The organism is Rhizobium sp. ERR 942 (genome assembly GCF_007828395.1).
Lineage (GTDB): Bacteria > Pseudomonadota > Alphaproteobacteria > Rhizobiales > Rhizobiaceae > Rhizobium > Rhizobium dioscoreae.
The window spans coordinates 110,407-221,792 of record NZ_VIUA01000003.1 but is presented as its reverse complement, the minus strand read 5'-3'; the positions used below and the strand labels follow the sequence as shown (position 1 = coordinate 221,792).

110 protein-coding genes and 1 pseudogene (1 of these 111 running past the window's edge) are annotated in these 111,386 nt (G+C 60.2%); 48 read left to right on the top strand and 63 right to left on the bottom strand.

Annotated elements, in window-relative coordinates:
- Positions 1-7: 7 nt before the first annotated feature.
- Complete coding sequence (gene mgtE, locus FBZ97_RS13700; RefSeq protein WP_113330823.1) at positions 8-1,381, top strand: magnesium transporter; 1,374 nt, start codon at positions 8-10, stop codon at positions 1,379-1,381.
- 65 nt (positions 1,382-1,446) lie between these two features.
- On the opposite strand, the gene FBZ97_RS13695 is transcribed toward mgtE, so the two are convergent.
- Positions 1,447-1,920: an Lrp/AsnC family transcriptional regulator gene (locus FBZ97_RS13695; protein ID WP_112724385.1), complete on the bottom strand. Its 474-nt coding sequence runs from the start codon at positions 1,918-1,920 to the stop codon at positions 1,447-1,449.
- Positions 1,921-2,064: 144 nt separating this feature from the next.
- On the opposite strand from FBZ97_RS13695, the gene FBZ97_RS13690 reads away from it, so the two are divergent.
- The 3 genes from FBZ97_RS13690 to FBZ97_RS13680 all read left to right on the top strand — a co-directional run bounded on the left by FBZ97_RS13690 (position 2,065) and on the right by FBZ97_RS13680 (position 3,629).
- On the top strand, positions 2,065-2,967 hold the full coding sequence (locus FBZ97_RS13690) for a DMT family transporter (RefSeq protein WP_113330851.1): 903 nt from the start codon (positions 2,065-2,067) through the stop codon (positions 2,965-2,967).
- A 102-nt stretch (positions 2,968-3,069) separates the two neighbouring features.
- Positions 3,070-3,267 carry a type II toxin-antitoxin system VapB family antitoxin gene (locus tag FBZ97_RS13685; RefSeq protein WP_069616104.1) on the top strand — a complete coding sequence of 66 codons (198 nt, stop codon included), beginning with the start codon at positions 3,070-3,072 and terminating at the stop codon, positions 3,265-3,267.
- The gene (locus FBZ97_RS13680) at positions 3,264-3,629 is read left to right on the top strand and encodes a type II toxin-antitoxin system VapC family toxin (RefSeq protein ID WP_113354039.1); all 366 of its coding nucleotides are present in this window, start codon (positions 3,264-3,266) and stop codon (positions 3,627-3,629) included. Before FBZ97_RS13685 ends, FBZ97_RS13680 begins: the two co-directional genes overlap by 4 nt.
- 1 nt (position 3,630) lies before the next feature.
- Here FBZ97_RS13680 and FBZ97_RS13675 read toward each other — a convergent pair whose 3' ends face one another.
- Positions 3,631-4,158 (bottom strand): GNAT family N-acetyltransferase, encoded by a 528-nt coding sequence (locus FBZ97_RS13675; RefSeq protein ID WP_113390327.1) that lies wholly within the window; start codon positions 4,156-4,158, stop codon positions 3,631-3,633.
- A 6-nt stretch (positions 4,159-4,164) separates the two neighbouring features.
- Positions 4,165-5,829 carry an electron transfer flavoprotein-ubiquinone oxidoreductase gene (locus FBZ97_RS13670; protein WP_145320663.1) on the bottom strand — a complete coding sequence of 555 codons (1,665 nt, stop codon included), beginning with the start codon at positions 5,827-5,829 and terminating at the stop codon, positions 4,165-4,167.
- A 292-nt stretch (positions 5,830-6,121) separates the two neighbouring features.
- Between FBZ97_RS13670 and FBZ97_RS13665 the strand changes: the two genes are divergently transcribed.
- The 7 genes from FBZ97_RS13665 (at position 6,122) to FBZ97_RS34410 (ending at position 14,707) form a co-directional block, all read left to right on the top strand.
- Positions 6,122-6,910, top strand: coding sequence for an SDR family oxidoreductase (locus tag FBZ97_RS13665; protein ID WP_145320665.1), 789 nt, complete (start codon positions 6,122-6,124; stop codon positions 6,908-6,910).
- 427 nt (positions 6,911-7,337) lie between these two features.
- Positions 7,338-8,570, top strand: coding sequence for an efflux RND transporter periplasmic adaptor subunit (locus FBZ97_RS13660; RefSeq protein ID WP_145320667.1), 1,233 nt, complete (start codon positions 7,338-7,340; stop codon positions 8,568-8,570).
- Positions 8,567-11,686 carry an efflux RND transporter permease subunit gene (locus tag FBZ97_RS13655; protein ID WP_145320669.1) on the top strand — a complete coding sequence of 1,040 codons (3,120 nt, stop codon included), beginning with the start codon at positions 8,567-8,569 and terminating at the stop codon, positions 11,684-11,686. The genes FBZ97_RS13660 and FBZ97_RS13655 overlap by 4 nt, the downstream gene beginning before the upstream one ends.
- A gap of 228 nt (positions 11,687-11,914) precedes the next feature.
- Entirely contained in the window at positions 11,915-13,204 is a 1,290-nt protein-coding gene (locus tag FBZ97_RS13650; RefSeq protein WP_145320671.1) for an Hsp70 family protein, read from the top strand.
- Between the two features lie 55 nt (positions 13,205-13,259).
- On the top strand, positions 13,260-14,153 hold the full coding sequence (locus tag FBZ97_RS13645) for a uracil-DNA glycosylase (protein WP_145320673.1): 894 nt from the start codon (positions 13,260-13,262) through the stop codon (positions 14,151-14,153).
- A 138-nt stretch (positions 14,154-14,291) separates the two neighbouring features.
- Entirely contained in the window at positions 14,292-14,483 is a 192-nt protein-coding gene (locus tag FBZ97_RS13640) for a hypothetical protein (protein WP_145320675.1), read from the top strand.
- A gap of 59 nt (positions 14,484-14,542) precedes the next feature.
- Complete coding sequence (locus tag FBZ97_RS34410) at positions 14,543-14,707, top strand: hypothetical protein (protein ID WP_186449497.1); 165 nt, start codon at positions 14,543-14,545, stop codon at positions 14,705-14,707.
- Positions 14,708-14,781: 74 nt separating this feature from the next.
- Here the strand turns inward: FBZ97_RS34410 and FBZ97_RS13635 are convergent, their stop codons facing one another.
- Positions 14,782-15,633, bottom strand: a complete 852-nt coding sequence (locus tag FBZ97_RS13635) for a hypothetical protein (RefSeq protein WP_145320677.1) — start codon at positions 15,631-15,633, stop codon at positions 14,782-14,784.
- A 469-nt stretch (positions 15,634-16,102) separates the two neighbouring features.
- Between FBZ97_RS13635 and pepN the strand changes: the two genes are divergently transcribed.
- Together pepN and FBZ97_RS13625 are read left to right on the top strand one after the other, a co-directional pair.
- Positions 16,103-18,751 carry an aminopeptidase N gene (pepN, locus tag FBZ97_RS13630; RefSeq protein WP_145320679.1) on the top strand — a complete coding sequence of 883 codons (2,649 nt, stop codon included), beginning with the start codon at positions 16,103-16,105 and terminating at the stop codon, positions 18,749-18,751.
- A gap of 229 nt (positions 18,752-18,980) precedes the next feature.
- Positions 18,981-21,296: a PAS domain-containing sensor histidine kinase gene (locus tag FBZ97_RS13625; RefSeq protein ID WP_145320681.1), complete on the top strand. Its 2,316-nt coding sequence runs from the start codon at positions 18,981-18,983 to the stop codon at positions 21,294-21,296.
- On the opposite strand, the gene FBZ97_RS13620 is transcribed toward FBZ97_RS13625, so the two are convergent.
- From FBZ97_RS13620 to FBZ97_RS13550, 14 genes are all read right to left on the bottom strand, one after another.
- Positions 21,297-24,254, bottom strand: a complete 2,958-nt coding sequence (locus tag FBZ97_RS13620; protein ID WP_145320683.1) for a bifunctional [glutamine synthetase] adenylyltransferase/[glutamine synthetase]-adenylyl-L-tyrosine phosphorylase — start codon at positions 24,252-24,254, stop codon at positions 21,297-21,299.
- A gap of 153 nt (positions 24,255-24,407) precedes the next feature.
- The gene (locus FBZ97_RS13615; RefSeq protein WP_145320685.1) at positions 24,408-25,823 is read right to left on the bottom strand and encodes an ATP-binding protein; all 1,416 of its coding nucleotides are present in this window, start codon (positions 25,821-25,823) and stop codon (positions 24,408-24,410) included.
- Entirely contained in the window at positions 25,820-26,497 is a 678-nt protein-coding gene (locus FBZ97_RS13610) for a response regulator transcription factor (RefSeq protein WP_197044210.1), read from the bottom strand. The genes FBZ97_RS13615 and FBZ97_RS13610 overlap by 4 nt, the downstream gene beginning before the upstream one ends.
- A gap of 185 nt (positions 26,498-26,682) precedes the next feature.
- Positions 26,683-28,239 (bottom strand): Do family serine endopeptidase, encoded by a 1,557-nt coding sequence (locus tag FBZ97_RS13605; protein WP_113330810.1) that lies wholly within the window; start codon positions 28,237-28,239, stop codon positions 26,683-26,685.
- Positions 28,240-28,406: 167 nt separating this feature from the next.
- Positions 28,407-28,862: a cytochrome c-type biogenesis protein gene (locus FBZ97_RS13600; protein ID WP_145320964.1), complete on the bottom strand. Its 456-nt coding sequence runs from the start codon at positions 28,860-28,862 to the stop codon at positions 28,407-28,409.
- A gap of 212 nt (positions 28,863-29,074) precedes the next feature.
- A complete protein-coding gene (locus tag FBZ97_RS13595; RefSeq protein WP_145320687.1) occupies positions 29,075-31,063 on the bottom strand; it encodes a heme lyase CcmF/NrfE family subunit in 1,989 nt (662 codons plus the stop codon).
- Positions 31,060-31,509 carry a cytochrome c maturation protein CcmE gene (gene ccmE, locus FBZ97_RS13590; RefSeq protein ID WP_095434308.1) on the bottom strand — a complete coding sequence of 150 codons (450 nt, stop codon included), beginning with the start codon at positions 31,507-31,509 and terminating at the stop codon, positions 31,060-31,062. The genes FBZ97_RS13595 and ccmE overlap by 4 nt, the downstream gene beginning before the upstream one ends.
- On the bottom strand, positions 31,506-32,648 hold the full coding sequence (gene ccmI, locus FBZ97_RS13585; RefSeq protein WP_145320689.1) for a c-type cytochrome biogenesis protein CcmI: 1,143 nt from the start codon (positions 32,646-32,648) through the stop codon (positions 31,506-31,508). Before ccmI ends, ccmE begins: the two co-directional genes overlap by 4 nt.
- Before the next feature lie 95 nt (positions 32,649-32,743).
- Complete coding sequence (locus tag FBZ97_RS13580) at positions 32,744-33,175, bottom strand: hypothetical protein (RefSeq protein WP_113330804.1); 432 nt, start codon at positions 33,173-33,175, stop codon at positions 32,744-32,746.
- A gap of 91 nt (positions 33,176-33,266) precedes the next feature.
- On the bottom strand, positions 33,267-34,664 hold the full coding sequence (locus tag FBZ97_RS13575) for a HAMP domain-containing sensor histidine kinase (RefSeq protein ID WP_145320691.1): 1,398 nt from the start codon (positions 34,662-34,664) through the stop codon (positions 33,267-33,269).
- Complete coding sequence (locus FBZ97_RS13570; protein WP_069616084.1) at positions 34,654-35,325, bottom strand: response regulator transcription factor; 672 nt, start codon at positions 35,323-35,325, stop codon at positions 34,654-34,656. Before FBZ97_RS13570 ends, FBZ97_RS13575 begins: the two co-directional genes overlap by 11 nt.
- 123 nt (positions 35,326-35,448) lie before the next feature.
- Complete coding sequence (locus FBZ97_RS13565) at positions 35,449-35,703, bottom strand: hypothetical protein (RefSeq protein WP_075852053.1); 255 nt, start codon at positions 35,701-35,703, stop codon at positions 35,449-35,451.
- A gap of 565 nt (positions 35,704-36,268) precedes the next feature.
- Positions 36,269-36,577: a Dabb family protein gene (locus FBZ97_RS13560; protein WP_145320692.1), complete on the bottom strand. Its 309-nt coding sequence runs from the start codon at positions 36,575-36,577 to the stop codon at positions 36,269-36,271.
- A gap of 460 nt (positions 36,578-37,037) precedes the next feature.
- Positions 37,038-37,526: a YcgN family cysteine cluster protein gene (locus FBZ97_RS13550; RefSeq protein ID WP_069616308.1), complete on the bottom strand. Its 489-nt coding sequence runs from the start codon at positions 37,524-37,526 to the stop codon at positions 37,038-37,040.
- 166 nt (positions 37,527-37,692) lie between these two features.
- On the opposite strand from FBZ97_RS13550, the gene FBZ97_RS13545 reads away from it, so the two are divergent.
- From FBZ97_RS13545 to FBZ97_RS13535, 3 genes are all read left to right on the top strand, one after another.
- A complete protein-coding gene (locus tag FBZ97_RS13545; RefSeq protein ID WP_145320694.1) occupies positions 37,693-39,912 on the top strand; it encodes a transglycosylase domain-containing protein in 2,220 nt (739 codons plus the stop codon).
- Between the two features lie 215 nt (positions 39,913-40,127).
- Positions 40,128-40,715 (top strand): DUF1214 domain-containing protein, encoded by a 588-nt coding sequence (locus FBZ97_RS13540; protein WP_145320695.1) that lies wholly within the window; start codon positions 40,128-40,130, stop codon positions 40,713-40,715.
- Entirely contained in the window at positions 40,708-41,256 is a 549-nt protein-coding gene (locus FBZ97_RS13535) for a DUF1254 domain-containing protein (RefSeq protein WP_113330797.1), read from the top strand. The genes FBZ97_RS13540 and FBZ97_RS13535 overlap by 8 nt, the downstream gene beginning before the upstream one ends.
- A 180-nt stretch (positions 41,257-41,436) precedes the next feature.
- Here the strand turns inward: FBZ97_RS13535 and FBZ97_RS34405 are convergent, their stop codons facing one another.
- Positions 41,437-41,604, bottom strand: a complete 168-nt coding sequence (locus FBZ97_RS34405; RefSeq protein ID WP_167459816.1) for a hypothetical protein — start codon at positions 41,602-41,604, stop codon at positions 41,437-41,439.
- 524 nt (positions 41,605-42,128) lie between these two features.
- Between FBZ97_RS34405 and FBZ97_RS13530 the strand changes: the two genes are divergently transcribed.
- Both FBZ97_RS13530 and FBZ97_RS13525 read left to right on the top strand, forming a co-directional pair.
- Entirely contained in the window at positions 42,129-42,335 is a 207-nt protein-coding gene (locus tag FBZ97_RS13530) for a hypothetical protein (protein ID WP_113330796.1), read from the top strand.
- Between the two features lie 442 nt (positions 42,336-42,777).
- A complete protein-coding gene (locus FBZ97_RS13525) occupies positions 42,778-43,782 on the top strand; it encodes a DUF2336 domain-containing protein (protein ID WP_186449496.1) in 1,005 nt (334 codons plus the stop codon).
- A 7-nt stretch (positions 43,783-43,789) separates the two neighbouring features.
- Here the strand turns inward: FBZ97_RS13525 and FBZ97_RS13520 are convergent, their stop codons facing one another.
- The 3 genes from FBZ97_RS13520 to FBZ97_RS13510 form a co-directional block, all read right to left on the bottom strand.
- Positions 43,790-44,149, bottom strand: coding sequence for a DUF1491 family protein (locus FBZ97_RS13520; RefSeq protein WP_145320966.1), 360 nt, complete (start codon positions 44,147-44,149; stop codon positions 43,790-43,792).
- 97 nt (positions 44,150-44,246) lie between these two features.
- Positions 44,247-45,272 (bottom strand): peptidoglycan-binding domain-containing protein, encoded by a 1,026-nt coding sequence (locus FBZ97_RS13515; RefSeq protein ID WP_145320699.1) that lies wholly within the window; start codon positions 45,270-45,272, stop codon positions 44,247-44,249.
- Positions 45,244-46,797, bottom strand: a complete 1,554-nt coding sequence (locus FBZ97_RS13510) for an ATP-binding protein (RefSeq protein ID WP_145320968.1) — start codon at positions 46,795-46,797, stop codon at positions 45,244-45,246. Before FBZ97_RS13510 ends, FBZ97_RS13515 begins: the two co-directional genes overlap by 29 nt.
- A gap of 453 nt (positions 46,798-47,250) precedes the next feature.
- On the opposite strand from FBZ97_RS13510, the gene FBZ97_RS13505 reads away from it, so the two are divergent.
- Both FBZ97_RS13505 and FBZ97_RS13500 read left to right on the top strand, forming a co-directional pair.
- On the top strand, positions 47,251-47,715 hold the full coding sequence (locus FBZ97_RS13505; RefSeq protein ID WP_145320701.1) for a DUF5330 domain-containing protein: 465 nt from the start codon (positions 47,251-47,253) through the stop codon (positions 47,713-47,715).
- 129 nt (positions 47,716-47,844) lie between these two features.
- Positions 47,845-48,267 carry a SufE family protein gene (locus FBZ97_RS13500; protein WP_092710230.1) on the top strand — a complete coding sequence of 141 codons (423 nt, stop codon included), beginning with the start codon at positions 47,845-47,847 and terminating at the stop codon, positions 48,265-48,267.
- A gap of 72 nt (positions 48,268-48,339) precedes the next feature.
- Here the strand turns inward: FBZ97_RS13500 and FBZ97_RS13495 are convergent, their stop codons facing one another.
- From FBZ97_RS13495 to FBZ97_RS13460, 8 genes are all read right to left on the bottom strand, one after another.
- The gene (locus FBZ97_RS13495; RefSeq protein ID WP_069616071.1) at positions 48,340-48,768 is read right to left on the bottom strand and encodes a MucR family transcriptional regulator; all 429 of its coding nucleotides are present in this window, start codon (positions 48,766-48,768) and stop codon (positions 48,340-48,342) included.
- Positions 48,769-49,299: 531 nt separating this feature from the next.
- Complete coding sequence (gene mnhG, locus FBZ97_RS13490) at positions 49,300-49,665, bottom strand: monovalent cation/H(+) antiporter subunit G (RefSeq protein WP_113330791.1); 366 nt, start codon at positions 49,663-49,665, stop codon at positions 49,300-49,302.
- Positions 49,665-50,042: a cation:proton antiporter gene (locus tag FBZ97_RS13485; protein WP_113330790.1), complete on the bottom strand. Its 378-nt coding sequence runs from the start codon at positions 50,040-50,042 to the stop codon at positions 49,665-49,667. The genes mnhG and FBZ97_RS13485 overlap by 1 nt, the downstream gene beginning before the upstream one ends.
- Positions 50,039-50,512: a Na+/H+ antiporter subunit E gene (locus tag FBZ97_RS13480; RefSeq protein WP_113330789.1), complete on the bottom strand. Its 474-nt coding sequence runs from the start codon at positions 50,510-50,512 to the stop codon at positions 50,039-50,041. Before FBZ97_RS13480 ends, FBZ97_RS13485 begins: the two co-directional genes overlap by 4 nt.
- Positions 50,509-52,071: a Na+/H+ antiporter subunit D gene (locus FBZ97_RS13475; RefSeq protein ID WP_145320703.1), complete on the bottom strand. Its 1,563-nt coding sequence runs from the start codon at positions 52,069-52,071 to the stop codon at positions 50,509-50,511. The genes FBZ97_RS13480 and FBZ97_RS13475 overlap by 4 nt, the downstream gene beginning before the upstream one ends.
- A gap of 4 nt (positions 52,072-52,075) precedes the next feature.
- The gene (locus FBZ97_RS13470) at positions 52,076-52,453 is read right to left on the bottom strand and encodes a Na+/H+ antiporter subunit C (protein ID WP_069616066.1); all 378 of its coding nucleotides are present in this window, start codon (positions 52,451-52,453) and stop codon (positions 52,076-52,078) included.
- Positions 52,453-52,872: a Na+/H+ antiporter subunit B gene (locus tag FBZ97_RS13465; RefSeq protein WP_069616065.1), complete on the bottom strand. Its 420-nt coding sequence runs from the start codon at positions 52,870-52,872 to the stop codon at positions 52,453-52,455. Before FBZ97_RS13465 ends, FBZ97_RS13470 begins: the two co-directional genes overlap by 1 nt.
- Positions 52,869-55,265, bottom strand: a complete 2,397-nt coding sequence (locus FBZ97_RS13460; RefSeq protein WP_145320705.1) for a putative monovalent cation/H+ antiporter subunit A — start codon at positions 55,263-55,265, stop codon at positions 52,869-52,871. The genes FBZ97_RS13465 and FBZ97_RS13460 overlap by 4 nt, the downstream gene beginning before the upstream one ends.
- Before the next feature lie 358 nt (positions 55,266-55,623).
- Here FBZ97_RS13460 and FBZ97_RS13455 point away from each other — a divergent pair, with 358 nt between their 5' ends.
- Positions 55,624-56,139, top strand: coding sequence for a hypothetical protein (locus tag FBZ97_RS13455; RefSeq protein WP_145320707.1), 516 nt, complete (start codon positions 55,624-55,626; stop codon positions 56,137-56,139).
- Here the strand turns inward: FBZ97_RS13455 and FBZ97_RS13450 are convergent.
- Complete coding sequence (locus FBZ97_RS13450) at positions 56,114-56,782, bottom strand: hemolysin III family protein (protein ID WP_069616062.1); 669 nt, start codon at positions 56,780-56,782, stop codon at positions 56,114-56,116. The two genes, FBZ97_RS13455 and FBZ97_RS13450, sit on opposite strands and share 26 nt — an antisense overlap.
- 326 nt (positions 56,783-57,108) lie before the next feature.
- Here FBZ97_RS13450 and FBZ97_RS13445 point away from each other — a divergent pair, with 326 nt between their 5' ends.
- Positions 57,109-57,975 carry a VOC family protein gene (locus FBZ97_RS13445; protein WP_145320709.1) on the top strand — a complete coding sequence of 289 codons (867 nt, stop codon included), beginning with the start codon at positions 57,109-57,111 and terminating at the stop codon, positions 57,973-57,975.
- 104 nt (positions 57,976-58,079) lie between these two features.
- A complete protein-coding gene (locus tag FBZ97_RS13440) occupies positions 58,080-59,252 on the top strand; it encodes an AI-2E family transporter (protein WP_145320711.1) in 1,173 nt (390 codons plus the stop codon).
- Positions 59,253-59,263: 11 nt separating this feature from the next.
- Here FBZ97_RS13440 and FBZ97_RS13435 read toward each other — a convergent pair whose 3' ends face one another.
- Positions 59,264-60,055, bottom strand: coding sequence for a polysaccharide deacetylase family protein (locus tag FBZ97_RS13435; protein WP_145320713.1), 792 nt, complete (start codon positions 60,053-60,055; stop codon positions 59,264-59,266).
- A 259-nt stretch (positions 60,056-60,314) separates the two neighbouring features.
- Here FBZ97_RS13435 and FBZ97_RS13430 point away from each other — a divergent pair, with 259 nt between their 5' ends.
- Both FBZ97_RS13430 and FBZ97_RS13425 read left to right on the top strand, forming a co-directional pair.
- Positions 60,315-61,226, top strand: a complete 912-nt coding sequence (locus FBZ97_RS13430; RefSeq protein WP_069616058.1) for a DnaJ C-terminal domain-containing protein — start codon at positions 60,315-60,317, stop codon at positions 61,224-61,226.
- 3 nt (positions 61,227-61,229) lie between these two features.
- Positions 61,230-61,562 carry a chaperone modulator CbpM gene (locus FBZ97_RS13425; protein ID WP_145320715.1) on the top strand — a complete coding sequence of 111 codons (333 nt, stop codon included), beginning with the start codon at positions 61,230-61,232 and terminating at the stop codon, positions 61,560-61,562.
- A gap of 79 nt (positions 61,563-61,641) precedes the next feature.
- On the opposite strand, the gene FBZ97_RS13420 is transcribed toward FBZ97_RS13425, so the two are convergent.
- Positions 61,642-62,031: a DUF930 domain-containing protein gene (locus FBZ97_RS13420; RefSeq protein ID WP_069616056.1), complete on the bottom strand. Its 390-nt coding sequence runs from the start codon at positions 62,029-62,031 to the stop codon at positions 61,642-61,644.
- On the bottom strand, positions 61,994-62,332 hold the full coding sequence (locus tag FBZ97_RS13415) for a hypothetical protein (protein WP_145651002.1): 339 nt from the start codon (positions 62,330-62,332) through the stop codon (positions 61,994-61,996). Before FBZ97_RS13415 ends, FBZ97_RS13420 begins: the two co-directional genes overlap by 38 nt.
- Here FBZ97_RS13415 and FBZ97_RS13410 point away from each other — a divergent pair.
- Complete coding sequence (locus FBZ97_RS13410; RefSeq protein ID WP_145320717.1) at positions 62,319-64,412, top strand: S9 family peptidase; 2,094 nt, start codon at positions 62,319-62,321, stop codon at positions 64,410-64,412. The genes FBZ97_RS13415 and FBZ97_RS13410 overlap by 14 nt on opposite strands.
- Before the next feature lie 21 nt (positions 64,413-64,433).
- Positions 64,434-64,937: pseudogene (locus FBZ97_RS13405) on the top strand (DUF1697 domain-containing protein); the annotation flags it as partial.
- Positions 64,938-65,265: 328 nt separating this feature from the next.
- Here the strand turns inward: FBZ97_RS13405 and FBZ97_RS13395 are convergent.
- A complete protein-coding gene (locus FBZ97_RS13395; protein ID WP_095434277.1) occupies positions 65,266-65,526 on the bottom strand; it encodes a type II toxin-antitoxin system ParD family antitoxin in 261 nt (86 codons plus the stop codon).
- Positions 65,527-65,621: 95 nt separating this feature from the next.
- Between FBZ97_RS13395 and FBZ97_RS13390 the strand changes: the two genes are divergently transcribed.
- Together FBZ97_RS13390 and FBZ97_RS13385 are read left to right on the top strand one after the other, a co-directional pair.
- Entirely contained in the window at positions 65,622-67,127 is a 1,506-nt protein-coding gene (locus tag FBZ97_RS13390; protein ID WP_145320719.1) for a protein adenylyltransferase SelO, read from the top strand.
- A 70-nt stretch (positions 67,128-67,197) separates the two neighbouring features.
- Complete coding sequence (locus FBZ97_RS13385) at positions 67,198-67,731, top strand: hypothetical protein (RefSeq protein ID WP_246661764.1); 534 nt, start codon at positions 67,198-67,200, stop codon at positions 67,729-67,731.
- Positions 67,732-67,812: 81 nt separating this feature from the next.
- On the opposite strand, the gene bla is transcribed toward FBZ97_RS13385, so the two are convergent.
- The 3 genes from bla to dmeR all read right to left on the bottom strand — a co-directional run bounded on the left by bla (position 67,813) and on the right by dmeR (position 70,205).
- A complete protein-coding gene (bla, locus tag FBZ97_RS13380) occupies positions 67,813-68,814 on the bottom strand; it encodes a class A beta-lactamase (protein WP_145320721.1) in 1,002 nt (333 codons plus the stop codon).
- Between the two features lie 85 nt (positions 68,815-68,899).
- Entirely contained in the window at positions 68,900-69,901 is a 1,002-nt protein-coding gene (gene dmeF / locus FBZ97_RS13375; RefSeq protein WP_145320723.1) for a CDF family Co(II)/Ni(II) efflux transporter DmeF, read from the bottom strand.
- Positions 69,902-69,932: 31 nt separating this feature from the next.
- The gene (gene dmeR / locus FBZ97_RS13370) at positions 69,933-70,205 is read right to left on the bottom strand and encodes a Ni(II)/Co(II)-sensing transcriptional repressor DmeR (protein WP_113330773.1); all 273 of its coding nucleotides are present in this window, start codon (positions 70,203-70,205) and stop codon (positions 69,933-69,935) included.
- A 192-nt stretch (positions 70,206-70,397) separates the two neighbouring features.
- Between dmeR and FBZ97_RS13365 the strand changes: the two genes are divergently transcribed.
- A complete protein-coding gene (locus FBZ97_RS13365) occupies positions 70,398-70,811 on the top strand; it encodes a helix-turn-helix domain-containing protein (protein WP_015339186.1) in 414 nt (137 codons plus the stop codon).
- A gap of 198 nt (positions 70,812-71,009) precedes the next feature.
- Positions 71,010-71,498, top strand: coding sequence for a GNAT family N-acetyltransferase (locus FBZ97_RS13360; protein ID WP_145320725.1), 489 nt, complete (start codon positions 71,010-71,012; stop codon positions 71,496-71,498).
- A 98-nt stretch (positions 71,499-71,596) separates the two neighbouring features.
- Here FBZ97_RS13360 and FBZ97_RS13355 read toward each other — a convergent pair whose 3' ends face one another.
- Positions 71,597-72,223, bottom strand: coding sequence for a C39 family peptidase (locus FBZ97_RS13355; protein WP_281406127.1), 627 nt, complete (start codon positions 72,221-72,223; stop codon positions 71,597-71,599).
- A 99-nt stretch (positions 72,224-72,322) separates the two neighbouring features.
- On the opposite strand from FBZ97_RS13355, the gene FBZ97_RS13350 reads away from it, so the two are divergent.
- Positions 72,323-73,102 carry a class I SAM-dependent methyltransferase gene (locus FBZ97_RS13350; protein ID WP_145320729.1) on the top strand — a complete coding sequence of 260 codons (780 nt, stop codon included), beginning with the start codon at positions 72,323-72,325 and terminating at the stop codon, positions 73,100-73,102.
- 9 nt (positions 73,103-73,111) lie between these two features.
- On the opposite strand, the gene FBZ97_RS13345 is transcribed toward FBZ97_RS13350, so the two are convergent.
- The 3 genes from FBZ97_RS13345 to FBZ97_RS13335 all read right to left on the bottom strand — a co-directional run bounded on the left by FBZ97_RS13345 (position 73,112) and on the right by FBZ97_RS13335 (position 75,357).
- The gene (locus tag FBZ97_RS13345; protein ID WP_145320731.1) at positions 73,112-74,026 is read right to left on the bottom strand and encodes a cytochrome c; all 915 of its coding nucleotides are present in this window, start codon (positions 74,024-74,026) and stop codon (positions 73,112-73,114) included.
- An 87-nt stretch (positions 74,027-74,113) separates the two neighbouring features.
- The gene (locus tag FBZ97_RS13340) at positions 74,114-74,557 is read right to left on the bottom strand and encodes a cytochrome c (RefSeq protein WP_069616043.1); all 444 of its coding nucleotides are present in this window, start codon (positions 74,555-74,557) and stop codon (positions 74,114-74,116) included.
- A 164-nt stretch (positions 74,558-74,721) separates the two neighbouring features.
- Positions 74,722-75,357 (bottom strand): LysE family translocator, encoded by a 636-nt coding sequence (locus FBZ97_RS13335; protein ID WP_145320732.1) that lies wholly within the window; start codon positions 75,355-75,357, stop codon positions 74,722-74,724.
- Between the two features lie 128 nt (positions 75,358-75,485).
- Between FBZ97_RS13335 and FBZ97_RS13330 the strand changes: the two genes are divergently transcribed.
- Complete coding sequence (locus tag FBZ97_RS13330; RefSeq protein ID WP_145320734.1) at positions 75,486-76,187, top strand: YafY family protein; 702 nt, start codon at positions 75,486-75,488, stop codon at positions 76,185-76,187.
- 34 nt (positions 76,188-76,221) lie between these two features.
- Here the strand turns inward: FBZ97_RS13330 and FBZ97_RS13325 are convergent, their stop codons facing one another.
- Complete coding sequence (locus tag FBZ97_RS13325; RefSeq protein ID WP_145320736.1) at positions 76,222-77,004, bottom strand: SDR family oxidoreductase; 783 nt, start codon at positions 77,002-77,004, stop codon at positions 76,222-76,224.
- Between the two features lie 161 nt (positions 77,005-77,165).
- Between FBZ97_RS13325 and FBZ97_RS13320 the strand changes: the two genes are divergently transcribed.
- A complete protein-coding gene (locus tag FBZ97_RS13320; RefSeq protein ID WP_145320738.1) occupies positions 77,166-78,062 on the top strand; it encodes an AraC family transcriptional regulator in 897 nt (298 codons plus the stop codon).
- A 30-nt stretch (positions 78,063-78,092) separates the two neighbouring features.
- Here FBZ97_RS13320 and FBZ97_RS13315 read toward each other — a convergent pair whose 3' ends face one another.
- From FBZ97_RS13315 to FBZ97_RS13305, 3 genes are all read right to left on the bottom strand, one after another.
- Positions 78,093-78,551 (bottom strand): anthrone oxygenase family protein, encoded by a 459-nt coding sequence (locus FBZ97_RS13315; RefSeq protein ID WP_246661763.1) that lies wholly within the window; start codon positions 78,549-78,551, stop codon positions 78,093-78,095.
- A gap of 130 nt (positions 78,552-78,681) precedes the next feature.
- Positions 78,682-79,530: a metallophosphoesterase gene (locus FBZ97_RS13310; protein WP_145320742.1), complete on the bottom strand. Its 849-nt coding sequence runs from the start codon at positions 79,528-79,530 to the stop codon at positions 78,682-78,684.
- Positions 79,531-79,655: 125 nt separating this feature from the next.
- Entirely contained in the window at positions 79,656-80,258 is a 603-nt protein-coding gene (locus FBZ97_RS13305) for a superoxide dismutase (protein ID WP_015339177.1), read from the bottom strand.
- Between the two features lie 265 nt (positions 80,259-80,523).
- On the opposite strand from FBZ97_RS13305, the gene FBZ97_RS13300 reads away from it, so the two are divergent.
- Positions 80,524-81,180, top strand: coding sequence for an aspartate/glutamate racemase family protein (locus FBZ97_RS13300; RefSeq protein WP_246661762.1), 657 nt, complete (start codon positions 80,524-80,526; stop codon positions 81,178-81,180).
- A 4-nt stretch (positions 81,181-81,184) separates the two neighbouring features.
- Here FBZ97_RS13300 and FBZ97_RS13295 read toward each other — a convergent pair whose 3' ends face one another.
- Entirely contained in the window at positions 81,185-81,529 is a 345-nt protein-coding gene (locus FBZ97_RS13295) for a nuclear transport factor 2 family protein (RefSeq protein ID WP_113330760.1), read from the bottom strand.
- A 179-nt stretch (positions 81,530-81,708) separates the two neighbouring features.
- Between FBZ97_RS13295 and FBZ97_RS13290 the strand changes: the two genes are divergently transcribed.
- From FBZ97_RS13290 to FBZ97_RS13275, 4 genes are all read left to right on the top strand, one after another.
- Entirely contained in the window at positions 81,709-82,524 is an 816-nt protein-coding gene (locus FBZ97_RS13290) for a helix-turn-helix domain-containing protein (RefSeq protein WP_145320974.1), read from the top strand.
- A 105-nt stretch (positions 82,525-82,629) separates the two neighbouring features.
- A complete protein-coding gene (locus tag FBZ97_RS13285) occupies positions 82,630-83,316 on the top strand; it encodes a YbhB/YbcL family Raf kinase inhibitor-like protein (RefSeq protein WP_145320744.1) in 687 nt (228 codons plus the stop codon).
- Positions 83,313-84,542, top strand: coding sequence for an MFS transporter (locus FBZ97_RS13280; protein ID WP_145320746.1), 1,230 nt, complete (start codon positions 83,313-83,315; stop codon positions 84,540-84,542). Before FBZ97_RS13285 ends, FBZ97_RS13280 begins: the two co-directional genes overlap by 4 nt.
- A 126-nt stretch (positions 84,543-84,668) precedes the next feature.
- Positions 84,669-85,208: a GNAT family N-acetyltransferase gene (locus tag FBZ97_RS13275; protein ID WP_145320748.1), complete on the top strand. Its 540-nt coding sequence runs from the start codon at positions 84,669-84,671 to the stop codon at positions 85,206-85,208.
- A 14-nt stretch (positions 85,209-85,222) separates the two neighbouring features.
- Here the strand turns inward: FBZ97_RS13275 and FBZ97_RS13270 are convergent, their stop codons facing one another.
- The gene (locus tag FBZ97_RS13270; RefSeq protein ID WP_145320750.1) at positions 85,223-85,834 is read right to left on the bottom strand and encodes a TetR/AcrR family transcriptional regulator; all 612 of its coding nucleotides are present in this window, start codon (positions 85,832-85,834) and stop codon (positions 85,223-85,225) included.
- A gap of 116 nt (positions 85,835-85,950) precedes the next feature.
- Between FBZ97_RS13270 and FBZ97_RS13265 the strand changes: the two genes are divergently transcribed.
- Complete coding sequence (locus FBZ97_RS13265) at positions 85,951-86,634, top strand: glutathione S-transferase N-terminal domain-containing protein (RefSeq protein ID WP_145320752.1); 684 nt, start codon at positions 85,951-85,953, stop codon at positions 86,632-86,634.
- A 43-nt stretch (positions 86,635-86,677) separates the two neighbouring features.
- Here FBZ97_RS13265 and FBZ97_RS13260 read toward each other — a convergent pair whose 3' ends face one another.
- Positions 86,678-87,565: a branched-chain amino acid aminotransferase gene (locus tag FBZ97_RS13260; protein ID WP_145320754.1), complete on the bottom strand. Its 888-nt coding sequence runs from the start codon at positions 87,563-87,565 to the stop codon at positions 86,678-86,680.
- 308 nt (positions 87,566-87,873) lie between these two features.
- Between FBZ97_RS13260 and FBZ97_RS13250 the strand changes: the two genes are divergently transcribed.
- The 3 genes from FBZ97_RS13250 to zwf all read left to right on the top strand — a co-directional run bounded on the left by FBZ97_RS13250 (position 87,874) and on the right by zwf (position 91,435).
- On the top strand, positions 87,874-88,914 hold the full coding sequence (locus FBZ97_RS13250) for a zinc-dependent alcohol dehydrogenase family protein (RefSeq protein WP_145320756.1): 1,041 nt from the start codon (positions 87,874-87,876) through the stop codon (positions 88,912-88,914).
- 57 nt (positions 88,915-88,971) lie between these two features.
- Complete coding sequence (gene tam, locus FBZ97_RS13245) at positions 88,972-89,742, top strand: trans-aconitate 2-methyltransferase (RefSeq protein ID WP_145320758.1); 771 nt, start codon at positions 88,972-88,974, stop codon at positions 89,740-89,742.
- A gap of 172 nt (positions 89,743-89,914) precedes the next feature.
- Positions 89,915-91,435, top strand: a complete 1,521-nt coding sequence (gene zwf, locus FBZ97_RS13240; protein WP_145320760.1) for a glucose-6-phosphate dehydrogenase — start codon at positions 89,915-89,917, stop codon at positions 91,433-91,435.
- Positions 91,436-91,486: 51 nt separating this feature from the next.
- Here the strand turns inward: zwf and FBZ97_RS13235 are convergent, their stop codons facing one another.
- Both FBZ97_RS13235 and FBZ97_RS13230 read right to left on the bottom strand, forming a co-directional pair.
- Positions 91,487-91,813: a hypothetical protein gene (locus FBZ97_RS13235; protein WP_246661097.1), complete on the bottom strand. Its 327-nt coding sequence runs from the start codon at positions 91,811-91,813 to the stop codon at positions 91,487-91,489.
- Between the two features lie 316 nt (positions 91,814-92,129).
- Complete coding sequence (locus FBZ97_RS13230; RefSeq protein WP_015339165.1) at positions 92,130-92,525, bottom strand: hypothetical protein; 396 nt, start codon at positions 92,523-92,525, stop codon at positions 92,130-92,132.
- A 430-nt stretch (positions 92,526-92,955) separates the two neighbouring features.
- Between FBZ97_RS13230 and FBZ97_RS13220 the strand changes: the two genes are divergently transcribed.
- Positions 92,956-94,467 carry a helicase HerA-like C-terminal domain-containing protein gene (locus FBZ97_RS13220; protein ID WP_145320762.1) on the top strand — a complete coding sequence of 504 codons (1,512 nt, stop codon included), beginning with the start codon at positions 92,956-92,958 and terminating at the stop codon, positions 94,465-94,467.
- Positions 94,468-94,852: 385 nt separating this feature from the next.
- Here the strand turns inward: FBZ97_RS13220 and FBZ97_RS13215 are convergent, their stop codons facing one another.
- Positions 94,853-95,629: a VOC family protein gene (locus tag FBZ97_RS13215; RefSeq protein ID WP_145320763.1), complete on the bottom strand. Its 777-nt coding sequence runs from the start codon at positions 95,627-95,629 to the stop codon at positions 94,853-94,855.
- A 219-nt stretch (positions 95,630-95,848) separates the two neighbouring features.
- A complete protein-coding gene (locus FBZ97_RS13210; RefSeq protein ID WP_145320765.1) occupies positions 95,849-96,574 on the bottom strand; it encodes a thioredoxin family protein in 726 nt (241 codons plus the stop codon).
- 71 nt (positions 96,575-96,645) lie between these two features.
- Here FBZ97_RS13210 and FBZ97_RS13205 point away from each other — a divergent pair, with 71 nt between their 5' ends.
- On the top strand, positions 96,646-97,092 hold the full coding sequence (locus tag FBZ97_RS13205) for a MarR family transcriptional regulator (protein ID WP_145320767.1): 447 nt from the start codon (positions 96,646-96,648) through the stop codon (positions 97,090-97,092).
- Here FBZ97_RS13205 and FBZ97_RS13200 read toward each other — a convergent pair.
- The 5 genes from FBZ97_RS13200 to FBZ97_RS13180 form a co-directional block, all read right to left on the bottom strand.
- On the bottom strand, positions 97,079-97,849 hold the full coding sequence (locus FBZ97_RS13200; protein ID WP_113331880.1) for an RES family NAD+ phosphorylase: 771 nt from the start codon (positions 97,847-97,849) through the stop codon (positions 97,079-97,081). The two genes, FBZ97_RS13205 and FBZ97_RS13200, sit on opposite strands and share 14 nt — an antisense overlap.
- Complete coding sequence (locus FBZ97_RS13195) at positions 97,809-98,192, bottom strand: MbcA/ParS/Xre antitoxin family protein (RefSeq protein WP_113353982.1); 384 nt, start codon at positions 98,190-98,192, stop codon at positions 97,809-97,811. The genes FBZ97_RS13200 and FBZ97_RS13195 overlap by 41 nt, the downstream gene beginning before the upstream one ends.
- 132 nt (positions 98,193-98,324) lie before the next feature.
- Complete coding sequence (locus tag FBZ97_RS13190) at positions 98,325-98,747, bottom strand: organic hydroperoxide resistance protein (protein WP_069613858.1); 423 nt, start codon at positions 98,745-98,747, stop codon at positions 98,325-98,327.
- A 273-nt stretch (positions 98,748-99,020) separates the two neighbouring features.
- The gene (locus FBZ97_RS13185) at positions 99,021-99,752 is read right to left on the bottom strand and encodes a L,D-transpeptidase family protein (protein WP_113331882.1); all 732 of its coding nucleotides are present in this window, start codon (positions 99,750-99,752) and stop codon (positions 99,021-99,023) included.
- Positions 99,753-99,913: 161 nt separating this feature from the next.
- Positions 99,914-100,717 (bottom strand): L,D-transpeptidase, encoded by an 804-nt coding sequence (locus tag FBZ97_RS13180; protein WP_145320769.1) that lies wholly within the window; start codon positions 100,715-100,717, stop codon positions 99,914-99,916.
- Between the two features lie 171 nt (positions 100,718-100,888).
- Between FBZ97_RS13180 and FBZ97_RS13175 the strand changes: the two genes are divergently transcribed.
- Both FBZ97_RS13175 and scpA read left to right on the top strand, forming a co-directional pair.
- Positions 100,889-102,226, top strand: a complete 1,338-nt coding sequence (locus tag FBZ97_RS13175) for a methylmalonyl-CoA mutase family protein (RefSeq protein ID WP_145320771.1) — start codon at positions 100,889-100,891, stop codon at positions 102,224-102,226.
- 475 nt (positions 102,227-102,701) lie between these two features.
- Positions 102,702-104,834, top strand: coding sequence for a methylmalonyl-CoA mutase (gene scpA, locus FBZ97_RS13170; RefSeq protein WP_145320773.1), 2,133 nt, complete (start codon positions 102,702-102,704; stop codon positions 104,832-104,834).
- 57 nt (positions 104,835-104,891) lie between these two features.
- On the opposite strand, the gene FBZ97_RS13165 is transcribed toward scpA, so the two are convergent.
- From FBZ97_RS13165 to FBZ97_RS13150, 4 genes are all read right to left on the bottom strand, one after another.
- Positions 104,892-105,872: an alpha/beta fold hydrolase gene (locus FBZ97_RS13165; protein ID WP_145320775.1), complete on the bottom strand. Its 981-nt coding sequence runs from the start codon at positions 105,870-105,872 to the stop codon at positions 104,892-104,894.
- 95 nt (positions 105,873-105,967) lie between these two features.
- Positions 105,968-107,605 (bottom strand): cisplatin damage response ATP-dependent DNA ligase, encoded by a 1,638-nt coding sequence (locus FBZ97_RS13160; protein WP_145320777.1) that lies wholly within the window; start codon positions 107,603-107,605, stop codon positions 105,968-105,970.
- A gap of 227 nt (positions 107,606-107,832) precedes the next feature.
- Positions 107,833-108,843: a ligase-associated DNA damage response exonuclease gene (locus FBZ97_RS13155; RefSeq protein ID WP_145320779.1), complete on the bottom strand. Its 1,011-nt coding sequence runs from the start codon at positions 108,841-108,843 to the stop codon at positions 107,833-107,835.
- 29 nt (positions 108,844-108,872) lie between these two features.
- Complete coding sequence (locus FBZ97_RS13150) at positions 108,873-109,643, bottom strand: carbon-nitrogen hydrolase family protein (RefSeq protein ID WP_145320781.1); 771 nt, start codon at positions 109,641-109,643, stop codon at positions 108,873-108,875.
- Positions 109,644-109,850: 207 nt separating this feature from the next.
- On the opposite strand from FBZ97_RS13150, the gene FBZ97_RS13145 reads away from it, so the two are divergent.
- A complete protein-coding gene (locus FBZ97_RS13145; protein ID WP_145320783.1) occupies positions 109,851-111,221 on the top strand; it encodes a TIGR03808 family TAT-translocated repetitive protein in 1,371 nt (456 codons plus the stop codon).
- Here FBZ97_RS13145 and FBZ97_RS13140 read toward each other — a convergent pair.
- Positions 111,218-111,386 carry the 3' end of a crotonase/enoyl-CoA hydratase family protein gene (locus FBZ97_RS13140; RefSeq protein WP_145320785.1) on the bottom strand. Its footprint extends 620 nt past the window's final position, so only the last 169 of its 789 coding nucleotides appear in the window; its start codon lies off the right edge, out of view — the gene reads right to left on this strand; the stop codon is at positions 111,218-111,220. The genes FBZ97_RS13145 and FBZ97_RS13140 overlap by 4 nt on opposite strands.

Here is a 111,386-nt window from a genome sequence, read left to right as displayed (position 1 = left end):
AGCTATAATGAACATCAACAGCTTTCCCGCGCGGGCCGGCAATGCCGCTCGTGCATTCATCAATAATAATCGCGCCGTCACCATTGCGGAACGCGTCGAGGCTCTGAACGCAACGGACGTAGCGGAGGCTGCCCGCATTCTCGCCAAAATGCCGGAAGAGCGCGCCGTGCGCATTCTCGACCGGCCGGAGCTGCGCAACGCACCCGCCATTCTCGAAGTCATGGGCAACGCAGATGCCGCGCGCCTGCTGCATGGCATGTCCAACGACCGCGTCGCCGACGTGCTGCTCGAAATGGATGTCGACGCGCGCGCCCGGCTGTTCGCGACCTTTGACGAGCATGCAAGGCAGGCGATCCAGGGCCTGATGGGCTATCCGCCGCGCACGGCCGGCGGCATCATGACGACGGAATTCGTCAGCGTTTTCGCGAGCTGGACGGTCGCCCAGACGCTCGATCACGTTCGCCAGGTCGAGCGCTCCCGCGAAACGGTCTATGCCATCTATGTGCTCGATGACGAGACGCATGTGCTGCTGCACGTCGTGACGCTGCGCCGCCTCATCACCGGCGAGCCCGATGCCTGTATCCTGACGGTGGCCCAGAAAGGCGTGCCGGTTACGGCACCGCCGCTAATGAAGCAGGAGGATGTCGCGCGCCTGATCCGCCGTCACGATCTTCTGGCGCTGCCTGTCGTCGACGACAAGGGCCATATGCTCGGCATCGTCACTGTCGATGACGTCATCGATACGATGATCGCCGATACGACCGAGGACGCCCAGAAGTTCGGTGGTATGGAGGCCCTCGGCCAGCCCTATATGAAGATCAGCTTTGCGGGCATGATCCGCAAGCGCGCCGGCTGGCTTGCCGCCCTCTTCCTCGGCGAGATGTTGACCGCAAGCGCTATGCAGCACTTCGAAGGCGAGCTGGAAAAGGCCGTCGTGCTGACGCTCTTTATCCCGCTCATTATGAGCTCGGGCGGCAATTCCGGCTCACAGGCGACCTCGCTGATCATCCGGGCGCTGGCGCTCGGCGAGCTCAAGCTTTCGGACTGGTGGCGCGTGGCGTTCCGCGAACTGCCGACAGGCATCGTGCTCGGCGCGATCCTCGGCCTCGTCGGCTTTGCCCGCATCGTGCTCTGGCAGAATATCGGCCTCTTCGATTACGGCCCGCATTGGCAGCTGGTCGCTTTCACCGTCTTCGCGGCCCTGATCGGCATCGTCACCTTCGGCTCGCTTGCCGGCTCTATGCTGCCCTTCGTCCTGCAGAAGCTACGCCTCGATCCAGCCAGCGCATCGGCACCCTTCGTCGCGACGCTCGTCGATGTTACCGGCCTGGTGATCTACTTCTCGGTTGCCCTGCTGATCCTCAGCGGAACGATGCTCTGAGGATAATCAAATTCTCATGGCAAAGGGGCCGGCGACGGCCCTTTTTCATTTTTACTCCGGCTATTTCATTCAGGCTGTGGCAGTTTCAGAGCACCGTTGGTCTTGATCGTGCGAATCGCGAAGTTCGAGCGCAGATCGACCACGCCTGGAAGGACAAGCAGCTTTTCCGACATCACCTTCTCATAGGCGGCCAAATCCTCCACCACGACCTCAGCCAGGAAATCGGCCGTACCCGAAATCAGATGGCAGGCGACGACTTCCGGAATGGCGAGCAATGCTGCCTGCTGCGTCTCGGAATTCTCCTTCGAATGATGGCCGACCTTGAGTTCCACGAAGACCGTGAGACCGAGGCCGGCCTCCTTGCGGTCAATATCCGCGCGATAGCCGCGCAAAAGCCCGGATTTTTCCAGATTGCGAATGCGCCTGAGGCAAGGAGACGGCGAGAGATTTACCCGCTCGGCGATCTCGACATTGGTGGCGCGCGCATCCTCCTGAAGGCAGTTGAGGATCGCGATATCGAATTTATCCAGTTTTGGCATATTCGAGAAACTCTAATTTGCAAATTGGCAGTTTATTGCTGATAGCACGATTTTGGAGCCATAACTAGCAAGGACATGCCTCGGCCTTCGGGACTATCTTTTCCTCATTCGAAAGATAACCGGATCGCTGGAAAGGATATGTCGATGACCGCTTTGTCTCTCTCCACCCGCAAGGCAACCCCCACCATGGTCGGCTATGCCGGCGCCATCGTTACCGTCTTGATCTGGGCAAACTGGATTCTCGCAACCCGCCACACGGCCGAAACGCAGATGGGCACCATCGATCTCGGCCTGATCCGTTACGGCGTGCCGGCCCTGGTGCTCGCACCCGTCTGGTGGAAGACGGGCCTGCTGCCGAAGGGCGTGCCACTGAAACTGCTCGCGCTGATGGTCTGCGGTTCCGGCGCCCTCTTCTTCCAGCTGACCACGCTTGCCATCCAGTTCACGCCCGCCTCGTCTGCCGGCATCCTGCTCGGCGGCTCCATGCCGCTGGCAACTGCCCTGATTGGTGTGCTGTTGTTCCGCGAGCGGCTTGATATCACCCGCTGGCTCGGCCTTGGCGGCATCGTCGCCGGCGTCGTGATCCTCCTGGCACGCAGCCTCTATGGCGTGCAGATCTCCTGGGAGGGCTTTATCCTGCTGCCGCTGTCTGCCGTGCTCTGGGCAAGCTACACGCATGCCTTCCGCCGCTCCGGCCTGAGCGCCCTGCAGTCGAGCGCCATCATCGCCGTCTGGTCGTTCCTGATCCATGTCGGCCTGGCCGCCGTCTTCGGCAGCTCACTTGCCTCGGTGCCGCTGCCGGAAATCGGCCTGCAGATCGTCAGCCAGGGCCTGCTGTCTGGCCTTGCCGCCACCCTCGCCTATGGCCTCGCCGTCCAGGCTCTCGGTGGCACCCAAGCCGCAGCCTTCACCGCCATCACCCCCGTCCTTGCCACGATCGGCGGCGGCTTTCTGCTGGGCGAGGAAATCGGAATGGCCGGGATTGCCGCAGCGATCGTCACGGGGCTTGGGGTGGCACTTTCGACCGGGGTGCTGGCCCGGAAATAAGTCTTTCAACTGCAAGACAATGGATCGAAGGCTGCCATGTGCAACCCTCGGCATTGAAAGCAGCATCATCTGATGCTAATTTTGATGACAACGGAGATATCAATGCGCACCACCGTAGCCATCGACGATAAGTTGCTTGCGGATGCACGCGAGGTTACCGGTCTCGCCGAGACCTCGGCAATCCTGCGTGAAGCATTGAAAGCCCTTGTGGAACGGGAAGCCGCCAAAACGCTGATACGTCTCGGCGGCACCGAACCGAATATCACGGCTCCCCCTCGTCGTCAGTTTGGCGTCGAATGATCCTGGTCGATACGTCGATCTGGATCGATCACTTTCATACGCTGGAGGCGCGGCTTCAATCTCTGCTGGAGCAAAAACAAGTCGTCGTTCATCCCTTTGTCGTCGGTGAGATCAGCCTTGGCAATCTGCGGCAATATGATCTCGTGATAGGAAGCCTCCGTAGACTGCCTGCAATTGCGAGAGCCTCGGATGAGGACGTTCTTTATTTCATCCGAAGCAACAAACTGCAGGGTACCGGAATCGGCTATATCGATGCTCATCTCGCGGCCGCGACGATACTGGCGCCTGGAACCTATCTCTGGACGCGCGACAAACGGCTGCAACGTGTGGCCGAAAACCTCGGCATTGCCGCGCTGCTATAAATCAGAAGCGCAGCGCCATGGCCACGCGTCTGGCCGGATCAGCGCCGTGGTCAAATTCATTCTCCAGGATCTGCGTGAGAGCGGCCGACCTTTCTCCATCATCGAGGATTTGAAATCCTAAGGAGGCGTAGAATGGCGCGTTGAAGGCCACATGCCGGTCCGTCGTCAAAGTGACGCCAGTGGCCCCTTGCGCTCTCGCCGCCGCAATCGCAGCTTCCATCAGCCGACGCCCAACACCTCGCTTCTGCCAACGTCTAACGACATCGATTTCGGCGATGTAAACCGAGCTATCTTTCATAACGCCGGCCAAAAAGCCGAACGGCCGATCTTCATCGTCGACGGCAACGAACAGCAAGCCTTCCGCAAGGGATTGCTCCAACACGTCGAGAGGCAGGGACGTCGGCTCGCAAGCAACCGCGCCGGCCTCATGCAGAGCCCAGAAAGCATCGATCTCGATGGCAGCGAGCAGATGCAGTTCGCCGGCCCTGGCCGAACGGATCGTCCAGGCGCCCTGTTCGATCTCCGTCATCGCATCTCACATATTCGGATAGACCGGCCCTTCGCCGCCCTGCGGCGGCACCCAGTTGATGTTCTGGTTCGGGTCCTTGATATCGCAGGTCTTGCAGTGGACGCAGTTCTGGGCGTTGATGACGAAGGTATCCTTGCCGTCCTTCTCCACCCATTCATAGACGCCGGCCGGACAGTAGCGCGTTGACGGACCGGCATAGACATCGTGTTCCGAATTCTTCTGCAGTGCCATGTCCTTGACCTGCAGATGCACCGGCTGATCTTCCTCATGATTGGTGTTCGACAGGAACACCGAGGAGAGGCGGTCGAAGGTCAGGACGCCGTCCGGCTTCGGATAGTCGATCTTCTGGTGCTGTGCGGCGGGCTCCAGCGAGGCGGCATCCGTCTTGCCGTGCTTCAATGTGCCGAAGAAGGAGAAGCCGAAGAGCTGGTTCGTCCACATGTCGAGGCCGCCGAGCGCCACGCCGATCGCCGTGCCAAACTTCGACCACAGCGGCTTGACGTTCCGGACGCGCTTCAGGTCCTTGCCGATATCCGAAGAGCGCCACTCGTTCTCGATCTCAACCACCTCGTCATTGCCGCGGCCGGCGGCAATCGCCGCGGCGATCCTGTCGGCCGCCAGCATGCCCGACAGCACAGCATTGTGGCTGCCCTTGATCCGGGGAACGTTGACGAAGCCGGCTGAGCAGCCGATCAGCGCGCCGCCGGGGAAGGTGAGCTTCGGCACCGACTGATACCCGCCCTCGGTGATGGCGCGCGCGCCGTAGGAAATGCGCTTGCCGCCCTCGAAAGTGCCGCGGATGGCCGGATGCGTCTTGAAGCGCTGGAATTCCTCGAAGGGATAGAGATAGGGGTTCTTGTAATTGAGGTGCACGACGAAGCCGACGGCGACGAGATTGTCCTCCAGATGATAGAGGAACGAGCCGCCGCCCGTCTTCATGCCGAGAGGCCAGCCGAAGGAGTGCTGCACCAGGCCCTTCTTATGGTTCTCGCGCTTGACCTCCCAGAGCTCCTTGATGCCGATGCCGAATTTCGGCACGTCGCTGTTCCGCGCGAGATCGAACTTGGCAATCAGCTGCTTTGCGAGCGAGCCGCGCACGCCCTCGCCGATCAGCACATATTTGCCGAGCAGCGCCATGCCGCGGGTATAGTTCGGGCCGGGTTCGCCATTCTTCTCGATGCCCATGTCGCCGGTCGCGACGCCGATGACGGCGCCTTCGTCATTATAGAGCACTTCGGTCGCGGCAAAGCCGGGATAGATCTCGACGCCGAGTGCTTCGGCCTTCTCGGCCAGCCAGCGACAGACGTTGCCAAGCGAGACGATATAGTTGCCGTGATTGTTCATCAGCGGCGGCATCAGGAAATTCGGCAGGCGGACGGAGCCGGCAGGCCCCAGAAACAGGAAGTGGTCGCTCGTGACTTTGGTCTTGAAGGGATGCCCCTCCTCGTCACGCCAGCCCGGCAGCAGGCGGTCGATGCCGATCGGATCGACGACGGCGCCCGACAGGATATGCGCGCCAACCTCGGCCCCCTTCTCGAGCACGACGACGGTCAGATCGGGATTGATCTGCTTCAGCCGGATCGCCGCCGACAGGCCCGCTGGACCTGCGCCGACAATCACAACGTCGAATTCCATGCTCTCGCGTTCCGGCAGCTCGTTCGCGTCAGTCATTCATCTTCTCCGCTTGGCCGGCGTCCGATCATCCCGGATCGCAGCCTTGTCCCCTTGGGCGTCTTCCCCGTTTCGGTTATCTCTTGTCAAAATGGGAGGGGATTGTCGAGCCGGGAAGCGACAGGCAATCCCCCAATTTGCCCAACACGTAAAACAAGTTAAATGACCCTTACGTTAACGTCAATATTCTGATGGTATTTGCCATCAGTTGTGAAGTGTACCTTCCATAGTCGCCCGATGGCCCTCTATAAATGCCAATCAGACAATCCAAATAGCATGAAGGGTGATCAAGATGGATCTTCGTATTGGTGGGAAGCGCGCACTGGTGCTCGCCTCATCGAAGGGGCTGGGCCATGGCATCGCCGTGGCGCTTGCCCGCGAGGGCGTGAATGTCCTGCTCTGCGGCCGCAGCGGAGACCGGCTGGACAGCAATTGCAAGGCCATCAATGCCGAGGGCAAGGGCCGGGCCGACTGGATCTGGGCCGACCTCAACGACGAGAACTTCGTTGAGGTCGTCACCAAGGCTGCGACCGAGAAGCTCGGCGGCATCGACATCCTCGTCAACAATAGCGGTGGCCCGACTCCCGGCACGACGGAAGATATGACCGCCGACCGGCTGGAGACCTATTTCATCTCCATGGTGTCGCGGATCATTACCCTCACCAATGCGCTCTTGCCTGAGATGAAGGCACAGGGATGGGGACGCATCCTCACCGTCGCCTCCTCCGGCGTCATCGAGCCCATTCCTAACCTTGCGCTTTCCAACACGCTGCGCCCGGCGCTTGCGGGTTGGAGCAAGACGCTGGCCAGCGAAGTGGCGGCGTACGGCATTACCGTGAACATGCTTCTGCCAGGCAGCATCGCGACCGACCGGCTGGCGGAGCTCGATTCGGCCACGGCGAAACGCGGCGGCAGAAGCCTCGACGAGGTCAGCGCCGAGCGCCAACAGCGCATCCCCGCCGGCCGCTACGGCCGCGTCGAGGAATTCGCCGCCACCGCCGCCTTCCTTTGCAGCGAACCGGCGAGCTACGTGACGGGCACCATGGTCCGCTGCGATGGGGGAGCTGCTCGCTCCCTTTGAGATTGCCACCGCGACGAACAGAGTGCAGGCCCTTGCAACAGGGCCTGACAACACAATTCCGTGAGCTGCAGCAACGCTTCTATGCACGCGGCAGCACATCTTTACACTATAAATACCGCCTAAAGCTGTTTTGCCGACCGATTATTACATAACGGCAATCAAAAAATAGCCATTTGACTGTTTGCTGCACCGCACAAACAGAAACAATTCCAAAGCTTTCCAAGCTTTAATTTTTCGTCGTCCGGAACTGTGGTAGATTCCACAGCATCAGCGTTCATGAATTCGCGTTAAAGGGACAGAATTACCGAACGTTAGCGGTAACGGCGATGTATGGATTGCGGCGAAGCTCGTCTTTGTTGTGCGGCGCAATAAATACACTTCACCGTCCTCGCGCTTCCTGCAACAAGCCCCGACCGGTTCTTTAAATATGAAAAAACTTTGGCTTCCCTTCGGCCTTCTCGTCGTCGCAGCCCTTGCGGCATGGAGCTATCGCGACCGTATTCCTTTCCTTTCCGCCTTTGTCGATCAAGCGTCCGCAGAAACCAAAGACGCCGGCAAGGCGGCGCAGGCCGGCGGCAAGCGTCAGGCCGGCCCAATCGCGGTAAAGACCGTTGCCGCAGTCAAAACTACGCTCCCAATGGACGTTCCCGCGACCGGCTGGGTCGTGCCGATCGATTCAACGACGATCGCCGCACAGGAGGCCGGGTTGATCACGCAGATCGCCGTAAAAGATGGCGCGACGGTCAAAGCCGGCGACCTGATCGCAAAACTCGATCCGCGTACGGCACAGGCTGCCGTCGACAAGGACAAGGCGAACATTACGAAAGACCAGGCAAACCTTGCCCAAGCGGAGACGGCGCTGACCCGCGCCAATAGCTTGCTCACGAGCAGCGCCGGCACTCAGGCGACTGCCGACGAAGCGCGTGCGACCCGCGACGGCGCCATTGCCACGCTCAGCGCGGACCAGGCACAGCTTGCCTCGGATCAAGTCCTGCTCGGAAATACCGACATACGGGCACCCTATGATGGCAGGCTTGGCGATGTTCAATTGAGCCTGGGTGCTTATGTCAGCGCCGGCACGCCGATCGTGACGATCAGCAAATATGATCCGGCATATATCAAGTTTACCCTGCAGGAAAACAATCTGCGAGAACTGCAGGAACAGCTGGCCGCGGGTCCTGTTCACGTCACCACCGTTCCCCGTTCCGCACAGGGCAAGCCCCGCACCGGAACGATCACCTTTTACGACAACACGGTCGACCAGGCTTCCGGAACGATCGCCGTGAAGGCAACGTTCGAAAATGCCAACGGTGCCTTGTGGCCGGGACGCTCCGCGAATGTCATGGTTCACTTCGCCGACAACGAGCAGCTGATCGTCGTGCCGACCGTTGCCGTCAGCCCGGGGCCGGACGGCTATATCGCCTTTGTGGTGAAAGACAACAAGGTCAAGATTACGCCGGTGACGATTGCTCGCGCCAATGGCGGCCGCACAGCCGTCGCCACAGGCCTTTCGGTCGGCGATCATGTCGTTGTCGAAGGCCAGTCGCAACTGAACAACGGCACCGAAGTCAAGGAACAGTTCAGCGACAATCCAAACGAGAAGGTCGCTTCGGCCGATGATGGAAAAACCGAAACCATCGCAGTTGGAGCGCAACAATGATCCCGACCTTCTGTATCCAGCGTCCGGTCGCGACCACGCTCCTCGCTATCGGCGTGGTGCTTGCCGGTCTCGCCGGCTATCAGCTCATCCCCGTCGCGGCAGTGCCGCAGGTGGATTTCCCGACGATCAACGTCTCAGCCCAGCTGACGGGCGCCTCACCACAGACGATGGCGACATCGGTCGCCACGCCGCTGATCAAGCAGTTCGAGACGATCCCCGGCATCAGCGAAATTTCTTCGACAAACTCGCTTGGCAATACCAGCATCGTGCTGCAGTTCAATCTCGACCGCAACATCGACGCCGCCGCCGGTGACGTGCAGGCGGCGATTTCGACCGCGCAAAGAAAACTTCCCAACAACCTGACCACCCCGCCAAGCTACCGGAAGACCAATCCGGCCGACGCGCCTGTCATGCTGATCGCCGTACAAAGCGACACCTTGCAGCGCAGCAAGCTCGACGATATCGCCGAGAACATCATCTCTCCATCGATCTCGACACTGCCTGGCGTCGCTGAAGTGACCGTAAACGGCGCGCAGACCTACGCGGTGCGCATCGACGTCGATCCGAACAAGCTTCTGGATCGCGGCATCGGTATCGACACGGTCAATACAGCCGTCGTCAACGCCAACAACCAGGTCCCGGTCGGCACGCTGCAAGACTCGGCGCAGAGCATGACGATCAATGCGAATACGCAGCGCGTTAACGCCGACGAGTTTCGCACGCTTGTGATTGCCAATCCCAACGGCAAGCCAATTCACCTCGGCGACGTCGCCGACGTGCAGGACAGCGTGGAAAACCAGAATATCGGTAGCTGGTATGATGGCCAGCGAGCGATCATTCTGGCTATTCAACGCCAGCCCGATGCCAACACCGTCGACGTTGTCGATGCCGTGAACAAGACGCTGCCGAAGCTGCAGGCCGAAATGCCGGCTTCCGTCAAAATGACCGTTATGAACGACTCGGCCCAGCCAATCCGCGAGGCCATCTCGGACGTCAAGTTTACCTTGCTGCTGACCATCGGCCTGGTCGTTCTCGTCATCTACCTGTTCACGGGCCACGTGACGGCAACGATTATCCCCGGCCTCGCCGTGCCTCTTTCGCTGATATCAACTTTCGGCATGATGTATGTGCTCGGCTATAGCGTCGACAATATCTCGCTGCTCGGATTGACGATTGCAGTGGGCCTCGTGGTGGATGACGCCATCGTCATGCTGGAGAACATTCTGCGGCACATGGAAGAAGGCATGCCTGTGCGGCAAGCAGCCATCCAGGGCGCGGCCGAAGTCAGCTATACGATTATCTCCATGTCGGTCTCGCTGATCGCCGTGTTCATCCCTATCCTGCTGATGGGCGGCGTCGTTGGCCGTATCTTCAACGAATTCGGAATGGTCGTGGCAATCGCCATCATATCGTCCGCGGTGGTTTCGCTGACCGTCACGCCGATGCTCGGCTCGCGTCTCTCCAACGCCCACAGCCATCCTCCCTTGCCGGTGCGCCTCTTCAACAAGGGCTTCAACTGGACCGAGGTCAATTACGGCAAGGGCGTGGAATGGTGTATTCGCCATCGTTACATCGTGCTCGGAAGCTTCCTTGCTTCGGTCGCGCTGTCGGCCTACCTTTTCCTGACGCTGCCGGCCAGCTTCTTCCCCCAGGAAGACATCGGCCGGCTGCAGATTTCAACCCGCGCCCGCCAGGATATTTCCTATCCGGCTATGCGTGACCTTCAGAACCAGGCCGCTGCGGCGATCAAGGCGAATCCTGCCGTCGAGCACGTGATGTCGGTTGTCGGCGCCAGCGCGCGCCAGACACTCAACAACGGTACGATCTACGCGCAGCTAAAGGATAAGAAGGATCGTCCGCCTCTCGACCAGACTTTGCGCGAAATACGCGCCGCCGTCGCCAAAATCCCAGGCATTCAGGTCTTCATCAACCCTCAGCAAAGCCTTCGCTTCGGCGGACGCCAGACCGCCAGCCAGTATCAGCTCGTCATCCAGGCGCTTAACGCCGATCTGACGAACCAGTGGGCCAACAAGATGCTGCAGGAGATGCGAAAGGATCCACGCTTCACGGACGTCACCACCGACGCGCAATATAATGCACTGCAGGCCAATATTGTGGTCGATACGGAGAAAGCCGCCGCCTACGGCATCAACAACAACCTGCTGCGCACGACACTTGAGGAGGCCTTCAGCGACTACGCCGCCGCGCAGATCCAGTCGACCGGCGACAGCTATGACGTGATCATCGAATATGATGCGAACCAGCCTTGGGACGACCAGAAGCTGTCGCGTATCCATGTGACGTCTTCGAGCGGCCAGCAGGTTCCATTGTCGGCCTTCGCGCGCATCGAGCGCAATACCGGTCCGGTGACCATCAACCAGACCGGTCAGCTCGTCTCGACCACCGTATCCTTCAACCTGCCGGCCGGCGAAGCGCTTGGCGACGCCACGGCACAGATCGAGCAGATCAAGAAGGACATCAACATGCCGGCGGACATCTTCACGTCCTACGGCGGCACGGCGCAGATCTTCCAGCAGTCGCAGGGCAGCACGCCCTATCTGATCCTCGCTGCGGTACTGACGATCTATGTGGTTCTCGGCGTTCTCTATGAGAGCTTCATCCATCCCCTTACCATTCTGTCCGGTCTGCCGGCCGCCGCTCTCGGCGCACTGCTTGCGCTGAAGATCTTCGGCTTCGACCTGTCGGTCATCGCGCTCATCGGCTTGCTGATGCTGATCGGTATCGTGAAGAAAAACGCAATCATGATGATCGACGTGGCGCTGGAAACGCTACGCTCGAGTACTGGCATGTCGCCGGCGGAAGCGATCCACGAAGCCTGCGTACGCCGTTTCCGCCCGATCATGATGACCACCTTCTGCGCCCTGCTCGGCGCCCTGCCGATCGCGGTCGGCAGCGGCGCAAGCTCCGAGCTGCGCCAGCCGCTCGGTATCGCTGTGGTCGGCGGCTTGGTGGTGTCGCAGCTTCTGACCCTGTTCATCACGCCTGTCATCTTCCTGGAGATGAACCGCCTGAGCGACTTCCTCGGTCGTTTCGGCCGGCGCAAGGACGACGACCCGCACCAGAAGGAACCGCCGTCGGCGATTGCCGCGGAATGACAAAAACGGGCGCCGAAAGGCGCCCATTCCTTTTCCAGCGAAGCGAAACGCATCGCCGGTGAAATACTGTCGGCGGATACCACGGCGGGCAAAAATAAAAGCACCTCTCCGTCTTGAACTTGACGTCCAGCCATGTCATGACGCGCCCTCTTTGCGACAGGGCGCGTCATGCGTCCCATCAGGGGCTTGGCCCCAATCCAGACAATTTCGACGGAAAGGAGTGCGGGCATGGCTCGGGCGCTTGGTTTCGACTTCGGCACCACGAACACGGTTCTGGCGATGGCCGAAGGACCCGCGACGCAATCGGTCGCCTTCAACAGCACGGCCGGCACCGCCGACAGCATGCGCACCGCGCTCTCCTTCATGAAGGATCCGGGGCTGGGTGCGGCCGCGCTCAAGGTCGAGGCAGGACATGCGGCCATCCGGCAGTTTATCGACAATCCCGGCGACTGCCGCTTCCTGCAGTCGATCAAGACTTTTGCGGCGAGCGCACTCTTCCAGGGTACGCTGATCTTCGCCAAGCGCCACAGCTTCGAGGATCTGATGGAGATCTTCGTGCGTCGCCTGCGCGCCTACGCCGGAGAGGGATGGCCGGAGAATGTTTCGCGCATCGTCACCGGCCGGCCGGTGCATTTTGCCGGCGCTAACCCGAACCCTGCCCTTGCCACCGAGCGCTACAATGCCGCTCTTGCACGGTTCGGCTTTCCGGAAATTCACTACGTCTACGAACCGGTGGCGGCGGCCTTCTACTTCGCCCAGCACCTGAAGAAGGATGCGACCGTGCTGGTGGCCGACTTCGGCGGCGGTACGACCGACTATTCGATCATCCGCTTCGAGACCCACGGCGGCAAGCTGACGGCGACGCCGATCGGCCATTCCGGCGTCGGCATCGCCGGCGATCATTTCGATTTCCGGATGATCGACAACATCGTCTCGCCGGCCATCGGTAAGGGAAGCTACTTCAAGAGTTTCGACAAGCTGCTGGAAGTGCCGACCTCCTACTACGCCAATTTCGGCCGCTGGAACCAGCTCTCGATCTTCAAGACCTCGCGCGAATATGCCGACCTGAAGACGCTGGTGCGCAGCAGCCTGGAGCCGGAGAAGCTGGAAACCTTCATCGAGCTGGTCGAGCATGACGAAGGCTATCCGCTCTATCAGGCCGTATCTGCGACGAAGATGGCGCTTTCGAGCGAGGAAGAGGCCGAATTCAACTTCCCGCCGCTCGGCAAGGCCGGCCGCAAGCATGTGCGCCGCGCCGATTTCGAGACGTGGATTGCGGAAGACCTCGCCCGCATCGAAGGAGCGCTGGATGACGTTCTGACAACGACGAACACCTCGCCCAATGCGATCGACAAGGTGTTCCTGACGGGCGGCACCTCCTTCGTGCCGGCCGTGCGACGCATCTTCACGGAACGCTTCGGCCAGGAGCGCATCGAAACGGGCGGCGAACTGCTGTCCATCGCCCATGGTTTGGCCCTGATCGGCGAGCGGGACGATATCGCCCAGTGGACGGCGTGAGATAGCCGGCCACCCTGCCCTTTCGTTCCTGCGCCGCTTTGGTTAGAGTTCGTCCATGATTTCCGCCAGCGACCTCACACCGGCCGAGCTTGCCGCCCTTCTGCATTTCCATGCGGATGCCGGCGTTGATTGGCTGCTGGAAGATGAGCCGGTGGATCGGTTTGCGGAATTCGAGGCGATGCGCGCCGCGCGGCAGGGCTCGCGCGCATCGCAGCCAAGGGCCGAAGCGCCAGCACACACACCCGCCACACGGTCACTGCCCGAGCGTCGCCCCGCCCCAAAGCCGGCGACGCCTGCCGCGGCATCACTACCGCGCGCAACGCCGGCCATTCCCGACGAGCAAGCCGTGGAACAGGCCCGATTCGCGGCCGAGAGTGCGCGTTCTCTTAGTGAGTTGAAGACGGCACTCGAAGCCTTCAATAGCTGCAACCTCAAGAACAGCGCCCGCTCGACGATCTTTGCGAGCGGCACGCCGGAGGGCCGGATCATGGTGATCGGGCCGATGCCGAGCGCCGACGATGATCGCGAGGGGGCGCCGTTTGCCGGCCGCGCGGGACAGTTGCTCGACAGGATGCTCGCCGCCATCGGCCTGCAGCGCGATTCGATCCTGCTCACCAACGTCATTCCGTGGCGACCGCCGGGCAACCGCGCCCCTTCTCCGGCAGAAATCGAGATATGTCGTCCGTTCATAGAACGGCAGATTGCACTTGCCGAGCCGAAGGCTGTGCTGCTGCTCGGTAATTTCACCGCCCGCCACTTCTTCGGCGGTGGCGAAACCATCCATGGATTGCGCGGACAATGGCGGGAAATCAGCATTCTCGGCCGAACTATCCCCGCTATCGCCAGCCTGCATCCGCAGGAACTGCTGACCGCGCCGATCAATAAACGTCTGGCGTGGAGCGATCTTCTGGCCTTCAAGAATTATATCGCCGCTGAAATATTAGGCTAATTTCAACAGCCATTAATGGAGAATGACACAAGTTATGCATTTATTGCATGGCAGTCTTCCTTTGCTGTGCGTTGCAGAATCTATGTTGCACTGCAATATAAAGGTTGTCTTGGGAGGAATTCGAAAGGAACCAAGGCAATGACTGCACGTTTTCGCCCTATTCACTGCGGGTTTGATACCCTGCGCCGCGCCATAGAGCCCATGCGCGCCATAAACGGCCATCGCAATCTCGGCATTGCTGCCAATGAGCAGATGACCGCACGAGGCACCGGCATCTCGGCGCGCATCAGCCGCCCGACGGCAATTTTCGCCGATTTCCGCGCCTGCTGACTTGCGGGCGCGAATTGCCGGGCGATCCAGCGTAACGTTCAAGTATCGGGATTTCCATCATGTATTCAGGTTTGCGTTCATTCATCGCTCTGCTCGATTCCGTCGGCCATATCGGCTCTGCGGTGCGGGCCGCCGAGGAATTCGAGCGCGCGCGCAATTTTCACAAGGACGAGTGCCGCAGCACAAGCACTGCCCGGATCGTCGCGACCAGCATTCCGCTTTGAGGTTTTACAGGCAGAATTACTCTGCCTGATCAACGGCTCGGGCTGAACGGGCAGTTCCGAGAGAGCCCTGCCCTCTATGCGGACCGCGCCCAGGCGAAGGCCTCATCGACCGCCGCCAATTTTACGGCCTGCCATCCGCAATACTGATCGAGAAAATTGCGCGATATCCACATACGCGTCTTCTTGGGTTCATCATGCCAGCCGATGTCTCCGCGGTCGGCAGATTTACGCAGGATACGCTGCAAATGGGTACGCGATATCATAAAATGCGCGGCGAGAGCGCGGGCATCGACATGGCCGATATCGATTCGATCGCCGACTTCTCCACTGAGATCCAGCCTTGACACGATATGATCGACAACAAGACCGCCGGATTCCGTCCAGAGAAATAGGCCTACGCTTTCCGGCGGCTCGCGCCAGATGTCGGCGGCCAGACAATTGCGGGTCATGCGCGGCTGTGCCAGATCCATCAGCATCGGCGAAGCCACTAGCGCGGCTGCCCGGCTGCCATTGTCAAGGAGATCGAGCGCGGCAAGGTTGGCGAGATACCAGCCGAACATCGCCGTATAGCTGATTTCGGTCGGCACGTAGCGGCGCGGACGGCGGGCGGGACCTGGAGCCAACTCCAGGAAGCGATAGGTCAGCAGTTCCTCGATGAAGCTCAGGACCGTATTGCGGCTGGCGATGCGGTAATGAGTGATGAGGTTGCGCAGGGCAACAACGGTCAGCCCCGAGCCCGGAATCCCCGGATCATATTCAAGATGAAGCGCATAGGCGGTCTGGGTCAGAAGCCAGCGCTGATGTGAGGCGAGCATGCGCGCAACCCTCGGGCCGCTATCATAACGGTTACGCAATGTCTCAGAGAGAAAGCTCAAGGATGCTACGAACTTGGGATGACGAGCAAGTTGCTCGATGGGAAAACTCAATCGGGCCTCCTGGGGTGCCCTTCTTAAAAGCAACAGAAAGTGGATGTTTCATTTTTGTGAACAAAACTATCGGAATCGATCATAATTCCGACATCTAATAGCATGCTATAGTTATGCAAGCGCTTTTATATCGCAAGGGGTTAAACAAATAATTTACTTTAAATTATTGTTTCCCGACCGTAACGGCCTGCATCCAACAACAATGCAGTCATGATGATCCACCGGAACGTTATGGTAGCAATTGCACTGTCGGTCTGCAAATGCAGGCGTAGAGCTGCCACTTTTTATTTGAATAGCTGAATCGAGAACCGCTCGGCGGGCGAATACTTATTGTGCCATAACAAAACATATTGGCATTGCGATATGACTTTAACTTTGGTTCAGATTTCGGTGTAATGATGCGGCACTTTCAGTCCGGAGGAGGGCTTCGGACTGTGCCCGCCATAGCATAGCCTGATCAGGATAGACCATGCGCACAGACACCGGCCAGATCGTCAATCTGGCAGACTATCGCCCCACCGACTTCGTTCTGGAACGCGTGGACCTCACCTTCGATCTGCATCCGACCGAGACCAAGGTGGAGGCACGGCTGATCTTCCATCGGCGCGAAGGTGTCGATCCCAAGGCACCCCTGGTGCTCGATGGCGACGAGCTGGTGCTCTCCGGCCTGCTGCTCGATCAGACGGAGCTGCCTGCCGCGCAATATGACGCCACGCCTGAAAGCCTCACGGTTCGTGATCTGCCGGAAAGCACGCCCTTCGAGCTGACGATCATGACCGTGATCAACCCGGAAGCCAACACGCAGCTGATGGGTCTCTATCGCACCGGCGGGATTTATTGCACGCAGTGCGAGGCCGAAGGCTTCCGCCGTATCACCTATTTCCCCGACCGGCCGGATGTTCTCGCCCCCTATACGGTCAACATCATCGCCGACAAGGCCGCCAATCCGCTGCTGCTGTCGAACGGCAATTTCCTCGGCGGCGCCGGCTATGGTGAAGGCAAGCATTTCGCCGCGTGGTTCGATCCGCACCCGAAGCCGAGCTATCTCTTCGCGCTCGTCGCTGGCGATCTTGGTGTCGTCGAAGACACGTTCACCACAATGTCCGGCCGTGAGGTCGCACTGAAGATCTATGTCGAGCACGGCAAGGAGCCGCGTGCGACCTACGCCATGGATGCGCTGAAGCGCTCGATGAAGTGGGACGAAGAGCGGTTCGGCCGCGAATACGATCTCGACATCTTCATGATCGTCGCCGTATCGGACTTCAACATGGGGGCGATGGAGAATAAGGGCCTCAACGTCTTCAACGACAAATACGTTCTGGCCGATCCCGAGACGGCAACCGATGCCGATTACGCCAATATCGAAGCCATCATCGCCCACGAATATTTCCACAACTGGACGGGCAACCGCATCACCTGCCGCGACTGGTTCCAGCTCTGCCTCAAGGAAGGCTTGACCGTCTATCGCGATCACGAGTTTTCCGCCGACCAACGTTCGCGTCCCGTCAAGCGGATTGCCGAAGTCCGCCATTTGAAATCGGAACAGTTTCCAGAGGACAGCGGGCCGCTTGCCCATCCGGTGCGGCCGACGACATACCGTGAAATCAATAACTTCTACACGACGACTGTCTATGAGAAGGGCAGCGAAGTCACACGCATGATCGCGACGCTGCTCGGCCGCGATCTCTTCAAGAAGGGCATGGACCTCTATTTCGACCGGCATGACGGACAGGCCGTTACGATCGAAGATTTCGTCAGATGTTTCGAGGATGTCAGCGGTCGGGACCTCACACAGTTTTCGCTGTGGTATCACCAAGCCGGCACGCCGCTCGTCACGGCATCCGGCGCCTATGATGCCGATGCCAAGACGTTCACCCTGTCGCTCGAGCAGATGGTGCCGGCGACGCCGGGCCAGACCGTGAAGAAGCCGATGCACATTCCGCTACGCATGGGCTTGCTCGCCGAAGACGGCACGATCATCACGCCCGCGTCCGTTACCGGGGCAGAGCTCACCGACGATGTCCTGCATCTGACGAAGCAGGCGCAGACCGTGACATTCCACGGCATTTCCTCGCGGCCGGTTCTTTCGCTCAATCGCAGCTTTTCAACGCCGATCAACTTGCAATTCAGCCAGAGCACCCAGGACCTTGCACTGATTGCTCGCTACGAGACCGATCATTTCGCCCGCTGGCAGGCGCTGATCGATCTTGGCCTGCCGAACCTCTTGCAGGCGGCGCGCAATATACGCCAAGGCACCGATATCACTTGCGATTCAGCCTTCACCGAGGCGCTGCTCGCAGCCGCAGCCGACGAAAGCCTGGAGCCGGCATTCCGCGCTCAGGCACTCGCCCTGCCCAGCGAGGCCGATATCGCCCGCGAACTCGGCGGCAACAACGACCCCGATGCCATTCACGCCGCGCGCCAGACGATCATCAAGCGGGTCGCGGAAGCTGGAAAGCATGTCTTCACCGCCCTCTATGACAGCATGCAGACGTCCGGCCCCTTTACCCCGGATTCGGCAAGCGCCGGTCGCCGCGCCTTGCGCAATACGGCACTGAGCTATCTCTCGCAGCTGGACGAGACGCCAGCGAGAGCAAAGGCCGCCTATGACGCGGCGAACAACATGACCGATCTCAGTGCGGCACTGACCATTCTGGCGCAGCGCTTCCCGGATACTGCCGAGACGGCGGCAGCGCTTGCGCATTTCCGCGACCGCTTCGCAGACAATGCGCTCGTCATCGACAAGTGGCTCGCCATTCAGGCCGCGATTCCTGGCGCCGGCGCGCTGGAGCGCATCCGGCTGCTCATGGGGACACCGCTTTTCAAGCACACCAATCCGAACCGCGTGCGGGCACTGATCGGCACCTTCGCCTTCGCCAACCCCACCGGCTTTGGCCGCGTAGATGGTGCCGGATACAATTTCCTGGCCGACGAGATCCTCGAGATCGATCAACGCAACCCGCAGCTTGCGGCACGCATCCTGACTTCGATGCGCTCCTGGCGCCTGCTGGAGCCGGTGCGGGCCGACCATGCCCGCGCGGCGCTGATGCGGATCGAGCGCGCAGGCGGTCTTTCGACAGACGTGCGCGACATCGTCGAACGTATCCTCAAGGAGTGATTTCGATCGCCCGATGCGCCGGTTTCGAAGGCTGATTTGCGTCGGCCTTTTCAGCTTCAACGAGTCCCGAAAGCATGCAACTTACCGCTGCGTGTGCAAAATATGCTGAAATCGCAGATGGTTAAGAAAGTTTTACCGCACCCTCTGGACAAGCCGAATCACGAATGATTCATTAGGGCAGATTCGGGCGAGCGGCGCAGCGAATCACACGAGGGACAAGGCTAAAGCGATGGTGGACGTGCGGCGGGCAACCGCGGCCGATGGACGGCTGCGTGTTAATTTCGACGGTCTGAAATCCTGGCATAGCGGCGTTACCGATCGAACCGGAGTGCGGGTGAAGACGATTTCACGTCGTTTTCCGCAGACGGAGCATATTCTCAAGCGCATCATTCCCGTCCTCATCGTTTCCTTCCTGATGGTCGTTGCCGCCTCGCATTTCTTCGGCATGATCACGGAGCATAGCCGGATGGCGGCGGCCGGCCGCCGAACGACCTCTCTTTCCATCGCCGCCGCAGCCGCCGCCTTTTCGAATGACGCCAGCCTGTTCCAGGCGGGAGACCGCAGCGGCGCAGAACGGAAACTGGCCTCCTATCTGCCGCAGGATCGACTGGACACCGGCGCTTTCGTCCTGTTGGTGCAGGCAAGCGGCCGGGTGTTCGGCTCATCGGCCGCCGGCTCAGGCTATATCGGAATGCTCGTCTCCGACTTCTTTCCCGAAGTGACGGCCATCCGCAGTTTTGGCGACCATGCCGGCGTAATCGAGACCATGATCGGCGGCGAGCCCTACTACGCAGCCATTTCTCTAATCGGCGACAAGGGTGATTTCATTCTGTCGGCCGCATCGATGGATCAGATCGACAAGCTCTGGCGCGACGAGCTGACATTGAACGTCACGCTGTTTGCCGGCATATCCTCCATCCTGCTCGTCATCCTCTACGCCTATTACACGCAGGTGAAACGCGCCCGGGACGCCGACGAAATCTTCCTCGAATCCAACCTGCGGGTCGAGACGGCGCTGTCGCGCGGGCGCTGTGGTCTTTGGGATTTCGATTTCACCAGCCGCCAATTCTTCTGGTCGCGGTCGATGTACGACATGCTCGGGCTGCCGGTCGCCGACAAGCCACTCGCTTTCACGGACGCGGCGCGGCTGATGCATCCGGACGACAACAGCCTACATATGCTTGCCCGCACAGTCACCCGGGGCAATGCCGGCCAGGTGGACCAGATCCTGCGCATTCGCCACGCCAAAGGGCATTATGTCTGGATGCGCGCCCGCGCCCAGGTAATCCGCACCAATTCCGGCCGCGTCCACATGATCGGCATCGCGATGGACGTGACCGAACAGCACCGGCTGGCGCAGCGCTATGCCGAAGCCGACCAGCGGCTGGCCGATGCCATCGAGTGCACCTCCGAAGCCTTCGTGCTGTGGGACAAGAACGATCGCCTGGTGATGTGCAACGCCCATTTCCAGCAGGCCTATGGCCTGCCCGACAATGTGCTCGTTCCCGGCACAGAGCGCGCAGTCGTCAATGCCGCTGCGGCACGGCCGGTCATCGAGCGCCGCATTGTCGATCCCGGCCGCTCCAATCATTCGCAGACGACGGAGGTGCAGCTCGCCGACGAGCGCTGGCTGCAGATCAACGAACGGCGCACCCGCGACGGTGGCCTTGTCTCCGTCGGTACCGACATCACACAGCTCAAGCGCAATCAGGAGCGCCTTCGCGACTCCGAGCGCCGGCTGATGGCGACGATCAATGATCTCTCCGCATCGCGGCAGATCCTGGAGAAGCAGAAGGCGGAGCTTTCGACCGCCAACGCCAATTATCTCGCCGAGAAGGAGCGCGCCGAAGCCGCCAACAGGGCCAAATCGGAATTCCTCGCCAACATGTCGCATGAACTGCGCACGCCGCTCAACGCCATTCTCGGCTTCTCGGAAATCCTGCAGGACCAGATGTTCGGTCCGCTCGGCTCGGCCCGCTACAACGAATATGCCAAGGACATTCACGACAGCGGCAAGCATCTGCTCAACGTCATCAACGACATTCTCGACATGTCGAAGATCGAAGCCGGGCATATGAAGCTCTCCTGCGAGCGGATCAATCTCGCACCGCTCATCGAGGAATGCCTGCGCTTCACCCGCATTCCGGCCGCGCAGAAGAATATTCTCGTCGAGCAGGATATTTCCTCCGAGATCAAGCTCAATGCCGATCGGCGGGCGATGAAGCAGATCGTGCTAAACCTGCTCTCCAATGCCGTGAAATTCACCAATGACGGCGGCCGCATCGCGGTTCGCACACGCAGGGTCGACGATGCCGTCATGCTCGTCATCGCCGACACCGGTATCGGCATTCCGAAATCGGCGCTCGGCAAGATCGGCCAGCCCTTCGAACAGGTGCAGAGCCAATATGCCAAGAGCAAGGGAGGCTCCGGCCTGGGGCTCGCCATTTCCAGATCGCTGACCGCGCTGCATCAAGGCCGCATGCGCATCCGCTCGCGCGAAGGTATCGGCACGGTGATCGCAATCCGCATCCCGGATCAGAGCTGATCAGCTTCCGACTGTTGTCTGGAATACTTTCCGAACGGCCTTCGACAGGCGCTTCAGCTCCGCTTCCAGCGTGCGGATATCCGGGCAATCGCCGGCGCGGCAAACCAGCTCGATCAGGCCGGAAGGTGTGTTTTTCGGATCGAACGTGCCATCGATGCAAAGGCGGATAAGCTGCGACACTTCCGTATAGAGCTGCAGAGCTTCCAGGCAGACGTCCAGATCGTTGCGATCCATCAGGCTGCCGCCGAGCAGTTTCAACGCTTCGGCGGTGCTGAGGCCGTTTGCATCGATGCCAACGCCGCGAACCGAGGCGATCAGCCGCAGATATTGCGCGATGAATTCGATATCGATCAGGCCGCCGGGGATCAGTTTCAGATCCCAGATGTTTTCCGGCGGCTTTTCCTGTTCGATCAGGGCACGCATCTCGCGAACATCCTTAGCGATCCTGGCGACATCTCTCTTTGTCGAAAGAACCTCGCCTATGACGCGCTCCGCATCGTTCACCAGCTTCTCGTCGCCGCAGATCAGGCGCGACCGCGACAGCGCCATATGTTCCCACGTCCAGGCTTCCTCGCGCTGGTACTTCTCGAAGGAATTGATGCGCGTGGCGACCGGCCCCTTGTTGCCGGAGGGACGCAAGCGCATGTCCACCTCATAGAGCACGCCCTCGGCCGTCGGCGCCGAAAGGGCCGCGATCAGGCGCTGCGTGACGCGGGTAAAATAGCGCGTGGCATCGAGCGGCTTCGGACCATCGGATTCGCTGGCCGCGTCGTCGTAATCGTAAAGCAGGATGATATCGATATCGGAACCGGCCGAGAGCTCGAAACTGCCGAGCTTGCCCATTCCGACGATGGCGACTCGCCCGCCGGGATATTCCCCATGCGCCGCCCGGATTTCCTTCATAACGGCGTCCAGTGCCGCCTCGACGATGAGATCGGCAAGATAAGTAAAGGCGCGTGCCGCCATGACCCCGCCGATTGCACCCGTCAACAGGCGAATGCCGATCAGGAAACGCTGTTCGGAGGCAAAGATGCGCAAGAGATCGAGCGTCTCTTCATAATGCCGTGCCGGGGCAAGAAAGCTTTGGAGGCGCTCTGCCAGATAGTCGCGCGTCGGTAATTCCGCCATCAGCCTTGGATCCAGCATGCCGTCAAAGACATGCGGCTTGGCCGCGATGATCTCGGCAAGTCGCGGCGCCGACGACATAATGTTGACGATGAGCGAGAGAAGCGCCGGATTGTTCCCGAGCAGCGAGAAGAGCTGTATGCCTGCCGGCAGGCCGGAAATGAAGCTGTCGAAACGCAACAAAGCCTTGTCGGCACGCTTGCTTTCGCCAAAGACGCGCAGCAGCTCCGGCGTCAGTTCCGTCAACCGTTCTCGTGCCTCTACCGATTGCGTCGCGCGATATCGACCGTAATGCCAGGTGCGGATGACGTTGGCGATGTCAGAGGGGCGATCGAAGCCAAGACGGCGTAGCGTCTCCAGGGTATCGGGATCGTCGCCCTGGCCGGTAAAGACCAGATTGCCGGTTTCGCTCGATAGTTTGGTTTCCTGTTCGAACAGGCGCGCATAGCGGCGCTCGACGGTTTTCAACGTCGTCACCAGCGCTTCGGAAAAAGCCGACACGTCGGCAAAACCCATCATGTAGGCGATGCGGCGGAGTTCGGCATCGGTTTCCGGCAACAGATGCGTCTGCTCGTCGCGCACCATCTGGATGCGATGCTCGACGTCGCGCAGGAACCAATAGGCCGTCACCAGTTCGTCGCGCGTTTCCGCATCGATCCACTTCGCCTCGGTCAGCTCGAAAAGCGTCTCCTCCGTCGATCGGCTGCGCAGAGACGGCATGCGACCGCCAGCAATCAGCTGCTGCGTCTGCACGAAGAACTCAATCTCGCGAATGCCGCCGCGGCCAAGCTTGACGTTATGGCCTTTGACCGCGATGGCGCCGTGTCCTTTATGCGCGTGGATCTGCCGCTTGATGGAGTGGATGTCTGATATCGCGGCGTAATCCAGATATTTGCGGAAGACGAAGGGCACGAGATCGCGGATGAAAGCCTGACCGGCGGCAATATCACCGCCGACGGGACGCGCCTTGATGAAGGCGGCGCGCTCCCAGTTCTGCCCCCTGCCCTCGTAATAGATCATCGCAGCGTCCACAGGGATCGCGAGCGGCGTGGAGCCGGGATCGGGACGCAGACGGAGATCGGTGCGGAAGACATAGCCATCTGCCGTGCGCTCCTGCAGGATGCGCACCAGCCGGCGCATCAGCCGCGGGAAGATGTCGATGGCGTCATCGGGATCGGGCACGATGCCTGCCGTCTCATCGAAAAAGACAACCAGATCGATGTCGGAGGAATAGTTCAGCTCTTCGGCGCCGAGCTTGCCCATCCCGAGGACGATCAACCCGGATTTCCAACTCGGGGCGGCGGGATCGGGAACCACGATCTTGCCGGCCTCGTGCGACGACAGCAACAGGTGATCGATCGCCGCTGAGATGGAGGCCTCCGCAAGCCTGCTCAGCCAGCGTGTCGTCACCCTGCCGTCATAGATGCGCGCGAGATCGGCAAGGGCAACGAGGAAGGCCGCACGGCGTTTGGCAATGCGCAGACGGCTCATTACCTCAGATTCAGCAGGAGAGGCACCTTCCCCATCCGCGGGCAGCCAGGCGCGGCGAGCCTCTTCCACCAGCCCTTCGATTTGCGGCGACAGCGGCTTCTCGATCGCGGCGACGAGGAGCGACGGTTCGAGATTGGCGATTTCGCGCAAATGAGGGGACAGGGTCAGAGCAGCGACGATGAAATCCCGCAACGCACTCTCGCCCGCAAGGAGATCGGCAACGACCGGCTCCGTTCCGGCGATCTGCTTGAGATCGGCAAGCGCAGACTTCGTCTCCGTCTGGTTCAACGGCCGCAACCGCCCGGCCGGAACATCCCGCAGCAAATCGCTTTGCGTCGTCATGCAGTTCTCCCCAACAGCAAGCGGATAGAGCATGATGCCGAAAAGTATGAGCGGTTTTCGGATAACATCATGCTCTACTTCTTTGACGCTAGAGCGGATTCAGATTTCAGGTCGTTTCGACCTAAAATCATCCGGCTCTAGTGCAGGATTAACCTATTGTTTCTGCATGGGGAAGATCATGGTGACCGTTAATCCCTTCGCGTCGGGACTGTCGGGGACCGTATCGGAAAGCTCAAGCCGACCGCCATGCAGCTCCATGACAGCCTCCACCAGTGCAAGGCCGAGGCCTGTTCCCGGCTTCGAGCGGCTTTCGTCCAGACGGAAGAAACGCTTGACCACATCGGCACGTTGATGGGCGGGAATGCCTGGCCCATGATCGGCGACCGCGAGCGTCACGGCGTCGTTGGTGCGCGCCAGCTTGAAGGTGATCGTCTGCTCGCCGTTGCAGCCCGTCGCATATTTGAGGGCATTGTCGATGAGATTGAAGAGTGCCTGACCGATCAGCTCGCGATTGCCCTGAATTTCGACATTCGGCTCGATATCGGCCGTCAGCGTCAGACCCGCCTCTTCTGCGACCGGCTCATAGAGTTCGGCGGTATCGGCGACGATGGAAGAGAGATCGACTTCAGTCATTTCCGCCGCTACCGACCCCGCCTCGACGCGGGAAATCATCAGAAGGGCATTGAAGGTGCGAATCAGCTGATCGGATTCGCCGATAATGCCCTCAAGGGCGACACGACGCCCCTCGTTGTCGGCACTGTCGAGCGCATCGGCGGCCTTGTTGCGCAGGCGCGTCAGCGGCGTCTTGAGGTCATGAGCGATATTGTCGGAGACCTGTCGCAGCCCTTCGTTCAGCTTCTCGATGCGCTCGAGCATCGCATTCAGCGAGGCGGACATGCGGTCGAACTCATCGCCGGAACCACCGACCGGCAGCCGCTGCGAGAGATCGCCCGCCATGATCTTGCGGCTGGCATCCGTCATACGATCGATGCGCTTCAATGCGTTGCGGCCGATGCCGAACCAGATGACCAGTGCGCCGAGGCCCATGATCGCCAGCGCCAGCATCAGCGCCTGGCGTACCAGCACGCGGAAGCGCTCGGGCTCGCCGAGGTCGCGGCCGATCAGGATGCGCAAGCCGTTGTCGAGAATGAAAATATTGGCAATTGCCAGATGCCGGCGCTCCGGATCATTTGAGGCGTCGGTGTAGCGCTCGTAGGAGAAGGGCAACTCCGTCCAGCCGGCCTGACCGAGCACACCGGGCTGTACGGAGGCGACGTTGCCGGCCAGGATATCGCCCGATGGCCCGGCAATGACGTAGAGATTGGCACCCGGCTGGCGGGCACGGCGCTCCATAGTGCGCAGAAGCAGGTTCAGACCGCCGATGTCGTAGGCACGCTTGACCTGACTGACCTCCTGCTGGACTGCATCGCGGATCTGCCCCGTCAGCAGCCGTTCGGACATGGCCGTGACGTAGAAGACGAGCGTCGCGGCGCAAAGCGAGAAAAGAAGGATGTAGAGGGCGGAAAGGCGGACTGCGGTGGACTTGAAGAGGACGCGGAAGCGGCTCATCCCTCGTCCTTGATCATGTAGCCAGCGCCGCGAATCGTCTTCAGCAGCGGCTGGCTGAAATCCTTCTCGATCTTGGAGCGCAGACGCGAGACATGAACGTCGATGACGTTTGTCTGCGGATCGAAATGATAATCCCAGACATTTTCCAGCAGCATGGTGCGGGTCACGACCTGGCCGGCATTCTTCATCAGATATTCCAGCAGGCGGAATTCGCGCGGCTGCAGCAGGATTTCCTTGCCGCCGCGGCGCACCTCGTGCGAGAGGCGGTCCAGTTCCAGATCGCCGACGCGATAAAGAACATCCTGTTCCGGCGTCCCCTTGCGACGGCCGAGCACCTCGACGCGGGCCAAAAGCTCGCTGAAGGCATAGGGCTTCGGCAGATAATCGTCGCCGCCGGCGCGCAGGCCGGTGACGCGGTCATCGACCTGACCGAGCGCAGAAAGGATCAGAACCGGCGTGTGAACGCCCTTGCGACGCAATTCGCTTATGACGGAGAGGCCATCGCGGCGCGGCAGCATGCGGTCGATGATGGCGACATCGTAGGTGTTTTCAGTGGCCATGAAGAGACCGCTCTCGCCGTCGCTCGCGTGATCGGCAATGATGCCGGCCTCGCGAAACGCCTTGGTGAGATAAGCCGCCGCTTCGAGATCGTCTTCGATGATCAGAATCTTCATATGGGCGACATTACCTGCCGAGGCTGCCTCGGCACAACCAGAATCGGAGGAATTCACGGCATGTTGGCCAGCGGTTGTCATCTTTCACCTGCCTTGGAGCCAGTCATCTTCGACATGTTCTAAAAAGGAAGCCGCGCAAGCCGTGGCCTGCGCGGCTTCCTGAATCATTTCATTCGCTTAAAGGATCAACCGGCATTGATCGGCAGAGCGACGAAGCGGCTGCCATTGCCGGACTGAATCTGGAACAGGGCGCGCGTGCGTCCATCCTTCTTCGCCTGCTCGATGACCTTGGCGATATCGCCGGCGTTCGAGACCTGCTGGTTGTTGACCGAGGTGATCTTCTCGCCCTCCTTCACGCCCTTGTCGGCGGCATCGGAGTCGGGATCGACCGCGGTGATCGCAACACCCTTGCCATCGTCGGAAGGGCCGACGGTGAGACCGAGGTCAGCCAGCGCCTTCTCGGAGGACGGCTGTTGCGGCTGCTGATCCGGCTGCGAGTCGTCATTGGAAGCCTGGTTCTGATCGGCAGGCAATGTGCCGAGTTCGACCGTGACCGACTGCGACTTGCCGCCGCGCCACAGCGAAACCTCAACCTTGGAGCCTGGCTGCATGGCGCCGATGCGACGAGCGAGATCGCGCGGGTCCTTGACCGGATCGCCATTGACCGCCGTGACGACGTCACCATTCTTGATGCCGGCCTTCTGGCCAGGCGAGCCATCCTGCGGGGAGACGACCAGAGCGCCGCTTGCTTCGGCAAGGCCGAGCGATTCGGCGATGTCCTTCGTGACGGGCTGGATCTGAACGCCGAGCCAGCCGCGTGAAACCGTGCCGGTCTTGATCAGGTCGGTCACGACATCTTTGGCGGTGGTCGCCGGGATTGCGAAGGCGATGCCGACGCTGCCGCCTGACTGCGAGAAGATCGCGGTATTGATGCCAACCACCTGGCCGTTGAGGTTGAAGGTCGGGCCACCCGAGTTGCCCTTGTTCACCGGCGCATCGATCTGGATGTAATCGTCATAGGGGCCGGAATGAATGTCACGGCCGCGAGCCGAGACGATACCGGCGGTGACCGTGCCGCCGAGGCCGAAGGGGTTGCCAACGGCAACGACCCAATCGCCGACGCGGACCTTGGAATCATCGGCCCAGCCGACATAGGTGAACTTCTTGCCCTTGGGATCGACCTTCAGGACTGCCAGGTCGGTGCGGCTATCCTTGCCGACGAGCTTGGCGTCGAGCTCGGTGCCGTCATTGAGGACGACGACGAAAGCGGCACCGTCGGAAACGACGTGATTGTTGGTGACGATGTACCCGTCTTCGGAGACGAAGAAGCCGGATCCTTGAGCGACCGGACGCAGGCGACCCTTGTCATCGGAATTCTTCTGCTGGTTCTGACCATGCTGCTGGCCGCGACCCTGCTGCTGCTCGAACTGGCGGAAGAACTTCTTCAACGGGTGATCGTCCGGAAGATCATCGAAGCCGCGGCCGAGACCGAAGGAATCGTCGTCATCGGCAACCGGATTGACACGGGATTCGACGCGGACCGAAACGACGGCCGGCGATACGGCGTCGACCACATTGGCAAAGCTCGGAACCTGCGGCGCCTGAACGTTGACGGCATCGGCATAGGCACCGGTAACTACGGCCGGAACACCCGTTGCCAGGGCAGCAACAGCGAGGCCGGCGACGACGGAAGCCTTCATAGCGGTGCTGCGGGACAAAGTGTCCTTGATATTCCTGAACATATGCGAATTACCTTCTCTTTTCTCGTCAGATTTGCGCCGGCCAAACCGGCTGTGTTGCGCCATAATGAAGATATAGGGCACGGCACCTTACAACGAACTGTCCGCCCCATGAAAAATTCGTAATGTAAGGTATCGGTGCAACATTATGACGAAAGACGACAGTCGGGTCACTTTCCGAGGATATCTTTAAGCTGCGCCTCTTCATCGGCGCTCAAAGCGCTGCCGGTGGGCTTGCCGACGCGGCGGCGCGCGTAAAAGGCAAGGGCCAATCCGCCTGCTACGAAGAGCACGATCGGTGCTCCCCAGAGGATGTATGTCTTCTCGCTCAAGCGCGGCTTGAGCAGCACAAACTCGCCGTAGCGCGAGACGATGTAATCCAGCACCTGCTGATCGCTGTCGCCATCGGTTAGGCGCTTGCGCACCAGCAAGCGCAGGTCACGCGCAAGATCGGCATTGGAATCATCGATGGATTGATTCTGGCAGACCATGCAGCGCAGCTCGGCCGAGATCGTGCGTGCCCGTGCCTCCAAGGCCGGATCGGAGAGGACTTCATCGGGATTGACGGCAAAGGCAGGGGCCGCAGCAAAGAGCAATGCCAACAACATAAGCAGGCGCGCGAACACCGCTACCTTCTTCCCGGCCCCGCTATTCTTAACACGCAATACCCCCTCATCCGCCCTTCGGGCACCTTCTCCCCGAGGGGAGAAGGGAAAACCGCTGCAGTCTTCCTCGACTGGCTTTTGTGCGATACCGGCACCACAGCGGCAATTTCCCCTTCTCCCCTCGGGGAGAAGGTGCCCCGTAGGGGCGGATGAGGGGGTATTGGTCAAACCTATCATTCTGCCGGCTCCATGGCCGGGCGAACTGGTTTCGCCTTACGGCTCGGTGCACCGACGCGCAGGCGGCGGTCGCTGAGCGACACGAAGCCGCCGGCCGCCATGATGAGCGCGCCAAGCCAGATGCAAAGAATAAACGGCTTCCACCAGATGCGCACGACCATGCCGCCATCCTTGCTGGCGTCGCCGACCGACACATAGAGCTGGTTGAGGCCGAGCGTGAGAATGCCGGATTCGGTGGTCGCCGTGCGGCTTGCGGTAAAGACGCGTTTGGCGGACGACATCTCCGCAAAGGCAACCCCGCCACGGCTAACGGTGAAGTGGGCGCGATCCTCGGTAAAATTGGGGCCGACGCCCGGCTGCACTCCATCGAAGCGCAAGCTGTAGCCACCAAGCTCGGCGACCTCGCCCGGCTTCATGCTGGTGATGTGTTCCCCCTCGAAGGTCGTCACAGCGACGATGCCGAGTACGGTGATACCGAGGCCGGCATGGGCAAGCGCGGTGCCGAAGGCAGAGCGCGGCAGCCCGCTCAGGCGGCGCCAGGCGACACCAGCCGCCACCTTGCCGACGCCGGCGCGATACCAGAGATCGGCCAAGGCGCCGAAGGCCAGGAAGAAGCCGGCGGCAAGGCCGAGAGCGGCCAGTACGGGGCCGCCATGCTCGATGTAAAACAGAGCAAGGCCGGCCAGGAAGGCTAGGCCCGCCACGACATAGAGCCTCTGCAGCGCGCCGAGCAGATCGCCGCGCTTCCAGGCGAGCAGCGGCCCGAACGGCACGGCGATGAGGATCGGCGTCATCAGCAATCCGAACGTCATGTTGAAGAAGGGCGGGCCGACAGAAATCTTGTCGCCGGTCAGTGTTTCAAGCGCCAGCGGATAGAGCGTGCCGGTCAATACCGTGCCGCAGGCGACCGTGAGGATCAGGTTGTTCAGCACGAGCGCCCCCTCGCGCGAGATCGGCGCGAACAATCCGCCGGCAGCAAGCTTCGGCGCACGCAGCGCGAAAAGCGACAAGGCCCCGCCGATGAAGATCAGGAGAATGCAGAGAATGAAGATACCGCGCGTCGGATCGCTGGCGAAGGAATGGACAGAGGTCAGCACGCCGGAACGCACGAGGAAGGTGCCGAGCAGTGACAGCGAAAACGTCAGGATTGCCAGCAGCACCGTCCAGATCTTCAGGGCGTCGCGCTTTTCCATGACCAGTGCCGAATGCAGCAGGGCCGTGCCGGCAAGCCAGGGCATGAAGGAGGCATTTTCCACCGGATCCCAGAACCACCAGCCGCCCCAGCCGAGCTCGTAATAGGCCCAGTAGGAGCCCATGGCGATGCCGAGCGTCAGGAAGCTCCAGGCGGCGAGCGTCCAAGGCCGGACCCAGCGTGCCCAAGCGGCATCGATGCGACCTTCCAGAAGCGCGGCGACAGCAAAGGAGAAGCAAACGGAGAAGCCGACATAGCCGAGATAGAGCAAGGGCGGATGGATCGCCAAACCGATATCCTGGAGAACGGGATTGAGATCCTTGCCCTCGGCCGGCGCCGGGTTGAGCCGAATGAAGGGATTGGAGGTGAGCAGAATGAAGACAAGGAAGGCCGAGGAGATCCACGACTGTACAGCCAGTACATTGGCGCGCAGTACATCCGGCAGATTGCGCCCGAAGAGCGCGACAAACGCGCTGAACAGGGCCAGGATCAGCAGCCAGAGCATCATCGATCCCTCGTGATTGCCCCAGACGCCGGAGATCTTGAAGATCAGCGGCATCAGCGAATGGGAATTGGCCCAGACATTGAGGACGGAGAAATCGGAGGCGACATAGGCGTAGGTCAGCACGCCGAAGGAGAAGGCGACGAGCAGGAACATGACGATGGAGCCGACCGGGGCGATATCCATCATCGACACGTCCCCGCGCCGGGCACCGACAACAGGCAGGATGGAGACGATCAGCGCGGTCGCGAGCGCCAGCACCAGGGCATAGTGTCCGAGCTCGATGATCATTGGCTGGCCTCCTCGCCTTTCCAGACGCCATCAGCCTTCAGCTTGTCGGCGACCTGCTTCGGCATGTAACGCTCATCATGCTTGGCGAGCACGCTGTCGGCAACGAAAACGTCACTGCCCGGCTCGAACTTGCCTTCGGTGACGACGCCCTGCCCTTCGCGGAACAGGTCCGGCAGGATGCCATCATACTTGACCTTGATCGTATCGGTGCCGTCGGTGACCGAGAATTGAACCTGCGTTCCCTGACCGCGCACGATCGAGCCTTCACCGACGAGGCCGCCGAGGCGGATCAGCGTCCCGGCATTGACCGGTGTCTTGGCGAGATCCGCCGGCATATAGAAATAGGCGACCGACTGGCTGAAGGCGAACAGCACGAGCAACACGGCGGCGGCGATGAAACCCATGCCGCCGGCGATCACGGCCAGACGTTTCTGCTTGCGGGTCATTGCTGCGTCACCTCCGTCGGCAGTCCCAATTCCTTCGCCAGCGCCAGAAGCTGCTGGCCCTCTCCTCCATCGGCCGGAAAGGCCGCAAGACCGCGCTTCAATGCATCCGCCGCGCGCTCCCGATCATTCAGCACGGCGTAGGAGCGGATCAACCGCATCCAGCCCTCGAAATTCTTCGGATCTTGCTTGAGCTTGGCATCGAGGCTGTCGACCATGCCGCGGATCATCTGCTGGCGATCGCCGCTGCTCAGCGCATTGGCCGCAGCGACATCCTCCGCGGTCGGATTGCCGGGTGCATTGTCATTGGCGGATGCCATCGCCTGACCGCCATTCTTGATGATATGCTCATTGACCGCGGCAAGCCAGGGTGCGTCTGGCGGCGATTGTTTTGCCAGGGCCTCAAAGGCCGTTTTCGCATCGGCCGCCTTGCCCTCCTGCTCCAGTGCCAGAGCCAGGTAGAAAAGCGTGCGCGGATTGGTGGCATCGAGCGCCAGCGATTGCTGTAGCACCTCGCGCGCCTCCGCAGTCACAATGCCATTGGCCTTCACGACCAGCACCTCGCCCAGATCGCCAAGCCGGGCTGCGTTCGGTCCCAGCAGGCGGATGACATTGCGATAGGCAAGCTCGGCATCGCCGATACGGTTGGTCTTGAAATAGATCGGCGCTAGGACCTCCCAGCCCTTGGCATCATCTGGGTTTTTGGCCAGATGCTGCTCGATCTTGACGATCGAGATGGCGAGATCGTTTCCTGGCTTCTCCAGCCGCGCTTCCAGCGGCTGCGCCGGCAGGCCGGGATCGCCATTGACGAGATAGAGACAGAGACCAACGGCCGGAAGAAGGACGATGATGAAGGCCTGAGCAAGACGGTAACTGCCATGTGCAGGCGATTTCACTACCGTCTGTTCGTTCTTCGCGGCTGCGATGAGACGCCGTCCAATTTCGGCGCGGGCATAGTCGGCCTCCTGCGCGGAGATGAGGCCGCTGGCAAGGTCCCGGTCCAGTTCGCTGAGCTGATCGCGATAGACCTCGGCCTCTCCGGAACGACGGTCCTCCGCCTCCTTCGCACCACGCAGAAGGGGATAGAGGAGCACAGCGCCGACAACCGCCGTAAGAACGGCCACGAGAATCCAGAACAGCATAGACGCCCAATACTTTAACGGGGCGCTTATTCCAACCGGGAAAGGCTATCTGACGAAGATTTGAGGCGTTTGGCCGCGCCTTTCAGTACAGCCGCCTATTCAAGCGGCGTCCAGGTGCCGTCGTCATTGCGGCAGGCCGCGCCCCTCGCAGTCGTCGGCTTGCCGTCGACCGTGACCGTGTGCGTGTATTGCCGGCAATTCTGCGAGCCAACTTGGTAAGGCGCAGCGGGAACAACCTCGCCGCTTGCATTCCTGCCCTTCCATGCCACAGGTTGGCCGAGAGGCGAGGTTTCGAGGGCACGATATTCCGCTTCCAGCGCACGCTGCTTGTCGTTGTCGCTCAACTTGATGCCGGTGCGCTCGACGATACCACCATCAAGAGCATTGATGAAGGTTGCGGAGGCCGGAGGCTTAGCAGACGAGAACAGGCTCTTGCTGCCACCGAGGCCGCCCGTGGTCGAGCAACCTGAAAGCGCAAGCGCGGCAAAAAGAGAGGGAATGACCAGAAAAAAGGTACGAAGCTTCATACAACCGAACCAGTATCAAAAAGCAAAACCATAGGTACTGCGCTGCGGCATCATCATGACCCACAACGCCTTTTTGGCATCATGCCGTTCCTCACGCAACATCCTTCGTCAGGCCCGGCAAAATTAGGCTCGCGCGAAGCCCGCCCCAGCTGCCCCGGGAGAGCTCGAAACGGCCTTGATATTCATTCGTGATCTCGCTGACGATCGACAGGCCGAGACCGGTGCCGGGCTTGCTCTCGTCCAGTCTGCGCCCGCGTTTCATGGCTTCGCGGATCTGATCCGGCTCCAGCCCTGGGCCGTCGTCTTCAACCACCAGTTCCACCCAATGGCGCCGCGCCGGATCGATACCCTTGACTTCAGCGGGCGCTTCGTTTGCAACCAGACGCACCTTGTGTTCGGCAAAGCGAGCGGCATTTTCGAGGAGATTGCCGACCGTCTCCTCGAGATCCTGCTGCTCCATGGCGAGCGCCAGATTGGGCGAGACGGAGAGTTCGAACTCCTTGTCGGCGTTCAGCCGCCGCATGACGCGGACCAGCCGCTCCAGCGCCGGCTCGGCTTCGGTGCGCGCCAGCACGGATTCGCGCTGGGCGGCGATGCGGGCACGATTGAGATAGGATTGCACCTGCCCCTGCATGACCTCGGCTTGGTTCTTCACCAGATCGCCATGCGATCGCTCGAGGACACGGGATTCATTCAGAAGAACCGCAATCGGCGTTTTCAGCGAGTGCGCGAGATTACCCACCTGCATGCGGGCGCGCTCGACGATACGCCGGTTGCTGTCGATCAGCGCATTGATCTCATTGGCAAGTGGCAGGATCTCACGCGGAAAATCGCCTTGCAGGCGCTCGCTTTCACCAGCGCGGATGCGCCCCAGTGCCGCGCGGGCTTTATCGAGCGGCTTCAGACCGTAGAGAATGGCGAGCGCATTGACGATCAAGCTTCCGACGCCGAAGCCGACGAGCGAGAAATAAAGGCTATGGGAGAAATTACGGACATCGTCCTCCACGACGGCAATATTACCGGTGACACGGAAGCGTGCAGCACGGCCATCCGTGTCGAGTACGACCTCGGTTTCGGCCACCTGCACGCGGTTTCCGAAGGCGTCGGTGACAATGTAAGAGCGCTGGTATTGCTTGTCGAAGGGCGCTTCCAGCACCGATAGCACCGGCAGGCTTGAAGCGCCGAGCGACGGCGAGACCAGTGGCGTCGCGGTATAGGTACCGAGCGGCTCGACCATCCAGTACCAGCCGGTCTTCGGCTGGGCGAAGCGCAGGTCACCGAGTCTCGGGTCACCCACTAGCGCGCCCTGGTCGCCGATCGTTACAGAGTTGATGACACTAGAGAGCTGGGCGCGCAACAGATCCTGAAAGCCGCGCTCGGCGTTCTTGCGGTAGATATCGGAGATGACAAGCCCGATCACCACCAGCGCGACAGCCGACCAAAGCGTGGTCAGCAGCAGGACGCGAGCGGTGAGCGACTTAATTCGCATTGGTCGGAGCTTGGATGCGGTAACCAAGGCCACGGACCGTTTCGATCAGATCGACGCCCATCTTCTTGCGAAGGCGTCCGACAAAAACTTCAATCGTATTGGAATCACGGTCGAAATCCTGATCGTACATATGCTCGACCAGTTCGGTGCGTGAGACGACCTCGCCCTTATGATGCATGAGATAGGCAAGCAGCCGATATTCATGAGACGTAAGCTTGAGCGGCTTGCCGTCCACGGTTGCCTTCGAGCTCTTCGTGTCGAGCCGCACCGGGCCGCAAACGATTTCCGAAGAGGCGTGGCCTGCGGCGCGGCGAATGAGCGCGCGGATGCGGGCAAGCACTTCCTCGACGTGGAAAGGCTTGGCGACATAATCGTCCGCGCCGGCGTCTATGCCTGCCACCTTGTCGCTCCAGCGGTCGCGGGCGGTCAGAATCAGCACCGGCACCGTGCGCCCGGCGCCGCGCCATTTTTCAAGCACGGTGATGCCATCCATTTCAGGCAAGCCGATATCGAGGATGATCGCGTCATAAGGTTCGGTGTCTCCGAGGAAATGCCCCTCTTCGCCATCAAAGGCCGTATCGACCACATAGCCCGCCTCCTTCAAGGCCTCGGCAAGCTGGCGGTTCAAGTTGATATCGTCTTCGACTATGAGAATGCGCATCTCTGAATCCAATTTCCCCGGTTCGAGAAACAGTACTGTAAATCACGCTGCAGTGGAATCACGGAAACAATAAGATTTTGTGTGAGATTCAAGGCTTTAGGTTGGTACCCACATGCCCTGGCATCACATCGGCACCTTCATCGTCACCTTGCGCGGGCGCTGCCCGTTGCCCTGAACGAGAACAGTGATGATGCAGCTGTCGCCGGACGGCTGTGCGGAAAGAAGCTGGCCACCGGTCTTGGCGACGACTTCCTCGGCTGCCTCGCTGCAATCGCTGTTGGCGCGCGCGACCAGGGTCGACGTCGGCGCTGGCGCCGGCAGAACAGACGAGCCGGCCAGGACGAGGGCCGCTGCTGCTATGCTTGAAAATGAGGCCATGCTTCGGACTTCCCACGGGGATATGAACTTGGCCGATTATTTACCCAAACACGTCTGAATGGCAAATGAATGGGCTGTAATTTTCGACCAGCCGGGCGCAGGGGTCGTCCAAAGGATTTTCTAAGCATTTGAAATTGTTGAATGTGGATCCGCTGCAGCGTGATGACAGCAACCGTCTGTCGCTCCAGAACGCGGCATCGATACAATCTATCGGCGACATGCGTGGATCGATGCATGCCCGGCTTCGCGAGCACTACGCGCGGAGCCGCCAGCTCAGCCATTTTTAATCATTCTTACTTATCATCGGTTCATGTCGGCAAGATGAACCGCGCCCTCCCGTGGCCGATGCAACTGGCCTGGAGACGCCTTATCGGCATAAGGCGTGATGATTTCCCTGAGTCCTTTGAATCGCTTGCCGCGATTTCCTCTCAAATTGAGTCCGGAGCTTCAAAAGTTGATTCAAGAACCTCAAGCCGAGAATCCGGTCGCGGACAATCCGATTCCGCTTGCATGCTCAATCCATTGAAAGGACTGGCGGGAAATAGTTCTGCACCGCGCCCGACATTCAGAAAGGTTCACGGACGGCCGTCGCCGTCTCGTAATCTGCGGCAATGCGCATTTCGCGTAGCGGCCGAACGCGCTCGATGGAGCGCTGGTAATTCGGATGGGCCTTGTAAGCCGCCAATGCCGCCTCGTCGTCGAATTCGCCGTAGACCACAAGATCGACTTCGGTTCCGAGCTGATCGGTCTTGACGTTCGTGCCGATCTCCAAAAGTCGCGCATGCGGAATGGCCGTGAGGATCGAGAGGCCGGAACGGACCTCCTCAAGCTTGGCGCGATCGGGAACGGTAAAGAAGACGATATGACGGATCACGCGGCGGCTCCTTGTGCATATGCGAGGGCACCGCGCGATACCATGTGGACAGGCTCAATTCAATAAACTCACCATCTCGTCGTAGAACCGTCTGGTCGCACCCTTTTCAAGCCTCCATTTACTGCATGGAAGGAGATGATACTGTCGCGGCCATGACCGACGAGGAGCTTGCATCCCTCGCCCTCGGCTTGCCTGAAACGGCAGAGGGCTCGCATTTCGGCACCCGTGACTTTCGCGTGCGGGGCAAAATCTTCATGACACTTCGCGGACCGGATTTCTGCGTCGTCAAGCTGACGCCCGACCAGCAGCAGATGGCTTCGGCCATCATGCCAAGGCATGTCGCCGCTGTGCCCGGCAGCTGGGGGCCTGAAAGGATGGACGCGACTTTTCCATCGCGATGCCGGAAACGAGGAGATCAAAAGGCTCTTGCGCCAGGCTTGGCGAAATGTGGCGCCGAAATCTATGGCTTTGCCGGAGGATTAGGCATCATGTCATCCTCGACGGTCAGCGGCCAGTCGACGACATAATCCTCGAAATCGTCAAGATCGACATCGTTCTCGCTGACGGTGCGCCCTTGGGCGGAAACACCGGCGATATGCACTGTTTCCGGATCACCCGAGATCAGCGGATGCCACCAGTAGAGATCCCGGCCCTCATTGACGAGGCGATAGGCGCAGGTGGGCGGGAGCCATTCCAGTTCCGGAACCTTCTCCGGCGTCAGCTGTACGCAGTCGGGCACGAAATCCCAGCGGTTCGGGTAGCTGGTGCAACGACAGCTTTCGCCGTCCATCAGCTTGCAGCGGATCGAGGTGAAATAGACGTCGCCGCTATCCCACTCCTCGAGCTTGTTGAGACAACAGAGGCCACAGCCGTCGCAAAGGCTTTCCCATTCCGACGGGCTCATTTCCGCCAGGGTCTTGCTTTTCCAGAAGGGTATCTCGTCTGTCATCATCGTCGTCCTCGCCACCCGGCAAAGGGAATTCGGGCTGCGGCATGCATGTCTCTTGTTCTTTTCTCTAAATCAACCAATTATTCAATTAGCCGTTCTATGAGATAATGGGCTTTGCGTGTGTCACAAGGAGACACGCGGCAGTAATGTGGTCGGGAAGTAGAGCGTGGAAGACCCATCCAATCCAGAAAACGGGCCGAAGATGGAGCCCGAGACACCTAAGGATAACGGGGCCGAGAAGCCGCGGCGTCGCAAGCGCTATTTCTTTTTGCGCCTTGATTCATGGATCGACTCCACTTTGTGGAATGCCGGCTTCGGTCTCGCCGAGGCATGGGAGGAGATCACCATCTTCTTCCGCCGCTTCCGCGTTCGCGGCTGGAAACGCATCTTTTTCGAACTGCTCGGTGAAGGCTTGACGCTAGGGACGGCCGGCTCCGTCGTCATGCTGATGCTCGCCATGCCGGCCTTCGAGGCGACGCAGGGCGACTGGCGCAACCGCGGCAATTTCGCCGTCACCTTCCTCGACCGCTACGGCAACATCATCGGCCATCGCGGCATCATTCACGAGAATTCCGTGCCGGTAGACCAGCTGCCGGACTATTTCATCAAGGCGGTGCTGGCGACCGAGGACCGGCGCTTCTTCGACCATTTCGGCATCGACGTCATCGGCCTGTTCCGCGCGGTCACCGTCAATGCGCAGGCCGGCGGCGTCGTTCAGGGCGGCTCGACGCTGACGCAGCAGCTTGCCAAGAACATCTTCCTCAGCAATGAGCGCTCCATCGAACGCAAGGTCAAGGAAGCCTTCCTGGCGATCTGGCTCGAGGCCAATCTCTCCAAGAAGGAGATCCTGAGCCTCTATCTCGACCGCACCTATATGGGCGGCGGCACCTTCGGCGCAGCGGCGGCGGCGCAATTCTATTTCGGCAAGAGCATCACTGACGTCAATCTGGCGGAAGCCGCAATGCTCGCCGGCCTCTTCAAGGCGCCGGCAAAATATGCGCCGCACGTCAACCTGCCGGCGGCGCGCGCCCGCGCCAACGACGTACTGTCCAATCTCGTGCAAAGCGGGCTGATGACCGAGGGACAAGTGATCGCCGCGCGACGCAACCCGGCTTCGGTGGTCGACCGCGCTCAGATCGAATCCCCGGATTATTTCCTCGATTGGGCCTTCGATGAAGTACAGAGGCTTGCTACGCGGTTCCCCGAGCGCTCGCTGATCGTGCGCACCACCATCGATATGGGGCTGCAGAAGGCGGCGGAGGACTCGGTTCAATCCAGCCTGATGGAGTTCGGCGAGCGCTATAAGGCTAAACAGGGCGCCTCCGTCGTCATCGAAAATGGCGGCGCTGTGCGCGCCATGGTCGGCGGCAGCGACTATGGCGAAAGCCAGTTCAACCGCGCGACCAAGGCGCTGCGCCAGCCCGGTTCGTCCTTCAAGATCTATACCTATTCGGTCGCGATGGAAAACGGCATGACGCCCACCTCCACCATCGTCGATGCGCCGATCAGCTGGGGCAACTGGAGCCCGCATAATTATGAGAACCGCTACGAAGGCAAGGTGACGCTCACCCAGGCGCTGACGCAATCGATCAACACTATCCCCGTGCGGCTTGCCAAGGAGAAATTCGGCATTCAGCCGATCCGCAACATGGCCAAGGCCATGGGCGTGGAAACGCCGATCCGCAACGACAAGACCATACCGATCGGCACTTCGGAAGTGACGGTGCTCGATCAGGCGACGGCCTATGCGGTGTTTCCGGCCAACGGCATGCAGTCGCGCCGCCACGGCATCGAGCAGATCACCGGTTATGACGGCAAGGTGCTCTACGATTTCGGCCGGGACGAGGCGCCAGCCAAGCGGGTTTTGAGCGAAAAAGCCACGTCATACATGAACCAGATGCTGACGCAGGTTCCCGTGATCGGCACCGGCCGCAAAGCAGCCCTCGACAACGGCATCGTGGTCGGCGGCAAGACCGGCACCACGCAGGCCTATCGCGACGCCTGGTTCATCGGCTTTACCGGCAACTACACCTGCGCCGTCTGGTTCGGGAATGACGACTATACCTCTACGAACAATATGACGGGCGGCACGCTGCCGGCCATGACCTTCAAGAAGATCATGGATTACGCCAATCAGGGCATCGTGCTGAAGCCGATCCCGGGCATCACCAACCCCTTCCCCGTGCAGAAGCCGCAAACAGTTGCGGCCAAGAAGCCCGCCGACCCCGCCAGTAGCGCCCTGCCGCCGCTGGTGCGCCCGCGCTCGCTTTCGGTAGACTCCACGAATATCCTGCGCGATATCGGCGAAAGGCTGAAGGCGGCGACGCCGCTCGGAGCGCAGAAGGTGGCGACGGCGGAGCATCGCAGTATGACTGCGCCTGAGTGACCAACCCTCCCGGAAAATGCACTGCAGCGCGATGCAGATGACGGCGGCAAACCTGGCGCCGAACCGAAAGATGGCAGCCGGTGTTTTGGATGCCAGCTGCCGTTCCCGATCTTCGCAATTATTCTCAAGATAGCCGTAAATAGTGGCTTGCCCTTCCCCCTACAGCCAGAATCAGGAATAAATCGACACCGATTTGTCACGAGGACGATCCCAGGGTGTTCCGAGTTCCCCTTCTTGTTGCGCTTTCGCTTGTCATCGCCTTTGGCGGCGGTATCGTGTTCACGCTTCTGGCGTTGGATGCCACCTCCGGCTTCGGCGCGATCAAGCTTGGCGCCTGGCAGGCGTTCCCCGAAATGCAGACGGCGGATGCGGACCCTTATGCGAAATCGCATCGAGCACGCGCGGGGCGTTTGCTGTACGGCACAGCCGAGGGGCTGGTGTTTACCGCCTCCGACGATGACAGCAAAGCGCGCCTGACCGCAAATTGCACCTATCGCATCAGCGGCCAGACGCCGCCGGCAAGGCTTTGGACCCTCTTCATCGCCGGCAATGACGGCCGGCCGATCGAAGACGCTGCCGGTCGCCCTTCCACCATCAATTCCTGGGTGGTGCTGCGCAAGCCGGATTCGACCTTCAACATCATGGTTTCATCCAATCCCCAGGCGGGCAACTGGCTCGCCCTGCCGCCATCCGGCAATTTTCGGCTGGTATGGACGCTTCTGGATTCGCCGGCCGCCAGCAATTCCGGCCTGATCGATCTCGGCATGCCGAAACTCGAGAAGATCGGATGCGGCAATGTTTAGATTCGTCTTCGCGATCCTCACCGGCCTATTCGGCGCGGTGCTGCTGCATATCATCATCATTCTGTCGCTGCCGCATTTCTCCGACCGGGACGCCTATACGCGTGTATCGGACGAGGGTGACGAAAATCATTTCTATATGCTCGACAACAAGGATGACGATGCGGGGCTTTCCAATACCGATCCCTACATCCGCACGGCCGTCTGCGCCTTCGACATCGAGGATACGCCCGTTCATCTGACCGCGAAGGGCAAGGTGCCGTTCTGGTCGCTTGCCATCTATGACGCGGCATCCAATGAAGTGTTCAGCATGAGCGACCGTACGTCGGTCGGCGGAACGCTAGATTTGCTGCTTGCATCGCCTGTCCAGCTAACTGGCATACGCAAGGCACTGCCACCCGCGCTTGCCCAATCGATCCTGGTGGAAGTGCCGCGGGCTCAAGGCTATGCGGTGCTGCGCACCATGGCGCCGCAAGCAAGTTTCGACGATGCGGCGCAAGAATTTCTCTCCGAGGCCGGCTGTGACGAATTCGACAATGGCTGAGATCTTTTGGAGCTGAGATCTTAGGAGCTAAAATCTTTGGCTGAAAACCCCGGCTCCAGAATTGTACTGCGGGAAGCTGGCGGCTCGTGGCGAGTGGCGCCAGCAAGCGCTATTCGGCTGGATTGCAGCGACAACTGGCAGGCGCGAAAACTCGCCACGCACTCGCATATGTTGAAGCGCTTACTTTCCCTTTGCCCGCTTCGGGCCTGCCCCGGGGCGATGCGTTGGCGTATCAAGATGCTCGTAACGTACGCCGGTGAACAATAGTATCTTTGCCTCCACCGGTTCCTTCTGGGCGCGCGGCGGCAGGCGCAATCGCCAATCCGAAAGAGATATGATCTTTGCCATTCTCGTCTCCATTAACGTCTCGAGACGGATGAACCTGCGACTTGATTTCACCCTGCCCGCCACTGAAGCGGACTAACGCTCCCCTCCATTCCAGCCTTTGTTTTGGGCTTCAATGGAGGCATCCGCGCCTTCTCACGGCATTTCCCTTACACCGTGGCATGAGCACCGATTTTTCGGCTTCCATGCTGTCTGTACACTCGATCACATTCTGCCAATGGCTGCTTTCAATCGGAATTCAGACATATCGCAGTTAACAGAATGCTAATTCTCATCGCTCGTCATTCTCGGCATCACTCGTCATGCTCTATTAACGCCGTGACGGCGGCTTTGGTTTCATCGGCTGTTGAAAAATTGCGGAACGCGCCTTTGCCATGAAAACGAGCAATATCATGCTCTTAACTCAACAGACGATCCGGCGGGCACATGGAAAGCGCGAATACCACGTTGCAGAAAAGCGTCACACAAATATTATTTGCGCTCACGAAAAATTAACGTAATGTAAGGTCGTAATTCGAGGGCAATCAATGTTTGCGGCGGGCAGTTCCGTCTTTTCACCGGAGGACGTCACCGTCTTGCGCGATGCGCTGGATGGGTGGTGCCTGGAAAAGCGGATCGATATTAGAAGCACGGAAGCCCAGTTCGCGGCCACGGCGGCAATCGGCCTTTTTCAATCCGGCTACAACACCTCGGAAAAGCTGCTAGCGGCCTTGCGCGAGCATAAGGGCATCTGAAGAATCCCACCCGCATCAAGAAGCCGGATCTCCGCTTTTGCAGCGAGTGACATCGCTTTTGACTATCTCCACAACGGAAGCACCCATAGGTTGAATTTGCCTGTAAGCACCTATGCCCAGAAAGGTTTTCCACAGGTCCGCTTTCGCCCCAAACTGCCGTCCATGCGGACAAAATGCGGCTGCACTCCTCGCGCAAGCTTAACGCGCAATTTTTATTCGGATTTTAATAAAGTTTTCACGAACCATTAACCCTGCCGGCCTTAGTCTTTGGCGAAAGCCAGATAAGGACGACCGTGTCCATACCCGTTTCGACAGTCATCATCGAGGTCGCTCTCTTTATCGAAAGAGTCGTCCCGTTCGACTGGAGTGAAGCAAAGCGGAAGCCATGGTCGACCTTCGGGCTCCCTGCTTTTTTGTTCGGCGTATCAGTATGGGTGTTGGCGTGCGTGATCGGTTTAGAGACCTTGAAGAGCCTGCGACTGTCCGCAAGAAGGACGTGGTTCTGATGGCGACGATCACCAGCTTCGAAGGCATGGGCCATCCGTCCAAATCGGAACTTCGGCAATTTGCCGAGCTTTTCACCCCGGTTTTCCAGGCATCTTCGGACGAGGCGAAGCGGCAGGCGGTTGCCGCCCTCTCCCAATGTGAAACCGTGCCCCAGGCCGTTGCCCTGTTCATCGGCTGTCAGCCGATCGCCATCGCCGCTCCCTTCCTCACGAATTCGCAGGCGATCGACGACGATACACTCATCACCATCGCTCGCACGCAAGGGGCCGCTCATGCCCGCGCAATCGTCCGCCGCTCATCCCTTTCCCCCAAAGTCATAGACGCACTTGTCGGTCTGCATCAGGCCGAGCCGGAACGCGGCATGACAATGCAGGAGCAGCCAGCTGATGTAATTTCATCGCAGGCCGAGGCGGAAACCGAACGGCAGTCACGCGAAGAAATCCTGCGCCAGCAGATCAAACAGGCTGCGCGCCATCTCAACCGCGATGACAGCGACCGGCTCGGTCTGCGCAGCCTTAGCGAGACGCAGGAAGCGCTGCTCGTCCGCTTTGCGCGCGAGCGCGATGCGGTGCAATTCGCAACGACGCTCGCCGATGCCCTCTCCTCCAGCTACTGGCTTGCTGAACGCATCCTGCTCGACACTTCGGGGCAACAGCTCGCCGTCACGCTCGTCAGCCTCGGCATGGGCATCGCCGATGCCGTCTACTCGCTGGAGCGCTTCTATCCGCATCTGGCCGAACGACATGGCAGCGTCAGCCGGGCATGGCTGGTGCTCGATGATATCGACTCGGAAGAGAGCCAGGCGCGCGTCGAGGCATGGCGTCGCGCTGACAGCTATACCTATCTGCCGCAGGAAAAGCCGGCGCAGCGTCCTGCAGCGCCGTTGTTCGGGGCAAAATCAGGTCCTCTCCGCGAATTGCGTGTGGCAAACCGTCGATAACGACGGCTCAATCCAGCGGATTGGCGCGGAAACCGGCCAATGGGACGATATCGGTGATATCGTCCGTTTCCAGTTCGACGATCCATAAATCAGGATCGAATTTCAGCTCGCGATCAAGGGTTTCGCGGATTTCCTGCGGTTCCTTCCGCTCGATGCGGATCTCGAAGAGCCGCGTCCCGCTCTCCTCCTCATCGAACAGGCTCTGCGGTGCCGGCGCATAAAGGGTTTCCGATCCATCGCGGAAGCGTTGGCGGATGAAGATCGCGCCAGCCTGCTCCTCGCCCTTGTGCTCGACAGCGGCAAAATCCCCACGCGCAAACAAGCGGCGGACAAAGGCGGAAACAAAGATGTCGCTGCGCAATCTCATGCCCGAGCTATAGCGATGCATGCTCGCCAAGGCAATTGAAGCCGCCTGCAGCGCGTAGTCGCCACCAGGTTTGCGGCAGAGGCTTGTACCGCGGGCTTCAGAGCGCGCCGATATCCTGCAGCTTCTTGAGGACCGCCATATTCGGCTCGCCAGTTTCCGGCAGGCGATAGTGCTTCTGGAAGCGGCGGATCGCTGCCTTCGTCTGCTCACCGGCTACGCCGTCGATGCTGACATTGCTATAGGCGATATTGCTCAGACCCTTCTGGATCTGCATGACCATATGGACCTTGTTGACCGCATCGCTTGGAGTTGCTTTGGCCGCTACCGCGCCGGTCTTCAAGTTCTTTTCGGCATTCTGTATGGCGGCAGCAACCGGGTCGATCGCATCCGCCGTGGCGGAAACATTGACGGGGCGCTCTGCGGGGACGGCAGCCGTCGCATTCGCTCTGCCGCTAGCCGGCTGTGCAGCAGCGGCATTGCTGGCCTTGAGGGCGGCAAGAAGCTCCGGTGTCGGCGTACCGGTCTGTGGAAGACCAGACGCCTCCTGGAAGAAGAGGATGGCCGATGTCGTGCGCGATCCCGGCTTCCCATCGGCTGCGCCATCATAGAGGCCGTGACGGATGAGTTCAGCCTGTACATCGGCAATCAGTTTCGACGGCGCGCTGGACGATTGTGCCGCGACCTGGCCGGTTGACGACGGCGGGGCAAGATCGGCGGCCGAATCCTGTCTTTCTATCCGAAAGGTCGTTACATTGCCGGCATCGGCCTGTTGCGCGTGCAGGAAGGATTTGCGGCCGGGAATCTGGTATGGAGACGCGGGATCGCGGGTGCGCAATATGGGCGATGGATGTGCGCCCGTCTGATACCAGAGCGCGTTGGCGGTGACGAAACCGAAAACGCCGAAGAAGAGTGCGACACCGCCGGCAATGGCTGGATGACGGCCGACTGCACTGCCGATCAGAGCGGCGAGCGCGCCCGCACCGCGAAGGCCAAGGCCGCCCAGCGCGGTGCTGCCGCGCAGGCTCAGGCTGCCAAGGGCAACCGCACCACGGGAGGCCAGGCCGGGCTGCTTGCGCTTGCCCCTTCCTCTTCCCTTAGGCGATTTTCGCTTTTGCGGGGCCATTCATCAGTTCCTTGTTTCGCCCTTCATCTATCTCCATAGTATGTTTCAGGCGCGGCGGAAAATCGACAGGGCGATTAACATCCACAGGCTGCTGCATCGTTACGGCACCGGAGCCGTCGAATGGAATGAGGATGGTGATGACCGTACCCTCGCCCGGCGCGCTGGCAATCGAGAAGTTTCCGCCATGAAGGCCGACGAGGCCCTTGACGAGCGACAGACCGAGGCCGGTGCCGGCGTAACGGCGGGTGTAGTCGTTCTGGATCTGCACGAAGGGCTGGCCGAGCGATGCCAGCCGTTCGCTGGCAATGCCGATGCCCGTATCGCCGACCGACAGCTTCAACATGCCATCGGCCAAGGCCGCATCGATGGTGATCGCGCCGCCCGCATCGGTAAATTTGATGGCATTGCCGACGAGGTTGATGAGAATCTGCTGGATCGCCCGCTGGTCGGCGACGATCTCGCCGAGGCCGCGCTGGATGCGGCTTGTCAGCGTCAGTCCCTTTTCCTTCGCCTGCAGCCCGAGCATTGCTTCGCATGTCGCAATGGTGTCCTCAATCGCGAAGGATTCGAGCAGCAATTCATAGCGGCCAGCCTCGATCTTGCTCATGTCGAGCATGGTATTGACGACCGACAGAAGATGGGCACCCGACTGGCGGATCAGGCCGACATATTCGCGCTGGCGGTCATTTTCCAGCTTGCCGAAATACTCGCCGCTCAGAATATCGGAAAAGCCGAGGATGGCGTTAAGCGGGGTACGCAGCTCATGGCTGACGGCAGCGAGGAAGCGCGACTTGGCATCATTGGCCGATTCCGCCTCGGCCGCCTTGCGCGCCGCATCCTCGCGGAGCTGCTGGTCCTGAGAAATATCGCGCAACTGGCTGACGATTGCCGTCAGGCGCCCCTCGCCATCGCGGCGCGCGGTCAGCTCCATGCGCACATGGACGAACTGGTCATCACCGCCGACAACCGCCGAGCGTTCCAGGCGCAAATCGGCGCTATGGGCATCCCTTCCCTGGCGCAGTACATCGACCGCCTGCAGGAAGACGATTCTGTCTGAGACGTGGATCTGCTCGACGAAGCCACGCCCGACGGGGTCGCGCATCCAGCTCAGAAATTCCGCACGATCGCGACCACCGACTGTGGTCACATTGCCCTGGGGGTCGAGCAGCAGGACGAGGCCGAAGGCCGACTCCAGCATCAGATCGCGGTGCTCGACGACGACGGCCTCTGCCGGGTGCAGGGCAGGCCGCTGACGCGACAGCGCGATGCTGCCCACGGCCGAAAAGAGGAAGGCGGCGCATACCGTGGCCACACCGGCAGGCAGCGCCACGGCTGGGCTGGTAAGGAGGGAAAGACCGGCCGGAACGGCAAAGAGCGCGACGGAAGAAGCAAGCGCAAGCCGGCGCAGGATCGCCAATTCCTGCCCAGGGACTTCGCCATCCCCGCTCGTCCGGGAAAGCCAGCTTCGGCCTACCCGGTCCACGAGGGCTACAGCCCCGACAGAAATGTCACTCAATACGCGCACACTACAACCCGTCAAAACGGTCACTTATCGGACTGCACAATAGGCTCCGCCGACTTAAGGAAAGAATAAAGAAGGAACGCTCAGGACGGCCGAAAAGGGCTCAAAATCCCGTTTTGACGCAGAATGAAGGACCTTTGTTTTTTGTGGTTAACAGCGGGTAAGCAACGGATTTTATTCGTATTTCCGCCGCGCGTTAACTTTTGCGGCAAGGCTTGCATCCGCAAACCCCTGCATATCAGGCGGATAGGGCGAGACATGCTTAACAGCAATCGCTACAATTTGAACCAAATGCTGGTCAAAGCCGGAAAGCTAAAATTTGAATCAAAATTGCAGAAAATGCTGCCGAGTTTTGAAAAGCGCTGTTGTCCTCTGCCAGATAGGGTTCGAACCAGATCGGACGGGCAAGTCCGAATCGGCGATCGAGCCGAGCGACAGAGAGGATGGGGCTAGGCGATGTGGTTTCTGATTAGAGCAGGGTTCTGGTTTTCGCTGGTTCTCATGTTCCTGCCGATCTTTGCAAAGCCCGAGGGTGCGCCACGGCCGGTAGGTGAAGCGACGCTGCAGGTTTCCGATGCGATTTCGGCTGCATCGGGCGTCGTTCAATATGTCGGCGCCATGTGCAACGAGAAGCCGGATGTCTGTGCCAAGGGCGGCGAAACGCTGACGGCGCTCGGCTATCAGGTCGGCGACGGCGCTCGCGTCGCCTACGACATGCTCGGCCGTCACTTCAAGGATCAAGCCGCAAATCCGCAGGCAGCTGCCGCAACGGCTCACACGGGCACCGATCAGGTTGCCGCCATGGCGCAGCCGATGCCGGCCAAGCGCATCACGGGTACAGAAACGGCCGACGCCGTCGTTACCGGCACGGTCAAGCTGCCGTCCTCCATTCCGCTGCCGATACCGCGCCCACATATCTGACATTTCTTCCATTGGCCCCAACTTCAGCGCCGTCGACCCCCATGGTCGGTGGCGTTCTTTGTCGTCCTGGGTTCAAATCGGGCACCGTTTCGCCTATATCCAAGACAATGGACAATCTGGACTGCTGCAATGACACCGCTTGAGAAGATCATCGAAGACTTTTCCTTCCTGGACGAATGGGAGGATCGCTACCGCTTTGTGATCGAGCTCGGCAAGGCGCTGCCCGACCTGCCGGAGGAAAAGCGGACTCTGGAAAACAAGGTGCAGGGCTGTGCGAGCCAGGTCTGGCTCGTCACGCATGCATCTGGCGATCCGGACAATCCGATATTGACCTTTGAAGGTGATTCAGACGCGCATATCGTGCGGGGGCTGGTGGCGATCGTGCTAGCCACCTATTCCGGCAAGCCAGCTTCGGAAATCGCGGCTCTCGACGCACTCGATGTCTTCGGGAAGATCGGGCTGGTGGAACATCTGTCCTCGCAGCGCGCCAACGGATTGCGCTCGATGATCAAACGCATTCGCGAAGAGGCTCGTGTCAGGGCCGCGGCATAGGCCGCTCCTCCAGCCAACATGGGGATAACCCGGCCCAAAAGCCGGGTTATCTTTAAGGTCGTTATGGAACTCTCAGCGGCCGCGCTTGCGACGTTGGCCGAGGCCCATTTCCTTTGCCAGGCGCGAACGGGCTTCCGCATAGGCTGGCGCCACCATCGGATAATCGGCAGCGAGGTCCCACTTTTCGCGATATTCTTCCGGCGAAAGACCATGATGGGTCATGAGATGGCGCTTCAAAGACTTGAAGCTGCCGCCACATTCGAGGCAGGTGATCTGGTCATCCTGCACGGATTTGCGAACGGATACGGCCGGCTTCTGCTTTTCGACCACGGTTACGGCAGGTGCCGGAGCCGAGGTGCTGCTCAAGGCGGAATGTACGTCGGAAATCAAATTCGGAAGGTCGCTGACCGGTACGACATGGTTGCTGACATAGGCCGCAACAATGTCGGCAGTCAGTTCAACCAGTAACTCCTGCCCGTTGCCAAGGGCCGCATCTGTCATTGTGTTCTCCTGTTCATCGGCTTGCCTGCTGCGTCCGCGCCTCCGGAGAGCACGCAGGGCACAACGTTGCTATATATTTTGCGCTCGGCTACGGAAATCTGTCGATTTCGCTATGTCCCAGCGCCGAACAATCCGCACAAACGCATTGCTCGTATTCGTAGCAGTCACCAGCAAGAAAACGGTGGATAAAACCAAATTTCTTTCCGCATGAAATCCACCCCTAGACCTCACGTGAGAGAAAACCGCCCCTTGCCGCCTGACATCAGAATTAGCGACCGCGATAGCGATCTTTAATCACTTACCGGAAGAAAGTTTTGCTCAGCTTTTCATCAAAGAAAGATAAAAGCATCGAGAGCTTAAACCCGGTCGAGACTAACTCAACATCAGAACTCTACTTGAATCTGAATTAGCACTCTTTATCCAAATGTCCAGTTTTTAATCCCTACATTTCTTCGCAAAAAATTCATCTACTAAAAAACAGATAACTAATAACGCGAACAGCTATTCCTTTCTGAACAATTTCCACGTTTGTTAGCCCTTCTTTCTATACGCGCCTTTGGTGATCTGCTCCCTCGCCAGCAGTTCATCCCGCACGGAAGGCGGCGTCAGCCGATGTCCAGCCCTGTGTGCCGCCCTCGCGAGAAGATGCGCTGCGATCGGTGCCGTCAGCACGAAAAAGACGAAACCCGCCAATGCTCTTGCCAGGACAGATATGTCCTGCGAGTGGATACCGACTGCAAGTAGCAGCAGGCCGGAGCCGACCGTACCCGCCTTCGACGCCGCATGCATACGGCTGTAGAGATCGGGAAGACGCACGATGCCAATCGCTGCAATGAGCGAGAACAGCGCACCCGAAAGTAGAAGCACGGTTACTATGATAGCCCAAAGCAAATCCACTATCGCCCTTCCTTCTTCCGCCCGCGGTGCTTGCGCCTCTTTTTGCCTTCGGCTGCGGTATTCTCATCCGGTCCTGCGCCAGCCTGTTGCACGGCATCCGATTGCCCCTGTGTCAGGATGAACCGTGCGAAGGCGACGGTCGCCAGAAAGCCGACGAGACCGAGCGAGATGGCAATATCGATATAGAGCGTGAAACCCGTCTTGATGGCGATGATGGCGATGAAGCCGATGGCGATCGCCACCAGCATGTCGAGCGCGAGAACCCGGTCCGGCAAGGTCGGGCCGGCCACCACACGATAGACGGTCAACAGGAAGGCAATGCTCAGAATGCCCAGCGCCACCATCGCGGCGGCCGAAACGACGGACGCGGCCATCATCGGAAGGCCTCCATGATCCGGCGCTCGAAGCCATCGGCGATGCTGCGCCTGATGGCCTCCGGATCGGAGCAATCGAGCGCATGGACGTAAAGCGTCTTGCGATCATCGGAGACGTCGACGGACAGAGTTCCCGGCGTCAGCGTGATAAGATTGGCAAGCAGCGTGATTTCGAAATCGCGATCGACCGTCAAGGAAAAGGCGAAGATACCGGGCTTCACGTCCATCCTGGGGCTCATGACGGCGACGGCGACCGCCCAGACCGACTTGGCGAGCTCCCGGATGAACAGCAACAGCAATGCCAAAATACGGCGGACACGGCCAAGATAAAGCACGCCGCCATAGGACGAGCGGACGATCGCCAGCGCAATTGCCGCAAGGGCGAATCCGAAGACCAGATTGATGAAGGAAGCGCTGCCGGTGATGGCGACCCAGACGATGGAGAGCAGCAGGTTGAAGACGAACAGGATCATTGCGTGCCTCCTGCCGTGGGGAAGACCGAGCGCAGATAGGCCGACGGTTGCTCAAGGCCGGCAGCGGCGGCCTGCGTCAGGTGCAGGAGCCATTCCGGAAACAGGCCGAAGCCGACGACAAGCAGAGAAAGAGCAAGGAGCGGCAGCGCCGCCTGCCATGCAATCGGCTCCGCTTCAATCCCATCTGCCGCCGCCGGGCGCCAATAGGCCAGGAGAAATACCCGCCCGAACACGATTGTCGTCAGGAAACCGGCCAAAAGGATTGTTGCGGCAAGCCACCATGCGCCCGTCGCGAGCGCCGCCTTCACGAGCACGACTTTAGGCCAGAAGCCGGAAAAGGGCGGCAAGCCGCTGATGGCGAAGAACAGCACCAGCGAGATGCCGGCAAACCAGCCGTTGCGGCGATAGAGGCCACCGAGGGCGCTCAAGGAAAAGCTGCCGCCGAGCCGAGCCGCCTGCCCTGCGAGCAGGTAAAGTGCCGTCATCAGCACCATCGAATGCAGTGCATAGAAGATCGCGCCGCTGAGGCCGTCGGCACTGCCGAGAGCGACACCCGCAAGCATGGTTCCGATACCGGAGATGACGATATAGCCGAGCATGCGCCTGACATCGTTTGCCCCCAGCGCTCCGACGACGCCGACAAGCATGGTGGCAATAGCAACGACCGCGACGAGCGGACCAAGCTCCACCCGCTCGACAGGCAGTAGCATGACCAGAACCCGGATCAGCGCATAGACGCCGACCTTGGTCAGCAAGCCGGCAAAAATCGCCGAAACGGTGATGCGTGGCGTGTGATAGGAGGCCGGGAGCCAGAAATTGACCGGAAAGGCGGCAGCCTTCATGCCGAAGGCCAGCAGGAATAGGCCGGCCAGCGTCATCAGCGGTGCGTTGCTGTCACCCGCCCTCGCCTTCAGCGCGATATCGGCCATGTTGAGCGTGCCGAAGACGGCGTAGAGATAGCCCACGGAGACGAGAAAGAGCGTGGTGGCGATTAGGTTGAGGACAGCATATTTCAGCGCACCGTCGATCTGCTCAGGCTCCGAGCCAAGTATCAGCAGGCCAAAAGACGAGATCAGCAGCACCTCGAACCAGACGTAGAGGTTGAAGACATCGCCCGTCAGGAAGGCGCCGCTAACGCCGGCGAGCAGCAGCATCAGGAATGGAAAGAAGCCATATCGCCGACCACTCACCGTGATTTCGCCAAGAGAATAGAAACCCGCTGCGAGCGCAACCACCGCCGCCGTCAAAGCCATGAGCGCGCCAAAAATATCGACGGTGAAGGCGATGCCGAAGGGCGGCAGCCATCGCCCCATGACCATGGTCACGGCGCCGTCGCCGACGACCCGATAAAGCAAGGCAGCATCGATCAGCACCAATAGCACAAGGCCGGGAATGGCGATCGCGGCATGCCATTCGGTACGATTGCGCAGCATCAGAAGAAGCGCGCCGAGCCCGATACACAAGACGACCGGCAAAATGACGAGCCAATGTCCCATCGGTATCGGCGCTGCGACCAGCGCCTGGGAAAGATCAACTGCGGTATCCGTGGGTCCAGCCATGGCGTCAGTACCCCAGGGGCGGCAGCGGCCGCTCCTCCGGTTCAGCGAGCCGCATCTCGCCCGTATTGTCGGTCTTCAAGGCCTGATAGGCCCGATAGGTCAGGACAAGCAGAAAAGCGAGGAACGAGAAGGAGATGACAATCGCTGTCAGGATTAAGGCCTGCGGCAGTGGATTGGCGGCGGCAAGATCGAGCGTGGCCGCGCCTTTCTGAATGATCGGCGGCACTTCGGGCGTGACCCGGCCGGCCGTGAACAGCAGAAGGTTGACGGCGTTGCCGAGGATCGCGATGCCGAGCATGATGCGGATCGAGTATCGCGAAAGCATCAGATAGATCGCAGCGGTGAAGAAGATGCCGACGACGACGGCGAAGACGGCTTCCATCAATCCACCTCCCGCTCTTCGAGCGCGAGCGCGATCGAGGTGATGGCGCCGACGACGACCAGATAGACGCCGGTGTCGAAGAGCATGACGGTGGAAAGCGGCACCTCGACACCGAAGAGATGCGGATAGATCCACAGCCCCGTCATGAACGGCACGCCGGCAAAGACGGACACCAAGCCGGCAAGGGTCGAGGCAAGCAGGCCGAAACCGGCAATCGCCAGCGGATGAAAGATGATCGCGCGGCGGACGGCCGTCACGCCGCAGGCAATGCCATAGATCGCGAGCGCCGAAGCCGCGATCAGGCCGCCGATAAAGCCGCCGCCGGGCTCGTTATGACCGCGCAGCAGCACGAAGATGGAGAAGAGCAACATCAGGGCCGTCAAAAACGGCGCGGCGGTGCGGAAGATCAGCGTGTTCATGAGCGCTCGGCCTCCATCCCTTCCTCGAAACCGGGCTTCTCCTCAAGATCGGGATCGTTGGTTGCTAGCTTGCGCTCGCCGCCGGCGCGGATGCGGATCAGCGCCAGGATGGCAAGCCCGGTCATGGCGACGACTGCGATTTCGCCGAGCGTATCCGTGCCGCGGAAGTCGACGATGATAACGTTGACCACATTGTCGCCATGCGCGATCAGCTTCGAATATTGATTGAAGAAGGCGGTCAGCGTCAGATCGAACGGCGCTTCGGTCGCCTTCAGCAGCAGGAGCGTAAAACCGCTGCCGCAGGCAATGGCGAGCACGGCATGGGCGATCCTGGCGAGCGGCGGCCGGCGATCGGACGGCGAAAGCCGCAGCCGCGTCATGACAAGCGCCAGAATCACCACCGCAAGCGTCTCGACCATGAACTGCGTGAAGGAAAGATCCGGTGCGCCGAACAGCAGGAAAATGACGGCGACGGCAAAGCCCTGGATGCCGAGCGAAACGATCGCCGTTAGCCGGTCCCGCGCAAAGACGACCGCAACAACGCCGATGACGGCAATCAAAAAGATCGTTGCCTCATGCCACTGCAGGTTTGGCCATGCCGGCATCGCGGGCAGCTCGCCATGAGCGGCGAGAGGAATCAGCAACATTGCCGCCAGGCAAAGGAAAGTGATGGTGACGTAGATTTCCAGCCGCCCCGGCTGCAGCAGCCGCGAGACGATGTGCGACAGCCGCACCAGACCGGAGATGAATCCATCGAAACCGCGATCCGGCCCCGGCCCGAGGGCGCGCAGAACGACGGACATCAGGAAACGGGCGCGATCGAGCTGCCAGTAGACGATGACGCCGATCAGCACGGTCAGCAGAGAAAGCGCCAGAGGCAGACCAATATGGGGGATCAAGGAGACCGAAATCTCCAATCCCTTGCCGCCGACCGCGCTTGCCATCGGCGAAGAGACATACTCGTGCCAAAGGCCCGAGAACAAAGCCGAAGCGATGCCGAGTAAAGCAAGCGTGACCGGTCCGAGCCAGAGCAATGGGGGCGCCTCATGCGGCGGGCGAGGCGTCTCGGTCAGCGGGCCGACGAAGGGCTTCAGCGCCACGGCAAAGGCGATGGCAAACATCAGCGCATTGCCCGCCACGGCGATGAGGGTGAGGATGATGGCAGCCGGCGATGCCTGTGTCAGCGCGGCATAGATTTCCTCCTTCGCGAGGAACCCGAAAGCCGGAGGCAGCCCTCCCATCGATATGGCAGCGACCAAGGCAGCGACAAAGGTCAACGGCATGGCCGAGCGCAAGCCGCCCAACCGGGTGATGTCGCGTGTTCCCGTTTCATGATCGACGATGCCGGCGACCATGAACAGGGCGCCCTTGAACAACGAATGCGCCACCAGATAGAGGACGGCGGCTTCGACGGCATAATCGGTGCCGAAACCGGTGAGCATCACCAGCAGGCCGAGCGAGGAGACCGTCGTATAGGCGAGCTTCAGCTTCAAGTCGGTCTGGCGGATGGCAAGCAAAGTTCCGACGAGCAAGGTCGCCGCGCCGAAGACCGGCAGGATCGTCTGCCAGGCCATCGTCCCGCCCATGATCGGATTGAGCCGCATCAGCAGATAGACGCCTGCCTTCACCATGGTCGCCGAATGCAGATAGGCCGAGACCGGAGTCGGCGCCTCCATGGCATTCGGCAGCCAGAAATGAAAGGGAAACTGCGCCGATTTGGTGAAGGCCCCACCAAGCACCAGGATCAGGGCCGCCAGATAGAGCGGGCTTGCGCGCAGGACATCGCCAGCCTTCAGGAGATCGGACATCGCGCCGATGCCTGTGATCTGCCAGATCAACAACAGGCCCGCCAGGAACAGCAGCCCGCCGCCGCCGGTCACGACCAGCGCCTGCAGCGCCGCCCGTCGCGACGCTTCCCGATGATGATCGAAGCCGATCAGCAGGAAGGAAGTGATCGAGGTCAGTTCCCAGAAGACGAACAGCGTGAGGAAGCTGTCCGAGACGACGAAGCCGAGCATCGAGCCCATGAAGAGGAAGATGAAGGAGAAGAAGCGGCCGAGATCGACATGCCCCTTCAGATAGCCGCCGGCATAGAGGACGATCAGCGTGCCGATGCCGGTGATGAGCAGCGCAAAGGTCAGCGACAGGCCATCAATCAGCCAGGAGAACCGGAGATCAAGGCTCGGCACCCAATCGAAACCGCCAGTTTGGATGCCGCCGGCTGCAACGGCGGAAAGGAAGCTCGAAAAATGCAGAAAGGCAAGAGCGGGAAGCAGCGCCAGGAGCCACGCCGCATTGTGGCCCAAACGCCGAACGACAACCGGCGCGGTCAGCGCACCGAGAAAGGGCAGGCATAGAGCCAGGAATGTCAGGCCCGCGGTGGCGGCGGCCATGCTCCCCCCTTACTGAACGTTCATGCAGAATCCGGCAAAGCCGGAGCGGTCTTGAAGGGATAGGCGAAAGGACACATCGCCTCAAGCCCTGACAAGGGAAAACCGGACGTAAACCACCGAAATCGATTTTTGCTGCCAGCAACCGTGGAGGTTGCAGGATTCAATGATCGTCCGGAAGCCTGCGATGCCGGTTTGAAAGTCGCAGCATTGCAGAATTCCTTGCTATTCCTGCATGGCTCGCAATGAAGTTGTAATGAATTTGCGCTAATTTATCGGTATTTTCCGAACCGCTATGGAAATTGCGCTCAAAAAAGCGCTAATCTTGATCGGTTGCTGATCCCGCCTCCCGGAAACCGCAATGCTCGCCCGCCTGATCGCCCTCCTGCTTCTTTTCCCCGTCCCGGCCTTTGCCGCGGACTGGTGGTCCTATGACAATGCAGGCTTTGGCTACGCGATCGAGCTGCCGTCGGAATTTCATCTTGCCGCCTCTTCCGAGGATACCGATCGGCTGTCGCTGTCGCCGGCAGATCGCTCCGCTTCGCTGCAGGTCTTCGGCACGATGGTTGCCAATGGCGATTTTGCATCGGAAGCGAATGGGCGTGTGGCGCTTGCCAGAGACCAGGGCTGGAAGATTTCCTATTCGAAATCGAATTCGCGCGGCATCAGCTTTTCCGGCACCAGACAGGGGCGGATCGTCTACGTGCGTGGGGTCGCGCTCTGCAACGGTGCCGCGGCCTTCTTCCAGATGGATTACTCGAAGGCGGACATGCAGCGCTACGACGCCATCGTCATGCGCCTCGTGCGCAGCCTGCGCTCAACGAAGAAATGCACGCCGACGGCGGAGATTGTCAAAAGTTTTCCGGCGACAGGCTGAAGCAGGTCAGTACCGCCGAATAATGCACGGCGGCGGCAGCAACCACGAAGCCATGCCAGATCGCATTCTGGAAGCGCAGCTTTTCCCAGACGTGAAAGATCACGCCGAGCGAATAGATGACGCCGCCGATGATAATGAGCAGCATCGAGGCGAATGGGATATGCATGGAAACCGGCTTGGCGACGAGGATGCCGCTCCAGCCCATTGCAAGGTAAAGCAGGATCGCCAGCCGATCGAAGCGTCCTGGAAAAAGGACTTTCAGGACGATACCGAACGCCGCAAACACCCAGACGGCGATCAACACGCCAAGCAGCAGCGGGTCCTCGGATCCGCGCTCCAGAAAGGGGGTGTAAGTAGCGGCGATCAGGACATAGATGAAAGAGTGGTCGAAGCGGCGCAGAAACCATTTCGTCCTGGATACGGGCCATAGATTATAGGTGAAGGACATTCCGAGCGTCAGCACCAGGCCGACGCCATAGATCCAGGCGGCGGCAATTTCGCCGTAGGAGCTCCAAACCGTCGCATAGAAGATCAGCACGGTGGCGCCGATCAGCGCAAGGACCACGCCGACACCGTTGACGATGCCGTCTGCGATGATCTCATAGCGATCATAGGCCCAGCGGATGCCTCGGTATTCAGTCATTTCATCCGGTTCCGTTTTCGTTGGAGACCGATCCTTGCACTAGAAACAAGAGGAGACAACTGCGCCAAACGCGCACATCGATCAATCTTCGTGAACGGCTTGCCATAGGCCTACTGATCGCTTGTCAATGGAAAGCGAACGCTCAATCCGCAATTTATGGCCTTCTGTGAACAATCGAAATCCGCCATATGAATATGCAAGTACAGCGGACCAGAGGATCAAAAAGGCATATCAACCGGCGAAACCCTCCTGTCCGCTACCGGCGGCCCTTGCCGCCGACGCCGGTTGCCTTTTCGAGACCCCATCTCAAGGTTGGAACTGACACCATGACCGAAACTGCCCCCTCCTACGCCCTGACCCGTCCCGCCTATGTTGGCCAGTCGCACCTCGTCGTTACCGACGTGGCGCTGGTATCCCGCTTCTATCAGGACATGCTGGGTTTGAAGGTCATCGAGAAGACAGCGAGCGGCGAAGTCCTCGGTGTCGCCGGTCTTCCCCTTCTGACGCTGACAACCGATCGGGCTGCGGTGCGCGCACCGAAGACGGCGGCCGGTCTGTTCCATACCGCGTTCCTGCTGCCGAGCCGTGTCGAGCTTGCGCGCTGGCTTCGTCATGCCGCCCATAAGAATGTGGTGCTGGAAGGCGCTTCGGACCATATCGTCAGCGAAGCCATCTACCTGTCCGACCCCGAAGGCAACGGCATCGAAATCTACGCCGACCGCCCGCATGAGGAATGGACCTTCCACGATGACGGCACGGTCGAAATGGCGACGCTCCGGCTTGATCTGCAGAAGCTCTACGAAAGCGCCCCGCAGGATCGCTGGGACGGTATGGCCGAAGGTTCGGCAATCGGCCATATCCATCTGCAGGTCGGCGATGTTGCCGAAGCCAACGCCTTCTATCGCGACGTCCTCGGCATGAAGGTCATGGCGGCGCGCTATCCCGGCGCGACCTTCCTTGCGACCGGCGGCTATCACCATCATCTCGGCGCCAATACCTGGAACAGCCGCGGCGCCGGCATACGCAGCGAACATATGACCGGTCTTTCCGACTATACGTTGCGCTTCAACGACAAGGCAGCCCTGGACAAGGCCGTAGCCGCCCTGGAGCAGCACGAAATCAAGACGGAGAAGCGCGACGGCGGCATATCGCTGCGCGATCCGTGGGGTATCGGACTTAATCTCATCGCCTGACTTTTCCGATCCGACCGCTATTCGACAAGCCCGTTGCGGAACCGCGGCGGGCTTTTTCGCGTTGAAGTAGCGAGGCAATCCTGCCTTCGGGGAACTTTCCGGGGATGGAATTCGACAAAATCGCCGCCGGCCGATCGGATGCAGCAACCGCGTCGCAGGATGTCGGCCCGGGTATCGATCGCAACGCATCCCGTGCGAAAGACGACGAAACGGAGATTTTCGGTCTCTCCGACCAGCGAGGACGCGACAAGCTCAACATTGCCGCCTCCTGGGCAACGATCGGCATCTTCCTCATGTTGGCCTTCGCCGCCGTCTACACGATGTCACTGATCCTCATTCCGGTGACGCTTGCCGTCGTCGTGGGAATGATTCTCGGCTTGGCGGCCGAAAGGCTCAGCAAGCTCGGCATTCCCCGCGTTCTAAATGCCGTCATTCTTTCCTCCAGCGTTGCCCTGGTGATCTTCCTCATCATCAATGCGCTCGCCGAACCGATCGCCAAGCTCGCACAGCAGGCGCCCGACTTCTTCCAGCGCACATCCGACCGGCTGATGCCCTATCTCGACCGGTTTCAATGGCTGCACATTTCTTCCGAAACCTTTCAAGGCAGCCCGATGTCGATCAACACCCTGCTGGAGAACAGCGGCAACGTGCTGCATGTCGTGTCCACCAGCCTGACGCCGGCCATCGTGCAGATCCTGATCTTCTTTGCAGCCCTGCTGCTATTCCTTGCCGGCAGGGTAAGCCTGCGCAAGACGATCATCATGACCTTTTCCAGCAGAGCATCTCGACTGAATGCCATTCGCATCATCAATGCCGTGGAGCGGGTGCTCGGCTTCTATTTTGCGACGGCTTCGCTGATTTATGCCGGGATCGGCCTCGTGATGACCTTGATCGCCTATGTCGGCGGAATGAGCGTGCCGGTGCTGTGGGGCGTTTTCGCGTTCTTATCCAGCTTCATCCCGTTCCTCGGCGTCACCGCCATGACGATCGCGCTCGCGATCGCCGGCATCATCACGCATTCGGACATCATTTTCGGTCTCGCGCCGGCCGTCGCCTTCTTCGCAGTGCATCTAACCGTGGAAAACCTAGTCTTCCCGGCGATCATGGGCCGCCAATGGGAGCTCAATCCCTTCGTCGTCTTTCTGGCCATCATCTTCTGGACATGGATGTGGGGCGCGGTCGGCGCCATGCTGGCGCTGCCGCTGTCGCTGATCGTCATGACCGTCATTGACGAGCTTTTCATCGAGGAAAAAACGCAGCCGCAATTGCCGGGCTAGCACTCGACCGCTCAGTTAGTCGTGTCGTCGTCACCCTTTTCGGCGATATCCTGCAGACGAACGAAATCGACGCCTTTGGCCTTCAGCGCGAGGATGCTGGCCGCGACCCCCTCGCCTGCCGTATGCGTCGGCTGGTTGATGTGGGAGATGATGACATCACCGTCCTTGGCGGAGGCATATTGCTTTTCCACCATCTTGGCCGGCAGAAGCGAACCGCTGTCGCCATTCACCGAGTAACCGGCGATCCGATAGCCCATGCCACGGATCTGCATGATGGCGGCAGGCGTGTATTTCGCGGTCGCGCCGCGGAACCAGCGCGGTTGCGGAATGCCGGCTGCGATCATGGCGTCCGCACCACCCTTCACCTCCTGGGCGACCGCCTGCGGCGAACCGGCGGCGGCAATGCCATAGACTTTGGTCGGGACATCGACGGCGGGGATATGGTTTTGACCGTGATTTTCCAGCTCGAAGAGATCCGGATGCGCAAGGAAGACCTTCAATGCATCCGGATTGGTACGCAGCCAGCGCGCGGTGACGAAGATCGTCGCCGGAATGCGCTGATCGACGAGGGTGCTCAAAATGCGTGGGTCGGTCTTGCCCATGCAGGCATCAAAGGTGAGCGCGATGCGGGGAGCCCCTTTGCCGGCACGATTGACATGCAGATGCGGCTCCACAAGTTTGATCTTCGAAACCGGCGCCTTCGGCGGCAGCGGCGGCCATCCGGCAGGCGGCTGTTCGGGCTGCGCGGCAAAGGCGGCCGGCGCGGCAAGAAGGAGCGAGGAAGCGAGCAACAGGCGTTTCATCGGACGGCCACCGGTGGATCAGGCAAACAAATTCGGCGGGCGCTTGATTACCAGCCCAGCCACACCGCTCGCCATTATCCGGCAAGACGCCGGAAATATGGCAAAGCGGCGGCGGCAGCGCCCATTTCACATCACAATGGCGACGGACATGAAAGCTGCCAAGTCCGGGCTTCAACCTGACCGCGTCTATGATACGATTGATATGAGCCTGCCCTAGCACTATCTGCGTATCTTTCCGTGCTCCCGAAGAGAGACATGTATGAGTCGCGATCCCTATGAAATTTTGGGCGTAAAGCGGGACGCCCCGCAAAAAGACATTCAAAGCGCCTATCGCAAGCTTGCCAAGAAGCTGCACCCAGATCTCAATCCGGGTGACAAGCAGGCCGAGGACAAATTCAAGGAAGTCTCGGCGGCCTATGGCATTCTCGGCGATGAGGAGAAACGCGGGCGGTTCGACCGTGGCGAGATCGACAGCAGCGGTGCCGAGCAGGCGCCGCGCAACTACTATCGCGATTATGCAGCGCAGGAAGGCCAGCGCGGCCGCTATCAGAATGCGGGCGGCTTTGCCGATTTCGGCGATGCCGACGATATATTTTCCAGCTTCTTCTCGCGGCGCAGCCGAGGCCAATCGCAAATGCAGGGTCAAGACCGTCACTATACGATGGAGGTCGATTTTCTCGACGCCATCAATGGCGCCAAGAAGCAGATCAGCCTGCCCGAGGGGCCGGCGCTCGACGTCCAAATTCCACCGGGGACACGCGATGGGCAGACGCTACGCCTGAAGGGCAAGGGCGATCCCGGCTTCAACGGCGGGAAACCCGGGGACGCGCTGATCGCCGTGCATGTTCGGCCGCACCGCTTCTACACGCGCGATGGCGACGATATCCGATTGGAAGTACCGATCTCGCTGGCCGAAGCTGTGCTCGGCGGCAAGATTCGCGTCCCGACGCCGTCGGGAGCCGTCACCGTGACGCTGCCGCCGAACTCCAATACGGGCAAGGTGTTGCGCTTGAAGGGCAAGGGCGCACCCGTGCGCGGCAAGGACAATGGCGATGCCTATGTCTCGCTGAAGATCGTCCTGCCGGATACGCCGGACCCCGAGCTGACGCGCTTCGTTTCAGATTGGGAGGCAGGCAAGGCGCAAGATCCCAGAAAGACCATGGGAGGATAAGCGATGAACGAGAACGAGTTTCGACTTCACCTCCGGATCGAAACCACGATGCTGGAGGTCTGGATATCTCAGGGCTGGGTCGTGCCCGAAGTCACCGATCAGGGCCGCAATTTCCACGAAGCCGACATTGCGCGCGGCCGGCTCATTCTCGATCTCAGCAAATCGATGGGCGTCAACGAGCCCGGCGTCGATGTCGTCATGGATCTGGTGGATCAGCTTCACAGCCTCAGAGCGACGCTGCGTGACCTGACGGATGCCGTGTGCCGGCAGCCGCCCGATGTGCAGGATCACATCCTGTCGGAGCTGACACGAGTGGAATCGCTGAGACGGCGATAAGGTTGAAAATTACCTCAGGATGGAGCGTGGCCGCCATGAAGCGATCTCCGGGGCGGCCCCTCGTGCTTCATCCGGGCGCTCAATCGTAAAGATAATGCTCCTGCCAGGCGTCGCGCGGCACCTTGTCGCCGATCTGATAGCTCAGATCGCGGACATGAATATGCTGCGGCCCGGTCACACAAGTATAGGAGAGGTGATACCAGTCACCCTTACTGCGAAAGACCGCACCGGGGGCATTCATGGCATCCGGCTTCATATCCGGATCGCCGAATGTGTAGGCGATCACCTTGTCCGGCTTGAACCCCGTCTTGTCCGTACCGATCCGCTTCATGGCCTCTGCATCGCATGCCTGCTCCATTCGCTCCGACGGATCGAGCTTCTCCAACTGCTTCTTGATAGCCGCATCGACGGCGAAGGCGGAGGTGGCGACGCTAACCAATGGAATCAGGATGGCGAAGAGTTTCAGCATGAAGACCGGTCCCTTGCATTGTTTTGGATTTGAGTGCGTTCGCTCCATCAGAGAAGGCTTTGACCGCCTTCATGTCGACGCACTGTATGCCGACTTCGATAAAGAATGTGGTCTCATCAAGGCAGCGCCGCGATGCGGTCTCCCGCAGGCTGCCTGTTCGAGCAAAACTAATATCGGCTGCTTGCATGAAGCTGGAGGAGCGGACTTGCCGCTTGAACCTCACCTCGCTGCCCTCTATTTCTCTCTTCACTTCACATCCGACTTTCACTCCAGAGAAAGCGCCCCTCGTGTCAGTTTTCAAGAATCTTCCCACCCCGCCCGCCGCCGCGAAAAAACCGTTTACGGATACACGCCACGGCATTACCCGCACCGACGATTATGCGTGGCTGCGGGCCGACAACTGGCAGGCCATGTTCAAGGACCCATCGATCCTGGCGCCGGAAATCCGGTCGCATCTGGAAGCCGAGAACACTTACATGAACGCCGCGATGGCGGACACGAAGGAGCTGCAGAAGGTCCTCTTCGGCGAGATGAAGGGCCGTATCAAGGAAGACGACAGCTCGATACCGATGAAGGATGGCCCCTACGCTTACGGCACACTTTTCGTTACCGGCGGCGAACAGCCCCATTTCTTCCGCGAGCCGCGCAACGGCGGGGAACGCAAGCTGCTGCTGAATGGCGACAAGGAGAATGAGGGGAAATCCTATTTCCGTCTTTCTGGCCTCGATCATTCCTCCGATCACAGCCATGGCATCTGGGGCTATGACGACAAGGGCTCGGAGTATTTTACGCTGAAGATTCGCAATTTCGAGACCGGCGAGGATCTTGCCGACGTGATCGAGAACACCGGCGGCGACGCCGTCTGGGCGCCTGACGGCAAGAGCTTTTTCTACACACTGCAGGACGAGAACCATCGCCCTTCGAAGATCTTCCATCACATCATCGGCACGCCGCAGTCCGACGACCGACTCGTCTATGAGGAGGAGGATCCGGGCTTCTTCATGGGCGTCGGCGGCTCGCTGTTGGACGACTACATCTTCATCGACATTCACGATCACGAGACCAGCGAATATCGTATCATCCCGACCTCGAATCTCACCGCCGAGCCCAAGATCGTGGCCGAGCGCGAAACCGAGATCGAATATGAGATCAGCGAAGGTGGCCACGTTTTCTACATTCTCACCAATGACGGCGGCGCCAAGGATTTCAAGATCATGGAAGCGCCGGCGGAGAACCCAGGCAAGGAAAACTGGCGCGAGGTCGTGCCCCACAAGCCAGGCACCTTGATCCTCAGCCATCTCGCCTATGCCCGCCATCTCCTCTGGCTGGAGCGCAAGGACGGCCTGCCGCGCATCATCATCCGCGATCGTCGTACCGGCGAGGAGCATGCGATCGCCTTCGAAGAAGAGGCCTATGCGCTCGGCCTGCAAGGTGCGGCGGAATACGACACGGATGTCATCCGCTTCTCCTATTCCTCGATGACGACGCCGAGCCAGCTTTACGACTACAACATGGTGACGCGCGAGCGCACGCTGCTGAAGACACAGGAAGTTCCTTCCGGCCACAATCCGGAAGACTATGTGACGCGCCGCGTCTTCGCGCCGGCCTGGGACGGCGAGACGGTACCGGTGACGCTGCTTTATCGCAAGGACACGCCGCTGGACGGCTCCGCCCCCTGCCTGCTCTATGGCTACGGCGCCTATGGCGTCACCATCCCGGCCGGCTTCAACACCAATTGCCTGTCGCTTGCCGATCGCGGCTTCGTCTACGCCATTGCCCATATCCGCGGCGGCAAGGATAAGGGCTTCGCCTGGTACGAAGACGGCAAGATGGAAAAGAAGACCAATACCTTCAAGGACTTCATCGCAGCCGCCGACTATTTGAATCAGCAGAAGTTCACCTCTTACGCGAAGATCATTGCCGAGGGCGGATCGGCCGGCGGCATGCTCATGGGCGCCGTTGCCAACATGGCGCCGGAAAAATTCGCCGGCATCATTGCCGCCGTGCCCTTCGTCGACGTGCTCAACACTATGCTTGACGACACTCTGCCGCTGACGCCGCCGGAATGGCCGGAATGGGGCAATCCGATCGAGAGCAAGGAAGAGTATGAGCAGATCGCCGCCTACAGCCCCTATGACAATGTCGGCGAGAAGCCCTATCCGCCGATCCTCGCACTCGGTGGCCTCACCGACCCGCGCGTCACCTATTGGGAACCGGCCAAGTGGGTCGCCAAGCTGCGCGACAAGACGACGAGCGACGCGCCCATCCTGCTGAAGACCAATATGGATGCCGGCCATGGCGGCGCTTCCGGCCGCTTCCAGCGCCTGGAGGAAGTCGCGTTCGAATACGCCTTCGCCGTCAAAGTCGCCGAGAAGATGTAAGCCGGACGGCGGGAGGAAGCCATGACCGTTTTCGTTGCCCTGCTGCGTGCCGTCAATGTCGGTGGCACCGGCATGCTATCCATGGCCGATCTCAAGGCACTGTGCGAAGAGATCGGCTTCCAGGATGTGCGCACTTACATCCAGACCGGCAATGTGGTTTTCCGCGCCGAAGCGGATGAGGCAACGGTGCTGGCTCAACTTGAAAAGGCGCTGGCTACGAAGATGGGCAAGTCTCCCGGCGTAATCCTGCGCAGCCGCGAAGCTCTCGAAAGGGTCGCGGAACATTCGCCCTTTCCGCACGCCAAGCCGAACTATCTGCTGATCACCTTCCTGCAGGAGCCGGCACCGGAGGATGCGCTGGAGAAACTCGTCGCACCCGGCGGCGAGGAAGTGCATATCGCCGGCAGGGAGATCTACGTGCATTATCCCGATGGCTCGGGACGCTCGAAGCTGAAGCTGCCGGCGCTGAAGGCGGGAACATCGAGAAATCTCAATACGGTGCGCAAGCTTGCGGAGATGGCACGGGAGCAGGGAGGAAGACTAGGGACGCGCCAACAGGGTCTCATAGTCTCTGCTTCCAAAGAAGACATTGGTGATCCAGACTGTATTTTCGGCAATGGTGTAAAGGATGACGACGCTCTTTTCAAAAACCGCCATGCGAATGCCGGTACCTAGGTCGTCTCGAGCAACGCCTCCGAACGGTGCATCACGATCTTTTCACAGCGCGCGTAGATACGACCAATATATCCCTCCGCTGTTCTGATATTCTGACTTAGCTCGAACACGTAAGCTGCGACGTCAAGCAGATTTTCCACGGCCTCCGGGCGGTACTCGACCGCATATCGCTCCATGTCTACCGACGCTTGTCAAAAAAAGCATCAAGGCGCTGTTTTACGTCGTGTCCGCTCAAGTTTGGCCGAGGGTCATCCAAAGATGCGGCAACCTTTTGTCTGATCGCTGCGATCCGCTGCTGATATTCCTCTTCTTCCCGCAACCAGACCCGGACTGCCGCCCGCAACACCTCGCTCGTAGAGGCATAGCTCCCCGCATCGACGCGCGCCTTAATCGCAGCTACCATTTCACTGGGGAGTGAAATGCTCAGTTTCTCGTTCATCGCAAAATCCTCTTATCCGGTAGGATAAAGTAGGATGATTTCCTACCTGGAGCAAGCGCCTTGCGTCGCCTCTCCGTCGGCCCTACCTTAGTAATATGAGCTCTCCTCTTCACGATGATACCGCCCTTCGGGCGCCGACGGTCGCCTTCGACAACAGCTACGCGCGCCTGCCGCCGCAGTTTTTCACGGATCAGGCGCCGACCCCGGTTGCCGCGCCACAGCTGATCAAGTTCAACGAGGTGCTGGCGCGAGAACTCGGGCTGGATGTCGAAGCGTTGAAACAAAATGCGGCGGCAATCTTTTCGGGCAACGAGCTGCTGCCGGGATCGCAGCCGATCGCCATGGCCTATGCCGGCCACCAGTTCGGTAATTTCGTTCCGCAGCTCGGCGACGGACGCGCGATCCTGCTCGGCGAGGTGAAGGATCGGAATGGCAAGCGCCGGGACATCCAGCTCAAGGGGTCGGGGCCTACGCCGTTTTCCCGCCGCGGCGATGGGCGCGCCGCGCTCGGCCCGGTTCTGCGCGAGTATATCGTCAGCGAGGCCATGCACGCGCTCGGCATTCCGACGACGCGGGCACTTGCGGCCGTGATCACCGGAGAACCTGTCTATCGCGAGGAGGTGCTGCCGGGTGCAGTGTTTACGCGTGTCGCGGCAAGTCATATTCGCGTCGGCACCTTCCAATTCTTTGCGGCGCGGGGCGATACGGAGAGTGTGCGGACCCTGACGGATTACGTCATTGCCCGGCACTACCCGGAGATCCGAGACCGTAAGAACCCCTATCTTGCAATGCTCGAAGCCGTGGCCGATCGGCAGGCGGCGCTGATTGCGCGCTGGCTGCATGTCGGTTTCATCCACGGCGTAATGAACACCGACAATATGACCGTATCGGGCGAAACGATCGATTTCGGTCCCTGCGCCTTCATGGATGCCTATGATCCGGCGACTGTCTTCTCGTCCATCGACCGCAATGGCCGCTATGCCTATGCCAACCAGCCGGCGATCGGCCAATGGAATCTCGCACGCCTCGGCGAGACGCTTATTCCGCTGATCGCCCCCTCCGTCGATGCGGCGATCGATTTGGCGAACACGGTCATCAAAGCCTATGGCGAACGCTTTCAGGCCTATTGGCTTGCCGGCATGCGCGCCAAGATCGGTCTTGCAAACGAGGAGGACGGCGATCTCGAGCTGATCCAGTCGCTTTTGGCGACGATGCAGCAGCAGGGCGCGGATTTCACCCTCGCCTTCCGCCGGCTTGCCGCACTCGCGGCAGACGGAGATGTGGCCGATTTCGCCGCTACGTTCAACGAGCCGCAATTAGCGGCATCTTGGCTCGAAAGCTGGCGCGAGCGGCTTGCTCGCGATCCGCAGACGCCGGCAGCGCGTGCGGCGGCGATGCGCAAGGTCAATCCCGCCTTCATTCCCCGCAATCACCGGATCGAGCAGGCCATCGAGGCTGCTGTGGAGGACGGCGACTTTTCTCTATTCGAAGCATTGCTGAAGGTGCTCGCCACCCCATACGAGGATCAGCCAGGCTTTACGCCCTATGCAGAACCACCATTGCCGACAGAACGGGTGCTTCAGACCTTTTGCGGCACCTGAGGACGCTTGAGCACACAAGCCCCAGACAGGCTTGCAGAGTCATCGTCCCCACAACCTGTTGGGAGACATGATGATGAAAGTGCACAGCAGCACCCAAAACTATTTCAGTGCGCCGATCCGCAGCCAGCAGAGCGGCGACAGCGACGACAGCACGCCCTTCTCGCTGCCGGGCGACGGTGGCGGTGACCAGGACGATACGCAGGGGCCTTCCATTGCCTCCAGCGGCGTCCCCTCCTCCATTTCGTCCGGCCTCTGGCTCAGCCAGTTCGGTGATTCCTCGTATTCGACATCGGCCTCCGCTGACGATCAGTCTGGCGCGAGTGCTTCCAGCAGCTCGGCATCGTCAAGCCAACAGTCCGATCAGGACATTCTCGACGAGTTTGCCAAATGGGCAAATATGACGCCAGCCCAAAAGATCCGCGCCCAATATCTGGAAGCGCATGGCCTGACGGAAGATTCTTTCAAGTCCTTGCCGGCCGACCAACAGAAGGCGATCAACGACCAGATTGCCGATGAGATCAAACAGAAGCTCGGCGCCGGCAATGCCGATGGGGACGGCGATCAGGAAACGGACAGCGCAGCCTCAGCACTGGCGCTGGTCTAAACATGCTGACGGATTACATGAAGACGATACGAAGCTGATTCACATCTTGGTCGTATCGCCTTCTATTTATTATCAATCTCGCTATTGCCCGACCATGTCTACGATGATCTTGCTGACCTCAGCAAAAACGGCTTCCACGTCTTTTGCATCCGCAGTTGCCTCGGCCACGAAAGTTGTGACCAGAACGGGACCGCGTTCCGGCGGCCAGATGACCGCGATGTCGGCATAGGAACCGTTATTGCCTGTACCGGTCTTATCGCCAACCTTCCACTCCTTCGGCAGGCCGGCACGCAGGCGATTGTTGCCCGTCGTGTTGGCGACCAGCCAGTTGACCAGCTGATCCCTCGATGTCTCCGACAGCGTATTGCCGAGGGTCAGAAGGCCGATCGAATCCAGCATCGCATCCGGCGTCGTCGTATCGCGCGGGTCTTCCTTGACGGCCTGATTGACATCGGGTTCGTTGCGATCGAGGCGGGTTTCGGTGTCGCCTGTCGTGCGCAGCCATGAGGTCAACGCGGCAGGGCCGCCGAAGCTTTCGAGCAGAAGATTGCCGGCCGTATTATCGCTCAGCGTGATTGCGGCTGCGCAGAGCTCGGCAATGGTCATGCCATCGCCGTCGGCATGCTTTTCTGTTTCCGGCGAATAAGTGACGACCTTGTCCTTGCCATAGGTGACGCGGCGGTCGAGCTTTTCCGTGCCCTGATCGACGCGCGCCAGCACAAAGCCAACGGCAAGCGCCTTATAGGTGCTGCACAGGGGAAAATGCTCCTCCTCACGATGGCCGAGCGAAATATTGGTTTCGGTGTCAAGCACGGAGACGCCGAGACGACCACCGGTCTTCTTTTCCAGATCGGCCAGTTGCTTGTCGACATCGTCGGACAGTTGCGAATTGTCCTGAGCTCCGCTGTCACCTTGCGGGCTCTGGCCGCCGGCGTCGGGCGTTGCCGGATTGTCCGTTGCGGGAGGCGTCTGCGCCGGCGTGCCGCTATCCTCAGCGAAAAGCGCGTCGGGGCCGAGCATCAGGGCGGGAAGAAGCAGCGCCGAGCCCGACATGAGGCGGCGGCGCGTGAGCAATGTGGGCATATGAGAGGCCTCCAGCGGAATCGGCAGGTCTTGGGCTATGCGAGGAATGTGGCAAGCCTCTGACCTGACCGATTGCTAACGGATTCTATGCCGCCTTGTCGACGGTAACTTCGACCGTCACGTGTGAGAGCTCGTGAATCTCGGCAAGTCGCGCCTTGTAGAAAGATGGATCGCGCGAGACGGGCGTTGCGACCGCGACGATGGCGGCATGATGCCCCGGGCCGACCCGCCATACATGTAGATCGGTGATGCGATCCTCGTCCGTCTCGATCGCTTCGCGGATCTCCTCAGGCAGATCCTCACCTTGCGGAATGAAATCGAGGAGAACGGCGCCGGAAGCGCGCAGCAGGCTCCATGCCCATTGCAGGATGACCAGGCCGCCGACGATGCCCATGACCGGATCGAGGAAGGTCCAGCCGAAACGGCTGCCGAGCAGCAGGGCAACAATGGCGAGAACCGAGGTCATCGCGTCGGCAATGACATGGACATAGACCGAGCGCAGATTGTTGTCCCTGCCACCTTTTTGGTCATGGTCGTGGTGGTGATGATCGTCGCCGTGCTCATGATCGTGGGCATGCCCATGCCTACGATCATGGCTGTGCCCGTGGCCGGCGTGGTTGTGGTGGTGATGGCTATGGTCGTCGCGCAGCAACCAGGCGCTGGCGAGATTGACGAGAAGACCCACTACCGCAATAGCAATCGCTTCGCGGAAATTGATTGCCACCGGATCGAGCAATCTCAGAATGCTCTCCCAGCCCATGATGAGCGCGATCAGCGCCAGCACGATGGCGCTGGCAAAGCCCGCGAGATCGCCGAACTTACCGGTGCCGAAGGTGAAGCGCGCATTGTGCGCATGCCGGCGCGCATAGAGATAGGCGAGCGCCGAAATCAGCATGGCGCTGACATGGGTCGACATATGCCAGCCGTCGGCGAGCAGTGCCATCGAGCCATAGATCGTGCCCGCGCCGATCTCGACCACCATCATGACGGCGGTCAGCGCGATGACGGCCCAGATGCGACGCTCGTTGCGCTGATGATCGGAGCCCAGAAAAACGTGGCTGTGGCCCATTTCGGAAGAAATACTCATGACATTAGTCTCTCTTTGAACGCTCGAATCGTCACCGCAGATAGGTCTTCAGCACGTCGGCAATCTCATCGACCGCCTGCCGGCGGCCCTCTTCACTTTCGGCATGCAGCACGTGCTCCTGCAGATGGTCTTCAAGAACCTCCCCGGTCAGCCCCGTTAGGGCACCCCGAATGGAAGCAAGCAGTTGCAAGATTTCCCCGCAGGGACGCTCGGCCTCGAGCGCCCGCTCCACCGCTTCCATCTGTCCTTTGAGACGGCGGACGCGTGAGAGGAGCTTGGCTTGCTGACGAATGGTATGGGACATCGTGGCCTCGATTATAATATAGGGGGGTATACTATTTGTGACGATGAATGGGAAGCCATACTTAGTCGCGACGATCGGACGATGAGGTGACCAGCAGAGTATCCCATCCACCTGTACAGCTACCTAGCCTTGCAATTTCCATGAACGGGCCTCATATGTTGCTCTAGAGACTAGAGGTATTGGGGACTCTGAATGCTAACCATCGGCGATCTATCCAAGCGGACGGGCGTGAAAGTGCCGACAATCCGTTATTATGAGCAGATGGGCCTGATATCGGAGCCCGAGCGCAGCGAAGGCAATCAGCGGCGTTACTCCAAAGCCGATCTCGAGCGTCTCGCCTTTATCCGTCATGGCCGCGACCTCGGACTGACGATCGATGCCATCAAGGAGCTGATTTCGCTCAGCCAGCATCCGGACCGCCCCTGCGTCGGCGCCGACCGTATCGCCAAGGAACATCTGGATGACGTTCGCACCAAGATTGCGCGGCTGAAGAAGCTGGAGCACGAACTGGAGCGCATCGTCTCGCACTGCGATGGCCACAGCATCGAAGACTGCTATGTGATCCGTGCACTCTCCGACCACGGCCTGTGCGAACACGAGCATTGAGGCCCCATTGACAAACGCGCTGAACCGGATCATTGATGCGCCCATGATCACGCACGCGCTCCACAACTGCTCGTATTTTTGGCTGTACCTGTAACGGGCGGCCAAGACAGATCATATTGTCAACAAGCCGCCGTCAGGCGGCTTTGTTGTATCGGCAGCGTCCTGACGGCTCATTGAAAAACAAGGACGCAAAATGCCATGCTAGACGATAGCGACATCTCACTTCTCCGCCCGCCGGTTCTCACCATCCGCAACGCGCAGCCGCGTGACCTGCCTGAGCTCAATGACATGATCCGGCTGCTGGCCGCCCACCACGGCGATCCCTCCGGCACGACGCCGGAGCAGCTTGAGCGCGATCTCTTCGGCCCCGTGCCCTGGATCACGGCGCTTGTCGCCGAAGGCGAGCAAGGGCTGATCGGCTACGCCATCCTCGTGCCGCTCTACAAGGCGCAGGAAGGCCAGCGCGGCATGGACCTGCATCATCTCTTCGTGCGCGACGGCCATCGCGGCCATGGCGTTGGGCAACATCTCGTCGACCGCGCCCGCGATATCGCCCGCAAGGCCGCCTGCAGCTACCTTTCGGTCGGCGCCGCAACAGGCAATTTTCAAGCCCACCGCTTCTACGAAAACATGGATTTCAAGCCGCGGCCGGTCACCGGCATGCGCTACCTGCAGGCTCTCACCTGATGCCGGCCTTTAAGAGGATCGCCATCCGATATTGATTTTTAGAGTGTTTCTGGTTTTGCGCATTCCGGACGAAAAACCGATGCGTATTTGGAAATGCTTCAGTGATCGATGGCGATCCCGCGGCCTGCAAAGAACCTCTCGAACACCTCCAGCGGCATCTCCGCGTTCTCGCGCGTCGCATCGACGTGACCAGAGGGATTGTGGAAGCGGATGCTGTTTCCGTCGACGGCCGTCACCAGCACGAGATGGCCGCCTTCGGCCGGCGGCTCGGTCTCTGGCCAGCGGATCGAATGATGCACCGACGCGATTAAAAACTCCGACTGCAAGAGGATATCGGCGATATCAGCAACGGAAATCCCAGTGACGACACGGGCCTCGAGGCCGAAGCGATCGCGAACGAAGGGAACGAACGGCGCGTAGATCAGCCCCTTGATCCTGCCATCCACCTCCTCGACATAGCCGCCATACTCCCTGCAACCCATGGCCAGATCCATGATCGGGATGGTTTTGCCGGTGCGGGCGGCGAGCACCATCTTCAGGCACGCCATGCCGCAAAGATTGCCGGCCCAGCGGGCATAATCCTCGACGGTGCTTGCGCCGGATGACGCCCAGAGCGGGTCCTTCAGCAAGGCCGATTGCGCGCCCTCGGCGACGACCGCCAACGTCATGTCAGGCGTTTCCCATTGGCTGAAATAAGGAACCTTCCGCGCCACCCTTGCGTCCACGACCACCCTCTCCCGTTGCCGAATCCCGTAGCTACAAGCTTGACCGGAAATGCGCTAGAAAAATGGCCGTCGACTTCGATCTGCAACTGGAGGTGCGCCTTGGAACAACGGTTCACATTTGACGGCGTCGCCAGCCTCTACAATACTTCCCGCCCGCTCTATCCCGATGCGCTTTTTGCCGATGTCATCGATTTTGCCGGGCTGGAAGCCAAGGATCAGGTCCTCGAAATCGGCTGCGGCACCGGACAGGCGACAGAGGGCTTTGCCCGCCACGGCCTCTCCATTCGCGCGCTTGATCCCGGCGCGGAACTGATTGCAGTTGCACGGGAAAGATTGGCGGAATTTCCGCGAGTGCGATTCGAGCAAACCACCTTCGAAGCATGGCCGGGTAAGCCGGAGAGCTTCAGGCTGATATTCGCGGCACAATCCTTCCATTGGGTTTCGCCGGAACTGCGCTTCGCTGCGACGGCCGCCCTTCTCGCGCCGGAAGGAACACTCGCCGTCTTCGGCAATGTGCCGATGAAGCCGGAACCGCCACTATCCGACAAGTTTGCGGGGATCTACGCCCGCCATGTCCCGCAGCTTGCCGGCCCGCCCGTGGAGGCATGGTATCTGCCTGATGGCCCTTTTGCTCGGGAGCTGCCGCAGTCCGACCACTTCGAAGCTCCGGTGCACCACTCTTATTCCTGGAGCCGGTCGCACACGGCGCAGAGCTATACTGATCTTTTGCGCACGCTTTCAAGCTACCGGCTTTTGAGCGAGGATCGGAGAGAAGCGCTGCTTTTCGAACTTGCCGATGCCATCAACGCGCATGGCGGCGTATTCGAATTGCATTATGAAACCCATCTCTATCTCGCCAAGCGCTCGGGCGCGACCTGAACACCAGGCCTATTTCGCCGGCAGTGCCTTCAGGTAGGCCGCGATCGCCTCGCGGTCGCTTGCCGGCAGATGGGCGATGTTCTGCTGGACTTCGGCCATCGAGCCGCCGGCGGAGTCGTAGTCCGGGGTGAAGCCGGTTTCCAGGTAGTTGGCGATGTCGCCGGCGCTCCAGCTGCCGATGGCCTTCGAGCCGGGCGTGATATCGGGGATCTGTCCCTTGCCTTCCGGATTGGGTGCACCCGCCAGCCATTGGCCGCTTACGAAGCCGCCGAGACCGTCGCGTGGGGTGTGGCATTCGCCGCAATGGCCTGGCCCTTCCACGAGATATTGCCCGCGCTTGACCTTCTCGTCGGCACTGGCGAGCACGATACGCGGCTGGTCGTTGAGATAGAGGAACTTCCAGCCGCCGAGCGCCAGCCGGATGTTGAAGGGAAAGGGCAGCTCATGCGGCGGAGCGACATTGTCGCTCTTCGGCAGCGTCTTCAGGAAGGCCCAGAGATCGTTGATGTCCTTGTCGCTCATGCGGGTATAGGAGCCGTAAGGAAAGGACGGGTAGAGGTGCTCGCCGTTTTTACCGACGCCGCGCTTCATGGCGTTGCCGAAATCGGCAAGCTTCCAGCTGCCGAGCCCGGCTTTCTCATCCGGCGAGATATTCGGCACATGGAAGGTGCCGAAGGGGCTCGTCAGCGCGAGACCGCCCGAAAGCACCAGCTTGGCATCACCCTGCGCGCCCGGAGCCGCATGACAGCTCGTGCAGCCGCCTGCCCAGAAAACCATCTGACCGTTCTTGACGTCAGGATCGCCGAGATTGGCCCAATGGCTCGCCGGCAAAGGCGACGGTGCGGTGATGACGTAAAATGCGCCGCCGCCGAGGATGATCACGCCGAAAAGGCAAAGCAACCATCGAATAAACCGCGCCATCACGCCACCCCAAGCCTTAGCTCTAAAACCAAAAGGCTCCGCACCGGCAGAACCGGTGCGGATGCTAAGATCGATTTCTAGACCTACCGCTTAATCCTTCTTGATGCGATAGGCCTGATGACAGGCGCCACAGCTGGCGCCGAGGGTCTTCAGCGTCGCGCCGACGCCCGCCTTGTCGGCAGGAAGCTGGGCGAGCGCTGTCTCGGCATCGGTCGAAAGCTTGGCGGCATGCGCCTTGAAGTCATCGAGATTGTCCCAGATCTTCGGATTGACCTCGGGATCGGTCTTGTCGCTCTGCGGGTTGAACTGATCCGGGAAGGCCTTGGCCGTTTCGGCGATCGTCGTCAGCGACGCCTTGACGATATCGGCGTCATAGGGCTTGTCCCCCTTGGCGATCGCGCCGAGAGCTCCGGTGGCGCCGCCGATCTTCTTCATCATCCCGATGCGGGAGTCATGCGTGCCGTCGGCTGCGACGACCGAACCTAGTGCGATGCCGGCCAAAGCCGTCGCCATCACAATCGCTTTCCACTTCATTTCGTTCTCCTACCTCTCGGGTGTTCAAGACCGCGCATAGGGCCCGGCGCATGATTACGGCGACATGTTTGCCGGTTTCCTTTCCGGCAATGAAGTCACAAAGTGGTGAGAGCTGAGTAAAATCAGTGTCATGCAATCGACACACATATTCGCCGCATCAGCTCTCACGCCAGTTTCAGGCCCTCCCAGACGGTAAATGCCGATACCGCGACCAGAAGCAGCCCTGCAGCGCGGCCCGCAACGGCGGTCGCCCTGGGATTGGCGACCAGCAGCTCGCGGCTGCGCCCGGCGGTGATGGCAAGTCCGCCATAGATGGCAAATTGCGTCGCGATGGTCATGGCTCCCATGACGACGGCCTGTATCCACATCGGCCCGTAATCCGGCTTTAGGAATTGCGGATAGACGGCGAAGATGAAGAGATAGGCCTTGGGATTTATGAGGCAAGTCACCGCTCCCTGCCGGAAGGCTTTCCAGGCGGAGCGGCTGCCGGCCGGCCCTTCATTGCCCACGGTGATGGAGCTGCGCATCAGCGTGTAGCCGATGAAGGCCATATAGGCGCCTCCGGCGATCAGCAGCGGATTGAAGAGAACCGGCACGAAATGCATCAGCAGGCCGATGCCGACGGCGCCGTTCAGCGAGTGCACCGCACCGCCGAGCATAATGCCGCCTGTCGCGGCGAGGCCGCGATTGCTGCCGCCGGTCAGGGAATTGGCGAGCACGAACAGCATGTCCATACCCGGTACGATGATGATGCCCAAGAGAAGGATGAAGAAGAGCCAGAGATTTTCTGCGTAACCCATGTCAGTTGCCTATCGCCCTCTCCAGAGAGACAGGAGAGGAAATGGTTGATTTTCAAGTCAATAGGCAGTCTTATAAAATGAACCAACTGACGGGGTGTTGTCAGTAGCCTTCTTCTTTGGGGCAAGAAATGCGCAAGGCATCGCGCCTGTTCGAGATCATCCAGATCCTGCGGCTGGCCAAGCGGCCGGTGACAGGGGCCGATATCGCCGCCCGGCTGGAGGTGACGGTCCGCTCGGTCTATCGCGATATCGCGGCACTTCAGGCGATGCGGGTGCCGATCGAGGGCGAGCGAGGCATCGGCTATATCCTGCGGCCCGGCTTCGACCTGCCGCCGCTGATGTTTTCGATCGAGGAAATGGAAGCGATCGTGCTGTCGCTGGCGCTTTTGGAGCGCACCGGTGATGCCGAGCTGAAGCAGGCAGCCAAGCGCGTCACCGCGAAAATTGCCGGCGCCGTGCCACCGCCGCTGCGCCAGACGCTCGACGCCAATGCGCTGCATGCCTGGGGCTTTGCCGCACCTTCCGCCTCGGCGATCGATCTCTCGCTGGTGCGCCGCGCCATTCGCGACGAGGAAAAGCTGGATCTTGCCTATCGCGACGAGTTGGGCCGCGCCACGGAACGCATCATCCGGCCGATCGCCCTCATCTATTATTCGGAGACCGCCAACATCGTCGCCTGGTGCGAACTGCGCCAGGCCATCCGCAACTTCCGTAGCGATCGGATCGAAGGCTGCGAGGCGACGGGATTGTGGTTCAAGGGCGAAGGTGATGGTTTGAGGCAAATCTGGGTGAACGGCTGGCAGATAAACACCCCAACCGCTGCCGGCTGAGGTGCTGCAGATCCCACAGATCTAACGTTGCGAATTAGAGGACCATGCCACCCGAGGCTTCGATACGCTGCCCGTTGACCCAGCGATTGTCGTCCGACAGCAGCGAGGCGATCATCGGGCCGATATCGTCAGGCAGGCCTGCGCGGCCGAGTGCTGTCATGGAAGCGACCATCCTGTTGACCTCGGGATTGTCGCGGACCATGCCGCCGCTGAAATCGGTCTGGATCGCGCCCGGCGCCACCGTGTTGACCGTGATGCCGCGCGGGCCGAGCTCCTTGGCAAAATAGCGCGTCAGTACCTCGACCGCACCCTTCATCGCCGCATAGGCCGACGAGCCCGGATAGCTGACACGAGCAAGGCCGGAGGAAATATTGACGATACGGCCGCCGTCGTTGATGTGCGACAGCAGCTTCTGCGTCAGGAAGAAGACGCCCTTGAGATGGATGTTGTAGAGCTTGTCGAACTCGGCTTCCGTCGTTTCAGCGATGGAGGCGTGATAGGAGGTACCGGCATTATTGACGAGGAAATCGAAACGATCGCGACCCCAACGCTGCTGCAGCACGCGGCCAACTTCGGCAACGAAAGCGTCGAAGGATGCAACGTCGCCGGTGTCGAGCTGTAAGGCTACAACCTTTTGACCAAGCGCTTCGATCTCGGCAACGGCGCTATCGGCTTCTGCCTTATTTGCGTTATAGGTCAGGATGCTATCGACACCGCGCTGGGCAAGATGAATGGCGCTGTTGCGGCCGAGGCCACGGCTGCCGCCGGTAATGATCGCAACCTTTGTCTTTGATTTATCGGAATTTTCAGTCGTCATTGCCGTTCTCCAGGGAATGTTTGGTGACCGGAATCTACGCCTGCGGAACCATTTCCCTGAATGCCGGAACTCGCGAATTTCTTGCCTATTCCTCCAACTGCCTTGTTCGCTGTTGCCCCGCTGCTATGATGCCGCAGTGGCACTTGCCCCGGAGACCACCAATGTCCTCAGCCCTTAAAGATGCGATCACACAATTTATCGAAGCCAATGACGGCGGCGACAATGGCGTCTTTCCCACGGGCATCGATGGCCTACTGATCATGCGCTCGACCGAGCCGAAAATGCCGCATGCGATGATCTACCGACCGGCGCTCTGCGTCATTCTGCAGGGCGCGAAGCAATTGATGCTGAATGACAGAGTGATCGATTATGCCGAGATGCAGGCGCTCATCATCAGCATCGAGCTGCCTGCAGCCGGTAGAGTGGTCCAGGCGAGTGTCGAAAAACCCTATATGGCCATCTCCCTGGAATTCGATGTGGGCATGATGCGTGAGGTGATGGAACAGCTCGACAAGCCGCCGAAACCAGCAGGCGGCGCGCAGCTTGGTATCTTCGTCGAGAATCTCGGCGATGAGCTTGCCGATTGCCTGGTACGATTGACCCGATTGCTGTCGAACCCCGGTGCCATTCCGGTGCTCTATCCGGCGATCATGCGCGAAATCTGCTTCTGGCTGCTCACCGGCCCGAATGGCGGCGAGGTCTGCAAGCTGGTGCTGCCCGATGGCCAGACGCGACGCATCGCCGACGCCATCCGCCTGTTGCGCGATAACTTTGCAGAACCGATACGCATCGAGCAGCTTGCCGCTGTCGCACGCATGAGCTCCTCCTCCTTCCACCAGCATTTCAAGACGCTGACCTCGATGACGCCGCTGCAATATCAGAAGCAGATGCGGCTTCTCGAAGCCCGCCGCCTGATGGTCGCCGGCCACGCCAATGTGGAGAGTGCTGCCTATCGCGTCGGCTACGAAAGTGCCTCGCAGTTCAGCCGCGAATATACCCGCATGTTCGGCACGCCGCCGAAAAGGGACGTGACCGAGATGCGGATGGCGGCGGAATAATAACAGGTCAACTCTCGGTTTTGCGCGCCGCTAAAGAGCAATCGCGGTCACCAACAGAATAAAAGCCAGTAATCCCAAGACCGCTCGCGCGGCATGCGACCATTCCCAGAGATCACGCAGCATGGTCCAGTCCGCCTCGGCATCAGCCTCGATCCGTTGACCGCCGACTGGAACGTGGGAAAAGAAGCCTGCGCCCAACCCTTTCAGTTCGGCATCCTTGAGCCAGAAATTGTTTACGGGCTGTATCAGCAACCAAAAGACTGCATGCATGGCAGCCATGGCAGCAAAAGCCGCGGCAAACAGCCAGAACGCGATGATGTTGGCTGGCGTCAGGAACAGGAGAAGCAGAAGCAAAAGAGTGCCGATCGGCTCGGCAACGCCGCCGATCGTGAATCCGGGATAATAAATTCGCTGAACCGTCATATAGTCTTGTTTCGACAGTCGCATTTTACCCGGCAGCTCCAGCAGATGTGCAAGCGCCAGTGCCATGGCAACCGCCACGACCATGATTGTCAGAATTTGCAATACCGGAAACATCGGCTCCGCCTCACAGCAGCCTCGGTTCCTAAACTTTCAACGTTGCGGATCGTTCCCCCTGTCAAATCATCCAAGGGATTCATCAAGCGCCCGACAGCGCCAGCACCCGGCTATCCTCGCGTCCGAAGCCTATAACCTCCAGCCGATCATTGTAGACGGCGACGATCGCATAGGCGCTCGTATCTTCGGTATCGACCATGCCCTTGAAGTTGACGAAGTATGTGCCACCCGACACTCCGAAGTTGCCGGCGTGATTGTGGCCATTGAGGTAGGCGACGACATGCTCGTGCTCCGCCAGAAGCGACAGCAAGCGGTCGCTGTTCAGGGCGTTATGGGCATTATCCGGGAAGATCGGATAGTGGTTCATGACTATGACCTTCTCGCCCGCCGCCTTTGCTTCCCTGAGCTTTGCAGCAAGCCAGTCATATTGTGTGTCGCCTATCGCTCCGTTCCATCGCTGGCCATTGAGCGCGCCGGTGCTCTCCAGCACCCGCATCATTTCCTTTGCCTCCTGCCGTCGAGGATCGCCTTCCGGCGGGGCAAAGACGCTGATTTCATTGCCGTCGAGCGCGATGAAGCGATAGCCGGAATGGCCGAAATCATAATAGGCCGACGGCATGCCCACGCGTGCCGGCACCGTGCCGAGATGTTCCGATGCCACGGCGAAATCGTGATTGCCGAGGAGGAAGTGCTTGGGATGACGCAAGGCTTCGTAGACAAGCAGAATGGCCTCGAAGCTCTTCCATTCGCGATCGATGATATCGCCGAGAGTCACCACGAAGGCGATATCATGCCGATTGAACTCCTCAATGGCCTCCCGAAGCTTGTCGAGGCTCTTCGCCGGATAGCGATTGAGGGTGAGATTGGGCGCGAGATCGGCATATTGCGGATCGGCGATGACACCGAAGCGGAAAAGCGGCGCTGATGGCATTCAGCCTCCTGTGGCGATCTCCTGAGCCGTCATGCGGCACACAGATATATCAACAAGGCTGCTCATAAGAAAACACCCGACGCCAGGAAGACGCCGGGTGCGAAAGCCAGCCTATGCGGCGAACCTTACTTCGTAGCGGCTTCGTAGCGCTCCAGGACGTAGTCCCAGTTGATCAGGCTGTCGATGAAGGCTTCGAGGTACTTCGGACGCAGGTTGCGGTAATCGATGTAGTAGGAGTGCTCCCAAACGTCGACGCCGAGGATCGGGTCGGCGCCGTGGACGAGCGGGTTTTCGCCGTTCGGGGTCTTGGAGATTTCGAGCTTGCCGTTCTTGACGGAAACCCATGCCCAGCCGGAGCCGAACTGAGTGGCGCCGGCAGCGGCAAAATCGGCCTTGAACTTGTCGTAGCCGCCGAGATCGGAGGCAAAAGCCGCTTCGAGCTTGCCCGGCAGCTTGTTGCCGCCGCCGCCCTTCTTCATCCACTTCCAGAAATGGATGTGGTTGTAGTGCTGGGCTGCATTGTTGAAGAGGCCTGCATTGGTGCCGAAGGACTTCTTCACGATTTCCTCGAGCGACAGATCGGCAAGACCTGCTTCCGCGGCGAGCTTGTTGCCATTGTCGACATAAGCCTTGTGGTGCTTGTCGTGGTGATACTCAAGGGTTTCACGCGACATGAAGGGCGAAAGGGCGTCGTAATCATATGGAAGTTCAGGCAATTCGAAAGCCATGGTCATATCTCCTCTTGGCAAAAAATTGCGTCGGCAGGTGAACCGGAACATAGGAGCGGTCGCCTGGAAGGGCAACCGGCGACATGCCAAAAAAGTTGCACTCGGGAGTAAAAATTGCCCTATTTTTGAATTAGATATAGCATAGACTTAGAAATGAACCTTGCTGTATATGATGATGCCCGAATACGGGCCGAACTGCTGCACCGAAATGTCGACAAGGCAGGTTGCCGAGGCTAGGTTTGCGGATCTCATTCGGTGATGAGGAATGTCGGTGACGATCGCCTGTTTGCACACAGCCGAAAGCAACATCGCCGTCTATGAAACGGCAGCGAAGGCACTTGGATTGCCCGAGGGGATGCTGCGTCATCACGTCCGCGCGGATCTTCTACTTGCCGCCGAAAAAGCGGGGCGCCTGACGGATGAGATCTCTGCCGAAACGGCGGCCCTCCTCTGGCATCTGGCAGAGGATGCCGATGCCGTCGTGCTCAATTGCTCGACACTCGGTCCGGCAGCATTGAAGGTCGCTGCCGGTGCCGAGGCACCGATCATCCGGGCTGATGGAATGCTGGCAGAGCAAGCGGTCAAGGCAGGCGGCAAGGTTATCGTGCTGTGCACCGTCGAAACGACTATCGCCCCGACAACTGCGCTTTTCGAAGCAGCGGCTAAGGCGACGGGTGCTGAAATCGAGGTCCGGCTGGTGCCGGGTGCATGGGCGCACTTCCGCGAGGGGGATCTCCGGGCCTATCTCACCTCGATTGCCGAGGCGGTGAAAGCGGTCAGCGGCGAAGGCGCTGTCACGATCGCTTTCGCTCAAGCCTCGATGACCGATGCTGTTCATCTTCTTCCGGCAAACTGCCCGCAACCTATGACCGGTCCGGCGGCCGCACTTGCCGCGGCAATGGCGAAGACCACGGATAGCTGAAGCGTTACAGGTTGCGCCCGAAATAGACGTTGACCTCAGCAATGCGGTCGCCGGCAAAGCGGATGAGCTCCACATTGCGAAAGCTGGCACCATCCATCTTCTCGGCGCGATAGCCGACGATCACATCGTCACCATCCGCGACCAGATGTTCGATATGAATGTCGCGGAACACCTTCTCCTTCGGCCAGCAGTGCGCGAAATAGCGTTTTCGGTCGATGTGATCGTCGCGCGGGCTGGAAAAGGTGAAATCCTGGGTCAGCATCGGGTCGACGATATCCGGATGCTGAGCGACATAGGCTGCAAACAGCCGTTTGACCGTATCGCAACGGGCATTTTCGAGAGAGTTCATAATCTGCTTCCTCCTTTGCATCAGCGCAGTTTTTGATCCGCCAACCATGAACTGATTGCGTAACGCAATCAGTTTTATAATATCAGTCGGGCGAACCGACAAGGCGCTTTGCAGACTTGGCATTGCCGCCTGTGTGGTCCAAACTCCGCGGCACCCCCAATCAGCAGAAAGCCATCGCAGTGTCCGAGGCTCATCACTCCATGTTGGAAAAGCTGCGCCGCCTGGCGGCAAAGGACAATCGTCCGGCGGGCGAACCGACCGGCATCGGCAGCTATTCCACACTTTTCACCTTCGTCACGCGCGAACGCGAGCGCATTGCCGGCTCGGCCTTTTCACAGGTTTCAATCGTTGCCATCCTCGAAGGTTCCAAGGAAATCGTCAGCATGGGACGACAGCGGCATTTTGCGGCCGGTACGGTGCTCGTGCTGCCGGCGGGCTGGAGCGGCGATGTCGTCAACGACCCGGATCCGCAGACCGGGGTCTATCGGGCAATTTTCATCACCTTTCCCGAGGAATTGACACGCCGTGCAGCAAAAGCCTTTCCGCCTGCGCAGACCGCATCGCAGATAGACTTGCCGCTCGATCCGCTGCTGGCTGCCGCAATCAACCATGCCGGCGAAGGCATCGCCGGCGGCAATATGCCGATCTCTTTGATCGAGCACAGGCTTCTCGAAATCCTCATGGTGCTCGGCATGCGCGGTGCCCTGCCCGGTTCGCCGGAGACTACAGCCGAGGCGGTGCGGGCGCTGGTGCGCTGGCAGCCGGATCGAGCCTGGACAGCCGATCTCATCGCCGCAGAGCTCGGCACCAGCAACGCCACGCTGCGTCGCCGCCTGTCGCGCGAGGGCGCTTCCCTGCGAGAGGTGCTGGCAAGCGAGCGCGTGGCGCTGGCCACGACCCTTCTCGCCGAGGACGGGCTGTCGCTGCGGGAAGCCGCGCTTGCGACAGGCTATCGCTCGCCCCGACGCTTTGCCGATCGACTTCGCAGCGCGTGAGCGTTTGCGACAGCATTTTGAGCGTTTGCGTGCGCCGACGCTCGGCACAGATTTGTTAGACCTGCCCTCGAAGCTCACGGGAGCGAACCGCGAAAGGGCAACATCATGAAAATCATGCTCAAAGTTCTGAACACCATCGTCATCGCAGCAGTTGTCGCCACCCCGGCCCTATCGGCCGATCTCAAGGTGACGTTTCCAAAGAGCAATGACCGGATGCTGCTGCCGCAAAACGCCTCCTGCATTTCGACATCTTCAGACAAGTCGGCACCCGGCCCCAACAAGAGCCTTGCCGTTTCCTGGTCGAAAGGGCCGAAGGGCACGCGTTCCTATGCGCTGACGATGGTCGACCCTGACGTACCCACCGATTTTTCGCTGTTCAACAAGGCGGACAAGACCATTCCGAATGATTTCAATCGGATGGAATTCGTTCACTGGGTCCTGGCCGATATTCCCGCATCGCGCACCAGCCTTGCCGAAGGCGCGGACGGAAACGGCCCTTCAGCCAATGGCCTGCCGCTCGAACGCACGGCCTATGGACGCCGCGGCCAGAATGGTGCCGGCGGCGGCAATTTGAAGGATGGGCCGCATGGCGGTTATATGGGCGCCTGCCCACCCTGGAATGACGCCCGCATTCACAGCTATCACGTCACCGTCTATGCGCTCGATGTCGACCGACTGAACCTGCCGGATCTCTTCACCCGCGCCGATCTGCTTGCCGCCGCGAAAGGCCATATCCTGGCATCGGGCAGCAAGGAACTGTTTTACACATTGAATGCAAAGGCCGAGAAATGACCGAGACGAGATGGGATGCAGCAGCACCGGCCGAGCCGGAAACCGCCCATTGGATGCGGAACCTGATCATCTGCCTCGTAGGCTCGTTCACGACGATCGTGGCGATGACGCTGCTGCTCCCCTTCCTGCCGCTTTATGTCGAGGAACTCGGCGTCAGCGACAAAGCCGCGATCGTGCAATGGTCCGGTATCGCCTATGGCGCCACCTTCTTTGCCGCCGCCTTCGTCGCGCCGCTCTGGGGACGGCTGGGCGATATATACGGCCGCAAGCTGATGCTGATCCGCGCCAGTCTTGGCATGACGGTCGCCATCTCGCTGATGGGCATGGCCGGCAATGTCTGGCAGCTGGTGGCGCTGCGCCTCTTCACCGGCCTTGCCGGTGGCTATGCCTCGGGTTCGATGGTGCTGGTGGCAGCGCAAACGCCGAAGCATCGCTCCGCCTGGGCGTTGGGCACGCTGTCGGCGGGCATCATGGCCGGCAATCTCGTCGGACCACTGATCGGCGGCGCGCTGCCGCCCGTTATCGGCATCCGCGGCACCTTCCTGCTGGCCGGCGGCGTGATCTTCCTGACCTTCCTGGCGACGACCTTCCTGATCAAGGAGGAGAAGTCCACGGCACGGAAGAAGGCTGCGGAGGCCACCGGCAGCTGGGCCTCCATTCCGGACAAACGCCCCGTCATCGCCATGCTGTCGCTCGGCCTCTTGCTGATGCTCGCCAATATGTCGATCGAGCCGATCATCACAGTCTATGTCGCGCAGTTCGTAACGGACGCCAATGTGACGATGGTCTCGGGCGTCGTCATGGCGGCTGCGGCGCTCGGCAGCATCCTGTCGTCGTCATGGCTCGGCAAGCTCGCCGACCGCATCGGCTACTGGAGCGTCATCATGGCGGCCCTTGCTGTCGCGGCGCTGCTGTTGATACCGCAGGCTTTCGTGAGCTCGGCCTGGCAGTTGATCGGCCTGCGTTTCCTGATGGGCGTGGCGCTCGGCGGCCTTCTGCCCTGCATCACCGCCGTTATCCGGCATAACGTTCCCGATGCGGCGACGGGCAGCATTCTCGGCCTCTCCATCTCCTCGCAATATGTCGGTCAGGTAGCAGGCCCGGTTCTGGGCGGCTTCGTCGGCGGCCATATCGGCATGCGCGCCGTGTTCCTCGGAACCTGCGTGCTGCTCGCGCTTGGAGCTATCTATTGCTGGTGGGTCAGCCCGAAGAAGGAGGCGGAATAACTCCGCTGTCATCGCCTTCACTAGGATCAGAATCGCGGCCTGATTGCCACGATTCTACCGAGGTCATGTTGAGCTGAACTGCGCTTTTGATATTCTCTCACCATTGGCAGTTGTGGGGATATCTCTATGGCGCTTCCAAGCTTCGAAACCGAGCGACTGATCCTTCTGCCTCGCACGATCGCCGACCTTGACGATTGCATCGCCATGGATCGCGACCCGGAGGTGACGCGCTTCATTCCCGGCCTGTGGCAGGACGAGGATGCGCACCGAACCTTCGTAAAAGGCCGGATCGAGGCGGATTTCGGTGATGGTCTCGGATATTGGTCAATCCGCGCCAAAGAAAGGCCTAAGCAATTCCTCGGCTGGATATTGCTGATACCCGCCGACGCCGTCGGGCCTGATATCGAGATCGGATGGCGGCTGAACAGGCGTGCCTGGGGCAAGGGTTACGCGACCGAGGCGGCAAGGCCGGTTCTCGCCCATGCCTTCCAGACGCTTGAACTCGATCGCGTGATTGCCGATATCGCCCCTGGGAATGCGGCATCTATCCGCGTCGCGCAAAAGCTCGGCCTCTCGCAGCCGCGCAAGACCACCTATCACGATGAGCCCTTTGCCTCCTACAGCATGACGAGAGCCACCTTCGAGGCTGAGCTGACGAGGCAGTGAACCCATGCCTCGCGTCAGGGCCGGCCGCAGATAAAATCGACGCCAGAACGTGCGATCGCCTCCAGCGTTTCGCGCGTATCGCCTGCACGCGCTCGAACGGCAAGCGAATGCATGACGGCGGATGCGAGCTTTGCGAGCGTTGCAGCATCCGTGTTATTAGGGAGTTCGCCCCGCTCAACCGCAAGCTCCATGCGTTCCTTGATCGCGTCGTCGAATTCATTCAAGCTGCGGCGCAATACCTCCCGTACTCGATCATGCTGAATAGCCTCTGCCGTGGCCGTGCTGATCAGGAAGCAGCCACGCGCCGCGGTCTCGCCATGCAGGTATATTTTCAGAGCCTCGGCATAGATGCGCGCGAGATTCTCCTGCAGCGTGAGGACCGGGTTGAGCGCCTCAGACAATATATCGAGACTGTCCTCGCGATAACCTTCCAAGGTGTCAAGATAGAGGTCCTCCTTGTCCCCGAATGCTCCGTAGAGGCTCGGCCGATTGAGTTTCGTGGCGGCACTCAAATTATCCAATGAGGCCGCCGAGAATCCTCTGTCCCAGAAAACCTCCCGTGCCTGCCCAATGACAGCTTTCGCGTCAAAAGCGCGTGGACGGCCCTGCTTCTTCTCGCTCTTCATATTTTATACTACTTCGCACAAAAATCTTGACCGGATGCATTTTATGCGAAATGGTACAAATATTCAATGGATGCCGACGCCATACCTCGCGCCTGCATCGAAAAGGAGAGAGACCCATGAAACTCTACATGCACGCCGCCGCTTGCTCTTTGTCGCCGCACATCGTTTGTCGGGAGTTGGGGCTGGATGTTGAACTGGTCGAAGTTGATCGAAAGACTCATCGGACGAGTTCGGGCGAGGACTACTTTGCCATCAACGGGAATGGCTACGTGCCGGCATTGATGCTCGATGATGGGAGAGTGCTGACCGAAGGTCCTGCCATTGTGCAATTCCTCGCGGAGTGTTCATCGGAGGGATCGCGCCTCCTGCCGGAAGCCGGAACCTATGCCAGAAGCCAAGTTCAATCCTATCTGAATTTCATCACCGCCGAACTTCACAAGCCAATGGCGATGCTCTTCAACGCCGCCTATGAAGGCGCTCATGCCGGCATCTATGAACTGGTATGCAAACGACTGGATTGGCTGAACAGCCGACTCTCTGGCCCCTATCTGACCGGTGACGACTTCACGGTCGCTGACGCCTATCTCTTCGTCTGCCTAAACTGGTCGCCGTGGATCAAGATCGACCTTGCAAGCAGGCCGGCGCTCCAGGAATTCATGGCTCGCGTCAGCGCAAGACCGAGCGTCCGCCACGCGCTCCACGCCGAAGACCTTGAGGCTTTCGAGACTGATGGCGTTTTCTTCGCGCCGCGATCCTACCTTGCTTCGGCAGGTCGTGTAGGAACACCCGTGCGGCCATGAACGGCCGCACTCTTCTGCATGCCCTTCTCCTTGCCAGAAGGGTTTATTCCTCGCTGGCGCTACGGCCGTGTGCCCAATCCATATAGAGGTCCAGCGCCTTGCGGGCGACCGGCCCCTCCTGAAATTCGCGGTCGTCCAGGCGGTTGACGCTGACGACCTTGGAATAGTTGCCGGTCGTGAAGATCTCATCGGCCGTCATGAACTGTTCGACGGACAGAGTTTCCTCGCGCACATCGAAGCCCTCCTGGCGTAGCAGGCTGATGACGCGGGCGCGGGTGATGCCAGCAAGGAAGGTGCGGTTGGCAACCGGCGTATAGACGATACCATCCTTGACCATGAAGACGTTGGACGATGCCGTTTCGACGACATTGCCGTTCATGTCGCGCACCAGCGCATTGTTGAAGCCGCGACCCCTCGCCTCCAGGATCATGCGGCCGCTATTCGGATAGAGCGAGCCGGCCTTGGCGTCGGTCATCGCCGTTTCAGGCGACGGGCGGCGGAAGGGCGAAACAGTCAGCGTGATGCCGCCGGTGCCGCCGAGCGGCGCCTCGAACAGGCAGAGGGCGAAGCGCGTCGATTCCGCATCGACGGCGACGACGCTGCCCGGCGAGCCGTGCTCACCCCAATACATCGGCTTGATGTAGATCGGCGTCTTGCCGTCGAATCTTTTGATGCCTTCCCAGGCGAGTGCTTCGATCTCCTGCGAGGTCTTGACCGGCTTCAGCCCCATGGCGACGGCTGAACGATTGATGCGCTGGCAATGGAGATCGAGGTCGGGTGCGATGCCATCGAACCAGCGCGCGCCGTCGAACACGGTCGAACCGAGCCACATGGCGTGCGAGGTCGGCCCGATCAGCGGCGGATTGCCGGAAAGCCATTCTCCTTCGACATAGGTCCAGGTGGCGGTGCGGGGTGACGTATCGACGGACATGGGGGTTTTCCTCTCCTAAAACAGTTCAGCTCACGGGATCTCTGAACCGCTCTATCTTTTTGTTTTCTCGCAATTCCGGGCGCAAAACGGCTTCGTACTTTTGCTGGAATTGCTCCGGGTGGCGGAGAGCAAATAACCGTGCAACCCAAGGGTCAAGCGGAAACTGCGCGGCAAAATCCATTTGCAACAAAGCGCTTGATATCGCATTCATAACGCAATTTTCATGCGTCGAAACAACAACTTGACGAATGGGTCCATCAGCAAAAGTGATGAACCATAGGGATCGTCAGGAGAGAGGGAGAACTCCCATGAAAGCGATGTATTACGAGGCCTTCGAGGCAACACCCGAAATCCGCACCCTGCCCGACCCGACACCCGGTGAAGATGGCGTGGTCATCGCCGTCGGCGCGACCGGCCTCTGCCGCAGCGACTGGCATGGCTGGATGGGTCATGATCCAGATATCAAGCTGCCGCACGTGCCGGGCCACGAGCTCGCCGGCAAGGTCGTGGCAACCGGGCGCGGCGTCGTCCGTTTCAAGGTCGGCGATCGCGTCACCGTTCCTTTTGTCTCCGGCTGTGGCCACTGCGCCGAGTGTCACTCCGGAAACCAGCAGGTCTGCCCCAGCCAATTCCAGCCAGGCTTCACCCATTGGGGTTCCTTTGCCGAATATGTCGCAATCGACTATGCCGACACCAATCTCGTGCACCTGCCAGAATCTGTCGATGACGCGACGGCGGCAAGCCTCGGCTGCCGTTTCGCCACCTCCTTCCGCGCCGTTGCCGATCAGGCCAAGACGCGCCCCGGCGAATGGATCGCCGTCCATGGTTGTGGCGGCGTCGGGCTGTCGGCGATCATGATCGCCAGCGCGCTCGGCGCCAATGCCATCGCCGTCGACATTTCCGACGAAAAGCTCGCCTTTGCCCGCGAATGCGGCGCGGTCGCGAGGATCAATGCGGCTGAGGTCGCGGATGTGGCGGAAGCGGTGCGCGAGATCACCAAGGGCGGCGCCCATGTCTCGATCGACGCGCTCGGCCACCCTGCCACCTGCTTCAACTCCATCAAGAACCTGCGACGGCGCGGCCGGCATGTGCAGGTCGGCCTCATGCTCGGTGACTATGCGACTCCGCAGATCCCGATGGCGCAGGTCATCGGCCATGAACTCGAGATCTACGGCAGCCACGGCATGCAGGCCTGGCGCTACGATGCCATGCTCGACATGCTCGCCGCCGGCAAGATCGCGCCGCAGAAGCTCATTGGCCGCAGGATCAGCCTGGAAGACGCCGTTCCGGCGCTGATGTCGCTTGATAAGGCCGAGGGCAAGGGCATCAGCGTCATTACACGGTTCTGATATATCCCGATGCTATGTGCGTCGGAGAAATGGCAAATCCAGGAAGAGGATACGCTTATGGCATGGTATGCCGGCCAATATGTGAAATTCGAGGATGAACGCACGCGTCCAGCGCGCGACCTGCTGGCGCAGGTGCCGCTGCAGCATGTCGAGCGAGCGATCGACCTCGGTTGCGGCCCGGGCAATTCGACCGAGCTGATCGTCGAGCGCTATGGTGTTGTCGGTGTCTCCGGCCTCGATAGCGACGACAATATGCTGGAGGCCGCTCGCAAGCGCCTGCTCGGCACGAGTTTCATCAAGGCCGATCTCGCCACATGGCGGCCGGAAGAACCCGTCGACCTGCTTTTTGCCAACGCCGTGTTTCAGTGGTTGCCCAATCATCTCGACATCCTGGACCACCTGATGGACGGGCTGAGGCCTGGCGGCGTGCTTGCCGTGCAAATGCCCGACAATCTCACCGAACAGAGCCATCTGATGATGGAGGAAACGGCCAAGAATGGTCCTTGGAGCGAGGCTTTTGCGAAAAAGAGCGTACGCCGCAATCCCCTGCCCGCGCCCTCGGTCTATTACAACAGGCTAATCGGCAAATCGGCCCGGGTCGATATCTGGCACACCAACTACAATCACGTGCTGGAGAATGCCGCCGCCATTGTCGAATGGGTGAAGGGCACGGGCTTGCGCCCCTATCTCGACCATGCCGACGCCGAGCATCGCGATGCCTTTGCCGCCGAATATCTGAAGCATATCGAGCAGGCCTATCCGCCGCTTGTCGACGGCAAGGTGCTATTGCGCTTTCCGCGGCTCTTCCTGGTCGCGGTGAAGAGATAGGATATTTATCAGCCGCGAAATGCCGACTGACGGCGGTGCGTCGATCCCATCGACAACCGGCATCGGCCCGCGCTAGAACACGACAAGCCAAAGCTGAAACAGCAATAGCTCCGAGGAGATAGTCGATGTCGTCCAGAAGCCCCGAATATGGCCGCCAGAAGGAGATGCGCGCATGACCACCCCCGACGTCGCACCGGCTCCGCCGCTGACATTCGTGATCTTCGGTGCTGCCGGCGACCTTACGCGGCGCCTGCTGATCCCGACGCTGATCAACATGATCCGCAGCGGGCTCGTCGGCGAAGACCTGCATATTCTCGGCATCGGCATCGAGACCGGCGGCGTCGACATGCTGCTGGATCGTCTGGAATCATTTCTGAAAACCTCCGGCGATATGGACGATCCGGAGCGGCAGGCCGCATGGCAGAGCCTACGCAAGCGCATTAGCTACATCTCTGGCGATTTCACCCAGAACGGCGTCTACAAGGAGATTTCGGATTATCTCTCGCACGCGCCGACCGCCAATGCAGCCTTCTATTTCGCCGTGCCGCCGCGCTTCTTCGGCGATATCGCCGAGAAACTCTCCGAAAACGGGCTGATGAACGAGGCGACCGGCGCCTTCCGCCGCATCGCGATCGAAAAGCCCTTCGGCCACGATCTTGCTTCGGCACAGGCTTTGAATGCGCGGCTGCTGAACCATGTGTCCGAAAGCCAGATCTATCGCATCGACCATTTCCTCGGTAAGGAAACGGTGCAGAACATCATGACGACGCGCTTCGCCAACATGATGATCGAGGCGCTGTGGAACAACAACTATATCGACCACGTGCAGATCACGGCGGCAGAGCTTGTGGATGTCGGCACGCGCGGTAAATTCTACGATGCGACCGGCGCGCTTCGCGACATGGTGCCGAACCATCTTTTCCAGCTGCTGGCGATGGTGGCGATGGAACCGCCGAACAGCTTCGATGCCGAATCCATCCGTAATGAAAAGGGCAAGGTGCTGAAAGCCCTGCGCGTCTATTCGCGGGAGGAGGCAATCAAGAACGGCGTGCGCGGCGCCTATACGGCCGGCCCGATTGCCGGTAGGGATCTGCCGGCCTTTACCCAGACACCCGATGTGGCCCCCGACAGCAACACCGAAACCTTCGTGGCACTGAAACTCCTAGTCGATACATGGCGCTGGGCGGGTGTGCCCTTCTACCTGCGCACGGGCAAGGCGATGAAGGCGCGCGATACGGAAGTGGTCATCACCTTTCGGCCGGTGCCCTTCGCGCAGTTCCCGCGCCACGAATCCCGCCCCGAGCTGCCGCCGAACAGGCTCATCATCCAGGTGCAGCCCGACGAAGGCCTCGATATGGAAATCTCGATCAAATCGCCGGGGCTGGTGCTGAAAACCGCGCCGGTTTCACTCGATTTCCGCTATGCCGACAGTTTCGACATCGGCAAGCAAACCGGCTACGAAAGCCTGTTCTACGAACTCTTCGTCGGCGACCAGACGCTCTTTCAGCGCGCCGACGGCATCGAAGCCGGCTGGGCGGCCGTTCAACCCTTCCTCGACCTCTGGGCAGAGGGCGGCAAACCCGATCCTTACGCCCCCGGCAGCACAGGCCCGGCCTGCGCCGACGAACTCATCGAACGCGACGGCCGTAAATGGCATGAGATCGATGGGACGCCGAAGGGCAGGAAGGTTTGAAGTTGAAAGGGCCGATGTCCATGGATATCGGCCTATACAGCCGCAACCTTATCAGTTCTTCGCCGTCGATTTTGAACAATCCACTGCGGCGATGGTGAAATTGTCCGAATTTTGAACCGTCTCTCTAAGGACGGCACAGCCAGTCGCCGCTTCCATTGCTTTCACGTTGCCAGCGTAGATGGTCGGATCAATAACAAGCAGCGATGCTCCGGTAGGATGATTCAGGCCCGCTTGCCAGGAGTTCTTGCTCGAAAGCGGCCTCACTGAATATTCAACGCCATCAATTTTGACCACTTTTGAGCCTGGGAAATAGCTTGAAACGCCACCTTGGCAACCAGCCAATCCAATAAGTGCAAATACTGCAAAAAACCGTTTCATCTTATACTTTTACCCCGAGAAGAACTTTGATATCGATTATAATGTGCGCGCATGAGTTGCAAGCCCGCTTCGGGTTGGCGACGTATATACATTTGAGCGAGCAATGCCCCAGCGACTATATTAGCTGGCAAATCGTCATGCCCTTACAGTCCATCGAATCTGCCTCCTCAAAAACGACGGCCCTCGCCCAAGGGCGAAGGCCGAGATCGAAGTAATCAATGCTTAAACTGCGGAACGTACCCATGAAGTCAACGGATGAAACCGATGGCTATCCGCCAGTCGGCTCTCTCGTCATCAGGAGAACGCTTCTTCAGCCTCAAATGAACTGGTGCAGGCCCGGGACGGAATTGACGACCTGGTCGACCACCTCGTCGCCGGCATGCTGGCGAGCGGTTGCAATCGTTTCCTTGGCGAGCGAGCCGATTTCGCCCATGCTGAGACCGCTGCTCATCAGCTGCTGGCCGAGTGCCATCAGGCCGCCGCCACCGCCGACTGCGCTAAGCAAACCGCCGAGGAGGCCGCCGCCACCCGTTTCCTCGCCGTTATATTGTGCAACGAGATCGGAGGCGCCGGGAATGGATTCGATCATCTTGGTGACGGGGCCATCCGGAGCTTCGCGCTGCAGGAAGCCGAGAATCATGCCGACGGCCTTTTCCGCGAGGTCGGGAGCGATGCCGGCTTTGGTCGCGATCTGATCAATAACTTCGTTCACTGTGGCCTCCTGCCTTTATAACGTTAACGTCAACGTAACTGAATGCGGCAACCGGCACAAGACGCCCCGGCGGCTATCATTCTACCAGAAGCGGAACCGTGACGCGAATGGTTGTCCCTCTTCACGCGAGTTCTTATAACAGTGTCAGGACAAATCGATGAATGGCCCTTGCAGCTTTCTGAAGCTGCTGTGCCGCCGCCCTAGAACCGGATGATTTCGGATCCAATCGATCCGAAATCATCCGGTTCTAGAATCATATAGGTAGAGCATGATGTCGTCTGAAAACCGGTGACATTTTTCGGCAGCATGCTCTGGAGCATTTCCGCTTTTCTTCGAATCGCGAAAACGTTCTATCTTTTTGTTTTTACGCAGTTCCGGACGCAAAACCGCTTCGCACTTTTGCTGGGAGTGCTTTAAGGGAGACGACACCATGCCGCAGCAGGATGGACAGATTTTCGTCGGCGCGAGCCGCAATCCGGATGACAGCATCAACAAGGACGAATTCCTGACGCTGAAATTCGGCAACCGTCATGGCCTCGTCACAGGTGCCACCGGCACCGGCAAGACGGTGACGCTGCAGGTTCTGGCGGAAGGATTTTCCAAGGCCGGCGTGCCCGTCTTCTGTGCCGACATCAAGGGCGATCTTTCGGGCATCGCCGCCAAGGGCGAGCCGAAGGACTTCCTGCTGAAGCGCGCGGAGGAAATCGGCCTGTCGCCCTATGAGTTCGACCAGTTCCCGGTGATCTTCTGGGACCTCTATGGCGAAAAGGGCCACCGCGTGCGCACTACCATCGCCGAGATGGGACCGCTGCTGCTGGCGCGCTTGATGGATGCGTCCGAGGCGCAGGAAGGCGTGCTCAACATTGCCTTCAAGATCGCCGATGAGAATGGCCTGGCGCTGCTCGATCTCAAGGACCTGCAGGCGCTGCTGAACTATATGGGCGAAAACGCCAGCGAGCTTTCCAGCAAATACGGCCTGATCTCGAAATCCTCCGTCGGTTCGATCCAGCGCGCAATGCTCGTGCTGGAGCAGCAGGGCGCGGAAAACTTCTTCGGCGAGCCGGCGCTGAAAATCTCCGACATCATGCGGGTCAGCAATGACGGCTACGGGCAGGTCTCGGTGCTTGCGGCCGACAAGCTGATGATGAACCCGCGGCTCTATGCCACCTTCTTGCTGTGGCTGCTCTCCGAGCTATTCGAGGAACTGCCCGAAGTCGGCGATCCGGACAAGCCGAAGCTGGTCTTCTTCTTCGATGAGGCGCACCTGCTTTTCAACGACGCGCCGAAGGTGCTGATCGAACGCGTGGAGCAAGTGGTGCGACTGATCCGCTCAAAGGGCGTCGGCGTCTATTTCGTGACGCAGAACCCGCTCGACGTGCCGGAAACGGTGCTGGCACAGCTTGGCAATCGCGTGCAGCATGCGCTTCGCGCCTATACGCCACGCGAACAGAAGGCCGTGCAGACGGCGGCCTCGACATTCCGGCCCAATCCGGCCTTCGATTGCGCCACCGTCATCACGACTCTCGGTACCGGAGAGGCGCTCGTGTCGATGCTGGAGGGCAAGGGTGCGCCGTCCGTCGTCGAGCGCACGCTGATCCGCCCGCCATCCGGCCGTATCGGCCCCGTCACGGATGGCGAGCGTCAAGCCATCATCAACGGCAGTCCGGTTGCGGGCGTCTATGACCAGACGATCGACCGCGAATCCGCTTACGAGATCCTAACGGAGCGTGCGCGCAAGGCGGCAGCACCGCAGAACGACAGTGCCGGCGATGGCTGGACCTTGCCGGGGTTCGGTGGCGACAGCAGTAAGCCAGCCGGTCGCCGTTCGGGCTATCAGCGCGAGACGATCCTGGAAGCGACGATGAAAAGCATGGCGCGCACGGTGGCAACGCAAGTCGGGCGGGCGCTGGTGCGCGGTATTCTTGGCAGCCTGAAGCGATAGAAGATTACCCTCCCCTTGAGGGGCAGGGCTATCGCATATGGAGGCGGATGAGCACCATAAGCTCCTTCTCCCCTTGGGGAGAAGGTGGCCCGAAGGGTCGGATGAGGGGGTTATCGATTTGAATTCATGGATTTTTGTGGTCTTGGCGGGCACCCCCTCATCCGCCTGGCGGCACCTTCTCCCCGCTGGGGAGAAGGGGGACGGCGGCGATCTCCGCTCATATGCGATACCCCTGTCCACAAACGGGGAGGGTCGGAGCGAAGCTCCAGGGTGGGGTGATCCGCGGAGACCTTTCCGGTTCCGAATATCAACCCCACCCGCCGCTTTGCGGCGACCTCCCCCATCAAGGGGGAGGTGCTACTTCCCTCAAGGGGGAAGGTGAAGATCAGCGCACCGGTGCGACCAGCGAGAAGAACGCGCCTTGGGGATCGGTTGCCTGGACGATCCAGCTGCCGCCGGGCACTTCCATCGGGCCGTTGGCGATCCTGCCGCCGCCTTCCGTGATGCGGGCGATCGCGGCATCGATCGCCGGGACGTTGATGTAGAAATTCCAGGCCGCCATCGGCATTTCCGCCGGCTTGGTCATGATGCCGCCGAAGTCGCGATCGCCGATCTTGAAGATCTTGTATTTGCCCATCGGCCCCATGTCGAAATCGGAGCTCAGTTCCCAGCCGAACATCTCGCTATAGAAATCGAAGGCCTTCGGGCCGTCGTTGGAATAGAGCTCGTGCCAGCCGAAATAGCCCGGTGTCGCAGGCGCAGGCGGCTCCCAATCCTGGCCCGGCAGCGGGGTGAACAGGCAGAAAGCAGCGCCATAGGGATCGGAGACGACGGAGAACCGGCCGACGCCTGGAATATCCGTGGGCTCGCGATAGGTCTTGCCGCCCTTGGCGACAACGGTCTTGGTGGCTTCATCGACATTGGGAACGCCGATATAACCAGTCCAGCAGGGCGGCGTGCCCATGGCCTTCGCCTCGTTAGGCAGGATCATCAAACCAGCAACAGGGCCTGCACCGGCGCTGAACAGCGTATAGTCCATGCCGACATCAGGCATGCCTGCATCCGCCGCATCCCAGCCGACGACCTTGGTATAGAAGGCTTCAGCCGCCTTCATGTCCGTCGTCATCAGCTCGTACCAGACAAAATATCCCTTCTCAGCCATAACATCGCTCCCTATTGTGATTGTTGCGGTCATCCGTCTCATCCTGAGCCTGATGTCGGCGCAAGCACATCATGGCCGATGAAAGTGACGGCCGAACGATGGTCAATCGGTCGATCCGTCGTTCCCCGGCGAGCAGGCTCCAGGTCTTAACTAGGCGCAAGGCGTAATAATTCGACCCCTTGTGCCGCATGGCATGAATTTGGCGGTCTCGTCACGCCCTCAATGGCAGCAGGAGCCCGCCTTCTCCGCCTCCTGATATTCGTCATGGCGGCGCACGAAATCCATGGTGTGGCCTTCATTTCGGCCCTTCGGCGCATTGTCGAGGATCATCAGCGTGCCGATCATTTCCTCGCCGCCGCGGGCATAGCTGGAATAGGTGTGGAAGATATTGCCCGCTTCATCCTTGTAGAAGGCGCTGAGTCCAGGCAACTCGTCGTTGCCGTTGGCGGCGTCCATATCGTTGAAATTATAGAACACCTTTTCGCCGGCGAGCTGCTCTTTGGTGAAAGAGACGTGATAGTCGAAATTGAAATCGTTGGAGAAGGACGACACCCAGGGGAATTTCCAGCCCATGCGCTTCTTATAGGCCTCTATCTTTTCGATCGGCGCGCGCGACACTGCGACCAGCGTGACATCGTGATGATTGAGATGCGGAAGCGTTCCATCGAAATGATCGGCGAGGAAGGAGCAACCGGTGCATCCGGCATCCCAATCCGGGCCGAGCATGAAATGATAGATGATCAGCTGACTGCGGCCGTCGAAGAGATCGGCGAGCGTCTTCTTGCCGGCCGGCGTGTCGAAAACATAGTCCTTCTCGACCTTCACCCAGGGCAAGGCCAGGCGTTCCGCATTGACGCGGTCACGAAGATGCGTGGCCTCCTTCTCCCTGGCGAGCAGTTGACGGCGGGCCTCGAGCCACACTTCCCTGGAAACGACCTGGTTCATTGTCCGCGCCCTCCTCCGGCGTTTTCATTTCCAAATCTTGACAAATATATTGATATCAATATTAATGAATCATGTCAAACGCAGTCGAAATCCCCTTTGAAACCACGCTGTTAGTCCGCGACACGTGCTTGTGCCTGCATGTTCAGCGGGCGGCGCGCGCTCTTGCCCGTCGCTTTGACGAGGCACTGCGGCCATTCGGACTCACCAACGGCCAGTTCTCCCTGATGATGTCTCTGAACAGGCCGGCGCCGGCATCCATGGGATCGGTCACAGCGCTCCTGGCAATAGACCAGACGACGCTGACGGCGGCCTTAAAGCCACTGGAACGGCGGGGATGGGTGAGCATCGTGCCCAATCCAAAAGACCGCCGTGCCCGCCTGCTCAGCCTCACGCCATCGGGAAAGGCGGCGCTCGCCGCCGCCGTGCCGATCTGGAAGACGACACATGCCGCCCTCGAAGAGCGGCTGCCCGATGGCAATGGCGACCGCCTGCGTAGCGATCTCGCTATTCTGCTCTGAATTGCGGTTCAGACAATCGCGGATCGCCCTCGAAATCCTGCCTTTCGAAGCCGATGCGGCGCCGTGGGAATTCGCACAGCGCCTGCACGCCGACGCGAGACAGCCGGATGCGCCAGGTCTGGCGTTCGACGGGTTCGCGGGCGGAGAAGGCCCTGGCCGTGAGCAGCGCGATGTTCATGCCTCCGCGGGGATCCCGGACGGAACGATAAAGGATTGCCTCGATACCGCCGGCTCGCGCCGCCTCGGCGAGCGACTGGCAGGCTTCGTAGTTGACCGGATCGGTCCACAATTGCCGATCGCGATCCAAGGGAGGCACTGTCAGATCGATCCCGGCCTTCGTCGCAATCGCAGCAGAAAAGGCTGTATATTCAGCGGCATTGGCAGGCAACGGCGTGTCAGGGGAATCACGGAAGAAGAGCAGCCGATAGAAGCTCATTTCAGCCAGTGCCGTCTCCACCTGCTCCGAGGCGTAGAAAACGCCGAGCGTGCGGCCGGCGCGTCTGAAACGGGAACCGTGGGGATAGATCGCTCCGTAACGGAAGGGTGTGGCGAGCAGATAATCCAGCCCTGCGCATTCCGGCGGCAGCGCCGGCTTGGTTTCCTCGAGCACGCTTTCGAGAAGCGCTTGCTCCTCCAGCGTATCGACAAGCTTCAGCGTCGAGACCTGATGCTGCGATTCCACCAGCCGCCAATATTGGCCGGAGATGACCTTTGCCTCAGACGAGAGCGCGGCGGGCGTCCAGATAGGCAAGGACATCGGTCAAACCAGAAATCGAGATAATCTTGTCGATCGGCGCTGCGCCAAAGGCGATATTGCCGTTACGCAGCCATTGCCGCGCCACAGCCTCGTCGCCGCCGACGATGGCATCGAGCGAACGGAAGAGACGAACGAAAAGCACGGCAAGTTCGAAAGGCTTGCTATCGCGCTCCAGCAGATGATCCTGCCGCTTCATGCGCGATACCGTCGCCTCCGACACGCCGATGATGGCCGCAAGGATGCGGGCGTTCAATCCCAGCCTCTCGGCGGCATTGACGACGGCCTTGGTGATGACCAGCGCTTCGCCGGGCATCGGCTGGCCTATTACCTGGGCTTTTATCATGGCTACTTCCTTTCCTAAGAAAAGATATAGCATTTTTCTTGCAAAAGAAAAGGAGCGACAGATAAAACTGCCGCTCCTTTTCAATATATTCCCACATATCCGGTCCTCAATCGACCGGCGGCGCGTTTCCCGTCAGACAACAGCAACCGGCACTTCGGTCGAGGTGCGCATGGCATGGCTGTAGGGGCATACGATATGGGCGGCAGCGGCGAGCTTTTCAGCCTCGGCCTTGTCCATGCCGGGAATGTGGACAGCCAACGAAACTTCGATGCCGAAGCCGGTGCCATCCGCGCGAGGACCAATCCCGACTGTCGCCGTGACCTTGGCGTCTTCCGGAATCTTGACCTTCTGCTGGCCTGCGACAAATTTCAAAGCGCCCAGGAAGCAGGCGGAATAGCCGGCTGCAAAGAGCTGCTCCGGATTGGTGCCGGTAGCGCCATCGCCACCGAGCTCCTTCGGTACGGTCAGCGTGACGTCGAGGACGCCATTTTCGGAAACTGCATGGCCAGCGCGGCCACCGGTGGCGGAAGCTTTGGTCGTATAAAGAATAGGCATGTCATGTCTCCTTCGGTTGGATGAATTTTATATACATCACGATTTAATCGCGCGCAATATATATTTCGCAATGGTTTTGAGAAAGTGAATTGCGATAAGGCCGTCAATACGAGGATAGTGACGACTGCGATATGGCGGAGAGCCAATCAGCGCGACCAGCGCCGGCAGTCGAAAATCAATCTGACAATCGTTTGAGATCGGCTTCCGGGTACTTCCAGTCAGGACCGCAAACAAAAAGGGCGCCAGCGGCGCCCCTTTTTCAATGATGCGGTATCAGGCCGTGACCAGGATCGGCGCGCGCTCGGGAACGCGGTCATAGAGATCGATGACATCCTGATTCAGCAGACGGACGCAGCCGGAGGAAACGGCCTTGCCGATGGAGCGCCAATCGGGATTACCGTGCAGGCGGTAAAGCGAATCCTGCTTGTCCTCGAAAATATAGAGAGCACGTGCCCCCAGCGGGTTCTTCAGGCCCGGGTCCATGCCGCCATTGGCGATCGAATATTTCACGAGTTCCGGCTGGCGGGCGACCATTTCATCCGGCGGATTCCAGCGCGGCCATTTCTTGCGCCACTGGATGACGCCCCGGCCCTGCCAGGCAAATCCTTCGCGGCCGACGCCGATGCCATAGCGCATCGCCGTTCCGCCCTGCTCGGTCACATAGAGCATGCGCTGGGTTGTATTGACGACCACGCTGCCGGGTGCCTCGCCTGTTGGGTCGATCACCCGTTGACGATAGAAGCGGGGATCGATCTGCTGGTAGGGAACCGCCGGAATGATGAAGCCGCCATCCTCGACAGAGGCATAGATTACGGCCGGATCAGGCTGCTCGCCATCATAGCTGGAGAACCAGGTTCGGAACGGCCGCGGGGAGCCGGTATATTGAACCGGGCTGACGACGGGGCCGTTATCGATGGTGGAGGCGCAGCTGGCAAGCGTCGAAACGGCGCCGAGACCCGCCAGAGCGAGGAAGTTACGTCGCGATAGGGATGAAGGAAGGCTCATGTCGACAGCATAGTTCCTTTTGTGGAGGAAGCGAAAACCCGTACCAACAGGCTGATTCGGCTCCCCGAGAGGTTCGCAGAGACAGACGCAAAACTAAAGAGCGCAAACCACCCCGACTATCGCACTTATGCAACATCACGAAAATTTGTGGTAAAATACCGCTACAGAACGACGATTTCCGCCTTATCGGGCACACGGCTGTAAAGATCTATCACGTCCTGGTTGAGCATGCGAACACAGCCGGAAGATGCAGCCTTGCCGATCGACTGCCAATCCGGCGTGCCGTGAACTCGATAAAGCGTATCCCGGCCGTTCTGATAGATATAGAGCGCACGCGCGCCGAGCGGATTGGTCGGCCCCGGATTCATGCCGCCACGCTCGGCCGATAGCGGCCTCATCTGCGGGTCGCGCGCGACCATTTCTGCGGGCGGGGTCCAGCGCGGCCATTTCTGCTTCCATTGGATCAGGCCCCTGCCGTGCCAGGCATATCCTGCCGCGCCGAGGCCGACGCCATAGCGCATCGCCTTGCCGCCCGGTTCGATGAAATAGAGGAAGTGGTCGCGCGTATCGACAACAATGGTGCCGGGGCGTTCCCTGGTCTGGTAATCCACCTCCTGGCGCAGGAAGCGCGGATCGATGCGCTTGTAGGGGATGGCCGGCAACGTGAAGTCGTCTTCGCTGCGCTGCGCATACATGGCCTGGTGCACTGGATTGAAGGTCGGCAGGCCATAGGTCTGGTGGAATTGGGTGCGGAAGAGATCGCGCGATTGCGGCACGGGCTGCACCGGCAGGCGCCTTACCCTGTTCGGCTCGATACCCTCCGGACGATAGAAGACAGGCGTCGTCTCCTGCACGAAGCGATCCGGATCGGTGGCGCCCGTATCAGGAATGATGCTGCAGGCGGACAATGTCGCCAGCGCGGCAGCGGCAAACAGGTGACGGGAAACGGGCAGCAGGTCGGCCATTATCGAAAACCAGTTGGGACACATCGGATCGGCCGCATAATGACTGCCGCGGCTGGAGCGAGGCTGGCGTCGATCGCCAGACGGTTCCAACGAAGATATTACACCGATCGGCCAAACTCCTGTTTTCCCTTGCGACATCATGGGCTAGACCAATGCAGTACGGAGGAGCGCATGAATATCGACAGTCTCGACCCGGGCATCTTCGGCCAGACCGACCACAAGATTTGGCTGAAGCTGGTGGAACGGGCGCTGAAAGGCAAGAATTTCCAGGAAGCACTGGTCTCGCGAACCGATGACGGCATCGCGATAGAGCCGCTTTACCAGCGACGGCGCGACGGCAAGCCGCTATTTCGTCAGCGGGCCGAGTTGCCATGGATGGTGATGCAGCGCATGGACGATCCGGACACCGAGCGGGCAATGGTGCAGCTCGGCGACGATCTTGCCAATGGTGCAAGCGGTATCAGCCTCGTTTCCAGCAGTTCCGCTTCGGCCTTCGGCATCGGGATGGATGCTCAGTCGCCAATCTTTTCCGAAGTGCTGGCAGCAGCATCCGCCAAGACTACAACCCTGCGCCTCGATGGCTTTTCTTCCGGCGTCGCGAAAATGGTTGCGGACGGTGGTGCCCAGAGATTGCACCTTGGACTCGACGCTTTCCTGACAGCCGGGCATTTCGTCAATTTTACCAGCGACATCAAATACTTCAAAGAGTTGAAGTCGGTTGATACGATCGTCAATGCCGACGGCCGTGCCGTGCATAACGCCGGCGGGACCGAGGCGCAGGAACTGGCGGTGATGGCGGCAAGCCTCGTCGGCCATTTACGACTGCTTGAGGAGGCGGGACTGTCGCCGGAAGCAGCGCTTGCGGCAATCAGCCTCTGCCTTTCGGCCAATCAGAACCAGTTCATCACAAACGCGAAGATGCGCGCCGCGCGGCTGATCTTCACCCGGATCGCCGAGGCCTGCGGCATTACCGACCCACGACCGGCACATCTCTTTGCTGAGACCAGCTATCGCATGCTGACCCGCCTCGATCCGGAGACGAACATCCTGCGCAACACGATCGCGGTCTTTTCAGCCGGCGTTGGCGGCGCCGACGAGATCGGCGTTCTGCCGCACAGCCTGACGCACGGCATTCCTGATCCGCTGGCGCGGCGCCTGGCGCGCAACACGCAGACGATTCTGATCGCCGAAAGCCACCTCGATCATGTCGCCGATCCAGCTGCCGGGGCTGGCGGCATCGAGGCGCTGACCGACGCGCTTTGCGAACGGGCTTGGGAGATTTTCACCCGGATCGAAGGCAAGGGAGGATTGGCGAAGGTCATTTCCAGCGGCGAACTGGCGGCGATGATCGCGGAGGCTCGGGAGAGCCGTGCCGCAAGGCCGATCGTGGGGACGACGCTTTTTGCCATGAAGACCGAGCGGCCGGTGACGGTTTTGGGCCCTTTGGGTCCGATTGTTGGCGGGATGGGGTTGGTGCCGATACGATTGGATGAGGGGGTGGAGGCATGAGAATGGACATCGCGTTCGAGACAAGTGCGATACCCCCCTCTGTCGCTTTCGCGACATCTCCCCCACTAGGAGGGCTATCGCATATGGAGGTGGACGAGCACCATAAGCTCCTTCTCCCCTTGGGGAGAAGGTGGCCCGAAGGGTCGGATGAGGGGGTTATCGCTTTGAATTCATGGATTTTTGTGGTCTTGGCGGGCGCCCCCTCATCCGCCTGGCGGCACCTTCTCCCCGCTGGGGAGAAGGGGGACGGCGGCGCTCTCCGCTCATATGCGATACCCCTGCCGCCACAAGGGGGGAGATTGGAAACTCGCAGAACCCTTCCACCTCGAACAACCTCCTCATCTGCAGCAGGGAAAGTTGTCACGACCGGCTGGGTTAAATTCTGGCTCGGGACGATCTCCCCCTTTGTGGGGGAGATGTCACGAAGTGACAGAGGGGGGTGTGCGCCCTCCACATCCACGGAGGCATCGGCTCCATGACCAATATCCCCGACTTCGCCACCATCCCTTGGGCCAAGCCACAGGCAACGACGCCAACAATCGACGCCCCAGCCTGGGAAACTCCCGAAGGCATCAGCGTCAAGCGCGCCTATGGCGAAAGCGACCTCGCCCGCCTGAAGTTTTTGGATACCTATCCCGGTGCTGCGCCGTTCGTGCGTGGCCCCTACCCCACAATGTATGTCCAGCAGCCCTGGACCATTCGCCAATATGCCGGCTTCTCCACTGCCGAGGAGTCTAACGCCTTCTATCGCCGCAACCTTGCCGCCGGCCAGAAGGGCCTCTCCGTCGCCTTCGATCTTGCCACTCACCGCGGCTATGACAGCGATCATCCGCGAGTGGCCGGCGATGTCGGCATGGCGGGTGTGGCGATCGATTCCATCCTCGATATGCGCCAGCTCTTCGACGGCATTCCGCTTGACGAGATGAGCGTATCGATGACCATGAACGGCGCTGTGCTGCCGGTCATGGCGCTCTATATCGTCGCGGCGGAGGAACAGGGCGTTTCCGAGGATAAGCTGTCGGGCACGATCCAGAACGACATTCTCAAGGAGTTCATGGTTCGCAACACCTACATTTATCCGCCGCAGCCCTCGATGCGCATCGTCTCGGACATTTTCAGCTATACCAGCCAGCGGATGCCGAAGTTCAACTCCATCTCGATCTCCGGCTACCACATGCAGGAAGCCGGCGCGACGGCGGATCTGGAGCTCGCCTACACGATCGCCGACGGCATCGAATATGCACGGGCAGGCGTGGCAGCCGGGCTCGATATAGACAGCTTCGCCCCTCGCCTCTCCTTCTTCTGGGCCGTCGGCATGAACTTTTTCATGGAGGTTGCCAAGATGCGCGCGGGACGGCTGATCTGGGCCGCGCTGATGCAGAAGAATTTCGCGCCGAAGGATCAGAAGTCCCTGGCGCTCAGGACCCACAGCCAGACCTCCGGCTGGTCGCTGACGGCGCAGGATCCGATGAACAACATCATCCGCACCATGGTCGAGGCCATGGCGGCAACGCAGGGACATACCCAGTCGCTGCACACCAATTCCTTCGACGAAGCGCTGGCGCTGCCAACGGATCACTCCGCCCGCATCGCCCGCAACACGCAGATCCTGCTGCAGAAGGAATCCGGCACAACAGGCATCATTGATCCCTGGGGCGGCTCGGCCTACGTCGAACGGCTGACCCACGATCTTGCGGCCCGCGCCCTTGCTCATATCGAGGAAGTCGAGGCGCTCGGCGGCATGGCGAAGGCGATCGAGAAAGGCATTCCGAAGCTTCGCATCGAAGAAGCCGCCGCACGCACGCAAGCACGCATCGACAGCGGCCATCAGACACTCGTCGGCATCAACTTTTCCAGGCCGGAGAAGGATATCGAAGTCGACGTGTTGAAGGTGGACAATTCCGAAGTGCGGGCACGTCAGCTATCCAAGCTGCAGCAATTGAAGGGCACACGGGAGACGGCCGCCGTCGAGACTGCCCTCGACGCTCTGACGGATGCGGCGCGCACCGGCAGCGGCAATCTGCTCGACTTCGCCGTTAAGGCAGCAAGGGCAAGAGCGACCGTCGGCGAAATCTCGCTGGCGCTGGAAAAGGCATATGGCCGGCATGTGGCCGAGATCAGGACCATTTCCGGCGTCTATCGTCGGGAAGTCGGCGATGCCGATCCCGCTTTCAACAAGGCCGTCGCCAAGGTTGAAGCCTTCCGCAAGGTACGCGGCGAAAAACCCCGCATCCTCATCGCGAAGATGGGCCAGGACGGCCATGATCGCGGACAGAAGGTGATTGCGACGGCCTTTGCCGATCTCGGCTTCGATGTCGTCGTCGGCGCCATGTTCCAGACTCCGGAAGAAGTGGCCGATGTCGCCGTTCGCGAAGGCGTCGACATCGTCGGCGCATCCTCGCTTGCCGCCGGCCATCTGACGCTGGTGCCGGAATTGAAGGCCGCGCTCGCGCGCCGCCACGCCGGCAAGGTGCTGATCGCCGTCGGCGGCGTCATCCCGCCACAGGATTTCGCGGCGCTGGAAGCGGCCGGTGCGGACGCAATCTTCCCGCCCGGCACGGTGATTGCGGAAGCGGCAACGGCGCTGATCGAGAAACTGATGGCGTAAGCATCGACTCGCAGAGCGGTTCGGATTATCTCCCGCGCCGCTCTTGCGGGCGCTGGTTCAGACAGCCACGCTCTTGAAGAACTCGATACTTTGAGCGATTTCGCCCGGCAAAGCCGAATTGTGGCTGCCCGGCACCGTCGCCATTTCGATCTTCACGCCGGCGGCCGTTGCCCGTTTCGAAAGCAATGCCAGACGCGAGTCAAAATGCGCCTCTTCGGTTCCGTGGAACAGTTTTATCGGGCTTTTGAAGCTGTGCGCGTAGCAGAGCGGCGAGCGCATCTGGTATTCACGCGGGTTCCTGGTGTTGAAGCGGATGTCCTGCGGGTAACGGCTGAAGAAGGCGTAAGCGTCGGGGTTGCCGGATATCGGCGCGACCGCACGGAAGCGCTTCGTCGACATGGCCGCCAGCATGGCGAGGGTACCGCCGATGCTGTGGCCAGCCAGGAACATGCGATGCGGATCGACACCCGGCAGATGCCGCAGCCGGTTGGACGCGGCCAGCACATCGGCAACTTCGTCGTAAAAGCCGGAAAAATTGCCCTTCTGGCCGTTTTCGCCGCGCATGGAAGGGATCATGACGACGTAGCCGGCCTCGACATAGGGCTTCATCAGCTGCCAATGTCCCTGGCCGATGGCGTTGCCGCCATGCAGGAACAATACGGCCGGCTTCGGTTTCTCCGAACGCGTGTAGCGGGAAACCCAGGCGACGAGCTCCAGCTCCTCGCCGACGCCGCTGCGATAGAAAAGCCGTTCGGCGGTCGATGGCGTCACCAGCGGTTCGTAGATATCGGGAGCAGGTCCCTTGCTCACGAGATCAGTGCGAAACAGATGGCGCTCCTTGGCATAGTCGCCCGAAAGCAGCGGCGGCGCATCCTCGGCCTTCTCGTCGTTCCGTGTGGCGACACTCTTGTTCTCGGCAGGCTTGCTTGCAGTCGTACTGTCGTCGGCAGCTCTGACGATGTTGGGCGCAAAGAGCGTGAAGGCAATACCGGCTAGAAGGCTGCGGCGATTGGGACGAATTGCGTGGTCGTCGGACATGGTCGTGGGCTCTGTCGAAATATCCCGGCGCAGATCGAATCTGCACGGGTTGGAAGGCTAGGCCAACTCACTTTGTGGTGAGGAATCGCCCTCGCCTATTCATCGACAACCGGAGCCTTGGCGTCAATCATCGCGATCAAAGTTTCCAGCCTGTCGGCCTCGTAGGGCGGTTTGTCGGGCCGCAGTCGGGCAATGCGTGGAAAGCGCATGGCGACACCCGATTTATGGCGGGTCGAGCGGTTGATGCCCTCGAAAGCGACCTCGAGCACGAAGCCAAAATCGCGATCGGCGCGCACCGCTCGCACTGGGCCGAAACGGTCGACCGTATTGTTGCGCACGAACTTGTCGAGCACCTCAAGCTCCGCATCGGTAAAGCCGAAATAGGCCTTGCCGACAGGCACGAGCTGCTCACCCTCCGGCGTCGTCGCCCAGACGCCGAAGGTGAAATCGGAATAGTAGCTGGAGCGCTTGCCGTGGCCGCGCTGGGCATACATCAGCACGGCATCGACATTATAGGGATCGCGCTTCCACTTGAACCAGGGGCCTTTGGCGCGGCCTGCGAGATAGGCGCTGTCCCTGCGCTTGATCATCACGCCTTCGATCACCGGATCGGGCGGCGAGGAGCGCAGGCGGTCGAGCTCCTCCCAGGAAGAGAAATCGACGAGCGGCGACAGATCAAAGCGGTCGTGCGGTGCTGCTTCGATAAGCTCCGTCAGGCGCTCGCGTCGATCAAGGAAACCGCGGGCACGCACGTCCTCCGCGCCATCGAACAGAAGATCATAGGCGCGGATGAAGGCCGGAAACTCGTCCAGCATCTTTGCCGTCACGGTCTTGCGATTGAGGCGCTGCTGCAGATCGGAAAAGCTGCGTGTCGGGCTGTTGGAGCGAACAGTGCCGCCAACCAGCAGCTCACCGTCCATGACGCCCTCGAAATTCATGGCGTCCACAACGTCTGGAAAGGCGCCGGATATGTCATCGCCGGAGCGCGAATAGAGCTTGCTCGTCTCCCCGGAGCGCGAAAGCTGGACGCGGATGCCATCCCACTTCCATTCGGCCGCGAAATCGCGAGGGTCGAGCCCGTCGAGATCGCCTGTTTCAACAGGATTGGCCAGCATAACGGAATGGAAGATCGCCGGCGTCGCCAATATCGGCCGCTCGCCCTTTCCTTCCAGCCATCGAAACAGGCTTTCATAGGGCGGCTGCAGACCATGCCACAGCGTTTCGATTTCGGTCACATCCTTGCCGCTGAGTTCGGCCAGCGCCTGTTTGGCAAGCCGGGCCGAAACACCGATGCGCATGGCGCCGGTCGCAAGCTTCAGAAAGGCAAAGCGGCCCGACGTATCCAACCGATCCAACAGGTCGCGGACGAAGCTGCGCACTTCGGTCCGCCCAAGCGCATTCATGCGCCTGATAACCTCGCCGAGCTTCGGCTGCTCTCCGGCAGGACGCTCGATATCGCTTTCCTTGTCCCATACCAGCGAGATCGTCTCGGCAAGATCGCCGACATAATCGTAGGAATAGCGAAACAGCACCTCGTCCATGCGCTCGAGAACGAGCTCGCGCAGCATGGCGGGCTTGACGTTGCGCACCTCGAGCGTGCCGGCAATGGCGGCCAGACCATAGCCGCGGTCCGGATCGGGCGTATCGCGGAAATAATCGGTCAGCAGCTTCAGCTTGCCGTTGCGGCTCGGCGTCAGCACCAGGCGATCGAGAAGGTCGGCAAAGGCTTTCATCTGAGCACCTCCTTCTCTCCACTGGGGAGAAGGTAATCGCATATGAGATGAAATAGTTGCCGCGCACCTCCTTCTCCCCTCGGGGGAGAAGGTGCCGAGAGGCGGATGAGGGGGATACCACGAGCGGAAAAGTCAATCGATCCGAGGCAGTTGCCCCCCTCATCCGACCCTTCGGGCCACCTTCTCCCCGCTGGGGAGAAGGTGAGACACAGGACGACCTTCATCATCTAGTCTCCCTCGTCTTCATAGCCGATGAGATGCAGCGGCTTGGCGGCGATGCCCTGCAGCTCGCACCAGCGCACCAATGCCTCTTCGCGGCCGTGGGTGACCCAAACCTCGCTCGGCTTCAGATCGGAGATTGTCTCGGTCAGTTCGGGCCAGTCGCAATGATCCGATATGACCAGCGGCAACTCGACCCCGAGTTGCTTGGCACGCTGGCGCACCATCATCCAGCCGGAGGCGAAAGCCGGCAGCGGATCGTGAAAGCGCCGCGCCCAGCGATCCTGAAACGCGGAGGGCGGACCGACGACGACGGCGCCCTGAAAGATCGACTGATCGCGGCTTTCGATGGTGGCTGGCTTGAGTTCGCCAAGCGCGATGCCCTGGCTGACATAGTAGTCGGACAGGGTTTCGAGCGCGCCATGGATATAGATCGGTTTGTCATAGCCGGCATCGCGCAGCAGGCGGACGACGCGCTGCGCCTTGCCGAGCGCATAGGCGCCGATCAGATGCGTTCGTTCCGGAAACTGCCGAAGCGAAGCCAGGAGCTTGCGCGTCTCAGCCATGGGATCGGGATGATGGAAGACCGGCAGGCCGAAGGTCGCCTCGGTGATGAAGACGTCGCAGGGAACCGGCACATAGGCTTCACAGGTCGGGTCCGGCCGGCGCTTGTAATCGCCTGAGACCACGATGCGCAGTCCATCCTTCTCCACTGCGATCTGAGCCGAACCCAGGACGTGGCCGGCAGGATGGAACTGCACCTTGACGCCATTGATCGTCACTTCCTCGCCGAAGGCAACCGCCTGCTCCGATCCTGCAAAGCCATCACCATAGCGGATGCGCATGATATCGAGGGTCTGGCGCGTAGCGAGCACATTGGCATGGCCGGAACGAGCGTGGTCCGAATGACCATGCGTGACGAGCGCTCGCTCGACCGGCTGCACGGGATCGATATAGAAGCCGCCTATCGGGCAGAACAAGCCCGCAGGCGCCGGATAAAGCAGTTGATCGGGTCTCATGACTTGTGAGGATAGCGCGATTTGCACAATTAGGTAGCGATATCAGCTGCTTTTCGCGCGAATCCGCGCTCGGGTTGCCGATCCGGCAGATCGAAGACGAGGACATCCTCGCTATGCGGCTTGGCCTTTGCCACGACGGCGCCGTTCGGATCGACGATTGCGCTGGTGCCGTAGCTCACCCAGCCATCCTCGTTGCTGCCGACCACATCGGACGCCATGACCCAGCAGCCCGTATGCCTGGCGCATATCTGCAGGCCCGAAATGCCCGGCCTATGCCATTTCTCCGCCTTGTGGGGCCGGAGCATCAGGTTGACGGGATTGCAGATGAGGCCCGCTCCCTTCCGGGCCAAACGAGCTGCGGTATAGGGATATCGGAGATCGGCGCAGATATTGATGCCAAAGCGCCAATGGCCCTCCCGCCAGATCGGAAAATCCTTTCCCGGCGTGCAGCCGCTTTCGAGCGGGTGAGCCTTGGCATAGACGCCGGCTATCCGGCCGGACTTGACGACCATGGCGCTGTTGTAGAGCGCATCGCCTCTCTTCTCGAAGAGGCCAATAATCGCTGTCGTCCTGCTCGAGGCGAAGCGAGCGACAAGCGCGTCCAAACCGGGATCGTCGAGGGAAAGCGCGCGGCGTCTGGCGATGGCTTCGTTGTAGCTGTGTCCCTGCAGATAGCATTCTGGAAAGAGGGCGAGATCGATGCCCTGCCTTTCCGCCCAGGCGAGATCGCGCGCCAAAGCCTGGGCCGCCTGCTCGACGGCATCGAAAAGTGCCAGACGTTGAAAGGCCGCGATCCGCATGCGGCAGCGGTAACATGCGCGGCGAGTCGGCCCTAACACAAATGGATCAGGTGCGGGTCATCGCCTCTACCGGACTGGTAAATGAAATAGAAAGAGATTGAGGCTCTTGGCCGATCGAAAGCGTTTGAAGAACAGCTTCTGTATCAAAACGGCACAGATGGGCCTGGCACGATTTCTGCTTCGTAAGTGACGTTCCAGGAGTTCATAATGATCCAACGCCGCGCCCTTATCGCTTCCCTCGCCGCCTCGGCAGCGGCTGGCGTGCTTGCACGGCGCGGTTTCGCGGCACCACTTGCCAAGATGGCCGGTGCCGAGCTGCGCGGTCCGATCGACGCCATTGCGCTGAAGACGACACCGGGCGCCAGCGATTTCAAGAGCGGCAAGCTGCAGGCGATGATCGACAATGCGGCGCGAAGCAAGATGCCGCTTTTCCTACCACCGGGCACCTACAACATCTCAAACCTGACACTCCCCAATAATACGCGCATCACAGGCGTTCCTGGCGCCTCACGGCTCATCTATAGCGGCGACGGCCATCTGATGAATGCAGATAAAACCAGGCGTATCGAGCTTTCCGGCCTCGTGCTCGATGGCGGCAATCGCTGGCTTGCCGATTATGCGGGTGGCCTTCTGCAATTTACCGGCGTCGACGAAGTGCTGATCGACAATTGCGAAATAATCGGCAGCCGCAAGCACGGACTGCAGCTGGAGCGCTGTGGCGGTCGGATCGAGCGCAGCCACATCTCCGGAGCGGCCGAGACGGGGATCTATTCCGTGCAATCCACCGGCTTGGCGGTGACAGGCAATCGCGTCGAGGATTGCGGCAATGGCGGTATTCTGATCCATCGCTGGGACAAGGCCGAGGATGGCAGCAGCGTCACCAACAACCGTATCGCCCGCATTCGCGCCAATGGCGGGGGCACCGGCCAGAACGGAAACGGCATCAATATCTTCCGCGCGGATGGCGTCACGGTTTCCGGCAATCAGATCGCCGATTGCGCCTTTACGGCGATCCGCGCCAACTCGGCATCGAATGTGCAGATCTCGAACAATCAGTGCCTGCGCTCCGGCGAAACCGCCATCTACTGCGAATTCGAGTTTGTCGGCGCCACGATCAGCAACAATCTGGTCGATGGCGCCGCCAACGGCATTTCAGTTACCAATTTCGACAAGGGCGGAAGGCTCGCTTCGGTGACGGGCAACGTCATCCGCAGCCTGTCGCTTACCGCACCCTATGCGCAGGACGGCGGTTTCGGCATCGGCATCTCGGCGGAAGCCGATACGCTTGTTGCCGACAATGTTATCGAGAATGCGCCGCTCTGGGGCCTGCGGCTCGGCTGGGGGCAATATCTCCGTAATGTCGTTGCGACCGGCAATATCGTGAGACATGCCGGCATCGGCTGCGTCGTCTCCGTCGCCGATGGCGCCGGCTCAGCGGTTATTGCAGGCAATCTCTTCCAGGAAATGCAGCAAGCCGCGATCATGGGCTTCCGCTGGGACAAGCCGGCATCGGGCGAGTTGGTCAGGGGAAGCACGCAGTTTCCGCAGCTGACCATCGAAGACAACAGGCTCGTTTAGGCCGATCGCCAGTTCGGCTGCCGCTTTTCGAAGAAGGCGGTGATGCCTTCCTTCGCCTCGTCGGTCTCCCAGGCATCTGCCAATTGTTCGACGACGTGATCGATCATGCCATCGGTAATCGGCCTGCCGACGGAACGCGCCAGGGCCTTAGCGCGGGCCGCTGCC

Bases quoted from the DNA above. Each gene is read 5' to 3' on its own strand.
- mgtE (WP_113330823.1), top strand. From the start codon at position 8: ATGAACATCAACAGCTTTCCCGCGCGGGCCGGCAATGCCGCTCGTGCA.
- FBZ97_RS13695 (WP_112724385.1), bottom strand. From the start codon at position 1,920: ATGCCAAAACTGGATAAATTCGATATCGCGATCCTCAACTGCCTTCAG.
- FBZ97_RS13690 (WP_113330851.1), top strand. From the start codon at position 2,065: ATGACCGCTTTGTCTCTCTCCACCCGCAAGGCAACCCCCACCATGGTC.
- FBZ97_RS13685 (WP_069616104.1), top strand. From the start codon at position 3,070: ATGCGCACCACCGTAGCCATCGACGATAAGTTGCTTGCGGATGCACGC.
- FBZ97_RS13680 (WP_113354039.1), top strand. From the start codon at position 3,264: ATGATCCTGGTCGATACGTCGATCTGGATCGATCACTTTCATACGCTG.
- FBZ97_RS13675 (WP_113390327.1), bottom strand. From the start codon at position 4,158: ATGACGGAGATCGAACAGGGCGCCTGGACGATCCGTTCGGCCAGGGCC.
- FBZ97_RS13670 (WP_145320663.1), bottom strand. From the start codon at position 5,829: ATGACTGACGCGAACGAGCTGCCGGAACGCGAGAGCATGGAATTCGAC.
- FBZ97_RS13665 (WP_145320665.1), top strand. From the start codon at position 6,122: ATGGATCTTCGTATTGGTGGGAAGCGCGCACTGGTGCTCGCCTCATCG.
- FBZ97_RS13660 (WP_145320667.1), top strand. From the start codon at position 7,338: ATGAAAAAACTTTGGCTTCCCTTCGGCCTTCTCGTCGTCGCAGCCCTT.
- FBZ97_RS13655 (WP_145320669.1), top strand. From the start codon at position 8,567: ATGATCCCGACCTTCTGTATCCAGCGTCCGGTCGCGACCACGCTCCTC.
- FBZ97_RS13650 (WP_145320671.1), top strand. From the start codon at position 11,915: ATGGCTCGGGCGCTTGGTTTCGACTTCGGCACCACGAACACGGTTCTG.
- FBZ97_RS13645 (WP_145320673.1), top strand. From the start codon at position 13,260: ATGATTTCCGCCAGCGACCTCACACCGGCCGAGCTTGCCGCCCTTCTG.
- FBZ97_RS13640 (WP_145320675.1), top strand. From the start codon at position 14,292: ATGACTGCACGTTTTCGCCCTATTCACTGCGGGTTTGATACCCTGCGC.
- FBZ97_RS34410 (WP_186449497.1), top strand. From the start codon at position 14,543: ATGTATTCAGGTTTGCGTTCATTCATCGCTCTGCTCGATTCCGTCGGC.
- pepN (WP_145320679.1), top strand. From the start codon at position 16,103: ATGCGCACAGACACCGGCCAGATCGTCAATCTGGCAGACTATCGCCCC.
- FBZ97_RS13625 (WP_145320681.1), top strand. From the start codon at position 18,981: ATGGTGGACGTGCGGCGGGCAACCGCGGCCGATGGACGGCTGCGTGTT.
- FBZ97_RS13620 (WP_145320683.1), bottom strand. From the start codon at position 24,254: ATGACGACGCAAAGCGATTTGCTGCGGGATGTTCCGGCCGGGCGGTTG.
- FBZ97_RS13615 (WP_145320685.1), bottom strand. From the start codon at position 25,823: ATGAGCCGCTTCCGCGTCCTCTTCAAGTCCACCGCAGTCCGCCTTTCC.
- FBZ97_RS13610 (WP_197044210.1), bottom strand. From the start codon at position 26,497: ATGAAGATTCTGATCATCGAAGACGATCTCGAAGCGGCGGCTTATCTC.
- FBZ97_RS13605 (WP_113330810.1), bottom strand. From the start codon at position 28,239: ATGTTCAGGAATATCAAGGACACTTTGTCCCGCAGCACCGCTATGAAG.
- FBZ97_RS13595 (WP_145320687.1), bottom strand. From the start codon at position 31,063: ATGATCATCGAGCTCGGACACTATGCCCTGGTGCTGGCGCTCGCGACC.
- ccmE (WP_095434308.1), bottom strand. From the start codon at position 31,509: ATGACCCGCAAGCAGAAACGTCTGGCCGTGATCGCCGGCGGCATGGGT.
- ccmI (WP_145320689.1), bottom strand. From the start codon at position 32,648: ATGCTGTTCTGGATTCTCGTGGCCGTTCTTACGGCGGTTGTCGGCGCT.
- FBZ97_RS13580 (WP_113330804.1), bottom strand. From the start codon at position 33,175: ATGAAGCTTCGTACCTTTTTTCTGGTCATTCCCTCTCTTTTTGCCGCG.
- FBZ97_RS13575 (WP_145320691.1), bottom strand. From the start codon at position 34,664: ATGCGAATTAAGTCGCTCACCGCTCGCGTCCTGCTGCTGACCACGCTT.
- FBZ97_RS13570 (WP_069616084.1), bottom strand. From the start codon at position 35,325: ATGCGCATTCTCATAGTCGAAGACGATATCAACTTGAACCGCCAGCTT.
- FBZ97_RS13565 (WP_075852053.1), bottom strand. From the start codon at position 35,703: ATGGCCTCATTTTCAAGCATAGCAGCAGCGGCCCTCGTCCTGGCCGGC.
- FBZ97_RS13550 (WP_069616308.1), bottom strand. From the start codon at position 37,526: ATGACAGACGAGATACCCTTCTGGAAAAGCAAGACCCTGGCGGAAATG.
- FBZ97_RS13535 (WP_113330797.1), top strand. From the start codon at position 40,708: ATGTTTAGATTCGTCTTCGCGATCCTCACCGGCCTATTCGGCGCGGTG.
- FBZ97_RS34405 (WP_167459816.1), bottom strand. From the start codon at position 41,604: ATGGCAAAGATCATATCTCTTTCGGATTGGCGATTGCGCCTGCCGCCG.
- FBZ97_RS13530 (WP_113330796.1), top strand. From the start codon at position 42,129: ATGTTTGCGGCGGGCAGTTCCGTCTTTTCACCGGAGGACGTCACCGTC.
- FBZ97_RS13520 (WP_145320966.1), bottom strand. From the start codon at position 44,149: ATGAGATTGCGCAGCGACATCTTTGTTTCCGCCTTTGTCCGCCGCTTG.
- FBZ97_RS13515 (WP_145320699.1), bottom strand. From the start codon at position 45,272: ATGGCCCCGCAAAAGCGAAAATCGCCTAAGGGAAGAGGAAGGGGCAAG.
- FBZ97_RS13505 (WP_145320701.1), top strand. From the start codon at position 47,251: ATGTGGTTTCTGATTAGAGCAGGGTTCTGGTTTTCGCTGGTTCTCATG.
- FBZ97_RS13500 (WP_092710230.1), top strand. From the start codon at position 47,845: ATGACACCGCTTGAGAAGATCATCGAAGACTTTTCCTTCCTGGACGAA.
- FBZ97_RS13495 (WP_069616071.1), bottom strand. From the start codon at position 48,768: ATGACAGATGCGGCCCTTGGCAACGGGCAGGAGTTACTGGTTGAACTG.
- FBZ97_RS13485 (WP_113330790.1), bottom strand. From the start codon at position 50,042: ATGATGGCCGCGTCCGTCGTTTCGGCCGCCGCGATGGTGGCGCTGGGC.
- FBZ97_RS13480 (WP_113330789.1), bottom strand. From the start codon at position 50,512: ATGATCCTGTTCGTCTTCAACCTGCTGCTCTCCATCGTCTGGGTCGCC.
- FBZ97_RS13475 (WP_145320703.1), bottom strand. From the start codon at position 52,071: ATGGCTGGACCCACGGATACCGCAGTTGATCTTTCCCAGGCGCTGGTC.
- FBZ97_RS13470 (WP_069616066.1), bottom strand. From the start codon at position 52,453: ATGGAAGCCGTCTTCGCCGTCGTCGTCGGCATCTTCTTCACCGCTGCG.
- FBZ97_RS13465 (WP_069616065.1), bottom strand. From the start codon at position 52,872: ATGAACACGCTGATCTTCCGCACCGCCGCGCCGTTTTTGACGGCCCTG.
- FBZ97_RS13460 (WP_145320705.1), bottom strand. From the start codon at position 55,265: ATGGCCGCCGCCACCGCGGGCCTGACATTCCTGGCTCTATGCCTGCCC.
- FBZ97_RS13455 (WP_145320707.1), top strand. From the start codon at position 55,624: ATGCTCGCCCGCCTGATCGCCCTCCTGCTTCTTTTCCCCGTCCCGGCC.
- FBZ97_RS13450 (WP_069616062.1), bottom strand. From the start codon at position 56,782: ATGACTGAATACCGAGGCATCCGCTGGGCCTATGATCGCTATGAGATC.
- FBZ97_RS13445 (WP_145320709.1), top strand. From the start codon at position 57,109: ATGACCGAAACTGCCCCCTCCTACGCCCTGACCCGTCCCGCCTATGTT.
- FBZ97_RS13440 (WP_145320711.1), top strand. From the start codon at position 58,080: ATGGAATTCGACAAAATCGCCGCCGGCCGATCGGATGCAGCAACCGCG.
- FBZ97_RS13435 (WP_145320713.1), bottom strand. From the start codon at position 60,055: ATGAAACGCCTGTTGCTCGCTTCCTCGCTCCTTCTTGCCGCGCCGGCC.
- FBZ97_RS13430 (WP_069616058.1), top strand. From the start codon at position 60,315: ATGAGTCGCGATCCCTATGAAATTTTGGGCGTAAAGCGGGACGCCCCG.
- FBZ97_RS13425 (WP_145320715.1), top strand. From the start codon at position 61,230: ATGAACGAGAACGAGTTTCGACTTCACCTCCGGATCGAAACCACGATG.
- FBZ97_RS13420 (WP_069616056.1), bottom strand. From the start codon at position 62,031: ATGCTGAAACTCTTCGCCATCCTGATTCCATTGGTTAGCGTCGCCACC.
- FBZ97_RS13395 (WP_095434277.1), bottom strand. From the start codon at position 65,526: ATGAACGAGAAACTGAGCATTTCACTCCCCAGTGAAATGGTAGCTGCG.
- FBZ97_RS13390 (WP_145320719.1), top strand. From the start codon at position 65,622: ATGAGCTCTCCTCTTCACGATGATACCGCCCTTCGGGCGCCGACGGTC.
- FBZ97_RS13385 (WP_246661764.1), top strand. From the start codon at position 67,198: ATGATGAAAGTGCACAGCAGCACCCAAAACTATTTCAGTGCGCCGATC.
- bla (WP_145320721.1), bottom strand. From the start codon at position 68,814: ATGCCCACATTGCTCACGCGCCGCCGCCTCATGTCGGGCTCGGCGCTG.
- dmeF (WP_145320723.1), bottom strand. From the start codon at position 69,901: ATGAGTATTTCTTCCGAAATGGGCCACAGCCACGTTTTTCTGGGCTCC.
- dmeR (WP_113330773.1), bottom strand. From the start codon at position 70,205: ATGTCCCATACCATTCGTCAGCAAGCCAAGCTCCTCTCACGCGTCCGC.
- FBZ97_RS13365 (WP_015339186.1), top strand. From the start codon at position 70,398: ATGCTAACCATCGGCGATCTATCCAAGCGGACGGGCGTGAAAGTGCCG.
- FBZ97_RS13360 (WP_145320725.1), top strand. From the start codon at position 71,010: ATGCTAGACGATAGCGACATCTCACTTCTCCGCCCGCCGGTTCTCACC.
- FBZ97_RS13340 (WP_069616043.1), bottom strand. From the start codon at position 74,557: ATGAAGTGGAAAGCGATTGTGATGGCGACGGCTTTGGCCGGCATCGCA.
- FBZ97_RS13335 (WP_145320732.1), bottom strand. From the start codon at position 75,357: ATGGGTTACGCAGAAAATCTCTGGCTCTTCTTCATCCTTCTCTTGGGC.
- FBZ97_RS13330 (WP_145320734.1), top strand. From the start codon at position 75,486: ATGCGCAAGGCATCGCGCCTGTTCGAGATCATCCAGATCCTGCGGCTG.
- FBZ97_RS13325 (WP_145320736.1), bottom strand. From the start codon at position 77,004: ATGACGACTGAAAATTCCGATAAATCAAAGACAAAGGTTGCGATCATT.
- FBZ97_RS13320 (WP_145320738.1), top strand. From the start codon at position 77,166: ATGTCCTCAGCCCTTAAAGATGCGATCACACAATTTATCGAAGCCAAT.
- FBZ97_RS13315 (WP_246661763.1), bottom strand. From the start codon at position 78,551: ATGGCACTGGCGCTTGCACATCTGCTGGAGCTGCCGGGTAAAATGCGA.
- FBZ97_RS13310 (WP_145320742.1), bottom strand. From the start codon at position 79,530: ATGCCATCAGCGCCGCTTTTCCGCTTCGGTGTCATCGCCGATCCGCAA.
- FBZ97_RS13305 (WP_015339177.1), bottom strand. From the start codon at position 80,258: ATGGCTTTCGAATTGCCTGAACTTCCATATGATTACGACGCCCTTTCG.
- FBZ97_RS13300 (WP_246661762.1), top strand. From the start codon at position 80,524: ATGTCGGTGACGATCGCCTGTTTGCACACAGCCGAAAGCAACATCGCC.
- FBZ97_RS13295 (WP_113330760.1), bottom strand. From the start codon at position 81,529: ATGAACTCTCTCGAAAATGCCCGTTGCGATACGGTCAAACGGCTGTTT.
- FBZ97_RS13285 (WP_145320744.1), top strand. From the start codon at position 82,630: ATGAAAATCATGCTCAAAGTTCTGAACACCATCGTCATCGCAGCAGTT.
- FBZ97_RS13280 (WP_145320746.1), top strand. From the start codon at position 83,313: ATGACCGAGACGAGATGGGATGCAGCAGCACCGGCCGAGCCGGAAACC.
- FBZ97_RS13275 (WP_145320748.1), top strand. From the start codon at position 84,669: ATGGCGCTTCCAAGCTTCGAAACCGAGCGACTGATCCTTCTGCCTCGC.
- FBZ97_RS13270 (WP_145320750.1), bottom strand. From the start codon at position 85,834: ATGAAGAGCGAGAAGAAGCAGGGCCGTCCACGCGCTTTTGACGCGAAA.
- FBZ97_RS13265 (WP_145320752.1), top strand. From the start codon at position 85,951: ATGAAACTCTACATGCACGCCGCCGCTTGCTCTTTGTCGCCGCACATC.
- FBZ97_RS13260 (WP_145320754.1), bottom strand. From the start codon at position 87,565: ATGTCCGTCGATACGTCACCCCGCACCGCCACCTGGACCTATGTCGAA.
- FBZ97_RS13250 (WP_145320756.1), top strand. From the start codon at position 87,874: ATGAAAGCGATGTATTACGAGGCCTTCGAGGCAACACCCGAAATCCGC.
- tam (WP_145320758.1), top strand. From the start codon at position 88,972: ATGGCATGGTATGCCGGCCAATATGTGAAATTCGAGGATGAACGCACG.
- zwf (WP_145320760.1), top strand. From the start codon at position 89,915: ATGACCACCCCCGACGTCGCACCGGCTCCGCCGCTGACATTCGTGATC.
- FBZ97_RS13235 (WP_246661097.1), bottom strand. From the start codon at position 91,813: ATGAAACGGTTTTTTGCAGTATTTGCACTTATTGGATTGGCTGGTTGC.
- FBZ97_RS13220 (WP_145320762.1), top strand. From the start codon at position 92,956: ATGCCGCAGCAGGATGGACAGATTTTCGTCGGCGCGAGCCGCAATCCG.
- FBZ97_RS13215 (WP_145320763.1), bottom strand. From the start codon at position 95,629: ATGGCTGAGAAGGGATATTTTGTCTGGTACGAGCTGATGACGACGGAC.
- FBZ97_RS13210 (WP_145320765.1), bottom strand. From the start codon at position 96,574: ATGAACCAGGTCGTTTCCAGGGAAGTGTGGCTCGAGGCCCGCCGTCAA.
- FBZ97_RS13205 (WP_145320767.1), top strand. From the start codon at position 96,646: ATGTCAAACGCAGTCGAAATCCCCTTTGAAACCACGCTGTTAGTCCGC.
- FBZ97_RS13200 (WP_113331880.1), bottom strand. From the start codon at position 97,849: ATGTCCTTGCCTATCTGGACGCCCGCCGCGCTCTCGTCTGAGGCAAAG.
- FBZ97_RS13195 (WP_113353982.1), bottom strand. From the start codon at position 98,192: ATGATAAAAGCCCAGGTAATAGGCCAGCCGATGCCCGGCGAAGCGCTG.
- FBZ97_RS13190 (WP_069613858.1), bottom strand. From the start codon at position 98,747: ATGCCTATTCTTTATACGACCAAAGCTTCCGCCACCGGTGGCCGCGCT.
- FBZ97_RS13185 (WP_113331882.1), bottom strand. From the start codon at position 99,752: ATGAGCCTTCCTTCATCCCTATCGCGACGTAACTTCCTCGCTCTGGCG.
- FBZ97_RS13180 (WP_145320769.1), bottom strand. From the start codon at position 100,717: ATGGCCGACCTGCTGCCCGTTTCCCGTCACCTGTTTGCCGCTGCCGCG.
- FBZ97_RS13175 (WP_145320771.1), top strand. From the start codon at position 100,889: ATGAATATCGACAGTCTCGACCCGGGCATCTTCGGCCAGACCGACCAC.
- scpA (WP_145320773.1), top strand. From the start codon at position 102,702: ATGACCAATATCCCCGACTTCGCCACCATCCCTTGGGCCAAGCCACAG.
- FBZ97_RS13165 (WP_145320775.1), bottom strand. From the start codon at position 105,872: ATGTCCGACGACCACGCAATTCGTCCCAATCGCCGCAGCCTTCTAGCC.
- FBZ97_RS13160 (WP_145320777.1), bottom strand. From the start codon at position 107,605: ATGAAAGCCTTTGCCGACCTTCTCGATCGCCTGGTGCTGACGCCGAGC.
- FBZ97_RS13155 (WP_145320779.1), bottom strand. From the start codon at position 108,843: ATGAGACCCGATCAACTGCTTTATCCGGCGCCTGCGGGCTTGTTCTGC.
- FBZ97_RS13150 (WP_145320781.1), bottom strand. From the start codon at position 109,643: ATGCGGATCGCGGCCTTTCAACGTCTGGCACTTTTCGATGCCGTCGAG.
- FBZ97_RS13145 (WP_145320783.1), top strand. From the start codon at position 109,851: ATGATCCAACGCCGCGCCCTTATCGCTTCCCTCGCCGCCTCGGCAGCG.